Annotated in this window: 106 protein-coding genes, 1 tRNA gene and 1 pseudogene; 60 read left to right on the forward strand and 48 right to left on the reverse strand. The window is 65.3% G+C overall.

The genetic code is table 11. The features are described 5' to 3' along the window. Window positions 1-286: 286 nt before the first annotated feature. The 5 genes from ACQ7JA_RS10730 (at window position 287) to ACQ7JA_RS10750 (ending at window position 6,373) form a co-directional block, all read left to right on the forward strand. Complete coding sequence (locus ACQ7JA_RS10730) at window positions 287-1,294, forward strand: hypothetical protein (RefSeq protein WP_430897423.1); 1,008 nt, start codon at window positions 287-289, stop codon at window positions 1,292-1,294. Continuing rightward, complete coding sequence (locus ACQ7JA_RS10735; RefSeq protein ID WP_430897425.1) at window positions 1,294-3,243, forward strand: hypothetical protein; 1,950 nt, start codon at window positions 1,294-1,296, stop codon at window positions 3,241-3,243. Before ACQ7JA_RS10730 ends, ACQ7JA_RS10735 begins: the two co-directional genes overlap by 1 nt. Next, the gene (locus ACQ7JA_RS10740) at window positions 3,240-4,316 is read left to right on the forward strand and encodes a hypothetical protein (protein ID WP_430897427.1); all 1,077 of its coding nucleotides are present in this window, start codon (window positions 3,240-3,242) and stop codon (window positions 4,314-4,316) included. Before ACQ7JA_RS10735 ends, ACQ7JA_RS10740 begins: the two co-directional genes overlap by 4 nt. A gap of 235 nt (window positions 4,317-4,551) precedes the next feature. Further along, window positions 4,552-5,721 (forward strand): LOG family protein, encoded by a 1,170-nt coding sequence (locus tag ACQ7JA_RS10745; protein WP_430897429.1) that lies wholly within the window; start codon window positions 4,552-4,554, stop codon window positions 5,719-5,721. An 85-nt stretch (window positions 5,722-5,806) separates the two neighbouring features. Next, the gene (locus ACQ7JA_RS10750; RefSeq protein ID WP_430897431.1) at window positions 5,807-6,373 is read left to right on the forward strand and encodes a hypothetical protein; all 567 of its coding nucleotides are present in this window, start codon (window positions 5,807-5,809) and stop codon (window positions 6,371-6,373) included. Between the two features lie 239 nt (window positions 6,374-6,612). Here ACQ7JA_RS10750 and ACQ7JA_RS10755 read toward each other — a convergent pair whose 3' ends face one another. Both ACQ7JA_RS10755 and ACQ7JA_RS10760 read right to left on the reverse strand, forming a co-directional pair. Continuing rightward, window positions 6,613-8,166, reverse strand: coding sequence for a hypothetical protein (locus ACQ7JA_RS10755; protein WP_430897433.1), 1,554 nt, complete (start codon window positions 8,164-8,166; stop codon window positions 6,613-6,615). A 332-nt stretch (window positions 8,167-8,498) separates the two neighbouring features. Continuing rightward, complete coding sequence (locus ACQ7JA_RS10760; protein WP_430897435.1) at window positions 8,499-10,013, reverse strand: hypothetical protein; 1,515 nt, start codon at window positions 10,011-10,013, stop codon at window positions 8,499-8,501. Window positions 10,014-10,300: 287 nt separating this feature from the next. On the opposite strand from ACQ7JA_RS10760, the gene ACQ7JA_RS10765 reads away from it, so the two are divergent. The 5 genes from ACQ7JA_RS10765 (at window position 10,301) to ACQ7JA_RS10785 (ending at window position 15,423) form a co-directional block, all read left to right on the forward strand. Further along, the gene (locus tag ACQ7JA_RS10765) at window positions 10,301-10,657 is read left to right on the forward strand and encodes a sigma factor-like helix-turn-helix DNA-binding protein (RefSeq protein WP_430897437.1); all 357 of its coding nucleotides are present in this window, start codon (window positions 10,301-10,303) and stop codon (window positions 10,655-10,657) included. A gap of 46 nt (window positions 10,658-10,703) precedes the next feature. Then, the gene (locus tag ACQ7JA_RS10770) at window positions 10,704-11,033 is read left to right on the forward strand and encodes a hypothetical protein (protein WP_430897439.1); all 330 of its coding nucleotides are present in this window, start codon (window positions 10,704-10,706) and stop codon (window positions 11,031-11,033) included. An 88-nt stretch (window positions 11,034-11,121) separates the two neighbouring features. Then, on the forward strand, window positions 11,122-11,841 hold the full coding sequence (locus ACQ7JA_RS10775) for a competence protein CoiA (RefSeq protein ID WP_430897441.1): 720 nt from the start codon (window positions 11,122-11,124) through the stop codon (window positions 11,839-11,841). 1,178 nt (window positions 11,842-13,019) lie between these two features. Beyond that, a complete protein-coding gene (locus ACQ7JA_RS10780) occupies window positions 13,020-14,111 on the forward strand; it encodes an NAD/NADP octopine/nopaline dehydrogenase family protein (RefSeq protein WP_430897443.1) in 1,092 nt (363 codons plus the stop codon). A gap of 4 nt (window positions 14,112-14,115) precedes the next feature. Beyond that, complete coding sequence (locus tag ACQ7JA_RS10785; protein ID WP_430897445.1) at window positions 14,116-15,423, forward strand: hypothetical protein; 1,308 nt, start codon at window positions 14,116-14,118, stop codon at window positions 15,421-15,423. Window positions 15,424-15,426: 3 nt separating this feature from the next. On the opposite strand, the gene ACQ7JA_RS10790 is transcribed toward ACQ7JA_RS10785, so the two are convergent. From ACQ7JA_RS10790 to tssK, 3 genes are read right to left on the reverse strand one after another with little or no spacing between them, the layout of a single operon-like run. Continuing rightward, entirely contained in the window at window positions 15,427-17,067 is a 1,641-nt protein-coding gene (locus tag ACQ7JA_RS10790) for a PAAR domain-containing protein (RefSeq protein WP_430897447.1), read from the reverse strand. Further along, a complete protein-coding gene (gene vgrG, locus ACQ7JA_RS10795; protein WP_430897449.1) occupies window positions 17,009-18,124 on the reverse strand; it encodes a type VI secretion system tip protein VgrG in 1,116 nt (371 codons plus the stop codon). Before vgrG ends, ACQ7JA_RS10790 begins: the two co-directional genes overlap by 59 nt. Beyond that, window positions 18,121-19,461, reverse strand: coding sequence for a type VI secretion system baseplate subunit TssK (tssK, locus tag ACQ7JA_RS10800; RefSeq protein WP_430897451.1), 1,341 nt, complete (start codon window positions 19,459-19,461; stop codon window positions 18,121-18,123). Before tssK ends, vgrG begins: the two co-directional genes overlap by 4 nt. Before the next feature lie 151 nt (window positions 19,462-19,612). Between tssK and tssE the strand changes: the two genes are divergently transcribed. Genes tssE through tssG form a run of 3 tightly spaced genes read left to right on the forward strand, consistent with a single transcriptional unit; the run spans window position 19,613 to window position 23,006 of the window. Further along, window positions 19,613-20,113, forward strand: coding sequence for a type VI secretion system baseplate subunit TssE (tssE, locus tag ACQ7JA_RS10805; protein ID WP_430897453.1), 501 nt, complete (start codon window positions 19,613-19,615; stop codon window positions 20,111-20,113). Then, a complete protein-coding gene (gene tssF, locus ACQ7JA_RS10810) occupies window positions 20,110-21,957 on the forward strand; it encodes a type VI secretion system baseplate subunit TssF (RefSeq protein ID WP_430897455.1) in 1,848 nt (615 codons plus the stop codon). The genes tssE and tssF overlap by 4 nt, the downstream gene beginning before the upstream one ends. After that, complete coding sequence (tssG, locus tag ACQ7JA_RS10815; RefSeq protein ID WP_430897457.1) at window positions 21,921-23,006, forward strand: type VI secretion system baseplate subunit TssG; 1,086 nt, start codon at window positions 21,921-21,923, stop codon at window positions 23,004-23,006. The genes tssF and tssG overlap by 37 nt, the downstream gene beginning before the upstream one ends. Before the next feature lie 113 nt (window positions 23,007-23,119). On the opposite strand, the gene ACQ7JA_RS10820 is transcribed toward tssG, so the two are convergent. Then, window positions 23,120-23,527, reverse strand: a complete 408-nt coding sequence (locus ACQ7JA_RS10820; protein WP_258827209.1) for a DUF2750 domain-containing protein — start codon at window positions 23,525-23,527, stop codon at window positions 23,120-23,122. Between the two features lie 165 nt (window positions 23,528-23,692). On the opposite strand from ACQ7JA_RS10820, the gene ACQ7JA_RS10825 reads away from it, so the two are divergent. From ACQ7JA_RS10825 to ACQ7JA_RS10835, 3 genes are read left to right on the forward strand one after another with little or no spacing between them, the layout of a single operon-like run. Next, window positions 23,693-24,049 (forward strand): nuclear transport factor 2 family protein, encoded by a 357-nt coding sequence (locus ACQ7JA_RS10825; protein ID WP_430897459.1) that lies wholly within the window; start codon window positions 23,693-23,695, stop codon window positions 24,047-24,049. A 41-nt stretch (window positions 24,050-24,090) separates the two neighbouring features. Then, entirely contained in the window at window positions 24,091-24,933 is an 843-nt protein-coding gene (locus ACQ7JA_RS10830) for a helix-turn-helix domain-containing protein (RefSeq protein WP_430897461.1), read from the forward strand. 51 nt (window positions 24,934-24,984) lie between these two features. After that, the gene (locus ACQ7JA_RS10835) at window positions 24,985-25,332 is read left to right on the forward strand and encodes a YnfA family protein (RefSeq protein WP_430897463.1); all 348 of its coding nucleotides are present in this window, start codon (window positions 24,985-24,987) and stop codon (window positions 25,330-25,332) included. Window positions 25,333-25,336: 4 nt separating this feature from the next. On the opposite strand, the gene ACQ7JA_RS10840 is transcribed toward ACQ7JA_RS10835, so the two are convergent. Continuing rightward, window positions 25,337-28,036, reverse strand: coding sequence for a PAS domain-containing protein (locus ACQ7JA_RS10840; RefSeq protein WP_430897465.1), 2,700 nt, complete (start codon window positions 28,034-28,036; stop codon window positions 25,337-25,339). Between the two features lie 160 nt (window positions 28,037-28,196). On the opposite strand from ACQ7JA_RS10840, the gene ACQ7JA_RS10845 reads away from it, so the two are divergent. Together ACQ7JA_RS10845 and ACQ7JA_RS10850 are read left to right on the forward strand one after the other, a co-directional pair. Continuing rightward, window positions 28,197-30,452 carry a PhoX family protein gene (locus tag ACQ7JA_RS10845; RefSeq protein ID WP_430897467.1) on the forward strand — a complete coding sequence of 752 codons (2,256 nt, stop codon included), beginning with the start codon at window positions 28,197-28,199 and terminating at the stop codon, window positions 30,450-30,452. A 120-nt stretch (window positions 30,453-30,572) separates the two neighbouring features. Beyond that, on the forward strand, window positions 30,573-31,034 hold the full coding sequence (locus ACQ7JA_RS10850; protein ID WP_430897469.1) for a hypothetical protein: 462 nt from the start codon (window positions 30,573-30,575) through the stop codon (window positions 31,032-31,034). Here ACQ7JA_RS10850 and ACQ7JA_RS10855 read toward each other — a convergent pair. Beyond that, a complete protein-coding gene (locus ACQ7JA_RS10855) occupies window positions 31,020-31,913 on the reverse strand; it encodes a LysR family transcriptional regulator ArgP (protein WP_430897471.1) in 894 nt (297 codons plus the stop codon). The genes ACQ7JA_RS10850 and ACQ7JA_RS10855 overlap by 15 nt on opposite strands. Before the next feature lie 90 nt (window positions 31,914-32,003). On the opposite strand from ACQ7JA_RS10855, the gene ACQ7JA_RS10860 reads away from it, so the two are divergent. Next, a complete protein-coding gene (locus tag ACQ7JA_RS10860) occupies window positions 32,004-32,621 on the forward strand; it encodes a LysE/ArgO family amino acid transporter (protein ID WP_430897473.1) in 618 nt (205 codons plus the stop codon). Window positions 32,622-32,675: 54 nt separating this feature from the next. Then, window positions 32,676-33,734, forward strand: a complete 1,059-nt coding sequence (locus ACQ7JA_RS10865; protein ID WP_430897475.1) for an NAD(P)H-dependent flavin oxidoreductase — start codon at window positions 32,676-32,678, stop codon at window positions 33,732-33,734. On the opposite strand, the gene ACQ7JA_RS10870 is transcribed toward ACQ7JA_RS10865, so the two are convergent. Next, window positions 33,731-34,636: a LysR family transcriptional regulator gene (locus ACQ7JA_RS10870; RefSeq protein ID WP_430897477.1), complete on the reverse strand. Its 906-nt coding sequence runs from the start codon at window positions 34,634-34,636 to the stop codon at window positions 33,731-33,733. The two genes, ACQ7JA_RS10865 and ACQ7JA_RS10870, sit on opposite strands and share 4 nt — an antisense overlap. Before the next feature lie 102 nt (window positions 34,637-34,738). Between ACQ7JA_RS10870 and ACQ7JA_RS10875 the strand changes: the two genes are divergently transcribed. Continuing rightward, window positions 34,739-35,746 carry a zinc-binding alcohol dehydrogenase family protein gene (locus tag ACQ7JA_RS10875; protein WP_430897479.1) on the forward strand — a complete coding sequence of 336 codons (1,008 nt, stop codon included), beginning with the start codon at window positions 34,739-34,741 and terminating at the stop codon, window positions 35,744-35,746. Between the two features lie 28 nt (window positions 35,747-35,774). Then, a complete protein-coding gene (gene nfsB / locus ACQ7JA_RS10880; RefSeq protein WP_430897481.1) occupies window positions 35,775-36,428 on the forward strand; it encodes an oxygen-insensitive NAD(P)H nitroreductase in 654 nt (217 codons plus the stop codon). A 1-nt stretch (window position 36,429) separates the two neighbouring features. Here the strand turns inward: nfsB and ACQ7JA_RS10885 are convergent, their stop codons facing one another. After that, on the reverse strand, window positions 36,430-37,080 hold the full coding sequence (locus tag ACQ7JA_RS10885) for a DUF6624 domain-containing protein (protein ID WP_430897483.1): 651 nt from the start codon (window positions 37,078-37,080) through the stop codon (window positions 36,430-36,432). Window positions 37,081-37,260: 180 nt separating this feature from the next. Between ACQ7JA_RS10885 and ACQ7JA_RS10890 the strand changes: the two genes are divergently transcribed. The 5 genes from ACQ7JA_RS10890 to ACQ7JA_RS10910 are packed head-to-tail and all read left to right on the forward strand — an operon-like array spanning window position 37,261 to window position 40,173. Further along, a complete protein-coding gene (locus ACQ7JA_RS10890) occupies window positions 37,261-37,845 on the forward strand; it encodes a histidine phosphatase family protein (RefSeq protein WP_430897485.1) in 585 nt (194 codons plus the stop codon). Beyond that, window positions 37,842-38,192 (forward strand): DUF6152 family protein, encoded by a 351-nt coding sequence (locus ACQ7JA_RS10895; protein WP_430897487.1) that lies wholly within the window; start codon window positions 37,842-37,844, stop codon window positions 38,190-38,192. The genes ACQ7JA_RS10890 and ACQ7JA_RS10895 overlap by 4 nt, the downstream gene beginning before the upstream one ends. After that, window positions 38,192-38,671 carry a DUF6644 family protein gene (locus ACQ7JA_RS10900; RefSeq protein ID WP_430897489.1) on the forward strand — a complete coding sequence of 160 codons (480 nt, stop codon included), beginning with the start codon at window positions 38,192-38,194 and terminating at the stop codon, window positions 38,669-38,671. The genes ACQ7JA_RS10895 and ACQ7JA_RS10900 overlap by 1 nt, the downstream gene beginning before the upstream one ends. A 17-nt stretch (window positions 38,672-38,688) precedes the next feature. Further along, window positions 38,689-39,375 (forward strand): SOS response-associated peptidase family protein, encoded by a 687-nt coding sequence (locus ACQ7JA_RS10905; protein WP_430897491.1) that lies wholly within the window; start codon window positions 38,689-38,691, stop codon window positions 39,373-39,375. Between the two features lie 21 nt (window positions 39,376-39,396). Continuing rightward, a complete protein-coding gene (locus ACQ7JA_RS10910) occupies window positions 39,397-40,173 on the forward strand; it encodes a glutaminyl-peptide cyclotransferase (RefSeq protein ID WP_430897493.1) in 777 nt (258 codons plus the stop codon). A 1-nt stretch (window position 40,174) separates the two neighbouring features. Here the strand turns inward: ACQ7JA_RS10910 and ACQ7JA_RS10915 are convergent, their stop codons facing one another. Beyond that, window positions 40,175-41,200, reverse strand: a complete 1,026-nt coding sequence (locus tag ACQ7JA_RS10915; protein ID WP_430897495.1) for a zinc-dependent alcohol dehydrogenase family protein — start codon at window positions 41,198-41,200, stop codon at window positions 40,175-40,177. 38 nt (window positions 41,201-41,238) lie between these two features. Next, entirely contained in the window at window positions 41,239-41,457 is a 219-nt protein-coding gene (locus ACQ7JA_RS10920) for an NAD-dependent epimerase/dehydratase family protein (protein ID WP_430897497.1), read from the reverse strand. A gap of 45 nt (window positions 41,458-41,502) precedes the next feature. Here ACQ7JA_RS10920 and ACQ7JA_RS10925 point away from each other — a divergent pair, with 45 nt between their 5' ends. Further along, window positions 41,503-41,988, forward strand: coding sequence for a hypothetical protein (locus ACQ7JA_RS10925; protein ID WP_430897499.1), 486 nt, complete (start codon window positions 41,503-41,505; stop codon window positions 41,986-41,988). An 83-nt stretch (window positions 41,989-42,071) separates the two neighbouring features. Here ACQ7JA_RS10925 and ACQ7JA_RS10930 read toward each other — a convergent pair whose 3' ends face one another. Beyond that, a complete protein-coding gene (locus ACQ7JA_RS10930; protein WP_430897501.1) occupies window positions 42,072-45,005 on the reverse strand; it encodes a TonB-dependent receptor in 2,934 nt (977 codons plus the stop codon). A 334-nt stretch (window positions 45,006-45,339) separates the two neighbouring features. After that, complete coding sequence (locus ACQ7JA_RS10935; RefSeq protein WP_430897503.1) at window positions 45,340-46,281, reverse strand: DUF808 domain-containing protein; 942 nt, start codon at window positions 46,279-46,281, stop codon at window positions 45,340-45,342. 205 nt (window positions 46,282-46,486) lie between these two features. Between ACQ7JA_RS10935 and ACQ7JA_RS10940 the strand changes: the two genes are divergently transcribed. The 7 genes from ACQ7JA_RS10940 to lipA all read left to right on the forward strand — a co-directional run bounded on the left by ACQ7JA_RS10940 (window position 46,487) and on the right by lipA (window position 52,078). Continuing rightward, complete coding sequence (locus ACQ7JA_RS10940) at window positions 46,487-46,705, forward strand: BrnA antitoxin family protein (protein ID WP_430897505.1); 219 nt, start codon at window positions 46,487-46,489, stop codon at window positions 46,703-46,705. 88 nt (window positions 46,706-46,793) lie between these two features. After that, window positions 46,794-47,078: an HU family DNA-binding protein gene (locus ACQ7JA_RS10945; RefSeq protein WP_027864703.1), complete on the forward strand. Its 285-nt coding sequence runs from the start codon at window positions 46,794-46,796 to the stop codon at window positions 47,076-47,078. A gap of 101 nt (window positions 47,079-47,179) precedes the next feature. Beyond that, on the forward strand, window positions 47,180-47,818 hold the full coding sequence (locus tag ACQ7JA_RS10950) for a LysE family transporter (RefSeq protein WP_430897508.1): 639 nt from the start codon (window positions 47,180-47,182) through the stop codon (window positions 47,816-47,818). A 126-nt stretch (window positions 47,819-47,944) separates the two neighbouring features. Then, the gene (locus ACQ7JA_RS10955; protein ID WP_430897510.1) at window positions 47,945-49,783 is read left to right on the forward strand and encodes a DUF6600 domain-containing protein; all 1,839 of its coding nucleotides are present in this window, start codon (window positions 47,945-47,947) and stop codon (window positions 49,781-49,783) included. Window positions 49,784-50,034: 251 nt separating this feature from the next. After that, on the forward strand, window positions 50,035-50,301 hold the full coding sequence (locus ACQ7JA_RS10960; protein WP_430897512.1) for a DUF493 family protein: 267 nt from the start codon (window positions 50,035-50,037) through the stop codon (window positions 50,299-50,301). Between the two features lie 86 nt (window positions 50,302-50,387). After that, entirely contained in the window at window positions 50,388-51,059 is a 672-nt protein-coding gene (lipB, locus tag ACQ7JA_RS10965; RefSeq protein ID WP_430897514.1) for a lipoyl(octanoyl) transferase LipB, read from the forward strand. A 26-nt stretch (window positions 51,060-51,085) separates the two neighbouring features. Further along, entirely contained in the window at window positions 51,086-52,078 is a 993-nt protein-coding gene (gene lipA, locus ACQ7JA_RS10970) for a lipoyl synthase (protein WP_430897516.1), read from the forward strand. A 41-nt stretch (window positions 52,079-52,119) separates the two neighbouring features. Here lipA and ftrA read toward each other — a convergent pair whose 3' ends face one another. Next, entirely contained in the window at window positions 52,120-53,082 is a 963-nt protein-coding gene (ftrA, locus tag ACQ7JA_RS10975) for a transcriptional regulator FtrA (protein ID WP_430897518.1), read from the reverse strand. A gap of 92 nt (window positions 53,083-53,174) precedes the next feature. Here ftrA and ACQ7JA_RS10980 point away from each other — a divergent pair, with 92 nt between their 5' ends. From ACQ7JA_RS10980 to ACQ7JA_RS10990, 3 genes are all read left to right on the forward strand, one after another. Beyond that, on the forward strand, window positions 53,175-53,570 hold the full coding sequence (locus tag ACQ7JA_RS10980) for a rhodanese-like domain-containing protein (protein WP_430897520.1): 396 nt from the start codon (window positions 53,175-53,177) through the stop codon (window positions 53,568-53,570). Window positions 53,571-53,634: 64 nt separating this feature from the next. After that, on the forward strand, window positions 53,635-55,620 hold the full coding sequence (locus ACQ7JA_RS10985) for a helicase-related protein (protein ID WP_430897522.1): 1,986 nt from the start codon (window positions 53,635-53,637) through the stop codon (window positions 55,618-55,620). 68 nt (window positions 55,621-55,688) lie between these two features. After that, on the forward strand, window positions 55,689-56,111 hold the full coding sequence (locus ACQ7JA_RS10990; protein ID WP_430897524.1) for a PaaI family thioesterase: 423 nt from the start codon (window positions 55,689-55,691) through the stop codon (window positions 56,109-56,111). A gap of 196 nt (window positions 56,112-56,307) precedes the next feature. Here the strand turns inward: ACQ7JA_RS10990 and ACQ7JA_RS10995 are convergent, their stop codons facing one another. Genes ACQ7JA_RS10995 through ACQ7JA_RS11015 form a run of 5 tightly spaced genes read right to left on the reverse strand, consistent with a single transcriptional unit; the run spans window position 56,308 to window position 59,726 of the window. Beyond that, window positions 56,308-56,820, reverse strand: coding sequence for a TlpA family protein disulfide reductase (locus ACQ7JA_RS10995; protein ID WP_430897526.1), 513 nt, complete (start codon window positions 56,818-56,820; stop codon window positions 56,308-56,310). A gap of 48 nt (window positions 56,821-56,868) precedes the next feature. Further along, window positions 56,869-57,501 carry a BON domain-containing protein gene (locus tag ACQ7JA_RS11000; protein WP_430897528.1) on the reverse strand — a complete coding sequence of 211 codons (633 nt, stop codon included), beginning with the start codon at window positions 57,499-57,501 and terminating at the stop codon, window positions 56,869-56,871. Continuing rightward, a complete protein-coding gene (locus tag ACQ7JA_RS11005) occupies window positions 57,498-58,091 on the reverse strand; it encodes a phosphoheptose isomerase (RefSeq protein ID WP_430897530.1) in 594 nt (197 codons plus the stop codon). The genes ACQ7JA_RS11000 and ACQ7JA_RS11005 overlap by 4 nt, the downstream gene beginning before the upstream one ends. A gap of 56 nt (window positions 58,092-58,147) precedes the next feature. Further along, window positions 58,148-58,507 (reverse strand): YraN family protein, encoded by a 360-nt coding sequence (locus tag ACQ7JA_RS11010; protein ID WP_430897532.1) that lies wholly within the window; start codon window positions 58,505-58,507, stop codon window positions 58,148-58,150. A gap of 1 nt (window position 58,508) precedes the next feature. After that, window positions 58,509-59,726 (reverse strand): penicillin-binding protein activator, encoded by a 1,218-nt coding sequence (locus ACQ7JA_RS11015; protein WP_430897534.1) that lies wholly within the window; start codon window positions 59,724-59,726, stop codon window positions 58,509-58,511. 50 nt (window positions 59,727-59,776) lie between these two features. On the opposite strand from ACQ7JA_RS11015, the gene rsmI reads away from it, so the two are divergent. Further along, complete coding sequence (rsmI, locus tag ACQ7JA_RS11020) at window positions 59,777-60,682, forward strand: 16S rRNA (cytidine(1402)-2'-O)-methyltransferase (protein WP_430897536.1); 906 nt, start codon at window positions 59,777-59,779, stop codon at window positions 60,680-60,682. Between the two features lie 9 nt (window positions 60,683-60,691). Here rsmI and ACQ7JA_RS11025 read toward each other — a convergent pair whose 3' ends face one another. Genes ACQ7JA_RS11025 through ACQ7JA_RS11035 form a run of 3 tightly spaced genes read right to left on the reverse strand, consistent with a single transcriptional unit; the run spans window position 60,692 to window position 62,232 of the window. Further along, the gene (locus tag ACQ7JA_RS11025) at window positions 60,692-60,889 is read right to left on the reverse strand and encodes a hypothetical protein (protein WP_430897538.1); all 198 of its coding nucleotides are present in this window, start codon (window positions 60,887-60,889) and stop codon (window positions 60,692-60,694) included. A 35-nt stretch (window positions 60,890-60,924) separates the two neighbouring features. After that, window positions 60,925-61,626 (reverse strand): YjjG family noncanonical pyrimidine nucleotidase, encoded by a 702-nt coding sequence (locus ACQ7JA_RS11030; protein WP_430897540.1) that lies wholly within the window; start codon window positions 61,624-61,626, stop codon window positions 60,925-60,927. 24 nt (window positions 61,627-61,650) lie between these two features. After that, complete coding sequence (locus ACQ7JA_RS11035) at window positions 61,651-62,232, reverse strand: hypothetical protein (protein ID WP_430897542.1); 582 nt, start codon at window positions 62,230-62,232, stop codon at window positions 61,651-61,653. 147 nt (window positions 62,233-62,379) lie between these two features. On the opposite strand from ACQ7JA_RS11035, the gene ACQ7JA_RS11040 reads away from it, so the two are divergent. Continuing rightward, window positions 62,380-62,456 (forward strand) — tRNA-Pro (locus ACQ7JA_RS11040). 57 nt (window positions 62,457-62,513) lie between these two features. On the opposite strand, the gene ACQ7JA_RS11045 is transcribed toward ACQ7JA_RS11040, so the two are convergent. The 11 genes from ACQ7JA_RS11045 to ACQ7JA_RS11095 all read right to left on the reverse strand — a co-directional run bounded on the left by ACQ7JA_RS11045 (window position 62,514) and on the right by ACQ7JA_RS11095 (window position 74,260). Next, window positions 62,514-62,936: a hypothetical protein gene (locus ACQ7JA_RS11045; protein ID WP_430897544.1), complete on the reverse strand. Its 423-nt coding sequence runs from the start codon at window positions 62,934-62,936 to the stop codon at window positions 62,514-62,516. Window positions 62,937-62,938: 2 nt separating this feature from the next. Further along, window positions 62,939-63,859: a hydroxymethylglutaryl-CoA lyase gene (locus ACQ7JA_RS11050; RefSeq protein WP_430897546.1), complete on the reverse strand. Its 921-nt coding sequence runs from the start codon at window positions 63,857-63,859 to the stop codon at window positions 62,939-62,941. A 5-nt stretch (window positions 63,860-63,864) separates the two neighbouring features. Then, the gene (locus ACQ7JA_RS11055) at window positions 63,865-64,794 is read right to left on the reverse strand and encodes a 2-hydroxyacid dehydrogenase (RefSeq protein WP_430897548.1); all 930 of its coding nucleotides are present in this window, start codon (window positions 64,792-64,794) and stop codon (window positions 63,865-63,867) included. Window positions 64,795-64,835: 41 nt separating this feature from the next. Then, the gene (locus tag ACQ7JA_RS11060) at window positions 64,836-66,857 is read right to left on the reverse strand and encodes an acetyl/propionyl/methylcrotonyl-CoA carboxylase subunit alpha (protein WP_430897550.1); all 2,022 of its coding nucleotides are present in this window, start codon (window positions 66,855-66,857) and stop codon (window positions 64,836-64,838) included. A gap of 102 nt (window positions 66,858-66,959) precedes the next feature. Next, entirely contained in the window at window positions 66,960-67,991 is a 1,032-nt protein-coding gene (gene bioB, locus ACQ7JA_RS11065) for a biotin synthase BioB (protein WP_430897552.1), read from the reverse strand. 11 nt (window positions 67,992-68,002) lie between these two features. Beyond that, on the reverse strand, window positions 68,003-68,845 hold the full coding sequence (gene bioD, locus ACQ7JA_RS11070; RefSeq protein ID WP_430897554.1) for a dethiobiotin synthase: 843 nt from the start codon (window positions 68,843-68,845) through the stop codon (window positions 68,003-68,005). Then, the gene (bioF, locus tag ACQ7JA_RS11075; RefSeq protein WP_430897556.1) at window positions 68,842-70,029 is read right to left on the reverse strand and encodes an 8-amino-7-oxononanoate synthase; all 1,188 of its coding nucleotides are present in this window, start codon (window positions 70,027-70,029) and stop codon (window positions 68,842-68,844) included. The genes bioD and bioF overlap by 4 nt, the downstream gene beginning before the upstream one ends. Before the next feature lies 1 nt (window position 70,030). Next, window positions 70,031-71,371, reverse strand: coding sequence for an adenosylmethionine--8-amino-7-oxononanoate transaminase (gene bioA, locus ACQ7JA_RS11080; RefSeq protein ID WP_430897558.1), 1,341 nt, complete (start codon window positions 71,369-71,371; stop codon window positions 70,031-70,033). 13 nt (window positions 71,372-71,384) lie between these two features. After that, window positions 71,385-72,170: an enoyl-CoA hydratase/isomerase family protein gene (locus tag ACQ7JA_RS11085; RefSeq protein WP_430897560.1), complete on the reverse strand. Its 786-nt coding sequence runs from the start codon at window positions 72,168-72,170 to the stop codon at window positions 71,385-71,387. 11 nt (window positions 72,171-72,181) lie between these two features. Then, entirely contained in the window at window positions 72,182-73,789 is a 1,608-nt protein-coding gene (locus ACQ7JA_RS11090; protein WP_430897562.1) for a carboxyl transferase domain-containing protein, read from the reverse strand. Window positions 73,790-73,819: 30 nt separating this feature from the next. Continuing rightward, window positions 73,820-74,260: a YchJ family protein gene (locus ACQ7JA_RS11095; protein ID WP_430897564.1), complete on the reverse strand. Its 441-nt coding sequence runs from the start codon at window positions 74,258-74,260 to the stop codon at window positions 73,820-73,822. A gap of 156 nt (window positions 74,261-74,416) precedes the next feature. Here ACQ7JA_RS11095 and ACQ7JA_RS11100 point away from each other — a divergent pair, with 156 nt between their 5' ends. After that, window positions 74,417-75,592 (forward strand): AAA family ATPase, encoded by a 1,176-nt coding sequence (locus ACQ7JA_RS11100; protein WP_430897566.1) that lies wholly within the window; start codon window positions 74,417-74,419, stop codon window positions 75,590-75,592. Between the two features lie 33 nt (window positions 75,593-75,625). Here ACQ7JA_RS11100 and ACQ7JA_RS11105 read toward each other — a convergent pair whose 3' ends face one another. Both ACQ7JA_RS11105 and ACQ7JA_RS11110 read right to left on the reverse strand, forming a co-directional pair. Continuing rightward, complete coding sequence (locus ACQ7JA_RS11105; protein WP_430897568.1) at window positions 75,626-76,864, reverse strand: D-amino acid dehydrogenase; 1,239 nt, start codon at window positions 76,862-76,864, stop codon at window positions 75,626-75,628. A 109-nt stretch (window positions 76,865-76,973) separates the two neighbouring features. Beyond that, complete coding sequence (locus tag ACQ7JA_RS11110) at window positions 76,974-78,293, reverse strand: serine hydrolase domain-containing protein (RefSeq protein WP_430897570.1); 1,320 nt, start codon at window positions 78,291-78,293, stop codon at window positions 76,974-76,976. A 249-nt stretch (window positions 78,294-78,542) separates the two neighbouring features. Here ACQ7JA_RS11110 and ACQ7JA_RS11115 point away from each other — a divergent pair, with 249 nt between their 5' ends. The 10 genes from ACQ7JA_RS11115 to ACQ7JA_RS11160 all read left to right on the forward strand — a co-directional run bounded on the left by ACQ7JA_RS11115 (window position 78,543) and on the right by ACQ7JA_RS11160 (window position 88,641). Further along, complete coding sequence (locus ACQ7JA_RS11115) at window positions 78,543-79,226, forward strand: GntR family transcriptional regulator (RefSeq protein WP_430897941.1); 684 nt, start codon at window positions 78,543-78,545, stop codon at window positions 79,224-79,226. Window positions 79,227-79,285: 59 nt separating this feature from the next. Next, the gene (locus ACQ7JA_RS11120) at window positions 79,286-80,203 is read left to right on the forward strand and encodes an N-acetylmuramic acid 6-phosphate etherase (protein WP_430897943.1); all 918 of its coding nucleotides are present in this window, start codon (window positions 79,286-79,288) and stop codon (window positions 80,201-80,203) included. Between the two features lie 33 nt (window positions 80,204-80,236). Next, window positions 80,237-81,502 (forward strand): MFS transporter, encoded by a 1,266-nt coding sequence (locus ACQ7JA_RS11125; protein WP_430897572.1) that lies wholly within the window; start codon window positions 80,237-80,239, stop codon window positions 81,500-81,502. A 64-nt stretch (window positions 81,503-81,566) separates the two neighbouring features. Beyond that, the gene (locus ACQ7JA_RS11130) at window positions 81,567-82,703 is read left to right on the forward strand and encodes an acyltransferase family protein (RefSeq protein WP_430897574.1); all 1,137 of its coding nucleotides are present in this window, start codon (window positions 81,567-81,569) and stop codon (window positions 82,701-82,703) included. Window positions 82,704-82,711: 8 nt separating this feature from the next. Next, complete coding sequence (locus tag ACQ7JA_RS11135; RefSeq protein WP_430897576.1) at window positions 82,712-84,322, forward strand: glycoside hydrolase family 10 protein; 1,611 nt, start codon at window positions 82,712-82,714, stop codon at window positions 84,320-84,322. Window positions 84,323-84,407: 85 nt separating this feature from the next. Next, a complete protein-coding gene (locus ACQ7JA_RS11140; protein ID WP_430897578.1) occupies window positions 84,408-85,340 on the forward strand; it encodes an N-acetylglucosamine kinase in 933 nt (310 codons plus the stop codon). Between the two features lie 20 nt (window positions 85,341-85,360). Continuing rightward, the gene (locus tag ACQ7JA_RS11145) at window positions 85,361-86,371 is read left to right on the forward strand and encodes an N-acetylmuramoyl-L-alanine amidase (RefSeq protein WP_430897580.1); all 1,011 of its coding nucleotides are present in this window, start codon (window positions 85,361-85,363) and stop codon (window positions 86,369-86,371) included. A gap of 81 nt (window positions 86,372-86,452) precedes the next feature. Continuing rightward, a complete protein-coding gene (locus tag ACQ7JA_RS11150; RefSeq protein WP_430897582.1) occupies window positions 86,453-87,352 on the forward strand; it encodes a LysR family transcriptional regulator in 900 nt (299 codons plus the stop codon). Window positions 87,353-87,355: 3 nt separating this feature from the next. After that, window positions 87,356-87,967 carry a M15 family metallopeptidase gene (locus ACQ7JA_RS11155; protein ID WP_430897584.1) on the forward strand — a complete coding sequence of 204 codons (612 nt, stop codon included), beginning with the start codon at window positions 87,356-87,358 and terminating at the stop codon, window positions 87,965-87,967. A gap of 95 nt (window positions 87,968-88,062) precedes the next feature. Further along, window positions 88,063-88,641, forward strand: coding sequence for a hypothetical protein (locus tag ACQ7JA_RS11160; RefSeq protein WP_430897586.1), 579 nt, complete (start codon window positions 88,063-88,065; stop codon window positions 88,639-88,641). A gap of 11 nt (window positions 88,642-88,652) precedes the next feature. Here the strand turns inward: ACQ7JA_RS11160 and ACQ7JA_RS11165 are convergent. Then, window positions 88,653-88,739: pseudogene (locus ACQ7JA_RS11165) on the reverse strand (PEP-CTERM sorting domain-containing protein); the annotation flags it as partial. Between the two features lie 644 nt (window positions 88,740-89,383). On the opposite strand from ACQ7JA_RS11165, the gene ACQ7JA_RS11170 reads away from it, so the two are divergent. Next, window positions 89,384-90,316 (forward strand): polysaccharide deacetylase family protein, encoded by a 933-nt coding sequence (locus tag ACQ7JA_RS11170; protein WP_430897588.1) that lies wholly within the window; start codon window positions 89,384-89,386, stop codon window positions 90,314-90,316. Between the two features lie 3 nt (window positions 90,317-90,319). On the opposite strand, the gene dacB is transcribed toward ACQ7JA_RS11170, so the two are convergent. Both dacB and ACQ7JA_RS11180 read right to left on the reverse strand, forming a co-directional pair. Then, on the reverse strand, window positions 90,320-91,810 hold the full coding sequence (gene dacB / locus ACQ7JA_RS11175) for a D-alanyl-D-alanine carboxypeptidase/D-alanyl-D-alanine endopeptidase (protein WP_430897590.1): 1,491 nt from the start codon (window positions 91,808-91,810) through the stop codon (window positions 90,320-90,322). A 10-nt stretch (window positions 91,811-91,820) separates the two neighbouring features. After that, window positions 91,821-93,059 (reverse strand): nucleoside recognition domain-containing protein, encoded by a 1,239-nt coding sequence (locus ACQ7JA_RS11180; RefSeq protein ID WP_430897592.1) that lies wholly within the window; start codon window positions 93,057-93,059, stop codon window positions 91,821-91,823. A 189-nt stretch (window positions 93,060-93,248) separates the two neighbouring features. Between ACQ7JA_RS11180 and ACQ7JA_RS11185 the strand changes: the two genes are divergently transcribed. From ACQ7JA_RS11185 to ACQ7JA_RS11200, 4 genes are all read left to right on the forward strand, one after another. Continuing rightward, complete coding sequence (locus ACQ7JA_RS11185) at window positions 93,249-94,784, forward strand: serine hydrolase domain-containing protein (protein ID WP_430897594.1); 1,536 nt, start codon at window positions 93,249-93,251, stop codon at window positions 94,782-94,784. Between the two features lie 38 nt (window positions 94,785-94,822). Continuing rightward, a complete protein-coding gene (locus ACQ7JA_RS11190; RefSeq protein ID WP_430897596.1) occupies window positions 94,823-96,601 on the forward strand; it encodes an ABC transporter substrate-binding protein in 1,779 nt (592 codons plus the stop codon). 190 nt (window positions 96,602-96,791) lie between these two features. After that, window positions 96,792-99,548, forward strand: a complete 2,757-nt coding sequence (locus tag ACQ7JA_RS11195) for a TonB-dependent receptor (protein WP_430897599.1) — start codon at window positions 96,792-96,794, stop codon at window positions 99,546-99,548. Window positions 99,549-99,626: 78 nt separating this feature from the next. Then, window positions 99,627-100,670, forward strand: a complete 1,044-nt coding sequence (locus tag ACQ7JA_RS11200) for a S66 peptidase family protein (RefSeq protein WP_430897601.1) — start codon at window positions 99,627-99,629, stop codon at window positions 100,668-100,670. Between the two features lie 60 nt (window positions 100,671-100,730). Here ACQ7JA_RS11200 and ACQ7JA_RS11205 read toward each other — a convergent pair whose 3' ends face one another. The 7 genes from ACQ7JA_RS11205 to ACQ7JA_RS11235 all read right to left on the reverse strand — a co-directional run bounded on the left by ACQ7JA_RS11205 (window position 100,731) and on the right by ACQ7JA_RS11235 (window position 107,901). Continuing rightward, window positions 100,731-101,045, reverse strand: a complete 315-nt coding sequence (locus tag ACQ7JA_RS11205) for a hypothetical protein (RefSeq protein ID WP_430897603.1) — start codon at window positions 101,043-101,045, stop codon at window positions 100,731-100,733. Continuing rightward, entirely contained in the window at window positions 101,042-102,169 is a 1,128-nt protein-coding gene (locus ACQ7JA_RS11210) for an acyl-CoA dehydrogenase family protein (RefSeq protein WP_430897605.1), read from the reverse strand. Before ACQ7JA_RS11210 ends, ACQ7JA_RS11205 begins: the two co-directional genes overlap by 4 nt. Before the next feature lie 30 nt (window positions 102,170-102,199). Then, on the reverse strand, window positions 102,200-102,868 hold the full coding sequence (locus ACQ7JA_RS11215; protein ID WP_430897607.1) for an SDR family oxidoreductase: 669 nt from the start codon (window positions 102,866-102,868) through the stop codon (window positions 102,200-102,202). Between the two features lie 142 nt (window positions 102,869-103,010). Beyond that, the gene (locus ACQ7JA_RS11220; protein ID WP_430897609.1) at window positions 103,011-104,210 is read right to left on the reverse strand and encodes an acetyl-CoA C-acyltransferase; all 1,200 of its coding nucleotides are present in this window, start codon (window positions 104,208-104,210) and stop codon (window positions 103,011-103,013) included. Next, complete coding sequence (gene aceK / locus ACQ7JA_RS11225) at window positions 104,203-106,023, reverse strand: bifunctional isocitrate dehydrogenase kinase/phosphatase (RefSeq protein ID WP_430897611.1); 1,821 nt, start codon at window positions 106,021-106,023, stop codon at window positions 104,203-104,205. Before aceK ends, ACQ7JA_RS11220 begins: the two co-directional genes overlap by 8 nt. 173 nt (window positions 106,024-106,196) lie before the next feature. After that, window positions 106,197-107,381 carry an isovaleryl-CoA dehydrogenase gene (locus tag ACQ7JA_RS11230; RefSeq protein ID WP_430897613.1) on the reverse strand — a complete coding sequence of 395 codons (1,185 nt, stop codon included), beginning with the start codon at window positions 107,379-107,381 and terminating at the stop codon, window positions 106,197-106,199. A gap of 118 nt (window positions 107,382-107,499) precedes the next feature. Next, window positions 107,500-107,901, reverse strand: a complete 402-nt coding sequence (locus ACQ7JA_RS11235) for a MerR family transcriptional regulator (protein ID WP_258827288.1) — start codon at window positions 107,899-107,901, stop codon at window positions 107,500-107,502. Between the two features lie 126 nt (window positions 107,902-108,027). Here ACQ7JA_RS11235 and ACQ7JA_RS11240 point away from each other — a divergent pair, with 126 nt between their 5' ends. The 3 genes from ACQ7JA_RS11240 to ACQ7JA_RS11250 all read left to right on the forward strand — a co-directional run bounded on the left by ACQ7JA_RS11240 (window position 108,028) and on the right by ACQ7JA_RS11250 (window position 110,061). Then, window positions 108,028-109,092, forward strand: coding sequence for an MBL fold metallo-hydrolase (locus ACQ7JA_RS11240; protein WP_430897616.1), 1,065 nt, complete (start codon window positions 108,028-108,030; stop codon window positions 109,090-109,092). Window positions 109,093-109,347: 255 nt separating this feature from the next. Continuing rightward, entirely contained in the window at window positions 109,348-109,767 is a 420-nt protein-coding gene (locus ACQ7JA_RS11245) for a hypothetical protein (RefSeq protein ID WP_430897618.1), read from the forward strand. Window positions 109,768-109,884: 117 nt separating this feature from the next. Continuing rightward, window positions 109,885-110,061 carry a hypothetical protein gene (locus ACQ7JA_RS11250; protein WP_430897620.1) on the forward strand — a complete coding sequence of 59 codons (177 nt, stop codon included), beginning with the start codon at window positions 109,885-109,887 and terminating at the stop codon, window positions 110,059-110,061. Between the two features lie 19 nt (window positions 110,062-110,080). Here ACQ7JA_RS11250 and ACQ7JA_RS11255 read toward each other — a convergent pair whose 3' ends face one another. Together ACQ7JA_RS11255 and grxD are read right to left on the reverse strand one after the other, a co-directional pair. Further along, window positions 110,081-110,674 (reverse strand): UbiX family flavin prenyltransferase, encoded by a 594-nt coding sequence (locus tag ACQ7JA_RS11255; protein ID WP_430897622.1) that lies wholly within the window; start codon window positions 110,672-110,674, stop codon window positions 110,081-110,083. Window positions 110,675-110,678: 4 nt separating this feature from the next. Further along, on the reverse strand, window positions 110,679-110,993 hold the full coding sequence (gene grxD, locus ACQ7JA_RS11260; protein ID WP_430897624.1) for a Grx4 family monothiol glutaredoxin: 315 nt from the start codon (window positions 110,991-110,993) through the stop codon (window positions 110,679-110,681). Window positions 110,994-111,129: 136 nt separating this feature from the next. On the opposite strand from grxD, the gene ACQ7JA_RS11265 reads away from it, so the two are divergent. Further along, window positions 111,130-111,441, forward strand: coding sequence for a hypothetical protein (locus ACQ7JA_RS11265; RefSeq protein WP_430897626.1), 312 nt, complete (start codon window positions 111,130-111,132; stop codon window positions 111,439-111,441). Window positions 111,442-111,504: the final 63 nt, after the last annotated feature.

Genomic DNA, 111,504 nt, shown 5'->3' on the forward strand with positions numbered 1-111,504 from the left:
CAAGCCAGCTGACCAGCGAGCCGTGCCTTGATGGCTTTATTGCACGTTTACTAGTTGGTCGTGCGGTACTTCTGTGGAGCTGGTTTCGTTCGTTCAACCTACCAGACGTACAGGTTCTACGCTGGCCGAGCACGATTTGCGTAACAAAGCCCCTCGAAACTATCGAATGTGGTCGCTGCCTATATTGGCGGCGCTCCCTCCTTAGTTAGATCCGATCGAGACGCGAACGTTATAAACTAAATTGCAATTTTGGCTAGATCGACTTTGGGCTTGGATCGGATCCGCGATGACACCGACTTCTAAAATTGTTGCATTTCGAGAACAAGCGGCAAGTATAAAGGGCGATATGCCATGGGTTTCCATATGCCAGCAATCGCTTGTCTGGGAGAAATTTTTTGACCGTGTAGTGAAAGTCCCGTTATCTGGTCTGGCCCCGGTCGTATGCGTCGATTTGGACCTGACCTCATTATTGGCACCTCAAAAATCGCGGGAAGTATTGGATCGTCTCCGTGCCCACGCGGGGGAGATCGATAAGATGGCCAATGTCGCGCCTGATACTTTCGCCCGGACTCTGGATGAGATATGGCGGAACGCCGAGCCCGCGTTGCTGCCCGGCTATACCTCAACGTCGATTCAGGCGTACGGGGTATATTGCACTGCGCAACTGCAGGCACGCACGGGCCATGTGATCGATCCTGATCATGTCTCCAGGTGTGAGGAATTCATCACCAATAAAGTTCACTCCTGGCTCCGCGACGGCTACTGGGACCGTGATCTCGCGGATGACCTGCCCGCCACCGGTTTCTCCCAGTGGGCAGGCCGGGTGGCGGAAGCGGGCGCGCGCGTGGTCTTCCTAAGCAATCGCGATCCCGCCACTCGCGAAGCATCCCTCGCGAGCATTAGACGCATGCTAGGGGAAGCGGTCGAGCCCTTCGCCTTCTTCGGACCTGGCGGATCGATGTACGACGCATCCTCGAAGGCTACCGCGATCACATTGCTTGAGCAGGGCATCCGCGCTGGTGTCCACTATGGTAAGGCGGAAAACGGGCGGGTCGAATATCTCGAGGTTGCTCCTGGAACACCGTCATACACGGTCGTCGCCATTATCGACGATCGCGCCGAGAATAGGCGGCGGGTGATCGAGGCCTCAACGGTGTCCGCCGCGCGGCTTGAGGAAAAGGGTATTGGGGCGGTGATGGATATCGCCAGCGCCGCCGAAGGGTTTTGTCCGGAAATGGACGTCGTCGGCATGCCAATGGTGATTTCATCGTTTGCCTTCAAGGAGGGCACCTAATGTCAGATACCGTTTCCCACTCCTCGCGCCGGGTGCCATTGGGCGATCTTCGGTTTCTCGTAATCGGCGAGATCCGCCGCCTCCTGATGGAGGAAAAGCAAGCCGTCGAGCTCGCTCAATCCGCCGATTTCGTGTCGCGCGAGCAGGCGCGGCTGATTCGCAGGCGCTCGATAAACGACGCGTTGTTGGAATTTGAGACGCTCGTGGATTCGACCGTTGCCGCGTTTCCGCAAATGAGCAACAGGGCGCGTCAGGCGCACATACTTGCCCGCAACGCGGCCACCGCCCGCAGCGGGCAGGAGATGCGATCGCTGATCGGCGAAATCATCGATCTTTTTGAACAGCCGCCCTCGTCACAATCGCCCCTACCCGTGACCATTACGGGGGACGACCAAGGTATCGTGTTCGGCATTGGTGGCACACCCGATCCCGTGGCCTCTTCAGCTACTACGATTTCCGACTCGCTCGCGAGATCGAGGATTGACCAGGCGTTTTTGGCCGCGGTATGCCAGATGATTGACAAGGCCCGTCTCGCGGGCCGAAAACTCTCGGGTACGGAGCAGTTTGTCAGGGCGGCCGCGTTTCAGGCGTTGGAGGCCGGCGCGGCGCCTCCCCCGGCCTATATCGGCATCGGCATCTCCGGATTCCGTCGCTATCAAACCAGTCTCTCGCTCGCGGATCCCGGCGAGGGACACAATCTGGTGACCTGTCTCGACTCGCGACTGCTAGCCGGCACCGTGGTTCATGTCGAGCATATCGACCGCGGCAAACAGACCGATCGCGAGATCGTCGAGGCGTATCGGTTGCCCGCGCCGTTGAACGCCGCCCGTGTTCGCCTGCAAGTAGGCACTGCGGCCCCCTGTACCGCCTATATCGGGCGTCCACCGTTCGAGAACGGTGCTTCGCCGGATCCGGCGACCAAGGTTGTGATGGCCCGCGAATTCGAGGAGGATCTGCTCAAGGCAGCGCATATGACCGCCAGCGCGTGCACCGTCATGTTTAGTCATGGTATCGCCGATTGTAAGGTCGCGATAGAGCGAATGTCCGTCACCCAGCTTGTCCGCTTCATGGAAGCGATCGCGGGTAATGTGCTGCGCGACCGCTCCCGGCAATTTCTTTCCGCGGCATTCAACCTGAATGTGCCATTGCTGGACGATCGTGGAACGGGAACCCCACACTGGGTCAACACCAAGTGGGAGATTGCACGGCTCGCCATCGAAATCACCGTGGCTGGCGGATTCGAGAAGGTGACATGGGATGGCGCCTCCAACCTCGCGACTAGCGAACCGGTCATCACGACTTTCACGAACGCGCAGTGGCTGGAACTGATTCATCTCGCCCATGAACAGGGACTGGAAACCTACGTGTCGGCGGGCATGGACGAGCGGCACATGCCCGCGTGCGTCTATTCGGGCGTGGACGGTGTTGGTATCGGCACAAGCCTCCACTATCGGAAACGCGACGCGAACGGGAAGTATGTCATGGGTGAACTCAAGCCCGCGGCGATTCTCGAGGTTCTAAAGACAAGGGACACGGCCGCGAGATCGGCGAGGGGGCGAGGAGCGGACATGCTGGCGATGCTTGATCGCCTTCACTACGAAAGCATCCTGCCCGAGGAATGCGAGGCGTTGAGGACCCAACTCTTTTCCGCGTTATCGATCGAACAACCCGTCGACGGATCGATCGAGAGGATACTCGTAGAAGTCGAGAGTCACGAGTATCTGGCCGCCATGCTGGAACATAGGGCGCGGGGGTACGACCTGCATCCGGTGCTTGCGCAGGCGCAACGACAGATCATCGCCGGGCAGGGACGTTCCGCGATCCTTGAGCTGGGGGCGATTAGAGCTCGCCGATTCGGGGGAGCCCTCCCTGGTGCAACCGTCGAGGAGCGCCTGCGCGAGGCGATGGGGCGCGATGACATTACCGAAATCATGGAGATTTTAAGATGAGCCCTGGGCTGCGCGGGTACTACGAAGGAACGGATGGGAAAAATGTGCTAAGGATCGCACGCAATTGTGATCCCGCCATCGACGGAACCTCGCTCGCGGCGCATCGGCCGCGCATCTTTGACACCGACGACGAGCCGGACAGCGTGCCGATCGAGGAATTCGACCGACGTATAGAGGCCAGGGTACCGGCGCACGTGTTGGCGCGCATGGACTCGGTTATGCGCTCGGCTGAGCTGCTGGCCCAGCGCGGGCTGGCCGATACCCCGCCGCTGGACCGTTACGAATGGCGCCGTGGAATGATCCTGTCGTGGTCGCATGCCCGGGACCTCGCGACCGTTCTCGACGCGCTTGGCCATCCACGTCCAACGGTGGATCGCCATGACCTCGACGAAGTCGTGCTCGGCAAGCACTTGAAAGGCCGGCTTGGGAGCGCCGATCAATGGTACATCGACTATGTCAGTTCTTTGGACGATGGCGCCTGGGTCAACGTCGGCTTTTTCAATCCGCACCTCTCGGCCTCGATGTTCAAGTGGGGCGATGCGAGGCACGGCAAGCAAAACGCCATGGACGCCCATCGGCTTTCCTCGCATCACCTGGGCAATCCGGAAGCCCCGCTCGAATGGATCGAACGCGCGGCCAACTTCGTCGTGCATCACATTCCGCGTGAGCACTACGGTATCCGCCATGAACCGCGGGGGGAGTTTTCACAGTTGGAGCATGTTCTGGCGACTGACACTGCCATCAAGGATTCGGAGATTGGAAAAGCAATCGCGCGTGATGTCGCGCGACTATGCGAACTGCTTGAACAAGAAGGGAAGATCATCCCTTGGAATTTGCTCAAAGTCCCTGCGGACACATTGAACGTGTCGTTAGTCGAGCACGCTTTTCTCGTGGCCTCGACGGCCGACCTCCCTCCAGCCGATCCGATAGACGCCGATGAGTATCAACGCCAACTCGAGCGTGCGAAAGCGGTGATCGCTAGAGTCCCGCTGGAGGCCGAGAAGGCCGAGGCGGGGGGGCGTGGCGAGATCGCCACCGTGTTCAGGAAATTGCTACGCGAGGGCGGATATTGAAGGGAGGATTAGAGCCAGCCTCACGCCGCACAGTTCGGCGATGGTAGCTCCTCGGTGGACGAGTTCCCAACGTCGCTTTCGGACTAATTGGTGGTCTGGACTGGACACTCGAACCCTCTAGGATCTCGACATTCTCGACGATGGATTGTTTATTGACGCGATCACCGTAGTCGTCATCGCTCAATGACGGTGTAAAAGTTGAAACACCAACCAAGCGGCTAAACAGGAGACCACGATGGCAACACCGATCGACCTAATCAAGCATCCGCCCTTCAACCCGATTCCTGGTGGCGTCTACGCGCCCTTCGAACTGTTGCGGGGCTTCGACCCGAAGAATCCCCATAGTGTCACCGAGACGCTCGATTACAAGAGTTACATCTACTTCCAGCAACAAGGGCGTACGACGATCTCGGATCCTTTCGCGGCCATGGTGCAGGGACTCCACGACGTATCGATCGTGCGCGGGATGAACGCCTACCTCGAGGAGGAGATGCGCGCTGGCCGCCGACCCATCGCCATCATGGGTGGCCACAGGGAGCCACGCGGTAGCGCGACATACCGCGCAGTGGCCCGCATGGCGCAGCTGTTTTCCGAGTCGGGTTTCGTGGTGGCGAGCGGCGGCGGACCGGGCTGCATGGAGGCGTCACATCTGGGCGCGTTGTACGCGGGACGGGGTGAGCAGGCCCTAACTGAAGCAATTGATAGGATGGCGGCGGGAAGCTTCGCGAAGCTGCCGGAGAATATGGGCCGGGTCCTGGTGGGGATGGACGGGAAGTGGTCCCTGAACGAGGAATACGCCAGCGAACTATATGACTGGATGCTGCCGGCGTGGGAGATCGCGAACGAATTCAAGGACAGGCTGACACCACTCAACCGCAGCCTAGCCGTTCCGACCTGGCATTACGGCCATGAGCCGCTCACGCCGCTAGCGACACATGTGGCCAAGTATTTCCTCAATAGTATTCGGGAGGACGTCCTGCTCGCGCTCGCGTCGTGTGGAATCATCTTCTCCGAGGGCCGCGCGGGCACGCTGCAGGAGGTCTTCCAGGACGCAGCGCAGGTTTATTACCGCAACATGGGCGGGAACCAACCGATCACCTCTATGCTCTTCTATGACAGCGCGTTCTGGACGATGCCGGAAACGCCCGACGACAAGGTTCATCTGCCCGTTTTGGATTTGCTGAGGCAGCTTTTCGTAGCCAGCAAGAACATGACACAGGTTGAGTTCGATCAATACGTCCGTACAGTCGACAGCCCGGAGGAGGCTGTGAAGGTAATCAGCACGAACGCGCCACCTGTCGAGGCTGTCATCACAAAACTTAATGCGATCGGTGCGCGGAATATCGATCCGATGCAGCTGTCCAACGCAGTGTTGCGATGGAAGAGTCACGCGCCCGGAAATTGAGGCACGCCAAGATGGTCAAAGGTGGACATCCACACGCCTCGTGATGTTTGTCCGCCCTGCCGAAGCGAGCGGGAGGAGAGGAAAAATGCTTAGACTCTGCTCTTACAACGTTGAGAATCTTTTCGAGCGCGCAAAGGTGTTCGACGATACCGAATGGGACGTGCGCGACGCTGGCGAGGAGGGCGGGACTGCGGCCCGGATCCTCGACGCGTTCGCGGATGCCAACGCCATCCTGGCCAAGCGCGTGTACGACGCCCGGGACAAGGAGGAGATCGTACGGCTGCTGAATGTGCTCGGGCTTATCGGCTCGGACGACTCGAAGTTCGTACGAATGCGTCGCAACCGGGGCCGATTAGTGGAACGGGAAAACGGGACGGCGCGGGTCGTCGCGAACGGACGCGACGATTGGCTTGGGTGGCTGGAACTGCAAATGGAGGCGGTCGACGAACAGGCGACCCGCAACATTGCCAGAGTCATCCGGGACGTCGACGCGCAGGTCCTAGTGGTCGAGGCCGAGCACAGACCCTCGTTGTCGCGATTTAACGAACAAGTGCTTCAACCCATCGCCGGGTGGTGTTACGAGCACATCCTGGTAATGGATGGCAACGACGAACGAGGGATCGACGTGGGCCTTTGCTGTCGCGGTCAGTAACCAGTTGACTTCATGCGTAGCCATGTCGACGATCGGGTGGACGGCGAGCTTGTGTTCAGCCGCGACTGCCCCGAATATCATGTCGCGCTTCCCGATGGCCGACGGCTGGTCGTTCTCGCCAACCATTTCAAGAGCAAAGGCTATGGAGAACCGACGGACCAGAGCAGTACGGGCCCGAGCGCGGTAGTCGCTGCTAGCCCGACTAAAGGGACACTACGCCTGACTAACGGAAGGGACCTTCAGCCGGCTGCGATCGCTTCCACCCAGTCTTGGTGTGTAATGTCGAGCCGTTTCAGAATGCTAGCAGCGAGGAAAGCGGGGATGGTCGGGTTACTCCCATAGTGATTGCCGAGCCTAAATGGTCGCTTAGACTTGCGTAGTAATTTGATCTCCGATCCCTTGCCTTGGGCAACCTCGACGCCGCAGCGTTCGAGCAACTTGAAGAAGTAACGCCTACGCAGTTGCGGGAGTATGTTCGACGCTCGGTCGGCGTCGATTTTCTGCACGGACTCTCCGGTCTCATCGCCTGCATCAGCGGCTGCTTCCGCCGTCTTCGCCAAAGCCACATAGAGTAGGGTTTCATCCGGGGCATTGTCGGCTGCTGGCAGCGCTGCCTGCTCATCGGTACCGTGCAAATAGTAATGTTCGATGCTCAGGAAATCCTGGACCAACTGGCGGTGCACCTGCTTGAGTAGCCACCATGACAGTATGACTGCGCCCTCCGCACCAAACACGGCATCGAGCGCGCGCCAAGGATGCATCCACCAAGTAATGATGCCGTCATAACCTACTTTAAGAGCGCCTCGGACAAAGTTAGTGTGCAAGCCGCGGCGCAGGCTTTCTGCATCGTCGCAGAAGACGATCCTGGCGCAACCGTTCGGCGCCAGGAAGGAGAATGTAGCCACGCAGCTGGTTCCCGGGATGGTGAACATGTAGCGCAGTGCGCGGTCGCTCGACAAAAGATAGGGATAGGCTTCGAGCAGATCGGCGAACATATCCTGATAGGTCCGACGGAGCTCGGCCAGATCCGGTGTCGTGAGGTCCTGGCGCAGCGCAGCCAGCAGCGGGGTGAGCACGACATTGTCGAGGTAGGCAACCGGCTCGACCGCATACAGGCTGATGATAGTTCCGACACGCTGCTGCTCCTGGGCGGTCATGTCACGCGCGAAAGCGAGAGTGCTCTGATGTGCAGGGCCGGGTCCATGCGACAGCGTACAGTGGCCCGGCGTTAGCAGGAGAGCATCAAACAACTGGTACGGCAAGAGGTCGACAACGGTTTCCCACACCATTGAGTAGAGCCGATCGCTGCCGTGCACGATGTTCATGTCGATTGGCGCGACAACGCAGTCGTAGGCACTAAAGAATGCTCGGAAAGGATCACTACGTGCTCGATGGCGCAGCGTAAAGCAAATTTGCCGAGTAACATTCGTCGCCCAAGCCTGCGCGCGCTGATGCAGGTCGAGAAAATCCTGGTCGTTCGCCAGCATCACCTCCACCGTCCTGAAGCTCAGACCGGCATATTGGTTGTTTAGCACCCGGGTTTCTTCGAGCAAGGCGTTGCCGGCATCGCGCTGGCTCACCGTGATCATATCGCGCAACGCCGACGGGAGCGTACTTGTGGGCTGCTCTTCGACCGTCCAGTCCCGGCTAGTAGCTACTTGGTGCGCGAACTTACCTATCGCGCTGTCGGCACGACGGTTGAGAATCTTGCCTATATCATCGTTAAGCTTTCTGCGCAGGATCTGCTGCTGCAGGGTCAAGGCGCCAGATGTGGGCGTAGCGGAAGTGTTCATAGCAGTTTTTTCCCAACGCGACGAACGCGCATTGATTAGTTCGGCGAGCAAAAAAGTCTGACAACGAACAAAAAGTTTGGTAATGCGGACTGGCAATAATTTGACGGAGGAATGCGCCGCGAAACTTCGAGCAAGCTGTGCTTCGTTTAGCCCGATTTTGCTATAGGCCCGCCGTTGCCGATGTGATGGCGTCTCTGCTTTTGTGGCTTTCCGGTCGTCGCCTCAGGGGAGAGTGCTGATCCCTACCAGTAACCACTTCACGGTCCACGTTGAGAGCTGCTCATTCAGGTGTAGCTTCAGTAAGTTAGACCGCGTACATGCCACTAATCAGTTTATCTGCCGAGCATTTGTTTTTTCGCAGCCAGTTTCGCCTCAAACAAACGGTAGGCCCGCTTCTCATCAAGCTTAGGAAGGTTCGGCTCGTTTTGTAGGAGGTCAGCCAGCACCGGGGTCACAACATCGAAGAGCGCCGAGAGCAGCGCATCGCCGACTGCTCGCGGCTCCGCAAGATCCTCCAGCAACCCCGGCATCTCGCCGTGAGCGAGTTTGTTGCGGCCCTCGCGGTAGACTTTGTTAACCGCTGCATCGACGGTGAGCACATCGTCTGGGATGGCCTCATCGACCGGCTTGAGAGCTGCCTCGGCGAAGGCTGTCATGTCCTTAGCAGCTCCACCGGCGCCAGAGAGTCCGTCGGCGGCACAGCCATAGTTCACAACGGCCATAAAATCGGAAGCTTCGCGACGAGCTTCGCCGACCCAGTACAGTGCATTGGCCCAACGTTCCACGAGATGCAACGCATGTCCGCTCCGTCGTCCATCGATGTAGTGCTGCAAGATGCACCCGGCAGCATCCAGGAAGGGTTGCTCGCCCGCCATCTTGGCTGCGAGCGCGCCCGGCGGACCACCAACCCCAGGCATCTGTACGCTCGATCCACGCAAGATCCGCCCATCAAGTGTGGTCGCCAGCCTGTCCTCTGCAAAAAGATGCTGCCTGCCAGCTTTGCTAAAGCGTCGTGCATCCTCGACTTGGAACCTCAGTCCAATTGCGTCAATCGCCAGCCCCACCACCACAGACGCCTTAAAATGTGATCGAGCAGGTTCATGCTCCTTCATCCGGATTGTCGCTACCCAGCCGTAGTTGCGCAGCGTGCGTAGAACGTCCAGCGCGTGTGAGGTATGGCGGCCAGCCCCGGCATCCATCGATCGAACACTCAACGAATCCATGTCCAATTCACGACTTTCGACCTGGCGGATAAGCTCACGAACCTCCGAATCCTTTACGAATGAAGCGAGCCATTCTGCTCTGGGCAGGAACCGCACCGGCCCCACGGCGAACGCCGGTACTGCCTGGTCTACGTGAAACAGATGGCAAGGGATATGCCGATCGACGTCGGGACTGGCTCTCATGGTGAGTTGCTGCAGGTGCGCTTGGTAATCTCCCGCGAGCGCAGCGTAAAAATCGTCACCGACCGCAACATCTTCCTGGTTCTGGTCGTCCGTGACTTCTGGAAGGCGGGATTGGCAGTTGCGAAGCGTGTCTCCGATAGCCTGGAACGATAGCCTGGTGAAAGCCTGCCGATCAATTGTCTGACGCAAGTCTTCGCGCGATTTCCAGGTTTGCCGTGTCAGCTCGTGGGCTGCATCTACTCCGACTTGGGTCACGGGATATTGCCCATCTTGGGACGCTGGAATGGCAAGGGGAACCAAGGGGTTGGAGCTGAGGGCGTGCCATTGCGCGAAAGGCATTGCCTTCGCCTTGATCACGTCCTCCACGATCTTTTCCATGAGTTTCCCAGTAGCCTCTTCTTTCGCGCCGCTCGGGCTTGCGAGCTTTTTTTCCCTTGCCATTCCACTCCTCCGACTTATCCCAACAGTACATTAGTATTAAGCATAACCAGCCCCATCTCGGGTCATGGCCACATACAAATGCCGTGCGATCATATTCTGCGAGTCATACTACTCTGCCCTCAGCGTAAGTGGCAGCGTGGCCCACTCTGCTGTACAGGGCAACTTGCAGCCCAACAACCAACCTCCTTCGCATTCGCCTAGCAGCGTCTGACCGTTGACACGCCCCCCGTTTCTAATATAATTAATATTATAAACAAAATTATTTCAAATACAACATGGCAAGACCTATGAAGCCTGTGCCGCGTCCGGTGTTGCGGGTCGACGAGATTCATCAGCAGCTTGGTGAGCTAACGCGGCAGCTTACGAGCAACCCAGACGTCGCTCGATTTTCGCTTCAAGTTGACAATCGAACCGGAATGGTGTTCGCCGATGTGCATCACCATGATGGGCAAATCCAGCATAACGAATGGATAGCAGGGGGGCGGAGTCAGAACACTCGATTGGCTGCGCCACACACGATCGATGAGCGAAACAACTCTGTCCTGTCTTTGCTCGATCAAGGACTCACACAGATGGAAGTAGCAAGGCGCATCGGTATTTCTCAATCTCGGGTGGCGCAGATCAAGAAATCTTCGTCCACATAACTCAAACATCGAGCGCCCAGTTAATGGCGTGTGAAAGGGTCTCAACATGTCTAAATCCTCCAATATCAAGAATGCTATCGTTGATGGCAGCGTCGATCTCATTGAAAAAGTCTCAAGCCCAGCGTCGAGAGCGGGCGCCGCTGTTGAACGGGTCGGCCGCATGCTTGAAGAAGGTGTTGATCCGGAAGTTATTGCCTTGCAAATGACGAAGAACAGCCCGAACAGGAAGCCCTATACCACCGCCAAGGTCTTGGCCTACGGTGACCTTTATGAAGACTCAAAGACCAAATCGCCTGTAACCGCAAAGCAAACCCGCGCGCTCATCAAAGATCAGCGCGTCCAGGGGAGAGCCGACGAAGTACCTTTTCCTGCCTAATCCTCCGTCCCTCACCATGGCCGCCTTTAGCATGTGCACAATTAAGGCCTGCGCGGATCAGTTACCAACGCCCATAGGGAAGCTGTAGATGCTCTATGCATGGGTCGGCGATCAGAAGCGTGCGCCCACCGTAAAGGGAGAGCGGACGACCTGCCGCGACTGCGGCAGTTTGCTCACTGCGGTGATGCCTGTTGAGAATACGCCCCACTGGCGGCATAAGGCAGGCGACTGCGATCCCTGGAGCGAACCTGAGGGCCCTTGGCATTTGGGTTGGAAAGAGCTCTTCGACATGTCTTGCCGCGAGATAGCTCTACGAGACAAAGCAACGGGAGAACTGCACCGCGCTGACATCCTGGTCGGTAGCGGTACCTCACGGGCGACCGTTCTTGAACTGCAACACTCTTCAATCAACGAGGATGAGCGAAACGCGCGTGAGGCCTTTTATCGAAGTGAGCATCGAATGTTTTGGCTTGTCCATATCCACGACGAAAGCTCGTTTCTGAGGACATATTTCGGCATGTCGCTAGACTTCAGTTCACGCGTCGTCAACCTAGACGGCAAGGAATTCGCCGTTATGCACTGGATGGGGCCGAATAAGCAATTCATAGAAAAATGGAAGCGCGCTACCGCGCACGTCTTCTTCCATGCGGGCTCTCACATCTTCTACCTTGCTGGCCCTAGCGTAGCTGCGCGCCTAGGAGGGCCATTCCAGCGCGGTGAGTTCGCTCTTTGCGTACTGAAGCGCGACGATTTTTTACGGGCTGTCCACTGGGAAGATAGCGTCGCCCCCACTCCCGTTGTAAGCTAAGGTCAGTCCGCGCTGGCGACGATTTGCACCATCCTTCCGTGCTTGAATCCACGATCCCTGGTCATGAACGCTTCCAGCGTGTGATACCGCGGCTCCATAAAAGCAGTTTAGACATCGAAGACTGCTGGCAAATCGATGGCTCTTTCAGCTATCTGCGCCGTGACCTGCTTGACAGCTTCTTGACGCAGTCCGGCAAGGCGTTGATGTGGCTCATGTGGGAGAGTGTGGCTTCCATCACCGGTCAGCCGAAGCGCACAATGTTCACGAGTACTTGCACACTACAAGCATATTGACAGGCGTACTCACGTCTATCAGCCTTCAGCACCAAATAGTAGGCCGCCTCAGGCGGGGGGAGGGGCGCCGCCATTTTTGGACACAGAAGACGTTATGCAGGGTGTAGAACCGGCGGCAGCTCCAGTATCCTTGATGGGCAAAGCCTCTTACAGGTTCTTGCTAAGGGCTAATTTGAAAAATATTCGACTTAGCTCATGCGTTCAGGAATGGGTTGCCCAGTACTATCAAACTTTATTAGCGCAAAAAACTGTTGGGCAAATGTTGAGACGGCTTTACTATCAAACTATATTTTTGTTAGGCTGCGTTAGTTAGAACACTAAGTCTTTGATTTTTATAGTATAACACTATCAAACTTTATTGGTTATCCACACGAGAGCTTCGTTCGCCGGACGCATCGGCTTTCCTGCCACTTTTTGCTCGTCTCCGGCCCACTGGTGGCCAAAGCTGCTGCTCAGCAATTCTCTGGCAACTCATCAATTTCCCCCAGCCTAGTGCACATCATCCCTTCTCACTCTTAAATGGGTTCGAAAAGGCTGATCCAAGGCAAATTTCGCGCATCTCGTCTGATTACATCAGGCAACTAAAATCGAGTAAAAGCCTGCATCACGGCCTTATCTTTGCTTATCGTACTGCCGCGTTCAATTGGGAATTCGGTTGACTTCCCCATCAAACAAACTTATCTTAATTTCATCGATAAGCAGGCCAAAAGCTTGCCCGTCTAGCATTTTCTCGCGTGGGTAGCGACAGGAATTCTCTCTGGTGTGACGTTCAGGCGTCCCACCCGTCCTCCCATGTCGACCGACAAACGAGCCACCGCCCTTGAGTGAGCGGACCTGTCACTGACGCTCGCCGCGTCGTGCCCCTGGCTGTCTACTGGAGGACGCATGAATGTGTTAATGGTTGGTGCAGGCAACGCCGGGTGTGCGCTTGGCGCGATCCTCGCGCAGGACGGACACCGGGTGGTCCTGCTCAAGACCTCCCGCTCCCTGCATGACGAAAATTTCGATCACGTTCGCGAAACGCGCACCATCAAGATTGTCAGCAATCCCAAGGGCGGCGAGACCAGCACCGCCACGCTGGCCCTGGCCACGCGCGACGTCGAGGAAGCCTTTGCGGAAACCCCTGACGCGATCATCATCACCACCCAGACACAATGCCATGCCGAGATCGCGGCCCTGATCGGCCCCTACCTGAAGGCGCACCAGCTGGTGCTGATGGCGCCGGGCTACATGGGCTCCTGCTACTTCCTGCCCCACCAGGAGAAGGAGCCTTTCCTACTCGCGGAAGGCGAGAGCCTGCCCTACGACGCGCGCATCACCGAGCCGGGCGTCGTCAACGTCCTGTTCAAGAATACCCGCAACGCCCTGGCCTTCCTGCCGCGCGAGCGCGCCGCCGAAGGCCTGGAGCGCGCCGCCCGCCTGTTCCCGACCTATGTCGCGATCCGCAGCAACGTGCTCGAGTCGGCCATGCACAACCCGAACCTGATTGTGCACACCGTCGGCTCGCTGCTGTCGGCCAGCCGCATCGAGTACGCCCAGGGCGAATTCTGGATGTACCGCGAAGCCTTCACGCCCTGCGTGCTGAACCTGCTGTACAAGCTCGACGCGGAAAAGAACGCCGTCATCGCGGCCACCGGCGGCAAGCCCTCGCCCTATTTTGACGAGTGCAAGTTCCGCAACGAGGAAGACCTGTCGCAGGAGTCGATCTCCGTGTTCCGCCGCTATGCGCAAGAAGGCGGCCCGAAAGGGCCGGCCACGCTGCAGACGCGCTTCATCACGGAAGACGTGCCGATGGGCCTGGCGCTGCTGTCTTCGGTCGGCCGCCTGATGGGCGTGCCGACGCCGACGGCGGACGCGCTGATCTGCATCGCCGGTGCCCTGCTCGACCGCGACTTCACCGCGGAGGCACGCACGCTGGAAGCGCTGGGACTGGGAGGTGTCAGCCCGGAAGGATTCAAACGCATTCTGAACGGGTGACGATGTGAGCCTGCACGACCTTCTCGCCAAGCCCTATTACACCTGGCGCCGATACATCCCGAGCCGGGTGCTCTACCACCCGGATTTCTTCCGCGTCTGCGAGCTCCTGAAAGGGGACAAGGCGGCCATCGCCGAACATGCGAACGCGCGCCTGCGCCACATCCTCGTGCATGCGCTCGATCATGTGCCCTTCTACCAGCGCAGCGTAAAGCTCAGCAGCGCCGAGGCGGCCAACGAGCCACTGCACGAGGTCTTCGCCGCTTTTCCTTATCTCTCCAAGGAAGAAGTGATGTCGCAACAGCGCGACTTCCTCGACAGCCGGCTCGATCCCGAGAAACTGATGTACGCCACCAGCGGCGGTTCTTCCGGCCAGGGCATCGGCCTGTGGCGCACCAAGCGCCTGGCCGATATCGAAAAAGCCTTCTTCACCCATGAATGGGGCAAGCTCGGCTTCTCCTTCGACAAGTCGCGCATCCTGCGCATCGGCGCCGACGCGCGCCGCCTGGCGCACGAGGAGCCGGCACGGGTGGTCGGCAACCGCCTGATGCTCTCGCCCTATCACGTGCATGAGCAGCACAAGGCAGCGATCGTCGACGCCATCAACCGCTTCCGCCCCGAGTTCGTGCACGCCTACCCGAGTTCCGCAACGGCGCTGTCCGAACTTCTCCAGGCCGGCGAACTCGACGTGCAGGTCAAGGCGGTGCTGCTGGCTTCGGAACCGGCAACGCCGAGCCAGCTGGCCGCGATCCGACGCCTCTTCCGTGCGCCTGTATCGCTGAACTATGGTTTGTCGGAACGGACGAACCTGGCCTTCCTCAAGGTCGACGATACAGGCACATCGGACTACCAGTTCGACGCCCTGTATGGCTGGAACGAGAACCGCATGGATGGCGACCGTCCCGAGATCGTCGGTACCTCGCTGTGGAATGACGTGATGCCCCTGATCCGTTATCGCACCAATGACTACGGACTGATCGACGCAAGCGGTCGCTGCGCGGGCATCGATGGCCGCGGCCACGAGTATCTGGTCGACCGCAGCGGCAAGCGCATTCCGGGCCTGTCGATCGTCATCGACGAAGTGACCTGGGATTTCGTGCGACTGTACCAGGTGCGCCAGAACAGGGCCGGCGAGATCACCCTGGCCGTGGTGCCGCGCCACGGCAGCCTCAACGACGAGCAGAAGGCCTTCGTGCTCGACGCCCAGCAACGCCGCTGGGGCGGCTTCTTCGACATCTCCCTGCAGGAAGAGCACGACATTCCGCTGGCGCCGAACGGCAAGCGCAAGCTGGTGGTCAGCGCGCTCGACGCCTGAGGTTCACGCCATCGGGTAGATCAGGGCGGCGGCGCGCAGCCAGGGATCCTCGTTGCTGATGCATAGGACGGGCACATTGCGTTTGCGTGCGTAGTGCTGCGCCAGTGCAAGCACCGTCACGAAGGGCACGGCGCCGCAGCTCCCACTGCCCAGGCCGATACGGATCACGTCATCGGCCGCGTCGAGCTGGGGAATGGTCGGAGCCGCCAGGGACATCAATTCGAGCACCCGGTTCGAGCGGTGCGCGGTGTCGGCCACCACCATATCGATCTGCGCCAGTTCGATGCCGCCTGCTTTGGCGATTTGCTCGCTCAATTCCAGCAACACCGTCGCCTCGACGCGTCGTGCTTCGTCGGCAGAGTCATCGCGGCGTTTTTCACCGATGGGACCCAGCAAGGCATTGTCGCCAAGCCCGTACTGCCGCGCCTGTTCTACGTCTGTCAGCAACAAGCCTGCCGCACCCTCGCCCGGGATCTGCCCCCGTGCCTGGGACGACGAGGTGAACAGCAATTCGCTCGCAGCCAGGCGGTCCACGCTTTCTTGTCCAATCAGGGACGCGCAGGCGATGACGATGGCGATCATGGAACCCGGTTTGGTAGCCGAAGGCATCAGTTGCGTGAGCATTGCGGCTGGCGTCAGCGCTTGCACCTGGTCCGCTACTTCCGGGACCCCGATCTTATCCACAGGCCAGCCGTACTGGCTGACGGCATGCTTGAGCCACATCGTCGCCGCGCGGTGCACATCGGCCGGCCATTCCTGCGGCAGAAGCAGGCGCAACTGAAGCAAGGGTGGCGTTCCCTCGGCAGGGATCAGTTCGCCTGCACGACTGCCCAGTTCGCTCGCCACGCCCGTCGCCAGGGTCAGGGAGCGCCATTGCTCTTCGCTGAAGCGTAGCTGGGGCATTCCCTGGGCGGACAGCCATTCCATGATCTCGTCCTGCAAGGCTTCATCGAGCGCTTCATCGCTGCGCGCGGTCATGACGGGAAAACCATTGTCGTCGAACAGTTCCTTGTCCAGGTCGGCGCGGGCCTCATTGTCGGCGATGGCGCTGGCGAGTTCATCAGCGGAGCTTCCATGGGGAGAACGCAGCGCCGTCGCGACGATGGCGAGCACGGGCGAGGACGAGGCGGTCTCAAGGGCTGCCGCCGTAGCCGCCGACGCCATTGCCGGTTTGGCGCCACCGGCCATGACCGCCGCATCCTTGGCCGCGACCGCCTTGCTCGTCTTCCAGAACCCCAACAGCAGAGCCAGGGGCAAGGCAACGAGGGTCAATGCCAGCTCGCCCGTTCCCGGGTCACGTTGCGTTTTGTGCCAATACCAGAGCATGCAGGTCCAGCAGACGAGAAAGGTCGTCAGGATCACGGCGCCATACTTGAACCATTCGACAGCCTGGCGTGTCGGTGTTGTTGTAGCAGTTGTCATGATGGGCACTCGGAGATTGTCGAAGCTTGCTTGTTGACCTGCGATGAGGGTGGCGCCGCAGGCCGTCTTGTCGCCATGGCGCGCGGCGGGCTTGCCATCCACGATCGGCGTCGAGTCGCCGCCGATGATGGGATTGGGGCCATGCATGGGACAGGTGACTTTGTCACCCATTCGCGCGATGCCTTTGCCGCCGGTGTCGCTCTGTTGGGAAGATTCGATCACCACCCTCCAGCGTGATCGACGACTCCCCCGCCTGCAGTACGATCTTTTCCTTTGCCTCGATCTCGATGCAGTCATTCACCGAGATCACCGTGATCTCCTTGTCCGCCAGCATTTCCAATTCACCCGTATGCGCCTGCAGCATCAGCTCGCTGTGCGCATCCGCGGCCCCTTGTTCCGAGAAAATCCGTTCCCCGCTGCCGTCGTACACCGCCATGCGAGGCAGCTCGCCGGCATTCAAGCCGGTGGCGTGCTCGGCCCCTGGCGCCATCAATTGCGCGGGATCCCAACTACTGATCGCCACGCTATTGCCCTGCACGCTGCGCCGCGCCCGGAACCCGTCGATCGCATCGTCCTCTTCGGTCGCCCGCATGCCATGAAAGCGGAGCACGTCTCCGCAAGGCGTCGAGGGCGCCGCCGCCCGGCTGTCGAAGATCACCAGCCGGTGCCCGCCGTGTTCTCCCATCTCTGGCTGCTCGTGCTCGAGGCGCCAGTTCAAGCCTTCCGAGGCCAGCAGGCGCATGAAGAAAGCCAGGTCACTTTCGCGGTACTGGGTGCAGACCGCGCGTGGCTGCAGCTCCTGCGCTACATCAAACGCAAACCGCATTTGTGGATAATCCGCCAGTAATTCACAGGCAATGTCGCGAACGTTCTTGTCCTGGAAGATGTAGCTGTCGCGCCGCAGCGCCAGCATGGCCAGGGCCGGCTCCAGCCGCAGCCGGTAGCGCGCCACGCCGCCATCCGCGCCCAGCCAGGACGCGGCGGTACACAGCCCATGCCAGCTGCGCCGGCTGCCGTCCGGCTGGAGCAGGCCGAGGGTCAGCTCTTCGCCGATGAACAGCGCCAGGTCCAGGCCGGTGGAGGTGGACAGCGCATCGATCTCGAACAGGAACAGCGCGTTGATCTCTTCATGCCCGGTAAAGCCCTCCACCGCGAGCGCTTCCGGCAGGCCGCTGTCCTGCTTGCTCCTCAGGGCGATCAGGCGGGCATGCTGGCTCAGTCCCGTGCCGAACAGGCCGAGGGCGTCGCCCAGGGCCGCGAAGTCCGGCGCCGCCTTCATGCGGCGACGGCCAGCAGTTCCAGCCGCAATTCCTTCATGCCAGCCGGGACATAGATCGAGATCGATTGCGCCTTGAGCATGCGTTCATACATCGGCCCCTTCGCTTCCAGCACGAAGTAGCAGGTCTCGGGCCGCACCGGCACCGCCGCCGGCAGTTGCGGCGCGTACTGCAGCCTCACCCCCGGCAGGGCCGAGAGCACGAATTTCTCGACGTCGTCCGGCGCGCCCACCTTGAAGCGCAGCGGCACCACGTCGACCAGTTCCACCGCGGGGATCGCGGCCGACACCGCGATGTAGAAGGTGGTCTTCTCGTCGATCTTGCCGGAGTCCAGCGCCCCGATGTGGTAGGAGGGCCGCACCTCCGACAGGGCGATGGCGAAGTATTTCGACGAGATCACCGTGTCGAGCAGTTCGCGGATGATGGCATGCAGCTTGGTGAAGCAGGGACCGGGGTCGCCATGCTGGTAGGCCGGCAGGTCGCCCAATTGCCAGCTTTTCGAAAACGTCATCAGGCCGCCCGCGACGTCGAGCAGTTGCTGGAACAGCCGTTCCGGATGCAGGGCGGGATGCTGGAAGTTGTGCGTCAGGGTCGCACAGGCCGAGCTGGCCGTGTGCAGCAGCCAGAACGACGCCATGTCGCCGGAGCGGAACTCCACCACATTGCGGCTCGGCTCGCGCTGGTGCCCGTACAGGGCGGCCACCTTGGCCTGCAGCGCGTCGAGCAGGCGGCGCAGCTGCTGGAACAGGGCGGGCGCGGCGCCTACCGACTGGGTCGGCGGCACGAAGGCGTCGTCCAGCTCGAAGCCGCCGGTGGAGGCGCGGCGCACGCGCAGCAGCGGGAAGTGGACGTAGGAATCGCGCGGCTCGGCCTCGGACACCAGGCGCAGCGATTTTTTCAGGTAGGCCAGCTGCACCTGCGCCGCCTGGGTATACAGGTCGGGCGTGTCCTGGTTGGCCTGCACGAAGCGCGCCGTATTCGAGGCCTGGCCCGGCGGCGTGAAATTGCCGCTGAAAGGCTTCATGCCGGGCAGGGCGATGTAGTAGGTGGCCGCCTGCTGGGTGGGCGGCAGGAGGCTCAGGTCGACCGTCTCGGGCAGGGCGTCGACGTCGGGCGCGTCGACCAGCTCGCCGTCCTGGAAGCGCAGCGACAGGCCCAGCAGGCGCAGCACGCCGCTCCCCAATGCTTCCTTGTCCACCTGCAGGTTCTCGACGCCCCAGGCATAGGGGTGGACCGCCTTGATGCTCTTGTACAGGCACTGCTCGTGGTAGTGGTCTTGCCGCTGGAAGTGCTGCGGTCGCAGTAACAGGCCTTCGCCCCAGAGAACTTTGCTGGTCATGTCCTGCCTTCCCTCAATGGTTGGTCGGATACTCAGCGAAACATAACAAGCGGCAAGGGTTTCGCATGTGAACTTGATCAAACGTTGGTACGAGTTCACGTGGCAACATCGCGTTTCGTGTTCACGAATGCGACAGCGCGAGGAGAGCGGGATGAAGGGATATACGCCAGGCTTGTTCGATCGCCTGCTGGGGCTGCCGAACCGTGGCCACGGCAACAACGCCGCCCAGCGCCTGACGGCAGAGGAGCTGAAGGACACGGTCGTGCGCGACCTCGAGGCTTTGCTCAACACACGCTCGACCATTCCGGACGGCGCGTTGAAAGCCTATCCCGAGTGCAGCCGTTCGATGGTCACCTACGGCCTGGGGGACTTCGCCGACCGCTGCCTGTCCAGTCCCTCCGACCGCGCCGAGATCTGCGCCAGCATCGAGAAGACCATCGCCTGCCACGAGCCGCGCCTGCGCAATGTGCGCGCCAGCCTGGATATGCGCGGCGACTCCGTCAACCGCCTGAATTTCTCGATCACGGCGGTGCTGGTGGCCAGCGCCTCGCAGGAGCCGGTCAACTTCGACGCCGTGCTCACGCCCTCGACCCTCCAGTACAGCATCAGCAAGGCCGGCAAGGCGAGCCGCCCGGCGGGAGCCGCGGCATGAGCGTCGACCAGCTGCTCCCCTATTACGAAAGCGAACTGGCCTACCTGCGCCGCAACCTGCGCGAGTTCGCCGAACGCTATCCGCGCATCGCCGGGCGCCTCCTGATCAGCGGAGAAGTGTGCGAAGATCCGCACACGGAGCGCATGATCGAATCCTTCGCCCTGCTCAACGCGCGCATCGCGCGCCGCCTGGATGACGACTATCCGGAGTTCACCGAAGCGCTGTTCGAGGTGCTCTACCCGCACTACCTGCGGCCCTTCCCCTCCTGCTCGATCGCGCGCATGGACCTGGGCGGTGCGGCCGCGCAGTCCGGCCCCGGCACGATCGCGCGCGGCACCCAGCTCAATACGCGCCCGGTGCGCGGCGCCGCCTGCACCTTCCGCACCGTGTACACGGTCGACGTGGCGCCGCTGGCCTTGAACGCCGCGCGCTTTTCCGCCGTCATCGAAGCGCCCGATGCCGCCCAGCTGCCGGGCAATGCCTCATCCTGCATCAGCCTGGGGCTGGCCTCGACATCCGAACAGGGGGCGCTGGAGAAAAGCGGCACGCCGACGTTGCGCGTCTTCCTCGATGGCGAGCCCTCCTTCTGCGCGGCCCTGCGCGACGCGCTGTTCATGCGCACCGTGGGCGCCTGGGTCGAGGTCGAGGGCAGCGGGGTGTGGCGTGCCTTGCCGGCGATTCCCGTGCGCCCGGCCGGCTTCGAGGAGGACGAGGCGCTGATCGACTTCCCCGCGCGCTCGCACGCCGCCTACCGCCTGCTCACCGAATACTTCTGCTTCCCCGAGAAGTTCAACTTCGTCGACATCGACCTGGCCGCACTGGCAAGCGCCGTCCCGCCGGGCACGCGCGCCGTGACCCTGCACCTGGCCCTCTCCGGCATCCGTTCGGATTCGAACCTGGCGCGCATGCTCGGCACCCTGTCGACCAATAATGTGCTGCTGGGCTGCACCCCGGTGATCAACCTGTTCCGCCAGCGCGGCGAACCGATCCGGGTGACGCACACCAGCGCCAGCTATCCGGTGCTCGGCGATGCGCGGCGCGCCTGGGCCTACGAGGTCTACGCCATCGAGTCGCTCACCCTGGTGCGCCAGACGCCGCAGGGCGAGTCACTGGTAAGCTTCCGCCCCTTCTATGCGCTGCACCACGCGCAGACGCCGGAGGATGCGGGCCACTACTATTGCGTGCGGCGCGACGAGGCGCTTGCGGACCGCAGCCCCGGTTTCGAGACCCAGGTCTCGATCGTCGACATCGACTTCGACCCCGCCGAAATCGAGACCGACACCCTGAACATCGAACTCACCTGCACCAACCGCGACCTGCCGTCGAACCTGAGCTACGGCCAGCCGGGCGGCGACCTGTTCCTGGAAGGCGGCTCCAGCGTGCGCGCCATCTCCTTCCTGCGCAAGCCGTCAAGCTCCTGCCGTTTCGCGCACTGGCGCGGTGCGCACTGGCGCCTGGTGTCGCACCTGGCGCTGAACCACCTGTCCCTGCTTGATGCTGGCGTCGAGGCCTTCCGCGAGATGCTGGCCCTGTACGACCTGCCGCGTTCGCCCTCCTCGCAGCGCCAGATCGGCGGCATCAAGTCGATCGCCCAGCGTCCCACGACCACCTGGCTGGACGGGAATCCCTTCACCTGCCTGGTGCGCGGGGTCGAAGTAAAGATCGGCATCGACGAGGAAGCCTTCATCGGCAGCGGCATCCACGCCTTCGCGGAGGTGATCGCGCGTTTCCTCGCCCTCTACGTGCATGCGAACAGCTTCACCCAGCTGGTGATCGTGTCCCACAAAACCGGAGAAGCGCTATTGACATGCGAGCCCCGCAGCGGCGATTTGCGCCTGCTGTAATCGAGCGCCTGTTCCGCGAGCCCTACCGCTTCGAGTACTTCCAGGCGGTGCGCATGCTGGAACTGTGGCTGCGCCGCCGCTGCAAGCCGCGCCGTGGCCTGGTGGCGGACTACCTGCGCTTCCAGAACTCGCTCTCGCTCGGCTTCCCGCCCAGCCAGCTGGAGTCGATCACGCCGGAACCGCGCGAGCTCGACGCCGGCACGCCGGCGCTCGCTGGAGCCCTGAAGGACGGCAGCCTGAAATACCTGCGCCTGACCCCGGCCTTCATGGGCCTGCTGGGCTCCCAGGGCGTGCTGCCGCTGCACTACACCGAGCGCATCGCCGAGCACCAGGCGCAGGCCAAAGGCGAGCCCGAAGCCGAAGGCGCACGCGCCTTTCTCGACGCCTTTTCGAACCGCTTGCTGGCCCTGTTCTACGAAGCCTGGCGCAAGTACCGACTGGCGCTGCAGTACCAGGTCGATGGCGAGGACGGCTTCATCACTATCCTGCTCAGCCTTGCGGGCCTGGGCGACAAGGCACTGCGGCGGCGCCTGAGCAGCAGCGAGGATGGCGGCGTGCTGGACGAATCGCTTGCCTACTTCGCTTCGTCGATGCGGCACCGCCCCAGCTCCAGCGTGCAGCTGGCGCGGGTGCTGTCCGAATACTTCGGGCAGCAGGTCGTGGCGGAGCAGTTCGTCGGGAGCTGGTACGAGGTGCCGCTGGCCCAGCAGACCCTGCTCGGCAGCGACAAGGCCGTGCTCGGGGCCGGGACGATCGCCGGCGCGCGGGTCTGGCAGCGGGATTTGCGCCTGCGCCTGGTGGTGGGGCCGCTCGACCGGGCCGGCTTCAACGGCTTCCTGCCGGGCGGCCTGGCGGCGCGGGCGCTGCGCAGCATGCTGTCGATGTTCACCGGGGTGACGCTGGAATACGAGGTCGAGCTGGTCTTGCTGGCGGCGGATGTGCACAACGTGCGCCTGGATGGCGTCGACGGCCGCCTGGGCTGGGATGCCTACCTGGTCGAAGGATTGCAGACGGAAGACCGCCGCGACGTGCGTTACGAGTTACTGTAGGGTGGGCCGGGGCGCGCAGCCGGGTCTCCCGCCCACGCGTTCGAACTCTGTGTGAACGGACGGAGCGTTTGTTCACGGGGCTGGCTGAACGCGTGGGCGGAGGACCGCCCACCCTACGAATTCTTGAGAGCCCGTTCCAGGTCCACGCGCAGCATGTAGGCGGTCGGCGTCAGTCCCTTGTCGCCCGGCGTATAGAAAATCCCCGGCAACACCCCATCCTCTTCCAGCTGCGGCAGCAGGTCGTTCAGGAGGTCGTCCAGCGGAAAGGATTGCGGCTCGTAGCCGTCCCACTCGAATTCCGCGCACAGGTCGGCGAATTCGCTGGCCGGCCACATGGCGAACACCAGGGTGCCGTCGTCGGTCTTCGCCAGCGCCCAGCCGTCGCGGTACAGGCCCCAGACCTCGCCGCTGGCGGCCACCCCTTCGACAAAGCGCAGGTAGCGCTGCGGCGCGCTCAGGGTGACGACGTCGGCCAGCTGCTGGGCGCCCTGCTTGATTGCTGAAAGTGTCTGCTCGCTCAAGATGGTTTCCTTTGTCCTCCCGGCGAGGATACGCCACATCGCGAATCGATGGCGCAGGCGCGATCGAGGTGGCGGGACTGCATTACCTGGGAGGTAATCGCCGCGCCTGCCCGTCTTGCGGAGAATGAAAACCGTCAAGTCGACAACCACCAATCGGAGATGACCATGAACAACGCAAGCACGATCGCCCGCCAGTACCTGGCCGCCTGGAACGAAGCCGACGGCGCCGCCCGCCGCAACCATGTGAAGCAACTGTTCACCCCGAACGCCCGCTACGTCGATCCGATGATGCAGGGCAGCGGCCACGAGGGCATCGAGACCCTGATCGCCGGCGCCCAGCACCACTTCCCCGGCCACCGTTTCGAACTGGCGGGCGTGCCCGACGGCCACAACGACGTGGTGCGCTTCTCCTGGACCCTGCGCGCCCCGGACGGCGACAGCGTCGCGCACGGCACCGACATCGCGGTGGTGGCGGGCGACGGCCGCCTGGCCAGCGTCACCGGCTTTCTCGACAAGGCGTGAGTTCGCGGGCACAATCGGCCGCAATCTTGAACGGAGGAGGCATGGATACGAGTGCAAACGCAGCCGAGCACCAGTACTTCAGCGATTTCGGCGCCGCCCTGCGCTACTGGCGCGGCAAGCGCGGCATCAGCCAGCTGCGCCTGGCGCTGGACGCCGGCATCTCGCAGCGCCACCTGAGCTTCCTGGAGAACGGCCGGGCCCAGCCCGGCCGCGAGCTGATCCTGAAACTCGGCCTGGTGCTCGACATCCCGCTGCGCCAGCGTAACGCCATGCTGCTGGCGGCCGGCTTCGCACCGGCCTACCGCGAGCGCAGCCTGTCGGACCCGGAGCTCGGCGCCGTGATGCAGGCCCTCGACTTCATGCTGGAGCAGCAGGCGCCCTATCCGGCCCTGGTGGTCGACCGCCTGTGGAACCTGGTGATGGCCAACGAGCCGGCCGCGAACATGATGCGCCTGTTCCTCGGCATGCCGCCCCATGCGCCGATCCCGCGCGACGGGTCGGTCAACGTATTGAAGCTGATCCTGGACCCGAACGGCCTGCGCCGGTATCTGGTGAACTGGGAAGACGTCTGCACCGACCTCTTGCTGTGGGTGCAGCGCGAGGCGATGGGCGACGGTCCCGGCAGCGAAGCGACGGCTATGCTGGACGAGCTGATGGCGCTGCCCGGCATCGCCGGTGCCGCCAGCCAGCCCAACCTGGAACGGCGCGCACTGCCCTTCCTGCCGGTCACCCTGAAGAAGGACGACATCGTGCTGAACCTGTTCACCACGATCACCACCCTGGGCACGCCGCACGACGTCACCGTGCACGAGCTGCGCCTGGAATCCTTCTTCCCGGCGGATGAAAGCAGCCGGCAGTGGTTCCAGGCCCAGGCCGAAAAGTGAGCGAAACCCGCTTGAGGATAAGATGCGGGTTTTCCACAAGCCCTCTTCAAGATGTCCTTCGAGCTCCTGCCCTTCGGCCGCACCGCCGGCCTCTACTTCCTCACCGCCATCGCCGAGCTGCTCGGCTGCTACCTGCCGCTGCTGTGGCTGACGGGGAAGGGCTCGCCCTGGCTGCTGCTGCCGGCGGCGCTCAGCCTGGTGGTCTTCGTGTATCTCCTGACCCTGCATCCGGCTGCGAGCGGACGCGTGTACGCGGCCTACGGCGCGGTCTACATCGCCACCGCCCTGGGCTGGCTGTATGTGGTGGATGGGGTCAAGCCGGTGTGGAGCGACTACCTCGGCGTGGGGCTGGCGCTGGCCGGCGCCGCCTCGATCGCCCTGGGCCAGCGCCAGGCTTGAAGCATCAGGCCGCGAGCTTGGCCAACAAATCCTGCACCACGTCCAGCTGCACCGGCTTGGTGAGATGGTGGTCGAAGCCGGCTTCGCTGGATTGTTGACGGTCGCTGTCGGCGCCCCAGCCGGTCAGCGCCACCAGGGCGATGTGCTCGAGGCCTTCCACCCGTCGCATCGCGCGCGCGGTCTGGTAGCCGTCCATGCCGGGCATGCCGATGTCGAGGAAGGCGACCTGGGGACGAAACGCCGCGGCCAGCTCCACGGCGTGCGCGCCGTCGTGCGCCACCTGGGTCGTGTAGCCGCAGGCGTCCAGGATCATCGACAGCGTCACGGCGGCGTCGACGTTGTCGTCCACCACCAGGATGCGCACGCCCTCGCCGCCGGCGCCATCGCGCTCGAATGCCGAGGCCGCGCCACCGCCGGCCTGGACGCCGCTCGCCAGCGGCAGGCGCACCGTGAACACGCTGCCGGTGCCCGGTCCCCCGCTTGCCGCGCTCACCTCGCCGCCATGCATGTGCACGAGGCGCCGCACCAGGGACAGGCCGATCCCGAGTCCTCCCTGCGAACGCTCGGTATGCTGGCCGACCTGGCTGAACATCTCGAACACCGAGACCAGCTGGTCCGGCGGGATGCCGATGCCGTTGTCGGCCACCGACACAAGGGCGTGATCCTCCTCGACGCGCAGCGCCAGGCCGATGCGGCCACCGGGCGGCGTGTACTTGGCCGCGTTATTCAGCAGGTTGGCCACGACCTGGGCGATACGGGTCACGTCCGCCTCGACCGGCACCTCGGTCTCCGGCAGGTCCACCGTCAGCGCGTGGCGCCCGCTTTCGACCAGCGGCAGGCTGGTTTCGACGGCGCTCGAGAGCAGGCTGCGCAGGTCGGCGCGCTCTTTTTTGAGTTCCAGCTTGCCGCCGCTGATGCGGGCGATGTCGAGCAGGTCGTCGATCAGGCGCACCATATGGCCGACCTGGCGCTCCATCATCTCGCGCACCCGCGCCACCGCGGCCGGGCTGTCGCCCTTCAGGCGCATCACGCCCAGGCCGCTGCGGATCGGCGCCAGCGGGTTGCGCAGCTCGTGCGCGAGGGTGGCGAGGAATTCGGTCTTGCGGCGGTCGGCCTCGGCCAGGTCGCTGGCCAGCTTGCGCAGGGTGGCCTCCGACTCCTTGCGGCTGGTGATGTCGCTGAACAGCAGGGCGACGCGCCGGCTGCCGGGGCCGCCCAGGCGGGTGGCGTAGACGTCGAACCAGCGTTCCATGGCCGGGGCCTCGCTCTCGAAGCGCACCGGTTCGCCGGTTTGCGCCACCCGGCCGTAAGTCTCGAACCAGAAGCTGTCCAGCGTCGGCACCATCTCGCGCGCCGTCTTGCCGGCGCCGCCCACCAGGCCGGTGTGCACCTCGAACATGCGGTTCATCTCGAGGAAGCGGTAGTCGACCGGCCGCTCGTCCTCGTCGAAGATCATCTCGAGGATACAGAAGCCCTGGTCGACCGATTCGAACAGGGTGCGGTAGCGTTCCTCGCCGGCGCGCAGCTGTTCCTCGGTGCGCCGCTTCTCGGTGGTGTCCACGACGATGGCGACCAGGCCCTGGAACTCGCCGCTCGGGCCGCGCAGGGCGTTCACGCTGCTGGTGGCCGGCATCACGGTGCCGTCGCGGCGCACGTACTCCTTGTCGATCATGACGCCCTGCTCGCCGCCGGCCAGGCGCCGGATGGCCTCGACCGTGACCGGCACCGAGCCGGCGGCCGTTACGTCGAGCACGCTGGTACCCAGCAGTTCGCTCTCGCTGTGGCCGATCATGTCGCAATACCTCTGGTTGGCGAGGGTGATGCGGCCTTCGGTATCCATCTGCACCACGCCGGTGGCGGCCTGGCTGACGATCTTCTGGAAACGCTCGCGGCTCTCGAACAGGGCGATCTCCGCCAGCTTGCGTTCGGTGACGTCGATGCCGTGCACCAGGATGCCGCTGATGCCGCCGTCGGGGTCGCGCAGCGGCATGTAGACCTGGTCGACGAAGCGGCGTTCCAGGGGCGCACCGGGCCGCCGCTGGAGCATCACCGGCACGTCGGTGCCGAACACCGGCTCGCCGCTGCGGTACACGCCCTCGAGCAGCTCGACGAAACCCTGGCCGGCCAGTTCCGGCAGCGCTTCGCGCAGGCTCAGGCCGACCGGATCGCGCCCGCCGACCAGCTGCAGGTAGCGATCGTTGACCATGTCGAACACCAGCTCGGGACCGGCAAACACGCACATGAAGGCGGGCGCCTGGCGGAACACGTCTTCCATGCGCTCGTTCGCGCTCCTGAGCTGGGCCACCAGGCGCTCGCGCTCGGCCTCGGCCTCGACCTGTTCGGTGATGTCGCGCGAAGTCGCCAGCAGGCCGCCATCGATCGGGCTGATGGTCACCTCCCACCAGCGGGTGCGGCCCTGCAGGTTCGGCATGGCGCCCCGGAAGCGGCCGATGCCGCCGGCTCGCGCCAGCGCCATGGCGTTATCGAGCTCGGCATGGCTCGTCTCGGGCACCAAGGATCTCCAGAGGCGGCCGCGCAGGGTGTCGATACTGTCCGCACCCAGGGCCGCGACGCCGCAGCGGTTGATCGCGACGATGCGGCCTTCGCCGTCGAGCAGCTTGACGCAGTCGGGACTGGCTTCGAAAAGTTGTCGGCCGAGCGTGGCCGGATCGAGCGCGCTGGCGGCGCTGCTGCTGTCCTGCATGTGCATATCCTGAGTGGGGTCCGGGCAGTATAGCCGCAAGGACATGATTTTCGTCGCCAGCATCGGCGCCTGTCATCGAATTGTTACGAGATCGTCACAAGGTTGTCATGTTGGCTTCTTACCATGCACGGACTTTTCCTAACAACCAACAGGATTACCCGTGAACAAGCCGACCGACCTCGCCCGCATCGACCATCACGACATCGATACGAACGTTTCGTCGAACGAACAATTCAGCACCGTCCTCGAAGCCCGCCTGAGCCGCCGCAGCCTGCTGCGCGGCGGCGCCGCGACGGCGGCTTCCGCGCTGCTGGGCGCCATCGGCCTCTCCGGCTGCGGCGGCTCGGACAACGACGACGTCGTGACCTCGCCGAATCCGCCGACCGGCAATCCACCGCCGGCCGAGAAGCTGCTCGGCTTCACGGCCGTCTCCAAGAGCCTGGCTGATACTGTCGTCGTCCCGGCCGGCTACACCGCCAGCGTGATCTACGCGCTGGGCGATCCGCTCACCGCCAATACCCCCGCCTTCAAGAACGACGGCACCGACACCGACTTCGAAAACCGCGCCGGCGACCACCACGACGGCATGGAATTCTTCGCCCTCTCCGCCAGCAACGGCCCGGCGACCACGGTCAACGACCGCGGCGTGCTGGTGATGAACCACGAAGCCACCACCGACGAGAAGCTGTCCTCCTTCTTCGTGCACGCCAATGGCGGCACCATGTCCCTGCCGCGTCCTGCTGCGGAAGTGGACAAGGAGATGGCCCTGCACGGCCTGTCCGTGGTCGAAGTGCGCGCGGCAAGCGGCAAGTGGAGCTATGTGAAGGATTCGGCAATGAATCGCCGCGTGCACCAGCAGACCGACATCGAGCTCTCGGGCCCGGTGCGCGGCAATGCGCTGGTGGTCACCAAGTACTCGACGGGCGGCACCAAGATCCGCGGCACCCTGAACAACTGTGGCACCGGCAGGACCCCGTGGAACACCTACCTGTCGGGCGAAGAGAACTGGTCCGGCTACTTCACCCGCGCTGCCACGGATGACACCGCGCGCGGCAACGACAAGAGCGTCACCTCGCTCAAGCGCTACGGCCGCGATGCCGGCGCCGCCTCGCGCCACGGCTGGGAAACCGGTGGTACCGAGGACAAATACCAGCGCTGGAACATCAGCAAAAAGGGCACCTCGCTCGACGGCAGCGACGACTACCGCAACGAGATGAACGGCATGGGCTACATCGTCGAGATGGACGCCTTCGACAAGACCCGCGCCATCAAGAAACGCACCGCCCTGGGCCGCTTCGCACACGAGAGCGCCGTCTTCGGCAAACCCGTCGCCGGCCAGCCGCTGGCCGTGTACATGGGCGACGACTCGCGCAACGAATACATCTACAAGTTCGTGTCGACCGCGGTCTGGGCCGCCGCCGATGCGGCACCAGGCGACCGCGTTGCTACCGGCGACAAATACCTCGACAGCGGCAAGCTGTACGTGGCCAAGTTCAATGCCGACGGCACCGGCCAATGGATCGAGCTGTCGATCGCCAACCCCTTGATCGCCGCCTACGCCGGCTATAAATTCGCCGACCAGGCCGACGTGCTGGTCAACGCCCGCCTGGCCGGCGACGCCGTCGGCGCGACCAAGATGGACCGTCCGGAATGGTGCTCGGTGCATCCGGGCACCGGCGAGATCTACTTCACGCTCACCAACAACAGCAACCGCCGCGTCGAACCGAGCGGCTCGAGCCAGGCCGCGCCGGACGCCGCCAATCCGCGCGTCTACACCGACATGAAGGGCACGACCGCGCAGGCGGGCAACCCGAACGGCCACGTCATCCGCGTCAAGGAAGGCGCCGCCGGCTCCACCGCCGCCACCTTCAGCTGGGACGTCTACCTGTTCGGCGCCGAATCCGGCGCGGACGGCGCGAAGGTCAACCTGTCCGGCCTCACCGCCGACCAGGACTTCTCGAGCCCGGACGGCCTGGCCTTCACGCCCTCCACCGGCATCTGCTGGATCCAGACCGACGACGGCGCCTACACCGACGTCACCAACTGCATGATGCTGGCGGGCCTGCCGGGCCAGGTCGGCGACGGCAAGAAGGTCAGCCTGAGCTACCCGCGCGCCAACGGCAGCAACCTGGCGGTCGACACCTACGTCGGCAAGGCGGCGACGGCCGACACGCTCAAGCGCTTCCTGGTGGGCCCGGTCGGCTCCGAGATCACCGGCATCGCCGAGACCCCGGACGGCAAGGCGCTGTTCATCAACATCCAGCACCCGGGCGAAGGCACCGCCGCCGCCAACGTCGCCGATCCGACGAAGTACACCAGCCAGTGGCCGTCGAACGCCGGCTATGGCGCCGGCAAGCGTCCGCGCTCGGCGACCATCGTCATCACCAAGAACGACGGCGGCCGCATCGGCACCTGATTTCTCCGTGATTCCCTTGGGGCTGGACGCGCAGGCGTCCGGCCCTTTTTTCTTCTATCGCAAGAAGCGGGTGCGCCAGGCATGCCAGCATGGTTTCTGCAGCCACAGCCGGAGCCCGCCATGCTTTCCCTTTCACCCCCCGCCTACTTCCGTCTCACGCGCGCCAGCGCGCTGTACGACATCCTGATCATCACGCCCTTCGCCACGCCCTGGACCTTCGCCCTGCTGTATCCGCAGCTGTCGAACCTGAACGTGAGCCTGGGCGGCGCGCCGCTGCCGGCCAGCGCGCCGGTGCAGGTGCTGTTCGCCTGCCTGCTGGGCAGCCTGGTGCTGCTGTGGGCCAGCCTGCGCCTGCTGCGCACCAGCCTGGTGCTGGGGCGCTTCGATGCGTGCGGGCGCGCGGTGTTCGCGCTGTGGATGGCCTGGGCGCTGGCGCAGGGCGGCTTGCCGCTGCTGTGGTGTTACTTCGTGCCCGAGCTGCTCTGGGCCTTGGCGCAGGCCTGGCCGGTGGCCGTGGCGCGCAGCGCACGGCGCCCGGACCGGCGCAGGCCGCACCTGACCCTGGTCTCAGGGCAGCGGTAGCAGGACGTCACGCGCGGCTTTCACCAGCGCCGCGCCCATGCGCTCCAGGCGCGGCGGCTGGATGCGCCAGGCATGCCAGTACAGCGGCACGTCCACAAAAAGGTCGGGCGCCAGGTCGACCAGCACGCCCTCGTGCAGGAGCGCCGCGCACTGCTCCTGCGGCAGCATGCCGTAGCCCATGCCGTGCCGGATCGCGCCCACATACGGATCGCTGGCCGGCACGTAGTGGAAGGGGTAGGCGGCTTCTAGCAGGCCGAAGTGGCGCAGCAGGAAGGCCGACTGCAGCGAATCCTTGCGGTCGAAGACGATCACCGGCGCGCGTTGCGCGTTCTCGCGCGTGAAACCGCCGGCGAACCAGTGCTGCGCGAAATCCTTCGAGGCCACCATCCGGTAGCGCATCAGTCCCAGCGGACTCACGGTGCAGCCGCGCATGGGCGTGGGCTCGCCCGCCACGCAGGCCACCACGCGGCCCTGTTCCAGCAGCGCGAAGGTATGGCCCTGGTTGTCGAGCACGAATTCCACCAGCAGCTCCTCGTCGGCGAGGATGGGCGCCAGCACCGGCAGCAGCCAGGTGGCGAGGGTGTCGTTGTTGACGGCCAGGCTGACCCGCGCCGGCCCCGCATCCATGCCCATCTCGGCCAGGAACTCCGATTCCAGCAGGGTCGAACGGCGCAGGTACTGCAGCAGGCGCGTGCCCGGCGCAGTGGGACGACAGGGACGGCTGCGCACCAGCAGGGGCGTGCCGAAATCCTGTTCCAGCGCCGAGATGCGCTGCGAGACGGCGGAGGGGGTCAGCGACAGCTGGACGGCGGCCAGCTCCAGGCTGCCGGTGTCGACGGCGGCGATGAAGGCGGCGCTGCGGCGGGGATCGATCTTCATTAATTTTTCTTAACTATCCTTAAATATCATGAATATATTTGAATTTAGCCCGGCAGGAAGCGAAGATGCGCTCTTCGATACGGAGTTTTTATGTTTTCTCAACAGGTATTCCTGCAAGGACTGGGCCTGGGCGCCAGCCTGATCATGGCCATCGGCGCCCAGAACGCCCACGTGATCCGCACCGGCGTGCGCGGCCACCACGTGGCGGCCACGGTCGCTACCTGCATCGTCGTCGACGTGGTCCTGATCGCGCTTGGCATCTCGGGCCTGGGCGCCCTGGTCGAAGCCTCTCCGACCCTGATGACGGTGGCGCGCTACGGCGGCGGCGCCTTCCTCGTCTGGTATGGCTGGCGCTGCTGGAAGAGCAGCCTGCGCGGCGGCGCCTCCCTCGAACTGTCGCCCGATGCGAAGACGCAAACCCTGGGCCGCGCGCTGGCCACCGTACTGGCGCTGTCGCTGCTGAACCCGCACGTCTACCTCGACACCGTGGTGCTGCTGGGAGCGGTCGGCAGCAGCCTGGCGGGCGAAGCCCGTACCTCCTTCGCCGCGGGCGCGATGACGGCCTCGGTGCTGTGGTTCACGGCGCTGGGCCTGAGCGCGCAGCGCTTCGCCCGCGTACTCGGCCGCCCGTCCGTATGGCGCGTGATCGAGGGCTGCACCGGCACCCTGATGCTGGTGCTGGCCGTGCTGCTGGTACGCGGAGCGTAAGTCTCGGGCTCTGGCTATACTTGTGCTTCGACCAAGACCTGACGGAGCCGCGCCATGCGCACTGACCTGCTGTCGAAGCTGGGTATCCGCTTCCCCATCATCCAGGCCCCGATGGCCAATATGTCGAGCGCGGCGCTGGCAGCCGCCGTGTCGGAGGCCGGCGCGCTGGGCTCGATCGCCGTGGGCGCCATGACGCCCGAAGCCGCACGGGCCGCGATCCGGGCCGTGCGCGAGAAGACCGCCCGGCCTTTCCAGGTGAATGTGTTCACGCATGTGCCCGCGCAGGCGGACGCCGCGCGCGAGGCCGCCTGGCTGGCCTGGCTGCGTCCGCACTTCGAGCGCTTCGGCGCCCAGCCTCCGGCGGGATTGACCGAGATCTACGGCACCTTCGTCACCGACGACGCGATGTTCGAGGTAATGCTGGCCGAGCGGCCCGCCGTGCTCAGCTTCCATTTCGGCCTGCCGCCGCAGGAGAAGATCGATGCCCTGAAGGCCGCCGGCATCACCTTGTTCGCCACCGCGACCTCGCTGGATGAAGCCCGCCAGATCGAAGCGGCCGGCATCGACGCCATCGTCGCCCAGGGCATCGAGGCGGGCGGACACCGCGGCGTCTTCGATCCGCAAGCGCCGGACGCGGCCTTGAGCACCGTCGAACTGCTGCAGCAGCTGCATGGCAAGACTTCCCTGCCGCTGATCGCGGCGGGCGGCATCATGGACGGCGCGCAGATCCGCACTGCCCTGTACTACGGCGCCAGCGCGGTCCAGATGGGCAGCGCCTTCATCGCCTGTCCGGAATCGTCCGCTTCGCCCCACCACCGCTCCCTGATCGCCACTGGCGCCCAGCTCGAGACCGAACTTACTCCCGTCATCTCCGGGCGCGCGGCGCGCGGCATCGTCAACCGCCAGTTCCGCGACGTCGGCGCCAGCGGGCATCCGCCCGTGCCGGACTACCCGATCGCCTACGACGCCGCCAAGCAGCTGCATGCGGCCGCCTCGGCCAAAGGCAACCAGGAATATTCGGTCAACTGGGGCGGCACCAATTTCGCGCAGGCGCGCGCCATGCCGGCGGCGGATTTGGTCGCGGCCCTGGTGGCGGAGATGCAGGCCGCTTAAGCGCCGCGCGCCAGCGGCCGGCAGCGCTCTTCGATCAGCGCATGCAGCAGCTTGACCGCCGGCGAGAACTGCCGGCGGTGCGGGCACACCAGGCTCAGTGGCGTGGGCTCGCCCGGCACGTCCGGCAGCAGCACTTCCAGGCGTCCCTGCGCCACGTCCGCGCTCACGTCGAGCCAGGATTTGTAGGCGATGCCTTCGCCGGCCACCGCCCAGCGCCGCACCACTTCCGCATCGTCGCTCACCAGCCGTCCCGCCACCTGCACGACCTTCGCGCCGTCCGCCAGCGGGAAGGACCAGCGGTCGTAGGTGCGCCCGCGCAGCCGGTATTGCAGGCAGTTGTGGTCGGCGAGTTCCTCCAGCAGCGCCGGCCTGCCGTGACGCGCGATGTAGTCTTTCGACGCGACCAGCACGCGGCGGTTCTCTGGCGCCACCGGCAGGGCGACGTAGCTGGCATCGTCGATCTGCCCATAGCGCAGCGCGATGTCGACCGGATCGCGGAATACGTCCGCCACCTGGTCGGACACCAGCAGCTGGATGTCGAGCCCGGGATGGTCGCGCCGGAATTCCGAGATCCAGGGAAGCAGCAGGTTGCGCCCGAAGTCCGAAGGCGCCGCGATCTGCAGCGTGCCGGTCAGGCAGCCGGCGTCGCCGCGGATGCCGTCGAAGCCGTCGCGCAGGGCCTGCAGCGCATCCTGGGCGAAGGGCAGGTAGCGCTTGCCCTCCTCGGTCAGGCGCAGGCTGCGCGTGGAGCGGGCGAACAGGCGGAGGTCGAGTTCGCGCTCGAGGCGGCCGATCGCGGCGCTGGCCTGGCCGGGCAGCAGGTTGACCTCGCGCGCGGCCCGGGAAAAGCTCCCCAGGGCGGCGGTGCGCACGAACAGGGCCAGGTCGTCTAGCCTGATCATTTTCTCTCCAGCTGTGAAAGTGAAATCGCTCCAGCCGGCTTTTTCCCCGCCGGGCTGCCCAATAGAATCGTCGGCAAGTCCAAAACTTACCGGAGATTCAACATGAAAGCAGTAGTGTATACCCAGCACGGCCTGCCCATCAGCGACCCCGCTTCCCTGCACGAGCTTGACCTGCCGATGCCCCTGGCCGGCCCCCACGACCTGCTGGTCGAAGTGCGCGCCGTCTCGGTCAACCCGGTGGACACCAAGATCCGCAACGGCGCGGCCGTCACGGAACCGCGCGTGCTGGGCTGGGACGCCAGCGGCATCGTGCGCGCCGTCGGCAGCAGCGTCACCCTGTTCAGGGAAGGCGACGAAGTCTTCTATGCCGGCTCGCTCCTGCGCCCCGGCTCGAACAGCCAGTTCCAGGCGGTGGACGAGCGCATCGTCGGCCGCAAGCCGTCCTCGCTCGGCCATGCGCAGGCGGCCGCCCTGCCCCTGACCTCGATCACGGCCTGGGAGCTGCTGTTCGACCGCCTCATGGTGGAGGAAGGCGGCGGCGCCGGCAAGTCGCTCCTGATTATCGGCGCGGCCGGCGGAGTCGGCTCGATCCTGATACAGCTGGCGCGCAAGCTCACCGCATTGACCGTCGTCGCTTCCGCCTCGCGCGAGGAAAGCCGCAACTGGGTGCGCGAACTCGGCGCCCAGCACGTGGTGGACCACACCCAGCCCCTGCGCCCGCAGCTGGAAGCGCTCGGCTTTTCCAGCGTCGACATCGTCATCGGCCTGACCCACACCGACAGGCACTACGCGGCCATCGTCGACGTGCTGGCCCCGCAGGGGCAGTTCGCGCTGATCGACGACCCGGCCCAGCTCGACGCCGTGCCGCTCAAGCGCAAGTCGATCTCGCTGCACTGGGAACTGATGTTCACGCGCTCGCTGTTCGAGACCGCGGACATGGTCAGGCAGCACGAGCTGCTCAACCGCGTGTCCGGCATGGTCGACGCCGGGGAGCTGCGCACGACCCTGGGCGAACACTACGGCCGCATCTCGGCCGAGAACCTGCGCCGCGCCCATGCGCTGATCGAAAGCGGCCGTGCGGTCGGCAAGATCGTGCTCGAAGATTTTTAAGTTGTTACGTGAAAGAAGGAAGAAACAGATGGATATTCTCTCGGCAGCCCGCAAGCGCCATACCGCCAAGGCCTACGACAAGGAGCGCCAGATCCCCGAAGAGCTGATGCAGCAGGTCTACACCCTGCTGCGCCACAGCCCCTCCTCGGTGAACTCCCAGCCCTGGCACTTCATCGTCGCCAATACCCCCGAGGGCAAGGCGCGCGTGGCCAAGGCGGCGCAGGGCGGCTACGGCTACAACGCGGCCAAGATCCTGGACGCCTCGCACGTGATCGTGTTCTGCTCGCGCATCGACATGGACGACGCCCACCTGGAGCGCCTGCTGGCCCAGGAAGGCCAGGACGGCCGCTTCCGCGACGACGCCGCCCGCGCCGGCCAGGACGCGGGCCGCCGCGGCTACGTGCGCACCCACCGCTACACCACGCGCGACATGCCGCAGTGGCTGGAAAAACAGGTCTACCTGGCGCTCGGCACCGCGCTGCTGGGCGCCGCCACCCTGGGCATCGACGCCACCCCGATGGAAGGCTTCGACCAGAAGATCCTCGACGAGGAATTCGGCCTGCACGCGCAAGGCCTGGCGAGCGTGGTGCTGGCCAGCTTCGGCTATTCCTCCGAAGCCGACTTCAACGCCGGCCTGCCGAAGTCACGCCTGCCGGAAGAGCTGACCTTCACCTTCGTCTGATTCAGCCCTGGGGATAGTGGGAGTCCCCTGGGTTGGCCGAGGAAGTGCAGTGCTGCATTTCCAGCACCATGCGCCGGTACGCGTCCAGCGGCGGCAAATTCAGTTCGGCGCGGCGCGCTTCGACCTGGCTGCGCTCTTCCATCGGCTTGAAGTCCAGGCCGCAGGCCTTGCCATCCGGAGAGTGCAGTTGCGTTCCGTAGCGCTGCGGGCGGCCTTCGGCCACGGCGACGCGGTCGTACAGGTAGGCGAAGTTGCGGTCGACGCGCTCGCCGCGCGCGCTCGCCGCTTCCTCGATCAGCGCCAGCGCGCGCTTCTGGAAGGCGACATCATGGTCCGCATGCTGTGCCAGCAGCCAGGCGTCGCCCGCGGCCTGCTGTCCGAACTTTTCCTTCGACGGCCAGCCGCAGCGCGCCACGATGGCCTTCAAACGCTCGGTATTGGTGCGGTCGACCAGCGCAATCTGGCTGAACAGCTTGCGCTGGGCGGGGCTGGTCTGGTCCAGGAAATCGACGCGCTGGCGAAGGGCCTGGTCGGCGCCGACCCGGGCTGCCAGCTCGGCGCCGATGTCGCTGCAAGCGTCGTTCGCACGCGCCGCGCCGCACAGGGCAAGGCCGGTCGCCAGCAGCGCAATGCGCAGGTAAGGGTGGTGCATGGTGTCTCCCGATAGTGGCAGGGCTAGTGTAGCGGCTGGCCTCACGCCGGTCCATGCGCCTGGCATGGAAGCATGTTCTCCATGAACGCCGGCTCCAGCGTCTCGCCGCTGTCGTGCGCTCGTCGATGTGGCGTGGCGGGATAATGCGGCGGCGGGCCCCGCAATCCATGGAGAGACGCCATGCTTCGACGATGCTTCCTGGCCATGACGACCCTGCTCGCCACGTCACTGGCGGCGGCGCAACCCGATCTTTGGCAAGGCCTGCAGGGCGGCGGCCATGTGCTGCTCATCCGCCACGCGGCCACCGATCCCGGCATCGGCGACCCGCCCGGTTTCCGGCTTGCCGCCTGCTCTACCCAGCGCAATCTGTCGGAACAGGGCAAGCGCGATGCCGTGGACCTCGGCGCCGCCTTCCGCCAGCGCGGCATTCCGCTCGGCCCCGTGCTGTCGAGCCGCTGGTGCCGCTGCCTCGATACGGCCCGCCTGGCCTTCGGCCGGGTCGAGGAAGCGCCGATGCTCGATTCCATGTTCCAGGACGGCGAAGCCGCCGGGCGCGCCAAGGTCGGCGAGGTGCTGGCGCGCATCGCCCTCTGGCGCCAGGCGGGCGGCAAGGATAACCTGGTGCTGGTGACGCACGACGTGAATATCCGCGCCCTGGCCGGCGAGTATGTGGAGCAGGGCGGGATCGTGGTGGCGCAGCCGATCGACGGCAGACTGCAGGTGCTGGGCCGCCTTCCCGTAGTTCATTCAAGGAGAGTCCGATGAAACGCTCGCTGATGCTGACCTCGCTGCTGGCCGCGCTGGTGGCCACCTCCGCTTCCGCCCACCATGGCTGGAGCGAATACAACGCCGACAAGCCGCTCACCCTGTCCGGCACCATCGAGGAGTCCGGCTACCTGCAGCCGCACGGCTTCGTGCGCCTGAAGACGGCCGACAAGACCTGGATGGTGGTGCTGGCGCCGCCGTCGCGCATGGAGAACCGCGGCCTGCCCAAGGAGAACCTGGCGGTGGGCGGCCAGGCCACGGTCTACGGTTATCCACACCGCAGCAACGCGACCGAGCTGCGCGCCGAACGGATCACCATCAAGGACAAGACCACGGAGCTGCGCTGATGCCCTTGCAAGACGCGGCCGCGCTGGCCGCGTCCCTGCCGCTGGCGCAGGCCATGCGCGAGCAGCCCTGGCTGTACCCGGCGGTCGAGACCCTGCACATCGTCGGCTTCGCCCTGCTGGTGGGCGCGGTGGCGATGTTCGACCTGCGCGTGCTCGGTTTTGGCCGCCAGCTGCCGGTGCGCGCGCTGGCGCGCCACCTGCTGCCATGGTCGGCCGGCAGCATGCTGCTGGTGCTGCCGACCGGCGTGCTGCTCTTCGTGGCCGACCCGGCGGCCCTGCTGGCGAACCGGGTTTTCCTGCTCAAGCTGGGCCTGATCCTGGTCGCCGGCCTGAATGCGCTCGCGTTCCACGCCGGCCCCTGGCGCGGCGCGGATACCTGGCCGGAGCGCGCGCCCGGTATCGCGGTCCTGCACGCCCTGCTGTCGCTCGGCCTGTGGGTCGCCGTGATCGCCAGCGGCCGCCTGCTGGCCTATTTTTGAGCTATGCTGGGCGGATCATGTGCGTCAACTACCACTCTCCCACCCGCGAACAGTTCGGCACCCTCGGGGCCTTCAGCGAGCTGCCGGCCGACTGGCGCTGGCCCGAGGAAGTCTGGAAGGACTATTCGGCTCCCATCGTACGCCGCGGCAGCGACGGCGGCCCCATGGCCTGCCTGGCCAGCTACGGCATGGTCCCGCGCCGCCACATCCCGCCCGGCGTGAAGCCCTTCGACACCATGAATGCGCGCGCCGAATCGCTCGGCGAGCGGCGTTCCTTCGCGCCCGCCTGGCGCCGCCTGCAGCTGTGCGCGGTGCCGATGGCCTGGTTCTACGAGCCCTGCTATGAGAGCGGCCGCGCGGTGCGCCACGCGATCGGCATGCTTGATGACAGCCTGTTCTACGTCGCCGGGCTGTGGCGCGAATGGACGGAAGCCGACGGCAGCCTCTCGTCCTCCTTCACGCAGATCACGATCAACGCCGACGACCATCCGCTGATGTCGCGCATGCACAAGCCGGATGACGAGAAGCGTTCGCTGGTGGTGATCGCACCAGGGGAGCTGGAGGACTGGCTGGCCTGCCGCGACATCGAGACGGCGCGCAGCTTCCTGCGCCATTATCCGGCGGCGCGGATGAAGGACTGGGCGGCGCCGCAGACCGTGGCGAAGAAGGCGCCGGAACCGTCGCCGAACCTCTCGCTGTTCTGAACCGTGCTACATTCGGGCATCATGCTCAAACACGTCATCGTCACTACCCTCGCCCTGGCCGCCAGCGCCGGCGCCAGCGCCCAGGTCAACGTCCCGGTCTACGGCTACGTCGTCAAGAACAGCTACCCGCACGACCCGAAAGCTTTCACGCAGGGCCTGTTCTTCCGCGACGGCCACCTCTACGAGACCACGGGCCGCAACGGCACGTCCTCGCTGCGCAAGGTGGAGCTGAACACCGGCAAGGTCGTGCAGAAGGCCGACATGCCGCAAGAGATCTTCGGCGAAGGCTCGACCCCGGTCGGCAACGACATCGTCGCCCTCACCTGGACCTCGCAGGTCGGCTACGTCTACGACATGAAGACCTTCAAGCTGAAGCAGACCTTCAAGTACGTGGGCGAAGGCTGGGGCCTGGCCAGCGACGCGAAGCAGGTCTACATGAGCGACGGCAGCTCCTTCATCCGCATCCTCGAGCCCAGGACCTACAAGGAGCTGCGCCGCATCCAGGTGACGCACAAGGGCCAGCCCATCGAGCGGCTCAACGAGCTCGAGATGGTCGACGGCGAGCTGTTTTCCAATGTCTGGGGCAGTGAGCTGATCCTGCGCATCGACCCCGCCAACGGCAGCGTGAAGGGCGTGATCAACCTCGAGGGCCTGCTGCCGGCGGCGCAGCGCGGCACCCTCGATCCGGACGCCGTCCTGAACGGCATCGCCTGGGACGCCAAACGCAAGCGCCTGTTCGTCACCGGCAAGCTGTGGCCCAGGGTCTTCGAGATCGAACTCAGGCCGCAGGAGCGCTGACCTACGCCTGTTTCGTCACGTCGATGACGACCTTGCCGAAGTGGGAACCCGATTCCATGTAGCGATACGCTTCCTTCGCCTCCCCGAAGGGGAAGACGCGGTCGATCACGGGCTTCAGCCCAGTGACGTCGGCAAAGCGCATCACGTCGTCCAGCATGGTGCGGCTGCCGACGAAAATGCCCACCATGCGCTTGGCCGTGGCCAGTAGCGACGCCGGATTCACCTCGCCGCCGAAGCCGCTGACGCCGCCGATGATGGCGATCGTCCCGCCCATCGCCGCCGCCGACACCGAGCGGTTCACCGTCCCCTTGCCGCCCACTTCCAGCACCACGTTCGCGCCGCGCCCTTGCGTCAGCGCCAGCACCTCTTCGTGCCACTCCGGAATGGACTGGTAGTTGATGGTGTGGTGGGCGCCCAGCTCGCGGGCGCGCTGCAGCTTCTCGTCGCTGGACGAGGTGATGATGGTGCGCAGCCCCGCGGCCCTGGCCAGCTGCATGCCGAGCACCGAGACGCCGCCGGTGCCGAGGAAGAGCGCCGTGTCGCCCGGCTTGATCGCGTTACTGGACACGAAGATCGCGTTCCAGGCCGTGACGCCGGCGCAGGGCATGGTGGCCGCCTCGATGAAGCTCAGGGAGGCGGGGATCTTCGCCATGGCCTCTTCGTGCAGCACCACTTCCTCGGCCAGCATGCCGTCGATGTCGCCGCCCAGCGCATGGCGGATCTTTTCGGGTGAGGTCGCGCCATCCTGCCAGTAGGGGAAGAAGGAGCCGGCCACGCGGTCGCCCACCTGCACCCGCGTCACCCCCGGCCCCACGGCCAGCACCTCGCCGGCGCCGTCCGAGCAGGGGATGATGGGGTCGTCCACGGTGACGAGGTAGTTGCCGCTGGCGACCATCAGGTCGCGGTAGTTGAGCGAGACCGCGTGCACGCGGATGCGCACCTCGAAAGGCGCAAGGTCGCGGTCCGGGTAGTCCACGCATTGCAGGGCGTCGATGTTCGCGCCGGGAAGAATCTGGTAAGCCCGCATGGGGTTCTCCTTGTATCAAACGGGGTTGTCGGTCCGGGTCACATGGGCTTGGCCACCGCGTCGATGCCGGAAAAGCGCGCCAGCCAGCCCGTTTGTTGGGTATCGTTGACGAAGTCCGCGTGGATGTCAGTCAGGCGTGGGTCGGTGCTGCTGCGGGGCTTGCGTACCGTACACACGACATGGTGGCCTTCAAGCAGCAATGCCTGCAGCAGGTGTTGCCCGATGAAACCGCTCGCACCCGTCAGCAAGATCCGCATCCATGCTTCCTTTCACGTCGTTCACTTACTTTGAAGAGAAATCTCATGCAAAACTGGACCAAGACCATTGAACGCGGCCTCGTGTCGGGCGCCACTTCCAGCCTGCTGTCGACGGTGGCCTTGGCGATCGCCGGCAAGAAGGAAACCGGCAGCGCGCTCGCGCCCACGAATGCGGTCAGCCACTACGTGCATGGCGACAAGGCCGCGCGCAAGGACGGCGCCTCGCTGCGCTATACGGTGCCCGGCTACCTGATCCACCATGCCAGTTCCACATTCTGGTCGATCGTCTTCGAGCGCGTCGCCGGCAGATACCTGGACCGCAAGACTCCGGTGGGCATCCTCACCGCTTCCGCCGCCACTTCGGCTTTCGCCGCCTTCGCCGACTACAAGCTCACGCCCAAGCGTTTCCAGCCGGGCTACGAGAAGCACCTGTCGACGCCCTCGCTGGCCGGCGTGTACGCCTGCCTGGCGCTGGGATTGGCCATCGGCGCGGCCATCACGCGCCAGGACGAACCGCCGCGACAAGTCTAGAGCAGAAGCCGGAAACGTGACGCGCTTCCTGAAATGAAAAAGGCCGCCCGAAGGCGGCCTCCATATTACCGATCAGCCAGCGATCAGAACTCGTAGCGGGCGGTCAGGCGGACCGAACGCGGGCTCTGGAACGAGGACGGCTTCTGGTAGTTCAGGTTCAGCTTGCCTTCGCTCAGGGTGTCCGAGGAGTAGTCGCGGCGCTCGTCGAACTCGACCGCCTTCTGGCTGTTGAACACGTTGAACACGTCGAACTGGAAGGTGACCTTGCCGTTGGCGATACGCGGCATGTAGGCCAGCTGCAGGTCGAGGGTGGCGGTCCATGGGGTACGGCCCGCGGTACCGCGCTGCTGCAGGCTCGACTTGCCGCCTTCCTTCAGGCAGTAGTACGACGAAGCGGTGGTGTAGTTACGGGCATCGGAATGGTCGTATGCAGTCTCTGGCACGAAGCCGATGCAGCTGGTCGGACGGCCCGAGGCCACGGTGCCGTTGAAGCCGAGGCGCAGCGTGTCGGTGATCCCGTAGTTGCCGTACAGCTTGAACACATGGCGGCGGTCGTTCGACAGATAGCCGTCGGCGCCGTCATCCAGCGAGCCGAAGTCGAAGTCCTGCGACACGCCGGCGTCTTCCTGGTTGATGACCGAGTTCACGTAGCCTTCCGCGGTACCCTTGAGCTTGGCCCAGGTGTAGGACGCTGCCAGGCCCCAGGTGCCGTTGTACGGACGCTCCGCGGTCAGCTCGATGGCGCGATAGGTACGGGTGTACTTGCCCAGGCCGAGGTACTTGGCCGGCACCACGACCTGCTTCAGCTTGCCGTCGTTTTCCAGGTCCATCTGCAGCGACACGTCGTTGCCCGGATTGATCAGGAAGCAGGTCGCCATGGTGCTGGAATCGAAGTTCTTGTACCCGTTGTCCGCAGCCCATTGTTCGAAGCCCAGGTGCGAGCAGTAGTCGTCCATGCCGTCGTTGACCTTGCGATAGGTCGCCTTCATGCCCATGGTCCAGCCCTTGGCCAGCGCCTTCTGGAAGCCCAGGATGAATTCGTCCTGGGACATCGGGTTCAGCTCGGTATCCGCGATGGTGGCCGGACGCGGCAGGGTGCCGTCGCCGGTGATCTGCGGCACGCCGATGTCGCTCGCGCTCAGGTTCAGCGGCGCCTGGGTACGCGGATCGCGGCCGTTGAAGGTGTAGAAGCGCTGCTCGAAGAGTTCGCCCTGGGTGGCGCGGATGTTGGTGTTCGATGCGACCGGGATGAAGTAGCGGCCGGCATTGCCGTACACCTTCAGCGAGGCGTCGCCCTTCACGTCCCAGGAGAAGCCCAGGCGCGGCGCCAGCAGGTTGTCGGCCTTGACGAAGCTGATGCCATCGCCGTTCTTGTTGTCGAACGATTCCGAACGCAGGCCCGCGTACAGCAGGACATTGTCGGTGATCTTCCAGTTGTCTTCGATGTAGTAGGCGTTGTTTTCGACTTCGAAGCTGCCGCCGGTGTTCGACGATTCGCGACGGCGCACGTACTGGCCGCCCGGCGCAACCGCATTCGGCACGCCGTTCACGGTGCCGTTCGCGGACACGAAATAGCGGTAGTAGTAGCCGCCCGAGTAGGTCGATTCGGCGCCTGCGTACGAGGTGAAGGTCTGGCGGTCGACGCCCGCGCGCAGCGAGTGGCCGCCAATCGCGTAGTCGACGTCGAAGCGGAAGGCGCGGCGCTTGTCTTCATCGGCGGGTTTGGCGGTTGGGGAGCGGACGCGTGGGCCTGGGAATGGCATTGCCCAGCAGCCGATCTCGCTCTGGTCGATCTCCAGGATGACCGGGCAATCGAGGCCGGCCTTGCGCGCGCCGACGGTCAGGGCCGACTGCTCCTTCACCGAGCCGACCAAGGCGGACACGGTCAGGTCGTCGGTCAGGTAGCCGGTGTACTTGCCGATGAAGATCTCACCGCCCGAGGTGGTCTTGCTGATCCCCGGATCGCCCATGTGGTAGGTCAGGTTCTTGCGGTCCGGGTAGACCGTAATGTTGCGGTTGAAGTCGAGGATCTCTTCTTCGCGCTCGTTGGAAATCGCGGTCAGTTCCAGGCGGTGCGCATCGGTCGGCGTGAAGTCGACCTTGATCATGCCGTTCGGCTTGGTCGAGGTGGTGCGCGTGCTGCTCGATTCCGAGAAGGTGTCGGTACGGTCGTGGCGGCCTTCGACGAGGCCGAAGACGAACAGCTTGTCCTTGATGATCGGACCGCCGGCATAGGCGTTGAACGACAGGTCGCGCTGCTGGCGCGCCTTGCTGAACGAGATGTAGTTGTTGTCTTGCGGGTTGTTCAGGTCGCGGATGTTCTTGCCGCTGGCGCGCAGCGAATCCGGCTCGTAGTAGACCGAAGCGCCGCCCTTCCAGGTGTTGGTGCCGCGCTTGGTGACCAGGCTGATCACGCCGCCCAGCGAACGGCCGAATTCGGCGCCGTAGCCGCCCGACTTGACCTGCTGTGCCGCCACTGCGTCGAACGGCAGGTTGGCATAGGACAGGAAGTTACGGATGTTGGTGACGTCGAAGCCGTTGATGTAATAGCTGTTCTCGGCAACCGAGGCGCCGCCGAAGGACGGCAGGCCGCCTGCGCCCAGGTCGGAGTCGCCCTTGACGACGCCTGGAGCGAGCAGTGCGAACGCATTCGGATCGCGCGCCACCGGCAGCGCGGCCATCTGGTCGGCGCTGAACACGGTGTTCGATTCCACGCTCGAAGTGTCGATCACGGTGCGGGTGCCCGCGACCACGACGCGGGCAACGTTGTCGGTGGCCAGGTCGACCGGGGTACCGGAACCGATGGCGACGCTCACGTTGCGGCTTACGCCGCTGGCTTCGACGCGGTAGGCGCCCGGCTGGAGCTTGGGTGCCGTGTAGGTGCCGTTGGAGTCGATGGTGATCGTGCGCGAAGTGCCGGTTTCGACGCTGGTGATCGTAACCTTGTCACCCGGCTTGCCGCGGCCATAGATCGAGCCTTCGGAACTCTGCGCAATGGCGACTGAGGAAATCAACATACCGACTGCGAGGGCGGCGGCAGTGCGCTGATAGCGCCCGGATGTGAAATGCATGGATGCTCCCTGAGAATTATTAATAGTTATGTTCAATTGCGGCGCAGTAATACGCACGTATTGACTCAGAGATCAAACCACTTATACAGACAAGTTGTCAATTTGCTGTTAAAAGAAAGCAACAGTTGTTGTAAAGATCATGCCGGGAGGATGAAAATCTGCTAGATCGGTGGCGAGGCGCATACATGTGCCGCCATGCGCACCGGCATGGACGGGACGCTCATGAAGAGGAGGGAAAACAGCGGAGGCGCCGGGCCTGTGCCGGCCCGGCGCGGGAGGATCAGTGGGCGGCGGCCTTCTTGCCGCGCATGCGCTGGATGACGCTCACCACTGCCAGTACGATGGCGCCGACCAGCACGCCGGCCAGGGCATCGACCACGGTCGGGGTGATGGCCGCCAGCACGCCGCCGACGCCCGGCACGCCGGCCGTCATGTGCGCGGCTTCCTCGGCGAAATGGTGCAGGGGTTCCCAGGCATGGGCGATGATGCCGCCGCCGACCATGAACATGGCGGCGGTGCCGACCACGGACAGGAATTTCATCAGCTTGGGCGCCGTGGCCAGCAGCAGCTTGCCGACGCCCTGCGCGGCGCCGCTGCTTTTCTGGCTCAGGTAGACGCCGGCGTCGTCCATCTTGACGATGGCGGCCACCAGGCCGTAGACGCCGACCGTCATCGCCAGCGCGATGGCGACCAGGACCATGACCTGCTGGCTGAAGGGCGCCTGTTCCACGGTGCCGAGGGCGATCACGATGATTTCCGCCGACAGGATGAAGTCGGTGCGCACCGCGCCCTTGATCTTGTCCTTCTCCAGCGCGCACATGTCCACGTTCTCGGCCGCCAGGTGGGCTATGTGCTCGGCCTTGTGCTGCGCGTCTTCCTCTTTACTGTGCAGGAACTTGTGGGCCAGCTTCTCGAAACCTTCGTAGCACAGGAAGGCGCCGCCGATCACGAGCAGGGGCGTGATCAGCCAGGGCACGAAGGCGGAGATGGCCAGCGCGGCCGGCACCAGGATCGCCTTGTTTTTCAATGAGCCCTTGGCCACCGCCCATACCACCGGCAGCTCGCGGTCGGCATTCACGCCCGTGACCTGCTGCGCGTTGAGCGCCAGGTCGTCGCCGAGCACGCCGGCCGTTTTCTTGGCCGCGACCTTGCTCATCAGGGTCACGTCGTCGAGGACGCTCGCGATATCGTCCAGTAATGCCAGCAGACTGCCTCCAGCCATTGATTGCTCCGCTCAAGTTAATAGTGTCAAGATCGCATCATCTTACCTGACGGGAGAATGCCGGTCACACGGTTCAGCGCGGCTTTTTGCATTTCAGTCGCGGAAATCTGCATCTCGTCGCTTTTCGCGGGTATTGGCAAACTGGCATACGTATAGTGCAAGCTGTTGGCTGCGGTACTGCAGCCTCGCCACCGAAGGAGATGCCATGAATACCGAAACGACCCTGCAAGCAGTGAGCGCGGCGCCAGTACGCCGCACCCGTCCGCCGAAACGCAAAACCCGTATCACGATCTACCTCGACGACGAAGTGCTGAACGAATTCCGCAGCCTGTCCGAGCGCTGCGGCACCGGCTACCAGACCCTGATCAACGCCGCGCTGCGCCATCGCCTGGCCGCACCTGGCGTCGAAACCAGCCTCGCCTGATTGTATTGATGCGTTCGCCTCTGGGTAGTCAGATTACATACAGCAATAATTATGCTAATCTTCCCGCTCTTTTAACCCCGGAGGAACTATGAAAAAAGGCGAACTGATCGCGGAATTCGCGAAGCGCACCGAAATGTCCGGCGCAGCCGCTAACACCGCTGTGAACACGATCATCGAGATCATCACCGAACGCCTGAAGAAAGGTGACACCGTCGGCATCACCGGCTTCGGCACCTTCTCGGTCACCAAGCGCGCTGCACGCAAGGGCCGCAACCCGGCAACCGGCGACGTCATCAAGATCGCTGCATCGAAGACCCCGCGCTTCGCCGCCGGCGCCACCCTGAAGGCCGCCGTCAACCCGAAGAAGAAGTAAGCAGTACCCGGCCACGCGCCGCGCTCCGGATTCCTCCGGACGCGCGCGCCGGCCCCCTTTCTGTCGTTCCCCCAGCGCTCCCCCTTATCTCCCGCAGCAGCATGCTCCTCACCACCTGGATCGCCTTCGTCATCGCCGGCTCGCTGATCGCCATCTCGCCCGGCTCCGGCGCCGTGCTGTCCATGTCGCACGGGCTGGCCTACGGGCTCAAGAAGGCCAGCGCCACCGTGCTCGGCCTGCAGTTCGGCCTGGTCCTGGTGCTGGTCATCGCCGGCGCGGGCGTCGGTTCGCTGCTGCTGGCGTCGAGCACGGCCTTCACCGCCGTCAAGATCGTCGGCGCCCTCTACCTGATCTGGCTCGGCATCGGCCAGTGGCGCGCCAAAGCCGACGCGCCCGCCGTCGACACCGCCGGCCTGGCCGCCCACCCGGGTTTCGGCAAGCGCGTGATGACCGGCTTCCTCACCAATGCCACCAATCCCAAGGGCATCATCTTCATGGTGGCGGTGCTGCCGCAGTTCATCGACAAGAAAGCGCCGCTGCTGCCGCAGCTGGCGATCCTGGGCGTGACCATGGTGACCATCGACTCCATCGTCATGCACGGCTACGCCGCCCTGGCCTCCTCCATGCAGCGCTTCTTCCGCGACCCGCGCGCGGTCAAGCTCCAGAACCGCGTCTTCGGCGCCGTCCTGATGCTGATGGGCTCGCTGCTCTTCCTGGTCGAACCGGGCCGCCGCGCCTGAGTTTTGACTCCGCCGTGTTGCGTCACTCGGCGTTTGAAACTTTCTGTAAGTTACGTAGTCCCAGCGCGCGCTCATGCGTTGTAATCAGGTAGCCGTCCTCGTCCACTCGTTCCGCCGGAGCCCGACATGAACAAGCGTTTCGCCAAGACCGCCGTGATGCTCGCGCTCACGGCGCTATCCACTGCCGCCCTGGCGCAGGAGTCGCTGGACACGGAACCACCGGGCCGGGTCGGCCGGGTGGCGCTGGTCCAGGGCAAGGTCAGCATCGGCGGCGACGTCGGCGAGGCCAGCCAGGACGCCCTGGTCAACTGGCCGGTCACGACGCGCAACCTGATCACCACCGAGGCGGGCGGGCGCACCGAAGTGCGCATCGGTTCGACCGCCATCCGTGTCGATGCCGACAGCTCGCTCGAGATCAGCGAACTCGATGACGACAGCGTGCGCCTGCGCCTGCACTACGGCAGCGCCAGCATCCGCATCCTGAGCGAGGACGTACTGCCCGAGTTCGAACTCTCCACGCCCCAGGGCCGGGTGCGCATGCTGAAACCCGGCCGCCTGCGCGTGGACGCCGAGCGCGTGCGCGACACCAGCGTGGTGAGCGTGTTCGACGGCGAAGCCCAGGTCGAGGGCGGCGGCGCGAGCCTCACCATCCGCGCCGGACGCAGCGCCGAACTGCGCGACGAGGATGTGCGCACCCTGCAGGCGCGCAGCGATGCTTTCGATAGCTGGGCGCTGGAGCGCGACCGCGTGTTCGACGGCGCCAGGTCGGCGCGCTACGTCACCAGCGACATGACCGGCTACGAGGAGCTGGACCGCCACGGCAGTTGGCAGGAGGATCCGGAATACGGCGCCCTGTGGCTGCCCACGGTGTCCACCACGTGGGTGCCCTACCGCGACGGCCGCTGGACCTGGATCGCTCCCTGGGGCTGGACCTGGGTCGACAACGCGCCCTGGGGCTATGCGCCCTTCCACTACGGCCGCTGGGTGCAGGTGCGCAATCGCTGGGCCTGGGCCCCGGGCCGCATCGAGCGCCGCCCGGTATGGGCGCCCGCCCTGGTCGGCTGGGTCGGCGGCAGCGGCTGGAACATCAATTTTCATTCGCACGGCTCGCGTCCCGCGACCGGCTGGTATCCGCTCGGCCCGCGCGACCATTTCGTGCCCGGCTACCGGCTGTCGGACGAGCGCCTGCGCCGGCTGAATGCATGGCGTGACCGCAAGGACGACCGTCACGACGGGCCACGCGGCCGTGACCGCGACCGTCACGACGGACCGGGCCGCCCCGACTACCGCCACCGCGGCCTGACCGTGGTGCCGCACGCGAACTTCGGCCAGCGCGGGCCGGTCGTGGTGCCGAACGTACCGCGCGCGACGCCTTCGCCGCTGGTGGTTCCGAACGCACCCGCCTCCGCGCCGCCGGCGCCGCAGGGCTTGCGTGCCCGCCTCGAACAGCGTGACGCAATCCGCAACCGCATCGTGAGCGAGCCGCGCGACCTGGACGGCGAGCGCAGTGAACGGCCGCGTGTCGATCGTGCCGAGCGTCCCGACAGCTCCCGCTTCGACCGTGACGACGGAGCGCGGCCGGACCGTGGGCAGCGTCCGCCCGTCCTTGCCACCGATCCGGCGCCGCAGGCACCTGCCCCGCTCGTGGCGCAGCCGCCGCGGCCCCAGCCCTGGCAGCGCTTCGACCGCGGTAACGACGGCAACGACCGTGACCGCGATCAGGGCAGACGTTTCGAGCGCGGCGACCGCGGCGACCGGTTCGAAGGCCGCCGCGAGCGTCCGCAGCCGCTGGTCGCGATGCCGCAGCCGCCCGCCCAGCCGGCGCCGGCCCCCGCCATGGCCCCGCCGCCGCAACGCGTCGCGCCGCCGCCGCAAGCCGTCGCCCCGCCGCCGCCGCGTGCGGAGGCGCCCCAGCGCCTCAGGGAACGGCCGAGGGCACAGGACCAGGCGATCCGCAGCGAATAACCGCCCAGTCCGCGCCTGGCGTCGCCTGTCGCGGCAAATCGCATTTCGTCGCATGGTGGTCGCGATCGGCTTTTGCTTTGGGTACAGTGGCATCAGTGGTTCACAGGCCGCAACACCTGTGAGCCCTGCAACATGTCCCGCTATTTCCCCAATATGGAATAGTTCAGGCCGGCCCAGCGCCGGCCTCTTTTTTTCCAGCGAAGCATCGCCATATTGGAGCGACTACAATAACGCTTTGCATAGGACAAAACATGGACCCGAAAGACTCCCTCATCGAATACCCGAGCGACTTCCCGATCAAGGTGATGGGCGCCACGCATATCGACTTTGCGCCGACGATCGTCGAGGTCATCGTGCAGCTGGATCCGACTTTCCATGCCGGCAAGGTGGAGAGCCGTCCTTCGTCCAAGGGCAACTACACGGGCCTGACCGTCACCGTGCGCGCCACCAGCCGCGAGATGCTGGACGACGTCTACCGCGCCCTGTCGTCCCACCCCATGGTGAAAATGGTGCTGTAAGCGCCTTGGGAAATGGACGGCCGGCGGGCACAGACGATCGCGCTGGCTTATAATGGCAGGGCTGTCCATATTCCCGCCCTATACCAATGACCCGTCCCGCCACGCCGCTGATCCGCGAGCTCGGCCGCGCCGACTACGAACCCACCTTCGCCGCGATGCGCGCTTTCACGGACGCGCGCACGCCCGAGACCCGGGACGAGCTGTGGATCGTGGAACACCCTCCCGTCTTCACCCTCGGCCTGGGCGCCGACCGCAACCACGTGCTGGCGCCGCACGACGTGCCGGTCGTCCAGACCGACCGCGGCGGCGAGGTGACCTACCACGGCCCCGGCCAGGTTGTCATTTACCTATTGATGGACCTGCGCCGCAACAAGCCGGGCGGCAAGCTGTACGCCCGCCAGTTTGTGGCAAAAATCGAACAGGCGGTCATCGAGGTGCTGGCGGCGTATAATCTCGCGGGCGAACGCGTTGCCGGGGCGCCCGGCATCTACATGGCGGACGGCCCGAAGAAGGGTGCGAAGATCGCCGCCCTCGGCCTCAAGGTGCGCGGAAACGGCTGCACCTATCACGGGGTCTCGCTGAACGTGGCGATGGACCTGGCCCCGTTCACGTGGATCAACCCCTGCGGTTACTCGGGGTTGGCCACGGTCGACATGCGCACGATGGGCGTGGACGCTCCGCTGGCGGATGTCCAGCAGGCGCTGGCGCAGGAACTTGTGCGCCAACTGGCTACCGAGCCGGAACTGAACAATCTCTGAATGGAAGCCCGCCAGGGCACGAGCCAATGACTACCGATACCAACGTCACCGCCGCGTCGAACGCAACGTACGACGCCACCGAAAAGCAGAAAGGCGCCAGCAAGACGTCGCGCATCCCGATCAAGATCGTGCCGATCGCAGATGCCGAGCGCCTCAAGAAGCCCGACTGGATCCGCGTGAAGGCGGCCACCGCCTCCTCGCGCTTCTACGAGATCAAGGACATCCTGCGCGCGAACAATCTGGTGACGGTGTGCGAGGAAGCCAGCTGCCCGAACATCGGCGAGTGCTTCGGCAAGGGCACCGCGACCTTCATGATCATGGGCGACAAGTGCACCCGCCGCTGCCCCTTCTGCGACGTCGGCCACGGCCGTCCGGACCCACTGGACGTCAACGAGCCGGGCAACCTGGCCAAGACCATCGCCGACCTGCGCCTGTCCTACGTCGTGATCACCTCGGTGGACCGCGACGACCTGCGTGACGGCGGCGCCGGCCACTTCGTCGAGTGCATCACCAAGACCCGCGCCCTGTCGCCGAACACCAAGATCGAAGTGCTGGTGCCGGACTTCCGCGGCCGCCTGGAAAAGGCCCTGAACATCTTCGCCGACGGCCTGCCGGACGTGATGAACCACAACCTGGAAACCGTGCCTCGCCTGTACAAGGAAGCGCGCCCGGGCGCCGACTACAAGCACTCGCTGGTGCTGCTGCGCGACTTCAAGAAGATGTACCCGACCGCGGTCACCAAGTCGGGCCTGATGGTGGGCCTGGGCGAGACCGACGAAGAGATCCTGGAAGTCATGCGCGACATGCGCGAGCACGACATCGACATGCTGACCATCGGCCAGTACCTGGCGCCGTCGAACTCGCACCTGCCGGTGCGCCGCTACGTGCATCCGGACACCTTCAAGATGTTCGAAGAGAAGGCCTATGAGATGGGCTTCGTGCACGCCGCCGTGGGCGCGATGGTGCGTTCCTCGTACCACGCCGACCAGCAGGCGCACGAAGCGGGCGTCGCCGCCTGATTCTTCGCTAAAGGTATTTGCAAAAGGGCCGGCCTGCCGCTTCACGCGGCGGCGCCGGCCCTTTCCATTTTGCGGTAGCGGCCGGGCGGCGGCAGGCCGTGGCTGCGGAAATGGCGGCGCAGGGATTCGGGCGAACCGAGTCCGGCCAGGTCGGCGACGGCGTCGAGCGGGAGCAGCGGCCGCGTCTCCAGGATGCGCGCCGCAAGTTCGACGCGTTCGCGCACCAGCCAGGCCAGCGGGCTTTGCCCCGTGCTGTCCTTGAAGCGGCGCTGGAAGGTGCGCGCGCCCATCTTTGCCTGCGCCGCCATCGACTCGACCGAATGCTCCGCGCGCAGGTTCTCGCGCACCCAGTCCATCAGGCGTGCGATCGCGTTGTGTTCGCTGGAGGGCAGCGGGCGCGCCACCAGCTGCGCCTGGTCGCCGTCGCGGTGGCCCGGCACCACCAGGCGCTGCGCAACCCGGTTCGCGATCTCGACGCCGAAGTCGCTGCGCACCAGGTGCAGCAGCATGTCCAGGCCGGCCGCCGAGCCGGCCGAGGTGACGAGGCGCTCGTCTTCCACGTACAGCACGCCCTCTTCCACGGCGACCTCCGGGAAGCCGCTTGCCATCTGCGCCAGGTAGCGCCAGTGGGTGGTCGCCCTACGTCCGTCGAGCAGGCCCGCATGCGCAAGCACGAAGGCGCCCGAGCAGATCGAGCAGATGCGCGCGCCGCGCCCGTGTGCCCGTTGCAGGGCTTCGATCAAGGCTGGAGGCGGCGGCTGGTCGGCGCCGCGCCAGCCCGGAATCACGATGGTGTCGGCACGCTCGAGCTCTTCGAGTCCATGCGGCGCCGCGACCGTCAATCCGCCGGCGGCGCGCAAGGGGCCGGCTTCGACGGCGCACACCGCGTACGAATACCAGGGCACGCCCAGCTCGGGCCGGTCCAGCGCGAAGAGCTCGATGGCGCAGCCGAATTCGAAGGTGCACAGGCCGTCGTAGGCGAGGATGGCGACGTGGTGGGGCATGGCGCGATGTTACCAGTTTCTGTCGCGCCAACGCCTGCCCTGCCCGCCCGCCGGCTGCCACACTACAGGCTCTTCCAACACAGGAGTCCACCATGCCTTCCGCCGTATCCGCCGTCCCCGCAGCCTCCAGCGAACAGGCCCTGGCCCACTTCGCCCAGGCCTTCACCTTCGAGACCGACTGCGCCGACGTGCACGACGCCATCGCCGGCGGCCAGCAGGATTTCGTCCTGCTCGATACCCGCAGCCCTCTGCTGTACGCACAAGGCCATGTGCCGGGTGCGCTCAACCTCCCGCACGGGAAGATCGTCGACGTCAAATTACGGGAATACCCGATGGATACCCTGTTCGTCGTCTACTGCGCCGGTCCCCACTGCAACGGCGCGCACCGCGGCGCCGAGCGACTGGCCAGGCTGGGGCGTCCGGTCAAGCTGATGATCGGCGGCATTACCGGTTGGCTCGACGAAGGATTCGATCTGGCCCGCGACTGATACGGGCCGTGCGTGGTCGCTCGCTGCGATATAGTGGCGGCAACGAGAAACCAGCCAGCGACCCATGAATCATTCCCCTCCTCCGCTTGATGACACCGAACACGACGACGCCTTCCTCGAACGCGAACTCGACTTCGCCGAGCGCGGCATCGAACTGGTCAAGATGGAAGGCCGCGTCTTCCTGCGTTTCTCCGGCGAAGTGCGTTACGAAGGCCTGCGCGTGCCCTACCGCCTGGTGCCGGCGCGCGGCGTGCTGGCCAAGCCAGGCAAGTGGCGCAAGATGGACATGCCGGCACGGCTCGACTTATTGAAGGAGCGCGCGACGCCCGACGCCATCGAGGCGCTGCAGACCGAGGTCGAGCGTTTTGTCCGCGACATCGCGGAAGAGGCCGACGACTTCGGCTGGGACCCGATGCTCTTCCTGCACGTGCTCGACGAGCTGGAGACTTCGGAGCCGGCCGAATTCGTCTTCCACCGCATCTCGCAGCGCCTGACCCATGCGGTCGAGCGCGAGCAGGAAGAACGCTTTGCTGCGCGCACCAAGGAGAGCATCAACCTGGCCGAGTATCCGGAATCCTTCGAGGTCGCCAGCAGGATGGGGCGCAAGTTCATCGCCCTGCTCGGCCCCACCAATTCCGGCAAGACCCACCGCGCCATGGAGGCGCTGGCCAAGGCCGAGAGCGGCGTGTATCTGGCCCCCTTGCGCCTGCTGGCGCTGGAAAACTACGAGCGCCTGCAGAACGCGCGCCCGCATGGCAAGGACATCGCGGTCAGCCTGATCACGGGCGAGGAGCGCCGCATCGCCGAAGGCGCGACCCATGTGGCCAGCACCGTCGAGATGCTGGACACGAAGACGCCGGTGGAAGTGGCCGTCATCGACGAGATCCAGATGCTGGCCGACCGCGACCGCGGCGCCGCCTGGACCGCAGCCGTGTGCGGCGCGCCGGCATCGACCGTGTTCCTGGTCGGGGCGCCGGAAGCGCGCCGCGCCATCGAGGCGCTGGCCGACCGGCTGGAAGTGCCGCTCGAGGTCCACGTCCTGAAACGCATGGCGCCGCTGGCGATGGAACCCTCGCCGGTGCGCAAGCTCGGCAACCTGCGGCGTGGCGACGCGGTGATCGCTTTCTCGCGCCGCGACGTGCTGATGTGGCGCGACATGATCACCGAGAAGGGCCTGTCGGTGGCCACCGTCTACGGCAACCTGTCGCCCGAGGTGCGGCGCGCCCAGGCCGAGCGTTTCCGCGAGGGCCAGGCCGATATCGTGGTCGGCACCGATGCGCTGGCGATGGGGCTGAACATGCCGATCGCGCGCATCGTGATGACGACCTCCGTCAAGTACAACGGCTACGAGGAAGAAGAAATCTCGGCCGCGCTGGCCAGGCAGATCGCCGGACGGGCAGGGCGCTACGGCGTGCACGAAGAGGGCTTCGTCGCCGGCTACGACGACGACACCCACACCGTCATGCGCGCCCTGATGAAGGAAAAGATCCCGCCCGTGCCGGCCACGGGCTTCGCGGTCGCGCCCTCGTTGGAACAGCTGCACCGCATCTCCTCGGTGACGGGCGAGACTTCGCTGGTCAAGCTCCTGAAACGCTTCGTGCACAACATCGACGTGCCCGACGGCTTCTTCTACCCGCGCATCACCGAGGAGCAGAACGAGCGCGCCGAATGGCTCGATACCCTGCCGCTGTCGGTCGCGGAAAAATTCATGCTCTCGCTGGTGCCGATCTCGACCAAGGTACCGGTGCTGCAGAGCGCCTGGGAGCACTGGTCGCTGTCGCTGGCGAAGAAGAAGGTGTGCAAGCTGACGCCGCCGACGCAGGAGCTGTACTACATGAACCTGCAGGAGGTGGAGGATACCTGCCGCATGTACTCGGCCTATGCCTGGCTGGGTTACCGCGAGCCGGAACACTTCCCCAGCATCGAGCTGGCGCAGCAGCTGGCGAGGGAAGCCTCGGAGCGGGTGGATGCGATGCTGCAGCAGCAGAATACGGCGGCGCGCCAGCGCGGCGGCGGTGGGCGGAGCAGCGGCGGCAAGCGCCGGCGCTGAAGAGGGCTGCCAGCGCGATCCGGGTACACGGTGTACGATGCCGCTTTTATCGATAAAGCGACAGCACCGTGAACCCGACAACCACCCCAGCATCCTTCAACGAGTTCGGCAAACCCTACCTGCCCGGCCACCTCGGCATCCAGATCACCGAAGTCGCGGAAGGCCGCGTCTGCGCCGAACTCCCGGTGCAGCCGCACCTGCTGGCGCCGAACGGCTACCTGCACGCCGGCAGCGTCGTCACGCTGGCCGACACCGCGGCCGGCTACGCCTGCATCGCCCACCTGCCGGAAGGCGCGAACAGCTTCACCACCATCGAACTGAAATCGAACCACCTCGGCACCGCGCGCCAGGGCACTATCGCCGTGGTGGCGACCGCCGTGCACCTGGGCCGCACCACCCATGTATGGGATGCCGTGGTGACGGACAAGGACAGCGGCAAGACCATCGCGCTGTTCCGCTGCACCCAGATGATTCTTTACCCGAAGGCCTGACACGCGCTTGCCGGAGGTGTGTCGCTCGGACGAGGAGCCGTAGGGTGCACGGCTCTGCCGTGCGCGCGTTCAGACAGTGTGTGAACAGCATGCCCTGCATCTGTTGACGCGGGAGTTGAACGCGCGGGCGGGAGACCCGCCCACCCTACGAAAGCTGCACCGAGATGATCCTGGATCCCACGGCCTGAAGTCAGCTTTACGAGGCCAGCTCTTTCTCGATCAGCTTGTGCAGGGCCGGGAAATCCGGCTCGCCCACGTAGCGCTTGATGATCTTGCCGTTCTTGTCGATCAGGAAGGTGGTCGGGGTCAGGGTGACGTCGCCGAACTGCCTGGCGATGTCGCCGGCCGAGTCGATCGCCACCGTGAACGGGAGCTTCCTGGTCTCGGTGAAGTTCAGCACGTAGTTGGGCGGGTCGTACTGCATCGCCACCGCCACGAACTCCATGCCCTGTGCCTTGTACTTCTCGTAGGTCTCGACCATGTGCGGCATCTCCTTCACGCAGGTGGTGCAGGAGGTCGCCCAGAAGTTGACCATCACGACCTTGCCGCGCAGGGAGTCGGTGCTGATCTTGTCGCCTTTGATGCTGATGAAGGTGACGTCGGGGGCCGGCGTGCTGCTGTAGAAGGAGGCGTAGCCGACACCGGCCAGCGCCAGCACCACCGCGGCGGCCGCGGCGGGCTTGATCCAGGAACGGGAAGAAGAGGTCATGGTCGATGCCGAATGAAAAACGGCAGGACCGCAGTCCTGCCGTTGGAATTAGCTTTGAGCCGGGGCAGGCTGGTTGGCGCGCGGATCCTCTTCCTGGATGTACTCGAAGATCTTGACGACACGGTTCACGCCCGGCACGCCTTTCGCCACGTCGGCCGCGATATTGCCTTCACGCGGGGTGACGAGGCCCATCAGGTAGACCACGCCGCGCTCGGTGGTGACCTTGAAGGCGGTCGCCGAGACGGTCTTCTTGTCGACCAGGCTGGCCTTGACCTTGGTGGTGATCAGGGCGTCGTTCGAACGCGAGGTATAGCTCGACGGGCCGGCGATTTCCAGTTCGTTGATGACGGAGACCACATTGTCGATCGCGCGCACTTCGCGCTCGGCCGCGGCCTTCATCGCTTCGTCGCGCACTTCGCCGGTGAGCAGCACCTTGCGGTTGTAGCTGGTGACGTTGACGTGACCATTCTCGCCGGTGAGCTGCTGCAGCTTGATCTCGGCCTTGACGTTGATCGCCTTGTCTTCGGTCTGCATGCCGATGGTGCGGCGGTCATTGGTCGCCAGGGCGGTCGCGGCGGCGCCGCCGACAGCCAGGGCAACGCAGCCCGACAACGAGGCCGCCAATGCGGTACCCAGTACGATTTTCGAGAGCAGGCCGGCCAGCGGTCGCGTTTTCGTCATTCCTCTTCTCCTCCGAACAGCGCGACGTCGATGCCGTCGCAGATGGCGTGAATCGCGCACAGGTGGACTTCCTGGATGCGCGCGGTGCGGTTGTGCTGCACGTTGATGTGCACGTCGGCGTCGGTCAGCAGCTTGGCCAACGCGCCGCCGTCCTTGCCGGTGAAGGCCACGATGCGCATCTCGCGTTCCAGCGCGGCTTCGACCGCGGCCAGCACATTGCCCGAGTTGCCCGAGGTCGAGATCGCCAGCAGGATGTCGCCCGCCTGGCCGAACGCCTGCACCTGCTTCGAGAAGATCTCCTTGAAGCTGTAGTCATTGCCGACGGCCGTCAGGATCGAGGTGTCGGTGGTCAGGGCGATCGCCGGGAGCGGGAAACGCTCGCGTTCGAAACGTCCCACGAGCTCGGCAGCGAAGTGCTGGCAGTCGGCGGCGGAACCGCCATTGCCGCAGGCCAGGATCTTGTTGCCGTTGGACAGGGCGCCAAACATCAGTTCGATCGCCTGCGAAATGGGTTGTGCCAGGGCAGGCGCCGATTTCATCTTGAGATCGGCGCTCTCCTGGAAGTGAGCGAGGATGCGTTGAGTATTCATAGCCAAGGATTATAGTGCAGTGGCAACGGAGGGCGGGCAACCGCGGTAAAAATTGCTTACATTTCAATGACGTTCTGTAGCCATTCCACTTGCTCGCCGTCGATGGCCACGACATCGAAGCGGCAGGGTGGGGTGACGGCAAAACGCAACAGGTAGAACTGGGCCGCGCGCACCAGGCGGCGGATCTTGGCGGGGGTGATGCTGGCGGCCGCGCCGCCGTGAACGCGATCCGCGCGCTGGCGCACCTCGACGAAGACCAGGGTGTCGCCATCGCGCATGATCAGGTCGATCTCGCCGCCCTTGCAGCGGAAATTCTCTTCGACCGCTTTCAAACCGCGGCGTTTCAGGTAGAGCAGGGCGGCCTGCTCCCATCGACGGCCCTCGGCCTGCCGCGGTGACAGGCGCAGGGACCACATCTTATTTTTCGAAAGCCACCGATTCGAACACGCCGCCGTCGCGGTAGACGGTGCCGGTCTCGACGCGGCGGAAAGCCGGGGAGCCGCTGCCCATGTCGACCGACAGGCGCCCGGTTACGCCATCGATCTCGAAGCGGCTGCCCGGGCGCAGCGCCAGTTCGCGCGCGATGCGGTAGGCGTCGATGCCGAGGGCGTAGAGGCGCTGCATGTCGAAGCCGCCCGTGCCGGCATCCCAGCGCGGATAGCTCGCCACCAGCGGGTGCTCGGGCTGCACGGTCCAGGGCAGGTCGAGGATGCGCACACCGCTGAGCTCCGGGCTTGCCATTGCCGGGTCGCGGCCCGGATTGACCGAGGCGGTGCCATAGGTCGGCAGCGAGGTGCCGATGGCGCTGCGCACCTGGCGCAGCCCGACGGCGTCCAGGGCGGCGAACACCAGCTGCGGTGGGTCCTGCTGCAGGCGGGCGCGCAGTCCGGCCAGGGCGTTGCCGTCGATGTAGCCGTCGCTGCTCGGCAGCTCGACCACGTAGCTGCTCAGGCCCAGCTGCGACCAGCGCGCCGTGAAGGCGCCGGTCAGGCGCTGCTGCCAGGCGGCCGATCCGGTGAGCACGAGGGCGCGGCCGCCCGGCTGTTCCGCGGCGGCCCAGTCGGCCGCCTGGCGCGCTTCGTCTTCGAGCGCGAGACCGACCACCAGCATCTGGCGCGGCAGCGGGCCGTTGGTCTGCGGGTGATTCAGGGCGATGGTCGGCTTGCTGACGGCCCCGCTGGACGCCAGGGCGGCCACGGCGGGACGGGCCAGCGGGCCGACCACGATGTCGTTCGATTCCGCTGCCCGCGCGTAGGCGTCGAGGGTGGCCTGGGCCGAGTCGCCGGTCGGGATCACGTTGACGGTCACGCCGCTGCGTTCACGCTCATGGCCGGCCAGGAAGCCGGCGCGCACCGCTTCGGCGGGTTGCGCGAGGGCGCCGGATTCGAGCGGCAGCAGCAGGGCGATGCGGGTGCCGTTGCCGCCAGGCGCGGCGCGCGCGCTGCCGTCCAGCGGGGGAGGCAGGTCGATGGGATTGGTGACGGCGCGCTCGACGGGCGCCGGCGGCGTGTAGCCCGGTTCGGCAGGAGGCGGGCTTGCACTCGGCGCGGCGGGCGCGCACAATCCGCCCGGTACGCCGCAACCCATGTCGGGCGGCAATGGCGTGCTGGTGCAGCCGGCCAACAAAACAGACACGGACGTTGCAAGCAGCGCCTTGAGATTTTTCTTCAGCATCGGAATCCCTTATGACAGAACAGCAGACCATCGACATCGCCCGGCTTCCCGTCATGGGCGAGGCGGCCCAGCAGTCCTATCCTACCGCAACGCTGTATGTCGTGGCTACACCGATCGGCAACGTCACCGACATCACCTTGCGCGCCCTGCACCTGCTGGCGCTCGCCGATGTCGTGGCCTGCGAGGACACCCGCAAGACCGGCGCGCTGCTGCAGCGTTTTGGCCTGTCGAAGCAGACCATTGCCGCCCACATGCACAACGAGCGCGAGGTTGCCGACAAGATCGTCGAGCGATTGAAGAGCGGCCAGCGCGTGGCCCTGGTCTCCGACGCGGGCACGCCGGCCGTGTCCGACCCTGGCGCGCGCATCGTCGATGCGGTGCGCGAAGCCGGCCTGAACGTGGTGCCGCTGCCGGGACCGTCTGCAGCCGTCACGGCCCTGTCGGCGAGCGGCCTGGTCAACGACCGCTTCCACTTCGTGGGCTTCCTGCCGGCCAAGGCCAAGCAGCGCGAAGCGGCCCTGCAAGCGCTGGTGCGCGAGACCTCGACCCTCGTCCTCTACGAAGCACCGCACCGCATCGTCGAATGCGTGGAAGGTTTGCTGGCCGTGTTCGAGCCGACGCGCCAGGTGGTGTTCGCGCGCGAGCTGAGCAAGCTGTTCGAGGAAGTGCACCGCTGCCCGCTGGGCGAAGCATTGGGCTGGGTGAAGGCCGACCAGCACCGCGAGCGCGGCGAATTCGTCGTGCTGGTGGAAGGGGCGGTCCTGGCGACCGATGCGCAGGACGCGGAAGCGGAGCGCATCCTGCAGATCCTGCTCACCGAATGCTCGGTGAAGCAGGCCGCCAACCTCGCGGCCCAGATCACGGGACGCAAGAAGAACGCGCTGTACGAGCGCGCCCTGGAAATCAGGGGCGAATAATCGCCTGTCTCAGGCCAGGGCTTCCTTGGCCGCTTCTTCCGGGCTCAGGCCATCGTAGAACTGGTCGGTGAACCACTCGACCTGTTCTTCGATGTGGTCCTGGGCCTGCTTCACGGTGGCGCCGCCGGCGACGAGGAACTTTTCCACCTCGATGCACCAGTGGATGAATGCCAGCGTTTCCTCGTCGAGTTCTTCTTTCTTTGCCATGTGCTTTCCTTGGGTAATGGGCGAATTGGTGTGGCTCAGGCGGCGGCCAGGCCGCGCAGCGCCGGAATGACCTCGTGCAGCGCCGCGACTTCCACGCTCGGCCGGGCCTGCGTTTCGTTCGGCAGGGCGTCCGGATTGAACCAGCAGCTCTCGATGCCGAAGCGGTTCGCGCCGAGGATGTCGGCGTCCAGGCGGTCGCCGACGATGACAGTCTCCGCATGCGAGAAGGCGCGCGCCAGTTTCACGGTGTAGTCGAAGAAGCGGCTGTCGGGCTTGGCGTGGCCGCAGCCTTCCGAGGTGGCGACGAACGACAGGTGCGCATGCAGTTTCGAGGCGGCGATGCGGCGCTGCTGGACGCTCGCGGCGCCGTTCGTGATGATGCCTACTTCGCCGATGCCGGCCAGGGTCTCGCACAGCTCCTGCGCGCCGTCGACCAGCACCACGTTGTCGGGCAGCGATTCGAGGTAGATGTGGCTGGCGGCGTCCGCATCGAGATCGAGCCCATTGGCGGCGAAGGTCTGGCGGAAGCGCTCCACCTTCAGGAAATCCTTGGACACCGTGCCGAGTTCGAATGCCCGCCACAGCGCCAGGTTGAACCCCTGGTAACTGGCGAACAAGCCATCGGGCAGCTCGCGCAGGCCGAGCTCGCGCATCGTGTGATCGAAAGACAGTTGTTCGGAAGCTTTGAAGTCGAGCAGGGTGTCGTCGAGGTCGAACAGGAAGAGTCGGTGTTTCATTGGCTTAGTGTAGCACCCGGCTGATTACCATTTGCAGCCGTGGTCTTTCTTGTCCATCATCAGGAACAAGGGCGCCAGCAGGCCGCCGGGGATGCCGTCCTTGCAGTTGGCGCGCTTGGTCCGGCTGATGGCGCGCGCGGCTTTCGTTTCGGTCTCCAGCGGCGCATCGGGGAATTGTGCGTGGGGCGTGCCTTCGATGCCGAGCTTGGTGCGTCCGGCCAGCTCCCGCGCCGTCTGCTTTGCCGCACCCATGTCGAACTGGGGCGCGCTGTCCTGTGCAGGCGCTGTTTCTCCCGATTGCTCGACGGAGAATGCATCCGGCGATGGCGGCTGATCTGGCGAAGCGGGCACGGCAATGACGGGCTTGGGCGGGAAGCGGCGCGCGCTGCGTGGCGCTGCGGGCTCGGGGCGCGCTTGTGGCAAGGCTTCGGGTTCTGGAGGCGGCGGTGGCGGTGGCGGCAGGATGCGCACGGCGATGGAAGAGGGCGGATCCGCTTCGAATGCCGGCAGTGAGGGGCCGGTATTGCGATAGGCAAGCATCAATACCAGGTGCACGGCAATCGACACGCCCACGCCGATCAAGACGCGCCTGTTCCCTTGCATCATGCCCATATCGCTGCTGTAAGGCGCTGCCAGATTCACAATATTGTCCGATTAACCTTGTCGAAGAATACGACAAACAATGCCTTGGTTTCTTTATTTTGCCCTTAAACCTTGACCTGCTCATTCCAAGCAGATATGATCTTTCTTCTTCGGAGTGTAGCGCAGCCCGGTAGCGCACCTGGTTTGGGACCAGGGGGTCCAAGGTTCGAATCCTTGTACTCCGACCAGCATTAAGGAAAAAGCCGACAGTGAAAGCTGTCGGCTTTTTTCGTTGTCCGCCGTGCTCAGCGGCGCGTCCAGCGGCAGCCGCCTTCCTCCCAGGCCTCCAGGTCCTGCTCGAACTGGTAGGCCTTGCCGTCTTTCGCGCGGATGTAGGTGAATCCATAGACGTTTGCGCCCTGGGACACGACCGTGTAGGTGCCGCCGCCCGGCATCATTTCCTTCCATGTGGTCGTGATTTCCATCGGCCTGCCAGGCGCCGTCTCGACGGCATCGCTCTTGATCAGCTTGAGCGGAATGTTCGCGCTCCCGTTCTCGTAGCGCACATAGGCCGTTTTCGAGCCCTCCGGCGGAAAGCCGAACGCCAGCCTGAGCGGCTTGCCGACGCCGGGGGACTGGAAGCAGCGGATATCGCCGGTATCGGCCTGCGCCGTGGTGCACAGCAGGCCCGCTGTCAGCAGGAAGGCGGCGCGTGTCGTAGGCGGCATTGTCATCCGGCGCGCTTGGCCGCGATCGCATTGCCCGCGCGGCTCGCGCCCTTGCGGCCCAGCTGCTGCGAGATGAACTGGCCGGCGTCGACCACCTGGTCGAGGTCGATGCCGGTCTCGATGCCCAGGCCGTTCATCAGGTAGATCACGTCCTCGGTGGCGACGTTGCCGGTCGCGCCCTTCGCGTAGGGGCAGCCGCCCAGGCCCGACACCGACGAGTGGAAGATCGCCACGCCGACTTCCATCGCCGCGTAGATGTTGGCCAGGGCCTGGCCGTAGGTGTCGTGGAAGTGGCCGGACAGGCGCTCCAGTGGGAACTCCTGGCTTGCCGCCAGCATCACGGCCTGGGTCTTGCGCGCGGTCGAGACGCCGATGGTGTCGGCGATGTCGATCTCATCGCAACCGAGGTCGCGCATGCGGCGCACCACGTCGGCCACGGCGCTCAGCGGCACCTCGCCCTGGTAGGGGCAACCGAAGGCCGTGCTGATCGAGCCGCGCAGGCGCAGATCGTTGGCCTTGGCGGCCTTCGCCACCGGCTCGAAGCGCGCGATCGATTCGGCGATCGAGCAGTTGATGTTCTTCTGCGAGAAGGCTTCCGAGGCCGAACCGAAGATCACGACTTCATCGGCCTTCGCAAGCAGCGCCGCCTCGAAGCCCTGCATGTTCGGCGTCAGCGCCGAGTAGATCGTGCCCGGCAGGCGCTCGATGCCGGCCATGACCTGCGCGCTGGTCGCCATCTGCGGCACCCACTTGGGCGACACGAAGGACGCCGCCTCGACATTGGCAAAACCGGCGCGCGCCAGGCGGTTGACCAGTTCGATCTTCACCTCGGCGGACAGGGCTTCCTTTTCGTTCTGCAGGCCGTCGCGCGGCCCCACTTCGACAATCTTGACCTTCTTCGGCAAGCTGGCTGGCTGGTACATGCTGTTTAATATCCTAGGTCGCGGTCGACGATGTCGCCGACGGGTTGGCCGCTCTCCAGTTTCGCAATTTTGTCGGCGATCTGGCGCACGGCGTCGTGGCGCATGGTGAGCGCCGAGATGTGCGGGGTGATGGCGATGCGCGGCTCGTTCCAGAACGGGTGCGGCGCAGGCAGCGGCTCGTGGCGGAACACGTCGAGCGTGGCGCCGGCGATGTGGCCCGAGCGGATCAGGGTCATCAGGTCGGGTTCGGCCAGGATGGCGCCGCGCGAGACGTTGATCAGGTAGGCGTTCGGAAGCAGCTTGCCGAGGTTGTGGCGGTCGAGCAGGTTCGAGGTCTCGGGCGTGAGCGGCAGCATGCAGACCAGCACGCGGGTGCCGCGCAAGAAGGCGTCCAGCCCGTCGGCGCCATGGAAGCATTCCACGCCGGGGAGGTCCTTGGGCGTGCGGCTCCAGCCGCGCACCGGGAAGCCGAACAGGCGCATGGCCTCGACCACCGGCATGCCGAGCCGTCCCAGGCCCATGATCCCGACCGTGAACTCTTCCTTGGCCGTGAGCGGCAGCGGGTCCCAGACGCCGTGGCGCGCCTGCTCCTCGTAGTCGTCGAAATGGCGGTAGTAGCGCAGCACGGCGTGCGCCACGTATTCGGCCATCTGCACGCCCATGCCGGCGTCGCCCAGGCGCACGATCGGCACCGGGGGCAGGGCGTCGCCGAGCTTGAGCAGGGCATCGACGCCGGCGCCCATCAGGAAGATCGCGCGCACGTGCGCGAGCTGGTCCAGCAGGGCCGGTGTGGGGCTCCACACGACCGCGTAGTCGCATGGCGGCAGGGCGGCGCCCTCCTTCCACGCGACGGTCTCCACCTGCGGCATGAGGGCGGCGAATTCGCGCACCCATGGCTCGATCACGCCGTCGCCCCGGAACAGGAGTATCCGCATGTCTCCCCCTACTGGTTGTTTTTATCGTTGTCTATTGTCGACTACGCCGCCTTGAAAGCCAGCAGCGGCGCCCCATCCGCCACCTGGTCGCCAACCTGGTACAGCACTTCCTCCACCAGGCCGTCGCTCGGCGCGGAAATCGTGTGTTCCATTTTCATCGCTTCCATGATGACCAGCGGCTCGCCCTTGCTGACTTCCTTGCCGGACGAGACCAGCACCGCCACTACTTTACCCGGCATCGGCGCGGTCAGGCGGCCACCGAGAGACTCGACCTCGCCGGCGTGCGCCATCGGGTCATTGTACGCCAGGGTGAAGTGGCGTCCGCCAGTGAACACGTGGAACAGATCGCCGTCGCGGCGCACGCTGCCGTGCAGGGACGTCTCGCCCAGGCGGATGGTCAGCTCGGCGCCCTCGTGGCGGACCAGCTCGAGGCGCTGGCGCTCGCCGCCCGCATCGATCTCCCAGCCGTGGGCGCCGTAGGTCAGGCCGACCTGGTAGCCCGCTTCTCCGCTGAACTCATCGCTATAGGAGAGCACACGGCGGTAGGCGCTGTTCATGCGCCAGCCACGGGCCTGCGCCCACGGGTCGGCCGGATTCACCGAACCACGCACGGTTTCACCGCTGCTGAGCGCCAGCGCCGCCAGGGCCAGGGCGCCCAGCGGGGCGCTGGACGGGGCCGGGAACAGGGTGGCGCCGTGGCGCTCGATCAGGCCGGTGTCCAGGTCTGCGGTAGAGAAGGCTTCGCCTTCGACCAGGCGTTTCAGGAAGGCGATATTGGTCGCCAGGCCGACGATCTGGAACTCGGCGAGGGCCTGCGACAGGCGCGCCAGGGCCTGGGTGCGGTCGGCGCCCCAGACGATCAGCTTGGCGATCATCGGGTCGTAGAAGGGAGAGATCGCGTCGCCCTCGCGCACGCCCGAGTCCACGCGCACGGCGGCCGGATTCGGACCAATGGCGCCCAGCTGGAACTCGACCGCTGCCGGCGTATCCATGTGGCGCAGGGTGCCGATCGAGGGCAGGAAGCCCTTTTCCGGGTTTTCCGCGTAGATGCGCGCTTCGATCGCATGGCCGTGGATCGCCAGCTCATGCTGCTTCTTCGGCAGCGGCTGGCCGGCGGCCACGCGCAGCTGCCATTCGACCAGGTCGGTCCCGGTGATCATTTCGGTGACCGGGTGCTCCACCTGCAGGCGGGTGTTCATCTCCATGAAGTAGAAGGAGCCGTCCTGGTTGGCGATGAATTCCACCGTGCCCGCGCCCACGTAGCCGACGGCGCGCGCGGCGTTGACGGCGGCTTCGCCCATCGCGGCGCGGCGGTCCTGGGTCATGCCGGGGGCCGGCGCTTCTTCCAGCACCTTCTGGTGGCGGCGCTGCACCGAGCAGTCGCGCTCGTGCAGGTAGACGCAGTTGCCATGGGTGTCGGCGAAGACCTGGATCTCGATGTGGCGCGGGCGGATCAGGTATTTCTCGACCAGCACCTTGTCGTCCCCGAAGGAGCTGATCGCTTCGCGCTTGCACGATGCCAGCGCGGCTTCGAAATCTTCCGAGCGCTCGACCACGCGCATGCCCTTGCCGCCGCCGCCGGCGCTGGCCTTGAGCAGCACCGGATAGCCGATGCGGTCGGCCTGTTCGCGCAGGAAAGCAGGGTCCTGGTTGTCGCCGTGGTAGCCCGGCACCAGCGGCACGTTGGCGCCTTCCATCAGCTGCTTGGCGGCCGACTTGGAACCCATGGCGCGCATCGAGGAGCCCGGCGGACCGATGAAGGCCAGGCCCGCGGCCTGCACGGCTTCGGCGAATTCCGCGTTCTCGGACAGGAAGCCGTAGCCCGGGTGGATCGCCTGCGCGCCAGTCGCCTTGGCCACCTCGATGATCTTCTGGCCGCGCAGGTAGCTGTCCTTGGCGGCTGCCGGGCCGATCAGGACCGCCTCATCGCAGACCGCCACGTGCTTCGAGCCCGCATCGGCTTCCGAGTAGACGGCAACGGTGCGGATACCCATGCGGCGCGCGGTGGCGGCGACACGGCAGGCGATTTCGCCACGGTTGGCGATGAGGATCTTGGTGAACATGCGTTTGTCTTTCGCTTCTGGTTATGTGTTCGATTGCGGCCGTGTCTCCCCGGCCGCTAGTGGTGTTCTGCGACCGGCTTCACCGGTCGCGCAACTTCACTCCTAGCAGCCGCAGGCGGCCTTCGGCGCCGATTCCAGCGTCGCGGCGCGCGTCTTGAGGCCCAGCTTCTCGAGCAGCACGCGGTCGTCGTCCGCTTCCGGGTTGCCGGTGGTGAGCAGCTTGTCGCCGTAGAAGATCGAGTTGGCGCCGGCCATGAAGCACATGGCCTGCACGGCTTCGCCCAGCTCGCGGCGGCCGGCGGACAGGCGCACGCGGGCCTGCGGCATGGTGATGCGGGCGACGGCGATGGTGCGCACGAATTCGATCGGGTCGAGCTTCTCGACGCCGTGCAGCGGCGTGCCTTCGACCTGCACCAGGTGGTTGACCGGCACCGATTCCGGATACGGATTCAGGTTGGCCAGCTGGGCGATCAGGCCGGCGCGCTGCTCGCGCGTCTCGCCCATGCCCACGATGCCGCCGCAGCAGACCTTCAGGCCGGCGCTGCGCACGCGGCCCAGGGTGTCCAGGCGGTCCTGGTACTCGCGGGTCGAGATCACGTTGTTGTAGAAGTCCGGCGCGGTGTCGATGTTGTGGTTGTAGTAGTCCAGGCCCGCCTTCTTCAGCTGCTCGGCCTGTCCTTCTTCCAGCATGCCGAGGGTGGCGCAGGTTTCCATGCCGAGCGCCTTCACTTCGCGCACCATGGCTTCGACCTTCTCCATGTCGCGTTCCTTCGGGCTGCGCCAGGCGGCGCCCATGCAGAAGCGGGTCGCGCCGCTGGCCTTGGCCTGGCGGGCGGCGTCGAGCACGGTGTCGATGTCGAGGATCTTCTTGGCCTCGACGCCGGTGTCGTAGCGCGCGGCCTGCGGGCAGTAGCCGCAATCTTCTTCGCAGCCGCCGGTCTTGATCGACAGCAGGGTCGCCAGTTCGACGTCGCCGTCCGGGAAGTTGGCGCGGTGCGCCTGCTGTGCGCGGAACATCAGATCGTTGAAGGGCAGCTCGAACAGGGCCAGCACATCAAGCAGCGGCCAGGTGACGTTCTCCGGCTGCTTGATCGCGACAGGGCGGTGGAGGGCGACGGTATTCGTTTGGGACATCTTGGTTTTCCTTAGTTCTGGGCGCGCGGGGCGTGCCATCCTGGCAGGCCCGCGAGATCGATGTATTGGGCGGCGGCGGCTGCCGTCGGATTCTCCAGGCGGGGCACATGGCCCAGCAGCGGCGCCGGAATACGTTGTTCCAGCGCTTCGATGTTATCAACCGTGAAGCGCATGTCGGGGTCCGCGGTATTCGCGACCCATCCGGCCAGCACCAGGCCGCGCGCCACGATCGCCTCCACGGTCAGGAGGGCATGGCTGATGCAGCCGAGGCGCAGGCCCACCACCAGGATCACCGGCAGGTTCAGCTGCGCAGCCAGGTCGGCGCTGTCGAAGTCGTCGTTGAAGGGGACGCGGAAACCGCCCACCCCCTCGACCACCACGGCGTCGGAGGCCGCGTGGATTTCGGTGTAGGCGGCCAGGATCGGCACCGCTTCGATGGTCACGCCTTCCAGGGCCGCGGCGATGTGCGGCGCGGCCGGTTCCTTCAGCATGAACGGGGTGGTGATGTTCGGCGGCAGGTGGACGTTGCCGGCGGCGCGCAGCATGTCGGCGTCTTCGTTGTGCAGTTCGCCGTCGACGAGTACCGCACCGGCGGCGACCGGCTTCATGCCGCAGGCGCGGCGGCCGCCTTCGACCAGTTTATGGAGGATGGCGCTCGATACCAGGGTCTTGCCGATCTCGGTGTCGGTGCCGGTCACGAAGCAGCAGAAGCGCGAAGGCACGCCATCCGCCACCTGGGGTGCCGGCTGCGGATCGAGGACGGGTGCTTCCGCCACGGGAGCGCCGGCGCTGCCCGGTTCGGTCACGATGGGCGTCAGCGCCTGCGGCTGATCGGGGTCGTTCAGGTTCTTCATGCGGTGGCCCTTTCCAATTCGTTGAGCGCGCGCGCCAGCAGGGCGACTTCCTCGTGCGTGTGTGCGGCCGACAGGGTCACGCGCAGGCGCGCCGTGCCCACCGCCACCGTCGGCGGACGGATCGCCGGCACCCACAGGCCCTGTTCGTGCAGGCTCGCCGCCACGCGCAGCGCGTCTTCGTTGCTGCCGATGATGACCGGCTGGATCGCGGTAGTGGAGGGAAGCAGCTGCCAGCGGCGCGGACGCAGTGCATCGCGCAGGTGGTCCACCAGGGCGGCCAGGTGGGCGCGGCGCTGATTCCCTTCTTCGCCTTCGATGATATCGAGGCTGGCCTGCAGCGCGTGGGCCAGGGCCGGCGGCGCGGCCGTCGTGTAGATGTAGGGACGGGCGCGCTGCACCAGCAGCTCGATCACGCTGGCGTGCGCCGCGATGAAGGCGCCGCCCACGCCGGCCGCCTTGCCGAGCGTGCCGATGTAGACCAGGTTGGGCGAATGCAGGCCGAAGTGCTCGAGGGCGCCGCGCCCGGTGTCGCCGAGCACACCGAAGCCGTGGGCATCGTCGACCACCAGCCAGGCCCCATTGCGTTCGCACAGGGCCAGCAGTTCCGGCAGCGGCGCCAGGTTGCCGTCCATGCTGAAGACGCTGTCGGTGACGACGATTTTCGTCGCAGCCGTGCTGGCGACGAGCTGCTGCTCGAGCGCTGCGACGTCGCCGTGCGGATAGACGCTGACGCCGGCTTTCGCCAGGCGCGCACCGTCGATCAGGGACGCATGGTTCAGCGCTTCCGAGAAAATCATGGCGTCGGCGTCCGCACCGAGTGCGGTCAGGACGGCCAGGTTGGCCATGTAGCCGGTGCACAGGTATAGCGCGCGCGCCTGCGGAATGCAGGGTGTCATCCATGCGCCGAAGCGTTCTTCCAGCAGCGCATGCGCGCGGCTGTGGCCACTGACGAGGTGGGAGGCGCCGCTGCCGGCGCCATAGCGTCCGGCGCCTTCCTGCAGCGCCGCGACCACGGCAGGGTGGGACGCCAGGCCGAGGTAGTCGTTGCTGCAGAAGGCCAGCATGTCGCGGCCGTCGACCACCTGGCGCGGCGCGCAGGGGCTGTCGGCCACGCGCAGGCGGCGGATCAGGCTTTGCGCTGCGAGCGCATCGAGTTTGCGGTCGATTCCGGCGATCAGATCCATGTCAGCTCGCGATCACCGATTCGAAGACCTTCTGCGTGCGCGCGGCGATACCGGCGACATCCTCGTCGCTCAGGATATACGGCGGCATCAGGTAGACCGTGCGGCCGATCGGACGCAGCAGCAGTTCATTCTCCACGGCGGTCGTGAAGAAACGGCGCGCGAAGGTCGAGGCGCGCGCCGGGTCCGGTTCGATCGCATCGAAAGCGAAGATCATGCCGCGCTGGCGGAAGTGGCTCGCGTGCTCGTGCTCGGCCAGCGGCGCCAGTGCGATGGTGAGCTTGGTCGCCAGTTCGCGGTTGCGGTTCAATACGTCGTCTTCCTCGAAGATCTCGAGCGTGGCCAAGGCCGCGCGGCAGGCCAGCGGGTTGCCGGTATAGGAGTGCGAGTGCAGGAAGCCGCGCGTGATGTCTTCGCTGTAGAAGGCCTGGTAGATGGCGTCGCTGGTGAGCACCAGCGAGAGCGGCAGGTAGCCGCCGCTGATGCCTTTCGAGAGGCACAGGAAGTCCGGCCAGATGGCGGCCTGTTCGCAGGCGAAGAAGGTGCCGGTGCGGCCGCAGCCGACCGCGATCTCGTCGGCGATCAGGTGCACGTGGTGCTGGTCGCACAGCTCGCGCAGCAGTTCCAGGTAGAGCGGGTCGTACATGGCCATGCCGGTGGCGCACTGTACCAGCGGCTCGACGATGATGGCGGCGATCTTGTCGCCGCGCGCTTCGAACAGCTCGCGCACGTGTTGGATGGCGCGCCTGGCAACGTCCTGGGCCGATTCGCCCTCGCTAGCGGTGCGTGCGTCCGGCGCCGGCACCACGTGGGAGGCGCGCAGCAGCGGGCCATAGGCGTCCTTGAACAGCGGGACGTCGGTCACCGACAGGGCGCCCACGGTCTCGCCGTGGTAGCTGCCCTGCAGGCAGACGAATTCCTGCTTGGAGGAATAGCCGGCATTGCGCCAGGCGTGGAAGCTCATCTTCATCGCGATCTCGACCGCCGAGGCGCCGTCGGAGGCGTAGAAGGCATGGCCGAGATTGTGGCCGGTGAGGGCGGCCAGCTTTTCCGACAGTTCGATCACCGGCTCGTGGGTGAAGCCGGCCAGCATCGCGTGTTCCAGCTTGTCCAGCTGGTCCTTCAGCGCCGCATTGATGCGAGCATTAGCGTGGCCGAACAGGTTGACCCACCAGGAGCTGATGCCGTCCAGGTAGCGCCGGCCTTCGTGGTCATACAGCCAGGGCCCCTTGCCGTGGCTGACCGCGATCAGCGGCACCTCTTCGTGGTGCTGCATCTGGGTGCACGGGTGCCACACGCTGCGCAGGCTGCGTGCGATCCAGTCGGAAGAGGTCTGCTGCTTCAAAATGTATTCCTATTCAGTTCAGCCAGGTCGGCTTGCGCTTCTCGAGGAAGGAAGCGACGCCTTCGCGGCCTTCCATCGATGCGCGGATTTCCGCGATGCGGTTCGCGGTATCGGCCAGCAGCGCGTCGGTGACGGGCTGTCCGACCACGTCGCGCACCAGCTTCTTCGCCTCGCCCACCGCATGCGGGCTGTTGGTCACGAGGGCCTTGACGATGCCGGCCACGGTCGCATCCAGCGCCGCCAAGGCCACGACCTCGTGCGCGAAGCCGATGCGGCGGGCCTCGTTCGCATCGAAGCGCTCGGCGGTCAGGAAGTAGCGGCGCGCGGCCTGCTCGCCCATGGCCTTGATGACGTAGGGCGAGATGGTAGCCGGAATCAGGCCCAGCTTCACTTCGGACAGGCAGAAGTGCGCGACCTCGCTGGCCACGACGATGTCGCAGGCCGCGACCAGTCCCATGCCGCCGGCGTAGCAGTCGCCCTGCACCTTGGCGACGGTAGGTTTCGGGCACAGGTAGATGGTGCGCAGCATGTCGGCCAGGCGCATGGCGTCTTCCTGGTTCTCGCCGTGCGAGTAGCCAGCCATCTTCTTCATCCAGTTCAGGTCGGCGCCGGCGCAGAAGGCCGGGCCGTTGGCGGCCAGGACGATGGCGCGCACCTGCTCGTTGCGTCCCAGTTCGTCGAAGGCCAGGGCCAGCTCGGCGATGGCATGCTCGTTGAAGGCGTTGCGCAGCTCCGGACGATTCAGGGTGACGGCGGCGACCTTGTCGTCGATGGAGATGGTGAGGGTCTGGTATTCCATAGTCATCTCCATTACATGCGGAACACGCCGAACTTCGTCTCTTCGATCGGCGCATTCAGCGCGGCCGAGAGCCCCAGGCCCAGCACGGTGCGGGTGTCGGCCGGGTCGATGACGCCGTCGTCCCACAGGCGTGCGGACGCGTAGTACGGGTGGCCCTGGTGCTCGTACTGCTCCTTGATCGGCTGCTTGAAGGCGGCTTCTTCCTCTTGCGACCACTGGCCGCCCTTGCCTTCGATGCCGTCGCGCTTGACGGTAGCGAGCACCGATGCGGCCTGGTCGCCGCCCATGACGGAAATGCGCGCGTTCGGCCACATCCACAGGAAGCGCGGAGAAAACGCGCGGCCGCACATGCCGTAGTTGCCGGCGCCAAACGACCCGCCGATGATGACGGTGAACTTCGGCACCGAGGCGGTGGCCACCGCGGTCACCATCTTGGCGCCGTTGCGGGCGATGCCCTCGTTTTCGTACTTGCGGCCGACCATGAAGCCGGTGATGTTCTGTAGGAAGACCAGCGGAATCTTGCGCTGGCAGCACAGCTCGATGAAGTGGGCGCCCTTCAGCGCCGACTCCGAGAACAGGATGCCGTTGTTGGCAATGATGCCGACCTTCATGCCGTAGATATGGGCAAAGCCGCAGACGAGCGTCGTGCCGTAGCGCGCCTTGAACTCGTCGAATTCGCTGCCGTCGACCACGCGTGCGATCACTTCACGCACGTCGAAGGGCTTGCGGGTATCGACCGGGATCACGCCGTACAGTTCTTCCGGCGCATACTTCGGCTCGATGCTTTCGCGCAGCGCGCCCTGAACTGGTTTGACGCGGTTCAGGTTCGACACGATGGTGCGCGCCAGCGACAGCGCGTGCAGATCGTTCTGGGCCAGGTGGTCGGCCACGCCCGACAGGCGGGTGTGGACGTCGCCGCCACCCAGGTCTTCGGCCGTGACGACTTCGCCGGTCGCCGCCTTCACGAGCGGCGGGCCGCCCAGGAAGATGGTGCCCTGTTCCTTGACGATGATCGATTCGTCGCTCATCGCCGGCACGTAGGCGCCGCCGGCGGTGCAGGAACCCATGACGACGGCGATCTGCGGGATGCCCTTGGCGGAGAGATTCGCCTGGTTGTAGAAGATGCGGCCGAAGTGGTCGCGGTCCGGGAATACGTCGTCCTGGTTCGGCAGGTTGGCGCCGCCCGAGTCGACGAGATAAATGCAGGGCAGGTGGTTCTGCTCGGCGATCTCCTGGGCGCGCAGGTGTTTTTTCACCGTCATCGGGTAGTAGGTGCCGCCCTTGACGGTGGCGTCGTTACAGACGATCACGACTTCCTGGCCAGCTACGCGGCCGATGCCGGTGATGATGCCGGCTGCAGGGGCGGCGCCGTCGTACATCTCGTAGGCGGCCAGCTGGGAGAACTCGAGGAAGGGCGTGCCCGGATCGAGCAGCATCTGCACGCGGTCGCGCGGCAGCAGCTTGCCGCGCGCGACGTGCTTGGCGGACGCCGCTTCGCCGCCGCCCTGGGCCATTTGCGCGACTTTCGCGCGCAGGTCGTCGACGATGGCCTGCATGGCTGCGGCGTTGGCCTTGAAGTCTTCGCCACGCGGGTTGAGTTTGCTCTCGATCTGGGGCATGTGCCGTCCTCTATGTCTCTGCTGTTGTGTTTATTCTGGGAAACTACCGTCCACGTAGTACCAGCGCGGCGCTCCGGTATCCGGGTCCGGCTCGCGCAGGAAACGGCTCACTTCGTGCAGCCGGTGCGCCCGTCCGCCCACCTTGAAGCGGGCGACGAACTCGACGGTGTCGCTGTCTGGATCGTCCGGTGAATTTACTTTACGTTGACGTAAACGTAAAGCAGATTTTACCTCAAGTCCTAGCCAGCGGATTGGCTCTTTCTCATCGACGATTGGTTCCGTGGGGCGGGTGCTGGGATGCCAGGTGGCCAGCAGGTATGGCTCGTTTTTCAGCGAATACGCCGTGTAGCGCGAGCGCATGAGCGCCTCCGCCGTGGGCGGCAGGATGCTGCCTTCGATGAAGGGGCCGCAGCAGGCGGCCAGCGAGGCACCGCCGCATGGGCAAGCCTCGGGTGTGATCGTTTTGGACATGGCCGCCATTATCCGCCAATTTTTCAGTGGCCATAGGCTCACTGTAGCGCCTTTGGAAATAGCGATGTCCTGGGAACTAAGAGAGTCTAAATAAGTCTAACAAAGTATAAGATTATCGTCTTATACTTCCCTATAAATTAGTAGATGAGCGTAACTATGGATCCTGTGAGAAACCCGTTTGCGCCTGGCGCAGGTAGCCAGCCACCAGAGCTTGCAGGTAGGCAAGCAATTATTGAAGATGCACGTGTTGCTATAGAACGTGCTCTGCTCTGTAAATCAAGTCGATCGCAAATGTTCCTCGGTTTACGTGGCGTAGGTAAGACCGTGTTGCTGAATGCAGTCGAGAGCATGGCCAAGGAGCGCGGTCACCTAACTTCGATGATTGAAGCGCCCGAGAATAAACCTTTGGGTGAACAGTTGCTGCCACGTGTGCACCAGGTGCTACGCAAGCTTTCATTGACCGACAACGCGAAGGCCAAGGCCTACGATGCAATGCGGGCGCTTAGGTCATTCGCCTCAGTATTTAAATTTGAATACGGTGACGTCGCCATTGCTGTCGAGCCGGAAGTGGGCGTTGCTGACAGCGGAGATCTGGAAAATGATCTGCCTGAGCTGTTTGTGCGTGTCGGAGAGGCGGCCAAGGCTGCCGGAAAGGCTTGGACCCTTCTCATCGACGAAGTTCAGTATTTGAGTCAGAAAGACTTGGCTGCGCTCATCGTGTCACTGCATAAGATCAATCAAGCCAACTTGCCTGTCCTGTTCTTTGGTGCGGGGCTTCCGCAAGTTGCAGCACTGTCAGGCGAGGCCAAATCCTATGCGGAGAGACTGTTCCACTTTCCGGATGTGGGCGCGTTGCCCGAAGCCGACGCCAGGGCCGCAATTCGCCAGCCTGTCAACGACGAAGGTGCTGCCATCGACAACGATGCGCTAAACGAGATTTATCAGAAGACGAAGGGCTATCCATACTTTCTTCAGGAATGGGGCTATCAGTCCTGGAACCTTGCCTTAGGCAACACCATCACGCTGGACGATGCGAGGCGAGCCGAAGCGACTACGCTAAAGCGGCTGGACGAAGGATTTTTCAAGGTTCGTTTCGACCGTCTCACTCCAAAGGAGCGAGAGTATGTGATTGCGATGGCTAAATTAGGCAGTGGTCCTTACCGTTCCTCCGATATCGCCGATGCGCTTGGAGAAACCGCACAAAGCCTGGGTCCGCGCCGTGCTCAGATCATCAGTAAAGGAATGATCTACAGTCCGTCTCACGGGGATATCGCGTTCACTGTACCCATGTTCAACGATTATCTGATCCGTAACTTGGCCAGCCTTGGTTGATTCAGCGTCGACCAATCTGCACTTCCGAACTCTTTAATTCTCTAGCGTTAAGCCGTCGAGTGCGAATGGCGGCGCTTCTCCCCGCATCGCCCCCGCCAGCAGGCTGGCGCTGCCGCAGGCGAAGGTGAAGCCCAGCGGGCCGTGGCCGACGTTCAGCCACAGGTTGCCGTAGCGGGTCGCGCCGATGATCGGTGCGCTGCTCGGGGTGGCGGGGCGCAGGCCGGCCCAGACCGAGAGTTTCGAGTAGTCGGCCGCGCGCGGCATGGTTTCCTTGACCTGGCGGGTCAGGCCGTCCACGCGCCTGGCATTGTGGCTGAGGTCTTCGCCGACCATGTCGACCATGGCGGCCACGCGCAGCTTGTCGCCGATGCGTGCATACAGCACCTTGCGTTCGAAGTCGGTCACGCTGATTTCCGGCGCCACGTCGTCGGCGCGGATCGGCGCGGTCAGGCTGTAGCCCTTGAGCGGGTAGAGGGGCAGCGTGACGCCGACCGTATCGGACAGGTTGCGGCTCTGGATGCCGGCCGCCAGTACATAGCTGTCGGCCGCCACGATCGCGCCGTCGTCCAGCTCGATGCCGGTGATGCGGCCGTTGTCGGCCAGCAGGCGCCGTGCGGCGCCGTGCACGAAGCCGCGAAAGCGCGGGTGTTCCTGCAGGCGCTCGGCCAGGGCCAGGCAGAAGGCGTGGCAGTCGGCCACCGCTTCGCCGCTGTTGTAGATGCCGCCGGCCAGCAGCGGTTCGGCCGCGGCCAGGGCCGGTTCGCGCGCGGCGCAGTCGGCGGGCGACCAGATCTCGCCGGCGCCCGGCTTGCCTGCCGCTTTTTCGAACACGTCGCGCGAGCGGTAGACCACCAGCTTGCCGGCGTCGCGCCAGTCGAATTTCTCGAGCGGGACGACGACTTCGAGCTGCTTCATGCCCTGGCGCGACAGTTCGCCCAACTCCAGCAGCTTGGCGGTGGTCTTGCGGTTGACGTCGGCGCGGCAGTGGGCGAGGAAGCTGGCCAGCCAGCGGTACTGGCGCAGGTCGGCCTCAGGCCGGAAGTGCAGGGGGCCGGTGTCCTGGAACATCCATTGCAAGGCCTTGAGCGGCACGCCCTCGTCGGCCAGCGGCGACACGTAGCGGTAGCTGAGCTGCCCGCCGTTGCCGTAGCTGGAACCGCTGCCGACTTCCGGCGCGCGTTCGAGGACGGAGACGTCATAGCCCGCTTCCGCCAGCCACCAGGCCGACGTCAGTCCGACTACTCCGCCACCGATAACGATCACTTGCTGCATCCTGCACTCTTCAATATGGAGATGGTGGTCAAGCTTAGGCCCTGGGCGGCGCGGCGACCAATGAAAGTCGCGGCGCGCACCATAACCGGGATATATGCGGGTGCTTGCCTCATGCTGGTGCGCGTTGGCCGGCGATGGCGTGGTGGTAGAGGGCCGTGAGAATGCGCTCCTCGTAGCGTGCCAGCGCCGAATAGCGGCCCTTGTTCAGTTCCGGGTCGCTCGAGACCCCGCCGGCCAGCACGACGAGGCCATTGGCGCGCACGGGATCGAAGGCGAACACCGAGCGCAGGCCGTAGGCGTCGCCCAGGTGGCCGACGGCTTCGAAGCCGCCGCCTTCCACCAGCCCCATGCCGGGACGGTCCGGGAACTGGGCGTTACCCAGGCCCCAGGCATTGAAGAAGCCGCCCAGCGAGTCGCCATTGCTACCGTCATGGGTCCACTGGCGCGCAAGCATGCGCTCGAGCGTGGCGCGCTCGAACAGGCGCCGGCCCTCGTGCACCCCGCCGTTCATCAGCATGCGCATCACCACGCCCATGTCGCGCGCCGAGATGCGCAGGCCGCCGGTGGGGCTGAAGGGCGTGGCATTCGTGCCGGGGACATAGGTGGCGATGCCGGCCGGCGGGCTTGGGGGCTTGCTACTGTAGTCATCGACCTGGGCGATCCAGGGGCCTTGAGGGTTCCAGACCTCGGTGTCCGTCGTGCGCTTGCGGTAGAGCGTGGCCAGCCTGTCCAGGGCGGCGGGCGGCAGCAGCGAAGGGTTGTAGCCGGCCGTGATGCCGAGCGGCTGCAGGAGCAGGCGCCCCATGAGCAGGTCGAAGCGCTCGCCCGTGATTCCCTCCATCGCGGTGCCGATCACGCCCCAGCCGAGGTTGCAGTAAGTGAAATAGTCGCCGGGGCCGGCGCGGCTCGAGAAGGTCTTCGGGTCGCCCGGCAGCAGGACGTCCTTCAGGGAGGTGGCGAGCGGCCAGGAATAGCCGGCTTCGTCGCGCAGCGAAGAGCGGTGGGTGAGCAGGCTGCGCAGGGTGATCGGGCGGTCCGGGAAGTGCGGGTTGCGCAGCCTGAAGCCCAGGTAGCCGGAAACGTCGGCATCGAGGTCCACCCGGCCCGCCTCCACCAGGCGCATCAGGCCCAGCGTGGTCATCATCTTGGAGATCGAGGCGATGCGGTACAGGGTGTCGGGCGTGGCCGGCTTGTCGGGCAGGGTGCCATTCCCTATGTATCGGCGTCCGAAGGCCCCCTCGTAGACCGGCTGGCCGGCGCGGATCGCGAGCACCGACAGGCTGGCCAGCTGCAGGGCCGGGTCGTTCACGACCGCCGCCAGCTCGGCATCGAGCGCCTGGCGCGCCGCGGGGGCGGCAGGCATGGCGAACAGCGGTTCCATCGCGCCCAGCAGCGCCATGCCCATCAAGGATCGCCTGCGCTCGTTCATCCGGTCTCCCTTCCTGCCTCTGCGGGCTGTATTTGTGAAATTGCAGCTTGTCGGACGAGCATACGGAGGGTTGGAAAGGATTGCCAAATGAATAGCGGTGGCCTTGGCATAACCGTTTTATATTGGTATCAAGTGGTATGCTTGTCAGGCAGGAGCATGCGCTTCGACTCATTGACGGACCGTCCAGTGACCAATTCCACTTCCAGCCCATCCTTCCAGATCGACCTGAACGACAATTCGCCACTGTATATGCAGCTGGCGCGCAAGCTTGCACAGGACGTGCGCGACGGCCGCTACCAGGCCGACCAGGCGCTGCCTTCCGAACGCACCCTGTCCGAGCAGCTCGACGTCTCGCGCGTCACGGCGCGCAAGGCCATCGACCAGCTGGTGGAGCAGGGCCTGGTGGTGCGCCGGCGCGGCTCCGGTAATTACATCGCGCCGCGCATCGAGCAGCCCCTGTCCGACCTGTCGAGCTTCTCCGAGCAGCTCCAGCAGCGCGGCTATACGCCCAGCAGCCACTGGCTGCGGCGCGACGTGATGCAGGCCGACGCCGACGCCCAGTTGTCGCTCGGCCTGTCGCCGGGTACCCGGGTGGCGCGCCTGGAACGCCTGCGCCTGGCCGACGAGGTCGTGATGGCCTACGAAACCAGCGTGATCCCGGCCACCATCCTGCCGCGCCCGGAGAACGTGGGGGGCTCGCTGTACGCCCACCTGGCCAAGACCGGCCACATGCCGGTGCGGGCGCTGCAGCACCTGCGCGCCATGAACGCGCCCGCCGACCTGGCGGCGCGCCTGGACGTGCCGGAAGGGCGCGCAGTGCTCTTCATCACCCGCATCGGCTACCTGGAATCGGGCGAGCCGGTCGAGCTGACCCACTCCTACTGCCTGAGCGACCATTACGATTTCGTCGCAGAGCTGCGCCGTCCTGCATAACTTTTCGTCATGATGACGGGTGCAGCTTTCATGGGACCGGGAAGAATATTGGTATTACACTGGTTTTATCGACTACTGCCCACCAAGAAGACACGGCCATGCTGAAAACCGAAACCCCGGCCCGGGACCACGCCACCCTCGACCAGTACCCGACCACGGAACTGGTGAACGTCTTCGTGGACGATCAGATGGAGGCCGTCGAGGCCGTGCGCGCGGCCGCACCGCGCATCGCCGCCGCCATCACCGCCGCCCTGCCGCGCATCGAAGCGGGCGGGCGCCTGATCTACGTCGGCGCCGGCACCTCGGGCCGCCTCGGGGTGCTCGACAGCGTCGAACTGAACCCGACCTTCTCCTGGCCGCACGGCCGCGCCGTGGCCCTGCTGGCCGGCGGAGAACAGGCGATGTTCGTGGCGGTCGAGGGTGCGGAAGACGATCATGACCAAGGGGCCGCGGACCTGGCGAGCGTGAAGGTGGATGCCGGCGACGTCGTGCTGCTGCTGGCCGCTTCCGGCTTCACGCCCTATGTGTTGGGCGCCCTGCGCGCCGCACGCGCGGCGGGAGCGCTGACCATCGGCTTCTCGAACAATGCCGATGCGCCGGTCGCGAACGAGGCCGAGATCGGCGTGGTGCTGGATACGGGGTCGGAAATCATCTCCGGCTCCACGCGCCTGAAAGCGGGCACCTCGCAGAAGATCGCGTTGAACACCTTCTCCAGCGGCCTGATGGTGCGTTTGAACAAGGTTTACGGCAACCTGATGGTAGACTTCCGGGCTACCAATGCCAAGCTGGTGCGACGCGCCATCCGCCTGACCGCATTCGCCAGCGGCGCCGACGAGGCGGCCGCCAAGGCGGTGCTGGAACAGTGCGGCTACCACGTCAAGACCGCGATCGTGGCCTTGATCAAACAAACCAGTGTCGAGCAGGCGCAAGCCCTCCTGAATGCGTCACGCGGCAGCGTGCGCGACGCCATCGCATAAGAGCGGGGCCGCCCGCCGACCACGAGACAGAGTATGCACAAAGAGAACGTCAAGTCCCCGTGGCTGTGGGTCCCCTCCCTCTACTTCGCCCAGGCCATCCCCTACGTGGTGGTGATGAGCCTCTCGGTCATCATGTACAAGGACATGGGCGTGTCCAATTCCGACATCGCCTTCTATACGAGCCTGCTGTACCTGCCCTGGGTGATCAAGCCCCTGTGGTCGCCGATCGTCGACATGTTCGGCACCAAGCGCCGCTGGACCGTGCTGCTGCAGCTGGCCGTGGCGGCCTCCCTGGTGGCGGTGGGCCTGGCGCTGCACCTGCCGAACTTCTTCGTCGCGAGTCTGGCCGTGATGTGGCTGATGGCCTTCAGCTCCGCCACCCACGACATCTCGGCCGACGGCTTTTATATGCTGGGCCTGCGCCAGCAGCAGCAGGCGGCTTTCGTCGGCGTGCGCTCGACCTTCTATCGCCTGGCCACCCTGGCGGGACAGGGTCCGCTGGTGGTGCTGGCGGGTTACCTGGCGACCCAGCTGGGCGACGTCAACCAGGCCTGGTCGATCGTGTTCTTCGTGCTGGCGGCCGTGTTCTTCGCGGCCTTCCTGTGGCACGGGATGATCCTGCCGAAACCCGACAGCGACCATAAAGTGAAGGGGACCAGCAATCCGCTGCACGACTTCTTCGTCACCTTCGCCCTGTTCTTCCGCAAGCGCGACATCTGGCTGATCCTCGGCTTCATCCTCACCTTCCGCCTGGGCGAAGCGCAGCTGCTGAAACTCGTCGCGCCCTTCCTCAAGGACCCGCTCACCGAGGGCGGCCTGGGACTGACCACCGAGCAGTACGGCATCGCCTACGGCACCATCGGCATCGCCTTCCTGACCCTGGGCGGCCTGGCCGGCGGCTACTTGATCTCGCGCCTGGGCCTGAAGCGCTGCCTGTGGCTGATGGTCTTCGCCGTGCACCTGCCCGACCTGGTCTTCGTCTACCTGTCGCAGGCCCAGCCGACCAGCTTCGCCGTGGTCTGCGCCTCGCTCGCGGTCGAGCAGTTCGGCTACGGCTTCGGCTTCACCGCGATGCTGCTGTATATGATCATGGTGTGCGAAGGCGAGCACAAGACGGCGCACTACGCGATCTGCACCGGCCTGATGGCGCTCGGCATGATGGTGCCGGGGATGTGGAGCGGCGACCTGCAGGAATACCTCGGCTACAAGCACTTCTTCATCTGGGCGTGTTTGTCGACGATCCCGGCCTTCATCATGGCGGCCCTGGTGAAGATCGACCCCGAGTTCGGTAAAAAGTAGGGTGGACGGCATAGCCGCCTTTCGTGGCCCGGTCCACCCGACGAAAAACAACAACAAGGAGACTATGCAAGCGGTGCGCCTGATATCCCTCGACGCCTTCCGCGGCTTCACGATCGCCGCCATGGTGCTGGTGAATAATCCCGGCGACTGGAGCAATCTCCACGCCCAGCTGGCCCACGCCAAGTGGAACGGCTGGACCTCCACCGACTGTATCTTCCCCTTCTTCCTGTTCATCGGCGGGGTCGCCATGACCCTGTCGCTGGGCCGTCTCGCGGCCGCCGGCGCCGACAGGCCGGGCCTGCTGCTCAAGCTGACGAAACGGGCTGCCCTGATCTTCCTGATCGGCTTCCTGCTGAACCTCATCCCGCGTTTCGACTTCGACACCGTGCGCATCCCCGGCGTCCTGCAGCGCATCGCCCTGTGCACGGTGCTGGCCGCGCCCATCGTCGTCTACCTGGGCTGGCGCGCGCAGCTGGCCGTGATCGCAGCCTTGCTGGCGCTGTATTCGGTGCTGATGCTGTGGGTGCCGGTGCCCGGCATCGGCGCGGGCGTGCTGGAACCGGGCAAGGACTTCGGCGCTTGGGTCGACCGCATGCTCCTGGATGGCCACCTGTGGGTGCAGGCCAAGACCTGGGATCCGGAAGGCCTGGTCTCCACCATTCCCGCCCTGTGCAGCCAGCTTTTCGGCGTGCTCGCCGGCCGCGTGCTGGCCCTGAATCTGCCGCGCGTCGAGCAGACCGTGTGGATGTTGTTCGCCGGCCTGGTCTTCCTGGCCCTGGGTTCGAGCCTGGATGCCGTGCTCATGCCGATCAATAAGAGCCTGTGGACGGTCTCCTACTGCCTGTGGATGACCGGCTGGGCGCTGCTCGCCTTCGGCGTCTTCTACTGGCTGCTCGACGCCAATCCCTACGCCATCGTGCGCGAACGCGCCGGCGTGTGGGCCAAACCATTTGTCATCTACGGGATGAACGCGCTGTTCATCTTCGCCATCTCCGGCTTCGTCGCCAAGATGCTTGGATTCATCAAGCTCGCGCAGCCGGACGGCAGCCGGCATTCGCTTGGCAGCACCTTGTATGCGCCCCTCAAGGCGCTGCCCATCGGCGCCGCCAATACCTCCCTGTTATACGCCATCCTCTTCAACGCCTGCATGTTCGCGATCGCCTACGGCATGTGGCGCAAGCGGTGGTTCGTCAAAGTTTAAAAAAAGGAGTGGACTTGAAGCCCAACCTGAAAAAACGCACCCTCACCTTCGGCCTGCTCGGCGGCGCCATGGCCATGGGCGGATTCCTGACCGCCTGCACCACGCAGCCGACCGCGCCTGGCGGTACGCCGGGTACGGCCGACACGCCGCCCGCGGCCCCGCGCGAATTCCGCGCCGCCTGGGTCTCGACGGTGGCAAACATCGACTGGCCGAGTAAACCGGGCCTGCCAGCCGCGCAGCAGCAGGCGGAAGCCATTGCCATCCTGGAGCGTGCGGTCAGCCTGAACCTGAACGCCATCGTGCTGCAGGTGCGCCCGTCGGCCGACGCGATCTATCCCTCGAAGATCGAACCCTGGACCGAATACCTGACCGGCGCCCAGGGCAAGCCGCCCTCGCCCTGGTACGACCCGCTCGCCTTCTGGGTGCGTGAAGCGCATGCGCGCGGCCTCGAGCTGCACGCCTGGTTCAACCCCTACCGCGCGCGCCACGACAACGCCCGTTCGCCGGCGGCGCCGAACCACATCACCAATACGATTCCCTCGGCCGTGAAGCGCTACGGGAAGTTCATGTGGATGGACCCGGGCGAGGAAGCGGCCTCGAAGCAGACCATGGACGTGATCCTCGACGTGGTGCGCCGCTACGATATCGACGGCGTGCACATCGACGATTACTTCTATCCCTACCCGATCGAGGCGCCGGAAGTCGCCGGCAATGCACAGGCCCTGGACGGCAACGGCAAACCGGCGTCGAAGGAACTCGACTTCCCGGATACCCCGGCCTGGGAGCGCTACCTGGCCTCGGGCGGCAAGCTCGATCGCCCCTCCTGGCGCCGCGACAATGTGAATCGCCTGATCGAGGCGATGTACAAGGGCATCCACCGCGAGAAGAGCTGGGTGCGCTTCGGCATCAGCCCCTTCGGCATGGGCCGCCCGGACCGCCGCCCGCCGGGCATCAACGGCTTCTCGCAATACGACAAGCTGTATGCGGACGCCGAGCTGTGGCTGGAAAAGGGCTGGCTCGACTATTTCGTGCCCCAGCTGTACTGGCCGATCGCCCAGACCGCGCAATCGTATCCGGTGCTGCTCGACTACTGGATCAGCCAGAACCCGCAGGGCCGCCACATGTGGCCGGGCCTGTTCACCAGCCGCATCGGGGCCCCGGCGCCGACCAGGACCTACGAGCCGCAGGAGATCCTGGACCAGATCGCACTGACGCGCCAGCGCCCTTTGTCGACCGGCCACGTCCACTTCAGCATGATCGCGCTGACCCAGAACCGCCAGGGCATCAGCGACAAGCTGAAAAGCGGCATCTACACCGGCCCGGCCCTGGTCCCGGCCACCACCTGGCTGGCCAGCGAGCGTCCCGGCACGCCCCAGGTCAGCGGGGCGCCCGCCAAGGACGGCGTCAGGCTGAAACTCAAGGCGGGCAAGGCGACCGCGCTGTATGCGGTGTGGTCGCGCCACGGCGGGCAGTGGCGCTTCGACGTCGTGCCGGCTTCGCGTGTAGACTGGACGGTTCCGGACGATGGAAAACTGGGCGCGGCCGACCTGGTCTATGTGAGCCCGGTCGACCGCCTCGGCAACGAGGGCGCGCGCGTGCAGGCCTGGCGCAAGCCCTGATTGCGAAGCTCATAACCTTTGTTCATGCACATAGCGCCAGCATTCATTCGCGCGCCGGCGCGACCACAACGTACACTCGCGGGCTATGCACGATCCCGAACAGCAGCAAGACAGCACTGAGGCCCTTGGCCTCGGCATCGACGCCGGCGGCACCCAGACCCGCTGGGCCCTCGCGGGCGCGGGCGGCCGCATCGTCGCCGAAGGCACGGCCGGCGGCCTGTCGGCCCTGCAGCTGGGTTCCGGCGACGGACGCGAAGCGGTGCAGGCGACCTTTGCCGTCATCGCGCGCGAGGTGCTGGCGCATGGCCGCCCGGTGGCGGTGCGCGCCGGCCTGACCGGCTTCGGTGGCGAGGCGGAGCCCCTGCAGCGCTGGCTGGGCGAGCAGCTCGGCCTGGCGCCGCAGGCGCTGGTCTTCTCCAACGACATCGAGATCGCCTATCTCGCCAGCTTCCGCCCGGGCGACGGCTACCTCGTGTATGCCGGCACCGGCTCGATCGGCGCCTTCATCGACGCCCAGGGCGGATTCCACCGCGCCGGCGGGCGTGGGGTGGTGCTGGACGACGGCGGCGGCGGCTTCTGGATCGCACGCGAGGCGCTGCGCCACATCTGGCGCCTGGAAGACGAACGTCCCGGCGCCTGGGAATCCTCGCCCATGGCGCACGCCGTGTTCCAGCATGTGGGCGGCTCGGACTGGTCGTTCTCGCGCCAGTTCATCTATGGCCGCGAGCGCGGCGAAGTGGGCAAGCTGGCGATCGCGGTGGCCGCCACCGCCGAACGCGACCCGGCCGCGGCCGCCATCCTGCGCGAAGCCGGCCAGGAACTGGCGCGCCTGGCGACCGCCCTGATCGGGCGCTTCGGTCCGCGCCCGGTGGCGCTGGCCGGCCGCGCCGCCGAACTGCACCCGGCCATCGTCGACACCATGCGCGCGGCCCTGCCGCCCGACATCACGCTCAGCCAGACCGGCGTGCGCGCCCATTACGCGGCGGCGCGCCTGGCGCTCGGCCAGTGCTTCAGTTAAAACACCAAAGGATCCGCAGAATGAAAGTCCTGATCGTCCCCGTCATCCTCGCCCTGCTGGCCGGTTGCGCGACCGCGCCCAAGGGCCCGCAGATCGACACCACCTACAATGCCAAGGGCCAGTCGAGCCGCGCGCGCTTCCTGGTCCTGCACTACACGGTGTCGGACAAGCCGACCTCGATCAAGATCCTGACCGAGCAGCAGGTAAGCGCCCACTACCTGCTCACCGACGATCCGCAGCCCATCATCTACCGCCTGGTGGACGAGACCCGCTCCGCCTACCACGCGGGCGTCTCGAGCTGGAAGCAGTACACGCAGCTGAACAACAGCTCGATCGGCATCGAGATCGTCAACGCCGGCTGGAAGGACACGCCGCAGGGCCGCGTCTACGCGCCCTTCCCGCAGGCGCAGGTGGATGCGCTCATGGTGCTGGTGAAGGACATCGTCCAGCGCAACGGCATCGCGCCCGAGAACGTGCTGGGCCACAGCGACATCGCGCCGCTGCGCAAGCAGGACCCGGGTCCGCTGTTCCCATGGGCGCGCCTGGCGCAGGAAGGCCTGGTGCTGTGGCCGGATGCGAACCGCGTCGCGCTGGTCCGCCCGATTTTCGACGCGATCCTGCCGGACGTGGCCTGGTTCCAGCGCAAGCTGGCCGCCCATGGCTTCGGCATCCAGCAAACCGGCATGTTCGACAAGCAGACCATCACCGTGCTGTCGGCCTTCCAGATGAAGTACCGACCGAGCGACATCTCGGGCAATATGGATGCGGAGACCGCGACCCTGCTGGAGGTATTGACGACGCCGGCGAATGCGCCGCTGCCCGTCGTGACGCCGCCCGTGATCACCAGCCCGGTCCCGGCGCTGCCGCCGGCGACGGCGCCGGTTCCCGTGGTGCCCGAGACGGCGCCGGCCCCGGCCGCGCCTGTGCCGCTGCCGAACCCGGCCACCCCGGCGCCGGTCCCGACGCCGGCGACGCCGGCGACGCCGCTGCCGGCGGGGCCCGCCAACCCGGCTGTCGTGAACACGCCGTGACGGTCGCCGCAGCCAGGGTTTACATGTATCCTTCGACAAATCCGCGGCTCGAACGCGGAGCCTCTACAGAAGGATGAAGCGATGCGCCTGCGCCATATCGAAGTTTTCCACGCCATCATGCAGGTCGGTACCATCAGCGGTGCCGCCCAGGTTCTCCACATCTCGCAGCCCGCGGTGACCAAGGTGCTGCAGCACGCCGAGCTCCAGCTCGGCATGCCGCTGTTCGAACGCGTGCGCGGCAAGCTGTATCCGAAGCCGGAAGCGCACCGCCTGTTCGCCGAGACCGAGAAACTGAACCGCGACCTGCAGGGCATCCGCCGCCTGGCCGCCAGCCTCAAGAGCCGCGCGGTGGAGACGGTGCGCCTGGTGTCGACGCCGACCATCGCGATCAGCGTGCTGCCGCAGGCGATGACGGTGTGGCGCCGCGACTTCCCGCAGGCGCGCTGCGAACTGTCCACCCACCACACCAGCGAGATCGTGAACGCGCTGCGCCTGGGCGAAGCCGACCTCGCGCTCTCGCTGCAGGACCCGCGCCACCCCGGCATCGTGGCCGAGCCGATCGCCCACGGCATGCTCACCGTGATGGCGCCCGCCGGCACGTGGCCGGAAGAAGAAGCGTCGAAACCCTTCACGGCCGAAGGCTTGAGCGGAGAACTGATCGGCCTGACCGACGGCGACCCGCTGGGCGAGATCGTGGTGGCCGCCTGCGAGGCGCAGGGCGTGCAGCCGGTCTTCCACACCGTGGTGCAGACCTACCAGATCGCCCGCTCGCTGGTCGAAGCCGGCGCCGGCAAGGCCGTGCTCGATCCCTTCACCGCCGCCTCGGCCGACCCGGCCAGGGTGCAGTGCCGTCCGTGGTCGCCGGCGATGCCGGTCCACCTGTATCTGCTCACCGCCAGCCATTCCCCCTTGTCGCACGGGGCGCGCGAGCTGGCCAACTGTATCGGCGCGACCGCGCGCGCCCTGCTCGAAAAAGGTTAGTGCATGAGTTTGTCCGTGGCCAGCGAAGACATCGCCGGCAGCCCTGATTTCCGCCATCTCACCAGCATCGAGGGGATCGCGATCGACCTGCGCTACGCGACGCCCAACAACTTCGTCGGACGCGACCTGTACTCGCCCTACGACTGTGCCTGGCTGCACGTCGATGCGGCGGCCGCGCTGGAAACCTTCGTGGCATGGCTGACCGAACGCCGCCCCGGCTGCACGGCCCTGATCCTCGACGCCCTGCGTCCGCAGCGGGTGCAGCAGCAGCTGTGGGATGCGCTGGAAGGCACCGGCCTGCAGATGTACCTGGCCAACCCGGCGCGCGGCTCGATCCACTCCTACGGCATGGCGCTCGACATCACCCTGCTGGACGAGAACGGGAAAGAGCTGGACATGGGCACCGGCTTCGACGACATGACCGAGCTCTCGCACCCGGCACTGGAAGAAGGCTTCCTGGTGGCCGGCAAGCTCACGGACCAGCAGGTCGCCAACCGCCGCCTGCTGAGGGAGGGCATGCTGGCGGCGGGCTTCTTCGGCATCAATACCGAGTGGTGGCACTTCGACTGCGGCGACCGCGAACTGGTGCGGGCGACTTATCGCCGCGTGCTGTAATTCCTGCTGCCGAGTAGCGCGGCCACGACAGGCGGCCGCGTGCGCGCGCCCGACGGTAGTAATCTGGCATTCCGAGTTCTCACCAAGGAATCGCGATGCGCAAGCTTCTCCTTGCTTCCCTGCTGGCCGGCGCCGCCTGTCACGTCCGCGCCGAACCGACGAGCTGGGATTTCAGTTACACGGGCTTCTACTGGACCTTCGAGAGCCATTCGACCTTCGACGGCGACCACACGGCTGAGGGCTGGCAGCCCGGCAAGCAGGTGACGGGCCGCTTCAGCGGCGAAGATGGGAATGGCGACGGCATCATCGCACTGGACGAGCTGAGCAAATTCACCGTGCACGGCAGGGACTATTTTCCCTGCATGGCGGAGCCCAGCCCCTACGGCCGCTGCAGCATCCAACGCTTCAGCTACACCCTGGGCGGGGAACTCGATTTCTCGGCCGGCTGGTACGGCTATGACGAGTATTACTCCGGCTGGGGCGGCGGCGTGAGCACCGGCGTGAGCGCCAGCGACTACTCCTACGGTTACCACTACGAATCGGAAACCTTCCTGTACTGGACCGGGCAGACCCGCTTCGACATCGTGCAGTTGCCGGTGCCGGAGCCGGGTGGCGGCGCGATGGCGGCGGCTGGCCTGCTGCTGCTGGCCTGCCTGCGCCGCCGTTTCGCCTGACTACCTGCCGATTACTTCGCCGGCTTGCGGCGGCGCAGCGCCGCGAGGCCGGCCATGCCCAGGCCCAACAGGGCGATGCTGCCCGGTTCCGGCACGTCGGCTGCCTGCACGCGGGTCCAGTTGGCGGCGGTCGCGTTCGCGCCATAGGCCCATCGGCCCTGGTAGATGCTGTGGTTGTAGCCGCCGCTATTGACGAAAATGTCGTTGCTGGTCCAGCCGTGGGTAGCGTCGATGTTCCAGCTGCTCGGCATGAAGTTGGTGAACGACACCTGCATGGTGAAGGAGGCGGTGGTATTCACGTTATTGAAGTTGTTGAAGCCATCCGTGAACGACCAGGCGAAATCAGGATTGATCCAACCGGACGACGAGGACACACTGCCGCTGCCGGTTGCGTCCAGTGCGGAAGCATCGAAGGAAATCTGGCCGGTGATCTTGTCGCCGACGGCGAACGGGCCTTGGGCGAAGGTAAAGGCCGGGCCGTTGAACTGGTAGGTCAGCGGAGCAGCGGCGACCAGTTGCGAAGCGGCGAAGAGAGCGGCGGCAGCAGCGATTTTTGCGATGTTCATTGGTAACTTTCCTTGATATTAAGTAAGATAAAATTACCATAAGCAACTCGCATGCCAAGTAGTAAAATCAAACACTTAGCTCTGTCGTAATTACGCAGTGTAAATATTTTCGACAGTAACTGGACAGGGTCCAAGCGGCGTCCTACCCTTGCTGGATCGATGCAAGAGGAGTCCGCATGTTCCGTTTCCCGTCCATCTGCGCCGGCATGGCCGCCGTCTGCCTGCTGCTGGCCACGCCCTCTCTGTACGCCCAGTCGGTCGCCTTCACCTTCGACGACGGCCCGACCCTGTCCGAGACCCCGCGCCTGTCGCCCCAGGCGAGGAACAGCGCCATGCTGGCGGCGCTGGCGAAACACAAGGTCGAAGCGGCGCTCTTCGTCACCTGCGGCAACGGCGCCGACCGGCCCGAAGGCCTGGCGCTGGCGCGTGCCTGGGGCCAGGCCGGTCACGCGGTGGCGAACCACACCATGACCCACCCGGACCTGAACAATGCGAAGACCGGGCTTGCGCAGTACCAGCAGGAGGTGCGCGACTGCGACCGCATCGTCGCCCCGCTGCCGGGTTATCAAAAATGGTTCCGCTACACCTATCTGCGCGAAGGGAATACGCCGGAGAAGCGCGACGGCATGAAGGCTTTCTTGCGCGAGCATGGCTACCGGAATGCCTACGTCACGCTCGACACCAGCGACTGGCGCCTGAACGACAAGCTGGCCGAGGTGCTGGCGAAGAATCCCCAGGCGGACGTCGAACCGATCCGCCAGGCCTACCTGTCCCACATCCGCCAGCGCGCGCTGGCCTACCGCGCCCTGTCGCAGCGCCTGCAGGGCCGCGACATCGCCCAGGTCCTGCTGCTGCACCATAACCTGATCAACGCCCTGTGGCTGGACGACGTGATCCGGCAGTTCCGCGACATGGGCTGGACCATCGTCAGCCCGGGCGAGGCCTTCGCCGACCCGGTCTACGCGCTCGACCCGCAGCGCAATGCGCCGGGCCAGAGCCTCCTGATCTCGATGGGCCGCAGCCTGGGGATGACGACCCAGGACATCGGCCTGCGCCTGATGGACGACGGCGACTTCGAGATCGAAGCGCTCAAGCAGCAGGGTCTATAGGGTTCAGGGCGCCGAAGGCGCCGGCTGCAGCGCCGGCGCCTGGGCCGCGCCCGAGCGGGCCACCCAGTCCACCAGCGCGTCGAGCACCGCGCGTCCGCGCCCATTGCCGGCCTGCTCGCTGTTCACCATCGCCACGAACACGTTCTGCACCCCGTCCGCATCCGGCACGTAGCCGGCCAGCGCGACGACGTTGCGCAGGGTCCCGGTCTTCAGGCGCGCACGTCCCGCGGCCGCCGTGCCCTGCAGGCGCCGGCGCAGGGTGCCATCGATGGCCGCGATCGGCATGCTGGACTGGAATTCGGGCGCCCAGTTGCTGCGCAGGCCGGCCTGCAGCAAATACGCCATCTGTTGCGGCGTGATGCGTTCCAGGCGCGACAGGCCGGAACCGTTCTCGATCACGAAGCCGGTATCGTCGATGCGGTGCTCGCGCATCCACGCGCGCACGGCGGCGTCGGCGCGCGCCTGGGTGGTGTCGCTCCCGGCCGGCACGGCGGAGCTGCCCGCCGCCGGATCGGGCTGCAGGCTGCCCAGGCTCAGGAACAGCGTGCGCGCCAGCAGGTTGTCGGAGGGCTTGTTCGTGTCGCGCACCAGCTCGGGCAGCGAGCGCGAGGTGTGCTCGGCCAGCAGGCGCGCATCAGGCGGCGCGCTGCCGGATACCACCTTGCCGCTGAACTTCCCGCCCAGGTCTTTCCACTTCTGGCGGAACAGGCGCTCGATGTAGTCGTCGCGGTCCAGCACATTGATGCTGTAGCTGCGTGCGCAGTCCTTCGGGAAGGTCCCGTGCAGCATCACCTTGATGCGCCCATCCTTCTGGCGCACCGCTTCCGGCAGCTTCCAGCCGTCTTCCCATTTCGAGCAGTCGGCGTCGACCAGGGTCATGTCGGAGCCGATGGACACGCGGTCGAGTTCCGGCTGCATGGCGAGCTTCAGGCGCTTGTTCGTGGAGCGCATGTCGATCTGCAGCATGTTCTTGTTGACGAGGAGCGGGTCCGGGATGACGTTGTAATAGGCCTCGGGCGACTCGTCGAAGGGCGGCAGGCCCTGGTCCAGGCGGCCCGGGTTCCACACGCCGCGGTCGAGCACCAGGTCGCCCTCGATGCGGCGGATGCCCTGGTAGTGCAGGGCGCGCAGCATGTTGCCGATGTCTTCGCCGGACAGGTCGGCGTCCGCGCCGCCCTTGAGCACAAGGTTCCCGCGCAGGACGCCGTTTACCAGATCGCCGCTGGTGCGCAGCTCGGTGCGGCCGCGGAAGGCGGGACCGAGGCGATCCAGGCTGACCATGGTCGTCACCAGCTTCATGGTCGATGCCGGCTGCATCGGCCGGTCGGCCTGGTGGGCCAGCACGATCGCGTCGCCCTTCATGACCAGGATGCCGAACTCGCTTTCGTTCAGGCCCTGCTGCGCCGCTACCTGCGCCACCGGCGCCGGCAGCTGGGCGTGGACGGAACCGAAGGCGGCAAAGAGGACGGTGGCGAGGGCGAGGCGGCGCAGCATGGATAACTCCTTAACCAAAGAAGAGATAGGCGACGAAGATGGCGCCGATGACGCCGGCCAGGTCGGCCAGCAGGCCGTAGCCGATCGCGTAGCGGGTCTTGCGGATGCCGACCGAGCCGAAATACAGGGCCACGACGTAGAAGGTCGTGTCGGCCGCGCCCTGCAGGATGCTGGCCAGGCGGCCCACGAAGGAGTCGACTCCGTAGGTGGTCATGGCGTCGATCATCATGGCGCGCGAGCCGCTGCCGGAGAGCGGTTTCATGAGCGCGGTCGGCAGCGCGCCGACGAAATCGGTGGGCAGGCCGAGCGACTGGAAGATCCAGGCGAAGCCGCTCACGATCATGCCCAGGATGCCTGAATTACGCACCACGCTGATCGCCACCAGCATGCCGACCAGGTAGGGGATGATCTTGAGCGAGGTTTCAATGCCGCCCTTGGCGCCCTCGATGAAGGCCTCGTACACATTTACCTTCTTGACCAGTGCGCCGATCATGAAGGCGGCGATGATCGAGAACAGGATCAGGTTGGCGGTGACCACCGAAATCAGTTCGATCTGCGACTTGTCGAGGAAGACGGTGAAGTACCAGACCAGCAGCGCGATCAGGGCCGTCATGCCGCCGATCCAGCCGAAGACGGCCGGGTGCAGCAGGTTGATGCGCTGGCGCAGGCTGACCGCGATGATGCCGGTCATGGTCGAGCAGTAGGTCGCGATCAGGGTCGGGATGAAGATGTCGGCGGGATTGGCCGCGCCAAGGATCGCGCGCTGGGCCATGATCGCCAGCGGAATGATGGTCAGGCCCGAGGTCTGGATCACCAGGAACATGATCTGGGCGTCGCTGGCCTCGTCCTTGCTCGGGTTCAGCGTCTGCAGGCTCTCCATGGCCTTCAGGCCGAAGGGCGTGGCGGCATTGTCCAGCCCCAGCATATTGGCCGAGAAGTTCATCACCATGTGGCCGTTGGCCGGGTGGTCCTTCGGCACGCCCGGGAAGATGCGCGAGAAGAAGGGCGCGATGATGCGCGCGAACAGGTTGATGGCGCCGGCCTTTTCGCCGATGTTCATGATCCCCAGCCAGAGCGTCATAACGCCGGCCAGCGGCAGGGCGATGTCCATCACGGCCATCTTGGCCGACGAGAAGGTGCCGTCGATGACGCGCTTGAAGATTTCGGTATCGCCCAGGAACAACCATTGTGCGAGGGCGGCCACGAAGCCGACGAGGAAGAAACCGGTCCAGATGTAATTGAGTGCCATGGATTCGCTGCTGCTGAAAAAGCCGTTCGATTGTGCAACGAGAGTATAGGCCGGGAACAAGCTGCGTTGATGAAAGAATGCGCCTGCGCCATGTTTAAAAGTTATAAGAGCGCCTCCTTTTGTTTTCTCAACGGCATGAGAATCAAGGCATAATCTTTTCCCAGCCCGTGCTTACCGGAGAGGATCAGCATGCATCGCCCATCCCGTCTTGCCCTGTGCAGCCTTGTCGTCGTCCTTGGCAGCGCCGCTGTCGCGCCCCTTCATGCACAGGCGCAGGCGCAGAGCCGCGGCGAACGCGTGGCTGCGCTGCTCCCGGAAATCGACAGGATGTACGCGGAGCTCGCCGACAAGGCCCACCTGCCAGGCCTGGTTTACGGCGTGGTCCTCGACGGCAAGCTGGTGCACGTCCGCTCGCTCGGCCTGGCCGATGTCGGGCGCAAGATTCCCGTGAGCAGTTCGAGCGAATTCCGCATCGCCTCGATGAGCAAGAGCTTCGTGGCGATGGCGGCGCTGAAGCTGCGTGACGCGGGCAAGCTGCGCCTCGACGACCCCGTCGCCGATCACCTGCCCGAGCTGCGCCGCGTCCAGCTGCCGACCCGCGATTCGCCCGCGCTGACGATCCGCCACCTGATGACCATGACTACCGGGCTGCCCGAGGACAATCCCTGGGGCGACCGCCAGATGGCCCTGCCCAACGCCAGGATCGAGGGGCTGGTGGGCGCCGGCCTGTCGTTTTCCAATGCGCCCGGGCAAGCCTACGAGTACAGCAACCTCGGCTACATCCTGCTGGGCAAGGTGGTGAGCAAGGCGTCCGGCATGCGCTTCCAGGATTACGTTACCCGCGAGATCCTGCGGCCGCTGGGAATGAACAACACGCGCTGGGAATACACGCAGGCGGCGCCGGGCAAGCTCGCCCTGGGATACCGCTGGGACCGCGACCATTGGGAGGCCGAACCGATTCTCCCCGACGGCGACGGCGCCGCGATGGGCGGGCTGATCACGACGGCGGACGACTTCGCACGCTACATCGCCTTCCACCTGGATGCCTGGCCGGCCCGTGACGATCCGGAGCGCGGGCCGCTGCGCCGCGCCTCGCTGCGCGAGATGCACCTGCCGCAGGTGTTTGCCACCCTGGCCGCCAAGGCGACCACGACCGACAGCAAGACCGCCAATCCGCGCGTGCATTTCTACAGCTATGGCCTGGACTGGACGCGCGACAGCCGCGACGTGGTCACGTCCGGCCACGCGGGCGGCCTGCCCGGCTTCGGCAGCCAGTTCCGTTTTGCGCCCGGCCACGGGGTAGGGGTGTTCGCCTTCACCAATCTGCGCTATGGTCCGGTGTACGGGCCGACCAACAAGGCGCTGCACATCCTGCTCGAGCGCGCCAGCCTCGGCCCGCGGCCGGTTGCCGTCTCGCCGATCCTGGCGACGCGCCACACGCAAGTGGCGCAGCTGGTGCAAACCTGGGATGCCGCCCTGGGCAGCGCGATCGCGGCCGACAACCTGTTCCTCGACCGTTCGCGCGAAGACTGGATCGTGCATGCGCGCGACACCCTGGCGCCGATCGGAAGAATCACCTCGGTCGGCCCGATCGAGGCCGAAAACCAGTTGCGCGGCACCTTCCCGCTGGTCGGCGAGCGCGGCACCGTGAACGTCAGGTTCACGCTCACCCCCGAACGCGAGCCCAGGGTGCAGGAGATCGAACTCACGCCGGTGAAGCCGTAGCACGAGCATGTACAACAACTGATGGACGCAAGACCCGCATGACACTCCGCCTGGCCGCCGTTGCCCTCCTGTTCCCCCTGCTGTGCGCCGGCAGCGCAGCAGCACAGCCGCCGGAAGAGAAAGTCCTGCGCATGTTCCTGTCCACCAGCGAGACCGGCCTGGACCCGGCCGTGGCCTCCGACAACGCGACGCTGTCGCTGCTGGAAAACCTGTTCGACCCCCTGCTGCGCTACGACTACCTGGCGCGTCCCGCCAAGCTGCGCCCGAACACGGCGAGCGCCATGCCCGAGGTGAGCGCGGACGGCCTGACCTACACCTTTCGCATCCGCCCCGGCATCCATTTCACTCCCGATCCCGCGTTCAAGGGCGTGAAGCGTGAAGTGACCGCCCAGGACTACGTCTACAGCATCAAGCGCCTCTACAACCCGGCCCTGAAGTCGCCCTGGGCCTATATGTTCGAGGGGAAGATCGAAGGCGACGAGGTCCTGAAGAAGCACTACGACGCGGACACGCCCGTGGCGGGCCTGCAGGCCCTCGACCGTTACACTTTGCGCATTCGATTGAAGGCGCGCGACAACAACTTCCTGTTCTACCTCGCCGTGCCCGCCGCCGGCGTGGTGGCGCGCGAAGTGATCGACGCCTATCCCGGCCAGGCCGGCAACCACCCGGTCGGCACCGGGCCCTTCATGGTGGGGCAGTGGAAGCGCAGCGACCGCATCACCCTGCTGGCGAATCCCTATTCGACGGCCGTGTTCCACGCTACGGCGGGCGATCATCCCGAGGACAGGGCGATCGCCGCGGCGCTCGAGGGCAAGCGCCTGCCGCGCGTGGACCGGGTCGAGGTGCGCATCGCAGAGGAATTCCAGGGCCGCATGCTGGGCTTCCTGAACGCCGAATACGACTACCTCGAGCAGATCCCCGAGTCGATGACCGACATGGTGGTGCGCGACGGGCAGCTCAAGCCCGAGCTGGCGGCGCGCGGCATCGTGCTGTCGCGCTTCCCGGTGCTGCAGACCTACTATATGTGGATGAACATGAAGGACCCGGTCATCGGCGGCTACGGCAAGGACCGTATCGCGCTGCGCCGGGCGATCTCGCTCGCCTACAACAATGCCGAGGACATCGCGCTGCTGAAAAAGGGCTTCGCGATCAAGGCGGAGTCGCCGCTGCCGCCCAATGTGCTGGGTTATGACCCGGCCTACCGCAGCCCCGTGCCGTATGACCCGGCCTTGGCCAACGCCCTGCTGGACCGCCACGGCTACACGCAGCGCGACCCCGATGGATTTCGCCGCAGCCCGGACGGCCAGGCGCTCACCCTCACCATGCACAGCGAGGCCACCGTCGGCGGCCGCCTGCGCGACGAGCTGTGGCGCAAGTGCCTGAACGCGATCGGCCTGCGCGTCGTCTTCAAGTCGGACAAGAAGACCGAGATCATCAAGGCTTCGCGCCTGGGCACGGTCCAGATGTTCGAAAGTAACTGGATCGCCGACTTCCCCGACGGCGACAACTTCTATCAGCTGCTCTACGGCCCGAATGCCGGCCGCGCCAACTATGCGCGCTTCGACCTGCCGGCGTACAACCAGCGCTACGAAGCGGCGCGCCAGCTGAGCGACGGCCCGGCGCGCCAGAAGCTGTATTTCGAGATGAACCAGCTGATCCACGCCTATAACCCCTGGGTCCCGCTGACCCATGTCCTGTCGGGCGATTTGCGCCATCCGTGGTTGAAAAACTACAAACGGCACCCCGTCGAGTTCACGCAATGGCGTTATCTGGATGTCGATGTTGCGCAAAGGGCACGCTCCACCAGAGCGAAATAGCCATTCTGTTGGTTTTTCCTAAAGAAAATATTCCTGCTGGTTATACTGGCCGCCGCATATTTCATTGGAATGCGCCGATTTCCTCGGCGTACCCTGAAATGACACCATAACGTAATGCCAAGACATTACAGACAGATAAGCCGGTCAGGCCACCTCGACCGCCGCCAAGGGAAACGTTAGGAGAAACCCCGTGAAGTTAAAGAAGCTCGCCCATTTGATCGCTCTGATCGGCATCACCAGCCCGGTCCTCGCACAAGACATGCCGGCAGCCGACAGGATTCAGCGCGTCGAGATCACCGGTTCCAGCATCAAGCGTGTCGCCAAGGAAGGCGCCCTGCCGGTACAGGTGATCAGCGCCGAATCCCTGGAAAAGCAGGGCATTACCTCCGCCGAGCAACTGATGGCGACGATTTCGGCAAACGGCACCGGCGCCGACAATCCGACCTCGGGCAATAACGTGTTCGGCGCCGATGCCGACCGCGTCAGCGGCGGCGCTTCCTTCGCTTCCTTCCGCGGTCTCGGCCCGAACAGCACCCTGGTGCTGATCAACGGCCGCCGCGCACCAACCCACGGCAAGAGCGGCAAGGCGGTCGACCTGAACTCGATCCCGATGGCCGCCATTGCGCGCATCGAGGTCCTGAAGGACGGCGCTTCGGCAATCTACGGCACCGACGCGATCGGTGGCGTGATGAACATCATCCTGAAGACCGACTACCAGGGCATCGAAGCCTCGGCCTACAGCAATGCCACCGAAGAGGGCGGCGGCGACATCTACCGCGCCTCGCTGATCGGCGGCCACGGCGACCTCGAGGAAGACGGCTTCAACATCATGGGCACGGTCGCCTTCACCAAGAACGACAAGCTGTCCTCGAAGCAGCGCGGCTTCGCCAACGGCTTCCAGCCGGGCCGCGGCCTGTCGCCAGACACCACCGGCACCCCGTTCGCCAACCAGCTGACCGGCGCCGGCACCGCGCTGGGCACCGGTTTCAAGATGCCGAACGATCCGAACACCTACCTGCAGGCCAATCCGCTGAGCTTCCAGGGCAAGTGCGACACCGTCGAGGGCATGTCGCAATACCAGACCGCGCTGTGGAAGGACGTGACTTCGCCGCTGCGCTCGACCTATTCCTGCGCCTACGACTACGGTGGCGACTACATCATGCAGTCGCCGTCGGAACAGGCCAACGCGCTGGTGCGCGGCACCTGGAAGCTGTCGGCCGACCACAAGGTCTTCGCCGAAGCGATCGGCTCGCGTTCGGAAGTCATCTCGATCCTGACTCCGGCCCAGATCTCGACCTCGCTCGCCAACGGCAACGCCTATCCGGTGGGCGGCCGCTACTACCAGGACCTGTCGGCCTTCATCCCGACCTACAACCGCAACCTGCCGATCATCTACAAGTGGCGCGCCAACCCGCTGGGTAACCGCACCCAGGAAAACACCACCACCAGCGGCCGCCTGCTGGTCGGCGCCGAGGGCGTGATCCGCGGCTGGGACTACAAGGTGGGTCTGTCGAAGGCGCAGAGCAAGACCCACATGGAGCTGCTCGACGGCTACGCCTACACCGCCGACTTCTACAAGGTACTCGGCAGCGGCATCGTCAACCCATGGTCGCTCGACGGCACCCAGACGCCGGAAGCGATGGCCGCGATCGAGCGCACCAAGTACCGCGGCGCCTTCCAGACCGGCAAGACGACCATGACCCAGCTCGACGGCACCATCTCGGGCGAGCTGTTCAGCCTGCCTGCCGGCAAGCTGGCGATGGCCGCCGGCTTCGACCTGCGCCGCGAGACCTACCTGTACAGCCAGGACGTGGCCGCCGAGCCGATCCTGCTGTCGCCGGGCAACGCCAACCTGCCGAAAGCCTCGCGCGACGTGAAAGCGGTGTTCGCCGAGTTCATCGTGCCGGTGACGAAAGACCTGGAGCTGCAGCTGGCCGTGCGCCGCGACGACTACAGCGTGATCGGCGCCACCACCAATCCGAAAGTCGCCTTCCGCTACCAGCCGACCAGCTGGCTGCTGTTCCGCGGTTCGGCCAACAAGGGCTTCCTCGCCCCGAGCTTCACCCAGCTCTACACCGGCGCGCTGCGCCAGGAACTGGCAAGCGGCATCATCGACACCGTCGGCTGCGCCGCCCACCCGGGCGACCCGCGCTTCTGCGCGCCGGAGCGTTTCGACTACATCTCGGGCGGTAACCAGAAGCTCAAGCCGGAGACCTCGAAGCAGGGCACGCTGGGCATGGTGATCGAGCCGTTCAAGGGCTTCTCGGCCTCGATCGACTGGTGGGCGATCAACATGAAGGACCGCATCCTGAACCGCAGCGCCAGCATCGTGCTGCAGAACGCCGCCCTGCTGCCGCAGAACATCATCCGCAACCCGGACGGCACCATCGACTATGTCCAGGCCGGCTGGATCAATGCGGCGGGCGCCAAGACCCGCGGCGTCGACGTCGGCCTGCGCGGCGACGGCAAGTTCGGCGACGGCTACAAGTGGAACGCCACCCTGGACGGCACCTGGACCGGCAGCTACAAGTTCGCCGAGATCGAAGGCCAGCCGTACAAGGAATACGTCGGCCTGTTCTTCACCCGCGACCTGTACCTGCGCTGGAAGCATTCGGCCACCTTCAGCGTGAGCCGCGGCGACTGGAGCTTCCTGCTGAGCAATAACTTCGCCAACGGCTACAAGGACCAGGTGCCGAACAACGGCAAGGGCACGCCGCCGCCGGGCTTCGATCCGGACGTGTCGAGCTACACCCGCTTCGGCCTGTCGACCACCTACACCGGTATCAAGAACACCTCGATCACCGTGGGTGTGCAGAACCTGTTCGACCGCGATCCGCCGTTCACCGCCCACAACGTCGACGACGTGGTCGGCGCGGGCTGGGATCCGCGTGTGGCCGATCCGCGTGGCCGTGCCTTCACCTTCAACGTCAAATACAAGTTCCTCTGATTTGACGGTACCCGACGGCCCGCTGCCGGCGGAGGCGCAAGCCTCCACGGCGCGGGCCGTTTTTCATTGGGGAGAACCATGAACATGACCCGGCGCGGCTTCGGCGCTCTCGCCGCCGCCGCTATTTCCACGCCAGGCCTGGCTGCCGCCGCATCGAAGCGCACGGCGCAACGCCTCATCAAGCCCCCGCGCCTGCGCCCCGGCGACCTGGTCGGCCTGGTCGCGCCGGGCGGCTACGCCAGCGACCGGATCATCGAAAAATCGGTACAGAATATCGAAGCGCTGGGGCTGCGCGTGAAAGTGGGGACTTACCTGCGCGCCGTGCACGGCAACTATGCCGGCTCGGTGCAGCAGCGCCTGGCCGACCTGCATGCGATGTTTGCGGACCCGGAAGTGAAGATGATCTGGCCGGTGCGCGGAGGCTCCGGCTGCATCTCCTTGCTTGCCGGCCTGGACTACGCCCTCATCCGCCGCAACCCGAAGATCCTGCTCGGCTACTCGGACATCACGGCCCTGCACCTGGCCATCCACAACCGCGCCGGCCTGGTGGGCTTCCACGGCCCGGTGGCCTCGTCGACGCTCGCCGACTATTCGCGCGAGCACATGCTGGCGGTGCTGTGCGAGCCTCGCACCACCTACACCGTCCCGATGGCGCCGGAGAACGCGGTGAAGGCGCAGACCGCGCCGCAGTTCGCCATCCGCACGCTCACGCAAGGCGTGGCGACCGGCCCCCTCATGGGCGGCAACCTGTCGCTGCTCGCGGCCCTGTGCGGCACGCCTTACGCGCCCGATTTCCGCGACGGCCTGCTGTTCGTCGAGGAGGTGGACGAGGCGCCTTACCGGATCGACCGCTGGATGACCCAGCTCGACCTCGCCTACGGTCTGGACAAGGCTGCCGGCGTCATGGTCGGGGTCTGCGAGGATTGCGTGCCGAAGCCCGGCGAGCGTGGGCTGAATCTGGACGAGACGCTGGACCAGCACCTCAAGCCGCTCACGGTGCCCGCGGTGACGGGGTATTCGATCGGGCATATTCGCCACCAGTTCACGATACCGGTGGGCGTGCGGGCCCGGCTCGATACGGCGGCGCAGACCGTGACCTTGCTGGAACCCGCAGTGCTGTAGGGTGGACGGCTTCGCCGTCCGCGCGTTCAAATAGTCCTCGAATAGCCAATGCGCGTCAATTCATCGGGGAGTTGAACGCGCGGTCGGCACAGCCGACCACCCTACAGTTTGAAGCAGGTCGATGTGGCCGGCGATCGCGCCGTCCTCGTCGAGCGCGATCCACACATGGCGCCAGCCCGGCTGCCCGACCGGGGTCATGACGCCGGTCGTGAAGCGTTCGCGCATGGCGTCCGGTACGCCCGCCTGTGTCGGCGTCATCGGCTGGAACAGCAGACCGTCGCGGCCGTTCTCGGCCAGCTGCTCGTCCAGGTAGGCGAACAGCGCCGGCAGGTCGTCCGGCGTGGCGGGACCGACCGTGAGGACGTGCTGCGTCACAGCGCGCGCGCGATCAGGATCTTCTGGATATCGCTGGTGCCTTCGTAGATCTGGCACACGCGCACGTCGCGGTAGATGCGCTCGACCGGGAAATCGGCCACGTAGCCGTAGCCGCCGAAGACCTGCATGGCGTTCGACACCACGCGCTCGGCCATCTCGGAGGCGAACAGCTTGGCCATCGCGGCTTCCTTCAGGCAGGGCAGGCCGGCGTCCTTCATCGCCGCCGCATGCAGGATCAGCTGGCGCGCGGCCTCGATCTGCATCGCCATCTCGGCCAGGCGGAACTGCACCGACTGGTGCTCGAAGATCGGCTTGCCGAAGCTCTCGCGTTCCTTCGCATAGGCGAGCGCCGCTTCATAGGCCGCGCGCGCCATGCCGACCGATTGCGAGGCGATGCCGATGCGGCCGCCTTCCAGGCCCGACAGGGCGATCTTGTAGCCCATGCCTTCCTCGCCGATCAGGTTTGACGCCGGCACGCGGCAGTTGTCGAACACGATCTGCGCGGTGTCCGAGGAATGCTGGCCCATCTTCTGCTCGATGCCGGCGACGATGTAGCCCGGCGTATTCGTCGGCACCCAGAAGGCGCTGATGCCCTTCTTGCCGGCCGCTTTATCGGTGACGGCCATGACGATGGCGACGTCGCCGTACTTGCCGCTGGTGATGAACTGCTTGCTGCCGTTGATGACGTAGTGGTCGCCGTCCCTGACCGCCGTGGTACGCAGGGCCGAGGCGTCGCTGCCGGTGTGCGGCTCGGTCAGCGCAAAGGCGCCCAGCATTTCGCCTTGCGCCAGCGGACGCAGGAAACGTTCCTTTTGCTCTTCGTTCGCATACATCATGGCGATCGAGCAGACCGGGCAGTTGTTCACCGAGATGATGGTCGAGGTGCCGCCGTCGCCGGCCGCGATCTCTTCCAGCACCAGGGCCAGCGACACGTAGTCGAGGCCCGCGCCGCCGTACTGCTCCGGCACCGCCACGCCGAAGGCGCCCAGCTGCGCCAGTTCCTTCAGCTCGTCTTTCGGAAAATAGTGGTCGCGGTCCCAGCGTGCGGCATGGGGGGCCAGTCGCTCCTGCGCATAGCTGCGCAGGGCGTCGCGGATCATCTGGTGTTCTTCGCTGAGGATCATTGTGTCTCGTTCGTTTTTATAGGTAATGGATTACCACGGGATCGGCGTGCCGTCGTGGTCCAGGAAGGCGCCGTTCTTGGAAACGTCCACCCTGCCCAGCGTGGCGCGCAGGTCGCGTACGCTTTGTTCCGGCGTGAGGGTGGCGCCACTGCCGCCCATGTCGGTCTGCACCCAGCCGGGGTGGAAGGCCACGCAGGTCACGCCTTGCGCGCCATAGGTGATGGCGGCATCGGCAAGCACCGAATTCAGCGCGGCCTTGCTGGCGCGGTACAGCGTGCCTTCGGTACTGTTCCGCGCGCCGATCGAGCCCATCTTCGACGATACGACGGCGAGCTTGCCGCGCGTGTCGGCCAGCAGCGGGCCGACGATGGGGATCAGGCGCATGGCGGCCAGCACATTGGTGTGCATGACGGTGTCGAACTCCGGACCGGTCGGGAAGCTGGAGCCCGAGGGGCCGTAGACGCCGGCCACCAGCCAGGCCACGTCGATCTTCTCGTCGTCGAGCCGCCAGCCCAGCGCGGCGATGGAATCGGCGCTCGTCACGTCGAGCTGGTGGGCGGTCGCGCCCATCTGCGTCAAGGCGTCGCAGTCTTCCTGCTTGCGGGCGGTGGCGATCACGCGCCAGCCGTCAGCGCGGTACTGGCGCACCATCTCGTGGCCGATGCCGCGGGAGGCGCCGAGGATCAAAGCGGTAGGCATAGTCAGCTCCTTGTATTGGTAGGGTGGTCGGCTGCGCCGACCGCGCGTTCAACTATAACCGGCATCTCGTTGACGCATCGGCTGCTTGAACGCGTGGGCGGAGTACCGCCCACCCTACAAGGTCGGTACGTCGCCGCCTTGCTTACGCCAGCTCGATCGCCATGGCGGTGGCTTCACCGCCACCGATGCACAGCGAGGCCACGCCGCGCTTGCCGCCGGTGCGCTTCAGCGCGCCCAGCAGGGTCACGATGATGCGCGCGCCCGAGGCGCCGATCGGGTGGCCCAGCGCGCAGGCGCCGCCATGGATGTTGACCTTGCTGTGCGGGATGTCGAGGTCGCGCATGGCGGCCATCGGCACGGCGGCGAAGGCTTCGTTGATCTCGAACAGGTCGACGTCGCTCGCCTTCCAGCCGGTCTTGGCGAACAGCTTCTTCATCGCGCCGATCGGGGCGGTGGTGAACAGGTTCGGTTCCTGGGCATGGGTGGCGTGGCCGAGGACGCGGGCGATCGGTGTCAGGCCCAGCTCTTTCGCTTTCGATTCGCGCATCATCACCAGGGCCGCGGCGCCGTCGTTGATCGACGAGGACGAGGCGGCGGTCACGGTGCCGTCCTTCTTGAATGCCGGCTTGAGCGACGGAATCTTGTCGACCTTGGCCTTCATCGGACCTTCGTCCTTCTCGACCACCAGTTCGCCGGAGCGGGTGGCGACCGAGACCGGCGCGACTTCCCAGTTGAACCAGCCTTCATTGTTGGCGGCCTGGGCGCGCTTCACGGATTCGATGGCGAAGTTGTCCTGGTCTTCGCGCGAGAACTGGTAAGTGGCCACGCACTCTTCGGCGAAGGTGCCCATCGAGCGGCCTTCGCCGGTCTTCTCGTTGCGCGAGTAGGCGTCTTCGAGGCCGTCGAGCATCATGTGGTCGAACATCGGCGCGTGGCCGATGCGGTAGCCGCCGCGCGCCTTCGGGATCAGGTAGGGCGCGTTGGTCATCGATTCCATGCCGCCCGCGACGACGATGTCGGCGCTGCCGGCGACCAGCTGGTCATGGGCGAAGATCGCGGCCTGCATGGCCGAGCCGCACATCTTCGACAGGGTCACGGCGCCGGTCGACAGCGGCAGGCCGGCCTTGATCAGGGCCTGGCGCGCCGGGGCCTGGCCCTGGCCGGCCATCAGGCAGTTGCCGAAGTAGACGTGCTCGACGCTGTTCGCATCGACGCCCGCGCGCTCCACCGCGGCCTTGATCGCCACCGCGCCGAGGTCGCTCGCCGTTTTCGAAGAAAAATCGCCCTGGAAGGCGCCCATCGGGGTACGGGCGGCGCCAACGATAACGACTGGATCATTCATTGTGTAAGGTCTCCAAAATGGGTGGCGCTGGATCACGGTGGTCGTGCGCCGGGGTGCAGAAACGGATCTGCTGGGGGTAAGGGAAGACGTCGTCGACGACGCCCGCCAGGATGCGGTCCTTGTGGGATTGCCAATATGCGCGGGTGAGCAGCTCCGCGTGATGTTGCATGAAATGGTGCCGGATGGCCGGATTTCCAAGCAGGAAGCGGCCGAACTGTTCCGGAAACACGTCGTGCCTGCCGATCGGGTACCAGGGTTCCGCGGCCATCTCGTCCTCCTCGTTGCGCGCTTCCGGGATGTCGCGGAAATTGCAATCCGTGAGGTATTCGATCTCGTCGTAATCATAGAACACGACGCGGCCGTGGCGGGTGACGCCGAAATTTTTGTACAACATATCGCCCGGGAAGATGTTCGCTGCGACCAGGTCCTTGATCGCATTCCCGTATTCGATCACGCCGCGGCTCAGGCCTTCCTCGTCGCCGGCCGCCTGGGCATCGCTGAGATAAAGATTCAGCGGCACCATGCGGCGCTCGATGTACAGGTGGCGCACGATCAGGCGCTCGCCTTCGATCTCGACCAGCGAGGGTGCGAACTGCTTCAGCTCGGCCAGGAGCTCTTCCGAGAAGCGCGCCAGCGGGAAAGCGACGTCCGAGTATTCGAGGGTGTCGGCCATGCGCCCCACGCGGTCGTGGTGCTTCACCAGCAGGTATTTTTCCTTGACGAGGGCGCGCGTGGTGTCCTTGGGCGGCGGATAGAAATCCTTGATCACCTTGAACACATAGGGGAAGGACGGCAGCTCGAACACCAGCATCACCAGGCCGCGGATGCCGGGCGCGATGCGGAAGGCGTCCGAGCTGTGCTTCAGGTGCTGCAGGAAATCGCGGTAGAACAGGGTCTTGCCCTGTTTCTGCAGGCCCAGCACCGTATAGATCTCGCTGCGCGGCTTGCGCGGCATCAGGCTGCGCAGGAAACCCACGAACGCGGACGGCACTTCCATGTCTACCAAAAAGTAGGCGCGCGTGAAGCTGAACAGCAGGGTGATGTGGTACGGGTCCGTCAGCACCGTATCGAGTGCCAGCTGGCCGCTGGGCTCGTACAGTACCGGGATCACGAAGGGGTAGTCGCGCGGGCCGTTGATGGCGCGGCCGACGATGTAGGCGCCCTTGTTGCGGAAGAACAGGCTGGAGAGCACCTGCAGCTGCAGGTTCGCTTCCGCGCGGTCGATGCCGAAGGCTTCCCGCATGCGCGCCTCCACCAGGGCGACGTCGCGCGCCAGGTCGGCGAAGGGCACCTCGAGCTGGAAGTTCGTCACCATGCGCATCAATGCGGTGCGCAGGCCGTCGGCCGGCGGGTAGTAGACCCGGTAGGTCGGCTGCGGCTCGTCGGTCTCGATGTACTCGGTCGAGATCACCGGGCGCACGAAGAGGTGGTCGTTGTTGTAGTAGCTGCGGTGCAGGATGCGGCAGCTGACCGAGTTGAAGAAGGTCTCGGCCAGTTCCGGCTGCTTGTGGTCCGCGAGCAGGCCGATGTAGTGCAGCTTGGTCTCGCGCCAGACGCGGTCCGTCAGTTCCTCGAGGCTGTATTCGTTCTCGAGGATGTGCACGCATTCCTGCACGCGCCGGTCGTAGTAATCGATGCGCTCGCGCGCGGCCTCCTGGGCGGTGGTCCAGTCGGCGGTCTCGAAGTGGCGGCGCGCCTGCTGGCTGGCCTGGCGGAAGAGGCGGTAGTGCTTGTCGAAGCCGTCCAGGATGGTGCGCGCGATGTCGAATGCGATCTGGGAAGACAGCAGTTTCGGAAATGCTTGCTGGGTCATCGTTTGTCTCGCGCGCAGTGGTAAGCGGACAGTGTATTTCAATGAAGGGTGGACGGGTCCTCCCGTCCGCGCGTTCAACTCCCTCATGCTCCGGCACAGCGCATCCGTGAGTTGATCGCGCGGACGGCAAAGCCGCCTTTCGTGGCCCGGTCCACCCTACGTATTGCCTGGATTTACATCGTCTCGCCGAACAGCTCGCGGCCGATCAGCATGCGGCGGATTTCGCTGGTGCCCGCGCCGATCTCGTACAGCTTGGCGTCGCGCCACAGGCGGCCGACCGGGTATTCGTTGATATAGCCGTTGCCGCCCAGGGTCTGGATGGCCTCGCCGGCCATCCAGGTGGCCTTCTCGGCGCTGTACAGGATGGCGCCGGCGGCGTCCTTGCGCAGGGCGCGCACCTGTTCCGGCGAGGTGGCGCGGTCGCAGGCCTGGCCCACGGCATACACATAGGCGCGGCAGGCCATCATGGTCGAATACATGTCGGCGATCTTGCCCTGCATGAGCTGGAATTCGCCGATCGCCTGGCCGAACTGCTTGCGCTCGTGGATGTAAGGCACGACCGCATCCATGCAGGCCGACATGATGCCCAGCGGACCGCCCGACAGCACGGTGCGCTCGAAGTCCAGGCCCGACATCAGGACGTTCACGCCCTTGCCGACGCCGCCCAGCACGTTTTCGACCGGCACTTCGCAGTCCTGGAACACCAGTTCGCCGGTGTGCGAGCCGCGCATGCCCAGCTTGTCCAGTTTCTGGGCGATCGAGAAGCCTTGCATACCTTTTTCGATCAGGAAGGCGGTCATGCCGCGCGGGCCGGCTTCCAGGTCGGTCTTGGCATAGACCACCAGGGTGTCGGCGTCCGGACCATTGGTGATCCACATCTTGGTGCCGTTCAGCACGTAGCGGTCGCCGCGCAATTCGGCCTTGAGTTTCATGCTGACCACATCGGAACCGGCATTCGGCTCGGACATGGCCAGGGCGCCAACGTGCTCGCCCGAGATCAGCTTCGGCAGGTACTTGCGCTTCTGCTCTTCGTTGCCGTTGCGCTTGATCTGGTTGACGCACAGGTTCGAGTGGGCGCCATAGGACAGGCCGACCGAGGCCGAGGCGCGCGAGATTTCTTCCATCGCGACGATGTGCGCCAGGTAGCCCATGTTCGCGCCGCCGTATTCCTCGCCGACGGTGATGCCCAGCAGGCCGAGTTCGCCCATCTTCTTCCACAGGTCCATCGGGAACTGGTCGCTGCGGTCGATTTCGGCAGCGCGCGGGGCGATTTCGGCTTCGGCGAACTGTTGAACGGCTTCGCGCAGCGCGGCGATGTCTTCGCCATGGTCAAAGGTCAGGCCTGGGAGATGCAGCATGTCGTCCTCACGGTGAACGGTGGTTGAGCAGAATAGAGTGGATGATACTCGCCTCTTACGTTAACGTAAACGTCAACCAAGAGACAAAAAAAGCCGGACGGCGAAGTCCGGCGGCGCTTCAGGCGGCGTCCTTGCTTTCCGCGTTTTCGTTCAGCAGGCGGCGGCATTCTTCCTCGTGGGCCGCAATTTCCTCCAGCGCCATCTCGATGTCCGCGCGCTGCTGTTCCAGGGTCTCGCGCTGGTGGGCAAGCACGCCGAGGAAGCGGTTGATCTGGGCCACGGTGTCGCGCGGCGACTCGTACATGTCGACGATGCTCTTTATTTCCGACAAGGTCAGGCCGAGACGCTTGCCGCGCAGGGTCAATTTCAGCCGGGTGCGGTCGCGCGGCGTGTAGACGCGATTGCGTCCGCCGACGCCCTCGCGCTTGGGGCTCAGGAGGCCCTGGTCTTCATAGAAGCGGATGGCGCGGGCGGTGATGTCGAATTCGCGGGCCAGTTCGGCGATGGTGTAGGTGACCATGGTTCTTCGGGTGCAGGGAAGCGGAGTGCGCAAATGGCTTACAATCGACAGGCTTGCGCATTTCCGTTTACGTTAACGTTAATGCATTGTAGCGCGACCGCCTTCCTTGAAACACGAAAGTTTTCCATGAACCCGCTCGAAGCCCAGCTGGATTATCCCTTTGGCGACACCATTCCCGCCCCCGGCGCCCTGCAGACGGTGGCGCCGGGCCTGGCCTGGATCCGCATGCCGCTGCCCTTCGCGCTCGACCACATCAATCTGTGGCTCCTGGCCGACGACCTCGACGACGGGGCAGCGCGCCGCAGCGGCTGGAGCGTGGTCGACAGCGGCGCCGGTACCGACGCCACCCGCGCCGCCTGGGAGCAGGTACTCGCCGAGGGGCTGCAGGGCGCGCCGCTGCTGCGCGTGTTCGCCACCCACTGCCACCCGGACCACGTCGGCCTGTCCGGCTGGCTCGCCGGCCGGTTCGATGCGCCGTTCTGCACGACGGCGGGAGAATTCGGCTTCGCCCGCATGATGGCGGCGGCCTTGCCCGGCGTCGACGGGCCCTCGGCCATTCCCCATTTCGAGCGCCACGGCTTGACCGACCCGTCCATGCTCGAGCAGATGCGCAGCCGCCGCAATTACTATCCCTCACTCGTGCCGAGCGTACCGGAAGCCTATACCCGCCTGCAGGACGGCGATGTGGTGTCGATCGGGGGCCGGGGCTGGCGCGTGATCACCGGCTTCGGCCACTCGCCGGAACATGCCTCGCTCTACTGCGAGGAACTGAACATCCTGATCTCCGGCGACATGGTCCTGCCAAGGATTTCGACAAATGTATCGGTGTTTGCGGTCGAGCCGGAAGGAAATCCGCTGCAGCGCTACCTCGATTCGATCGGGAATTTAACAAAATTGCCAGAAGACACGCTCGTACTGCCTTCGCACGGCAAACCCTTCCGCGGCCTGCATACCCGCATCGCCCAGCTGCGCGAACACCATGCGGCGCGCCTGGCCGAAGTGGTGACGGCCTGCACCACGCCCAGGTCCGCCGTCGACATCGTGCCGATCATGTTCCGCCGCCAGCTCGACGCCCACCAGCTCAGTTTCGCTCTGGGCGAGGCGCTCGCCCACCTGCACAAGCTCTGGTACGACGGTATCTTGCGCCGCACAAAAGATGCTGATGGCATTATGCGTTTTCAGCTCGCCTGAATCGCCACCTGCGCTTGTATAGACATAAAAGATCGATCTATTTAAGCGCGCGGCGCTGACATGCACTTTCCTTTAGGATATATTTTCGTTCCCCAATTGGGGAATTGGCGGTATATTTTTGTGTTTGTACGAAGTGCAAATTCTCTTAAATAATCACATCTTTGTTACTTTTTAAGAGTATGATTGTCAGCGAGGCTTCTCAGCAGTGAAGCCGGCCGTCCACCGGGCATATCGCCCACGATTGTAAGTATCTCAATGAATTCAACCAATGAACGGGAGAGTTTCAGCGAGCGTCTGCAGCAGGCGCTGAAGAACGCCCACTATTCTCCCGATAGTCCTACCCGCCTCGCGAGGGAATTCAACATCCGGTTCGAAGGCCGTCCGATCACGGTCCACGCCGCCCGCAAATGGCTGGTGGGCGAAGCCATTCCTACTCAGGAAAAGCTGCGCATGATCGCCCAATGGCTGGGCGTGCCCGCCGACTGGCTGCGCTTCGGCGGCGCCGAGCACGCCGGATCCGGTGAGGGTAGCGGCGCGGCAGGCGCCCGCTTCGAATCCGCCGACGTCAAGCTTATTGCAGATTTACAACGCCTCGACGAGCACCATCGCCAGCTCGCACGTGAGTTCATCCGCATGCTCGTGCGTATGAATCACCAGAAGGCCGAGCAAAAATAGTTTCGTTGCTGCACTTTTCGTGAGCCCGGGAACGCACAAACCGTCCCGGCTGGTACATAATCTATTCGGTGGCGCGCGGCTTCGCGCCCACTGGTCACGTCAAGGAGCAGCTGCCGTATGCGAAACAACTACGCCAACACCGCCCAGCTCAAGGAACTGATGACCGCACCGCCAATGACGGCGGCGCGCCATGCCGAGGTGATGCGAGAACGCAATGCCCGGCGGCGGATGATCGAAGAAGCGCGTGAGGCCAAGAAGGCCGACGATCCGGTTTTCGACGGCGACAAACGCTAGACAGGCAAGGCCGGGACGCTCAAGCGTCCGCTGCGCCTTTCATGCCGCCCCAGCGCGGGGCGTGGGCATTGTCGAGCCCGAGCAGGTCGATCGCACGGTCGACCGTGTGCTCGACCATTTCCTCGATCGTCGCAGGACGGTGATAGAAGCTCGGCAGGGGCGGGAACACGATGCCGCCCATTTCGGTCACGGCCGTCATATTGCGCAGGTGCGCCAGGTTGAAGGGCGTCTCGCGCACCATCAGCACCAGCCTGCGCCTTTCCTTGAGCACGACGTCCGCGGCGCGCGCGACCAGGTTGTCCGACAGCCCGTGGGCGACGGCGGCCAGCGTCTTCATGGAACAGGGAGCGATCACCATGCCATCGGTCTGGAAGGATCCGCTGGCGATCGAGGCGCCGATGTCGCGGTTGCGGTGCACGACATGGGCCAGCGCTTCGGCATCGCGCCGCTGCAGGCCGAGTTCCTGGTGCAGGGTGAGGGTGGCGGCGTCGGACAGCACCAGGTGCGTTTCGACGCCGGGAGTCGCGCCCAGCCGTTTCAGGAGCTGGACGCCATAGACCGCGCCGGTCGCGCCCGTGATGGCGACAATGATCCGGCGCGGACGATTCGACATCGAATCAGCCGTTCTTCAGCAGGGCCTGCAGTTCGCCCGAGTCGTACATCTCGTTCATGATGTCGGAACCGCCGATGAATTCGCCGCGCACGTACAGCTGCGGGATGGTCGGCCAGTTCGAGTAATCCTTGATGCCCTGGCGGACTTCGGCGTCTTCCAGCACGTTGACGGTGGCGATGTTGTCGACGCCGCAGGCCTTCAGGATCTGGATGGCGCGGCCCGAGAAGCCGCACTGCGGGAATTGGGCGGTACCTTTCATGAAGAGCACGACCGGGGTATTGGTCACGGTTTCTTTGATCCAGGTTTGAACGTCGCTCATGTGATTGCCTTCGGTAGAAATGGGTGAGATGGCGCCATTCTATAAGAATTCCGCTGTGCGGGCGCGGCGAGCCGATGGCGCCGCCACAGTGTTTCTTAGTATGATGGTTGGCTTATCAATATTCTGGAGTTCAGCAGTGACGACCTACCGCGGCTATGCCACCATGTCCACGCCCGTGATGTGGCTGTTCGCCCTCATCTTCGGCGTGCCCGCCGTGTTCGACCTGACGGCGGACCTGGCCGGGATGTCGCGCCAGGACGTCCTGCATAACCTCGCGCGCCTGTGCGTCGGCGTCTTCATGCTGTACTGCGCACTGCGTGTCCAGCAGGGCAAGCGCGAAACGCTGGCTTCGCGCGGCACCGTCATCGCCGGCCATCTCTCCTTCGCTTTCCTGGCCGTGATGCTGCTGTTCAAGCTCGGCCAGTACCTCGGCCTGGCCGTCCTCTGACCAACTCCAGTCGGTGTCAGGTCTGACATTCAGACACGAGCTCAGCAACTCCAGTCGGTGTCA

The organism is Massilia sp. BKSP1R2A-1 (assembly GCF_050586525.1).
In the GTDB taxonomy this organism is placed as follows: domain Bacteria; phylum Pseudomonadota; class Gammaproteobacteria; order Burkholderiales; family Burkholderiaceae_D; genus Telluria.

Bases quoted from the DNA above. Each gene is read 5' to 3' on its own strand.
- ACQ7JA_RS10730 (WP_430897423.1), top strand. From the start codon at position 287: ATGACACCGACTTCTAAAATTGTTGCATTTCGAGAACAAGCGGCAAGT.
- ACQ7JA_RS10735 (WP_430897425.1), top strand. From the start codon at position 1,294: ATGTCAGATACCGTTTCCCACTCCTCGCGCCGGGTGCCATTGGGCGAT.
- ACQ7JA_RS10740 (WP_430897427.1), top strand. From the start codon at position 3,240: ATGAGCCCTGGGCTGCGCGGGTACTACGAAGGAACGGATGGGAAAAAT.
- ACQ7JA_RS10745 (WP_430897429.1), top strand. From the start codon at position 4,552: ATGGCAACACCGATCGACCTAATCAAGCATCCGCCCTTCAACCCGATT.
- ACQ7JA_RS10750 (WP_430897431.1), top strand. From the start codon at position 5,807: ATGCTTAGACTCTGCTCTTACAACGTTGAGAATCTTTTCGAGCGCGCA.
- ACQ7JA_RS10755 (WP_430897433.1), bottom strand. From the start codon at position 8,166: ATGAACACTTCCGCTACGCCCACATCTGGCGCCTTGACCCTGCAGCAG.
- ACQ7JA_RS10760 (WP_430897435.1), bottom strand. From the start codon at position 10,013: ATGGCAAGGGAAAAAAAGCTCGCAAGCCCGAGCGGCGCGAAAGAAGAG.
- ACQ7JA_RS10765 (WP_430897437.1), top strand. From the start codon at position 10,301: ATGAAGCCTGTGCCGCGTCCGGTGTTGCGGGTCGACGAGATTCATCAG.
- ACQ7JA_RS10770 (WP_430897439.1), top strand. From the start codon at position 10,704: ATGTCTAAATCCTCCAATATCAAGAATGCTATCGTTGATGGCAGCGTC.
- ACQ7JA_RS10775 (WP_430897441.1), top strand. From the start codon at position 11,122: ATGCTCTATGCATGGGTCGGCGATCAGAAGCGTGCGCCCACCGTAAAG.
- ACQ7JA_RS10780 (WP_430897443.1), top strand. From the start codon at position 13,020: ATGAATGTGTTAATGGTTGGTGCAGGCAACGCCGGGTGTGCGCTTGGC.
- vgrG (WP_430897449.1), bottom strand. From the start codon at position 18,124: ATGAAGGCGGCGCCGGACTTCGCGGCCCTGGGCGACGCCCTCGGCCTG.
- tssK (WP_430897451.1), bottom strand. From the start codon at position 19,461: ATGACCAGCAAAGTTCTCTGGGGCGAAGGCCTGTTACTGCGACCGCAG.
- tssE (WP_430897453.1), top strand. From the start codon at position 19,613: ATGAAGGGATATACGCCAGGCTTGTTCGATCGCCTGCTGGGGCTGCCG.
- tssF (WP_430897455.1), top strand. From the start codon at position 20,110: ATGAGCGTCGACCAGCTGCTCCCCTATTACGAAAGCGAACTGGCCTAC.
- tssG (WP_430897457.1), top strand. From the start codon at position 21,921: ATGCGAGCCCCGCAGCGGCGATTTGCGCCTGCTGTAATCGAGCGCCTG.
- ACQ7JA_RS10825 (WP_430897459.1), top strand. From the start codon at position 23,693: ATGAACAACGCAAGCACGATCGCCCGCCAGTACCTGGCCGCCTGGAAC.
- ACQ7JA_RS10830 (WP_430897461.1), top strand. From the start codon at position 24,091: ATGGATACGAGTGCAAACGCAGCCGAGCACCAGTACTTCAGCGATTTC.
- ACQ7JA_RS10835 (WP_430897463.1), top strand. From the start codon at position 24,985: ATGTCCTTCGAGCTCCTGCCCTTCGGCCGCACCGCCGGCCTCTACTTC.
- ACQ7JA_RS10840 (WP_430897465.1), bottom strand. From the start codon at position 28,036: ATGCAGGACAGCAGCAGCGCCGCCAGCGCGCTCGATCCGGCCACGCTC.
- ACQ7JA_RS10850 (WP_430897469.1), top strand. From the start codon at position 30,573: ATGCTTTCCCTTTCACCCCCCGCCTACTTCCGTCTCACGCGCGCCAGC.
- ACQ7JA_RS10855 (WP_430897471.1), bottom strand. From the start codon at position 31,913: ATGAAGATCGATCCCCGCCGCAGCGCCGCCTTCATCGCCGCCGTCGAC.
- ACQ7JA_RS10860 (WP_430897473.1), top strand. From the start codon at position 32,004: ATGTTTTCTCAACAGGTATTCCTGCAAGGACTGGGCCTGGGCGCCAGC.
- ACQ7JA_RS10865 (WP_430897475.1), top strand. From the start codon at position 32,676: ATGCGCACTGACCTGCTGTCGAAGCTGGGTATCCGCTTCCCCATCATC.
- ACQ7JA_RS10870 (WP_430897477.1), bottom strand. From the start codon at position 34,636: ATGATCAGGCTAGACGACCTGGCCCTGTTCGTGCGCACCGCCGCCCTG.
- ACQ7JA_RS10875 (WP_430897479.1), top strand. From the start codon at position 34,739: ATGAAAGCAGTAGTGTATACCCAGCACGGCCTGCCCATCAGCGACCCC.
- nfsB (WP_430897481.1), top strand. From the start codon at position 35,775: ATGGATATTCTCTCGGCAGCCCGCAAGCGCCATACCGCCAAGGCCTAC.
- ACQ7JA_RS10885 (WP_430897483.1), bottom strand. From the start codon at position 37,080: ATGCACCACCCTTACCTGCGCATTGCGCTGCTGGCGACCGGCCTTGCC.
- ACQ7JA_RS10890 (WP_430897485.1), top strand. From the start codon at position 37,261: ATGCTTCGACGATGCTTCCTGGCCATGACGACCCTGCTCGCCACGTCA.
- ACQ7JA_RS10895 (WP_430897487.1), top strand. From the start codon at position 37,842: ATGAAACGCTCGCTGATGCTGACCTCGCTGCTGGCCGCGCTGGTGGCC.
- ACQ7JA_RS10900 (WP_430897489.1), top strand. From the start codon at position 38,192: ATGCCCTTGCAAGACGCGGCCGCGCTGGCCGCGTCCCTGCCGCTGGCG.
- ACQ7JA_RS10905 (WP_430897491.1), top strand. From the start codon at position 38,689: ATGTGCGTCAACTACCACTCTCCCACCCGCGAACAGTTCGGCACCCTC.
- ACQ7JA_RS10910 (WP_430897493.1), top strand. From the start codon at position 39,397: ATGCTCAAACACGTCATCGTCACTACCCTCGCCCTGGCCGCCAGCGCC.
- ACQ7JA_RS10915 (WP_430897495.1), bottom strand. From the start codon at position 41,200: ATGCGGGCTTACCAGATTCTTCCCGGCGCGAACATCGACGCCCTGCAA.
- ACQ7JA_RS10920 (WP_430897497.1), bottom strand. From the start codon at position 41,457: ATGCGGATCTTGCTGACGGGTGCGAGCGGTTTCATCGGGCAACACCTG.
- ACQ7JA_RS10925 (WP_430897499.1), top strand. From the start codon at position 41,503: ATGCAAAACTGGACCAAGACCATTGAACGCGGCCTCGTGTCGGGCGCC.
- ACQ7JA_RS10930 (WP_430897501.1), bottom strand. From the start codon at position 45,005: ATGTTGATTTCCTCAGTCGCCATTGCGCAGAGTTCCGAAGGCTCGATC.
- ACQ7JA_RS10935 (WP_430897503.1), bottom strand. From the start codon at position 46,281: ATGGCTGGAGGCAGTCTGCTGGCATTACTGGACGATATCGCGAGCGTC.
- ACQ7JA_RS10940 (WP_430897505.1), top strand. From the start codon at position 46,487: ATGAATACCGAAACGACCCTGCAAGCAGTGAGCGCGGCGCCAGTACGC.
- ACQ7JA_RS10945 (WP_027864703.1), top strand. From the start codon at position 46,794: ATGAAAAAAGGCGAACTGATCGCGGAATTCGCGAAGCGCACCGAAATG.
- ACQ7JA_RS10950 (WP_430897508.1), top strand. From the start codon at position 47,180: ATGCTCCTCACCACCTGGATCGCCTTCGTCATCGCCGGCTCGCTGATC.
- ACQ7JA_RS10955 (WP_430897510.1), top strand. From the start codon at position 47,945: ATGAACAAGCGTTTCGCCAAGACCGCCGTGATGCTCGCGCTCACGGCG.
- ACQ7JA_RS10960 (WP_430897512.1), top strand. From the start codon at position 50,035: ATGGACCCGAAAGACTCCCTCATCGAATACCCGAGCGACTTCCCGATC.
- lipB (WP_430897514.1), top strand. From the start codon at position 50,388: ATGACCCGTCCCGCCACGCCGCTGATCCGCGAGCTCGGCCGCGCCGAC.
- lipA (WP_430897516.1), top strand. From the start codon at position 51,086: ATGACTACCGATACCAACGTCACCGCCGCGTCGAACGCAACGTACGAC.
- ftrA (WP_430897518.1), bottom strand. From the start codon at position 53,082: ATGCCCCACCACGTCGCCATCCTCGCCTACGACGGCCTGTGCACCTTC.
- ACQ7JA_RS10980 (WP_430897520.1), top strand. From the start codon at position 53,175: ATGCCTTCCGCCGTATCCGCCGTCCCCGCAGCCTCCAGCGAACAGGCC.
- ACQ7JA_RS10985 (WP_430897522.1), top strand. From the start codon at position 53,635: ATGAATCATTCCCCTCCTCCGCTTGATGACACCGAACACGACGACGCC.
- ACQ7JA_RS10995 (WP_430897526.1), bottom strand. From the start codon at position 56,820: ATGACCTCTTCTTCCCGTTCCTGGATCAAGCCCGCCGCGGCCGCCGCG.
- ACQ7JA_RS11000 (WP_430897528.1), bottom strand. From the start codon at position 57,501: ATGACGAAAACGCGACCGCTGGCCGGCCTGCTCTCGAAAATCGTACTG.
- ACQ7JA_RS11005 (WP_430897530.1), bottom strand. From the start codon at position 58,091: ATGAATACTCAACGCATCCTCGCTCACTTCCAGGAGAGCGCCGATCTC.
- ACQ7JA_RS11010 (WP_430897532.1), bottom strand. From the start codon at position 58,507: ATGTGGTCCCTGCGCCTGTCACCGCGGCAGGCCGAGGGCCGTCGATGG.
- rsmI (WP_430897536.1), top strand. From the start codon at position 59,777: ATGACAGAACAGCAGACCATCGACATCGCCCGGCTTCCCGTCATGGGC.
- ACQ7JA_RS11025 (WP_430897538.1), bottom strand. From the start codon at position 60,889: ATGGCAAAGAAAGAAGAACTCGACGAGGAAACGCTGGCATTCATCCAC.
- ACQ7JA_RS11030 (WP_430897540.1), bottom strand. From the start codon at position 61,626: ATGAAACACCGACTCTTCCTGTTCGACCTCGACGACACCCTGCTCGAC.
- ACQ7JA_RS11035 (WP_430897542.1), bottom strand. From the start codon at position 62,232: ATGATGCAAGGGAACAGGCGCGTCTTGATCGGCGTGGGCGTGTCGATT.
- ACQ7JA_RS11045 (WP_430897544.1), bottom strand. From the start codon at position 62,936: ATGCCGCCTACGACACGCGCCGCCTTCCTGCTGACAGCGGGCCTGCTG.
- ACQ7JA_RS11050 (WP_430897546.1), bottom strand. From the start codon at position 63,859: ATGTACCAGCCAGCCAGCTTGCCGAAGAAGGTCAAGATTGTCGAAGTG.
- ACQ7JA_RS11055 (WP_430897548.1), bottom strand. From the start codon at position 64,794: ATGCGGATACTCCTGTTCCGGGGCGACGGCGTGATCGAGCCATGGGTG.
- ACQ7JA_RS11060 (WP_430897550.1), bottom strand. From the start codon at position 66,857: ATGTTCACCAAGATCCTCATCGCCAACCGTGGCGAAATCGCCTGCCGT.
- bioB (WP_430897552.1), bottom strand. From the start codon at position 67,991: ATGTCCCAAACGAATACCGTCGCCCTCCACCGCCCTGTCGCGATCAAG.
- bioD (WP_430897554.1), bottom strand. From the start codon at position 68,845: ATGAAGAACCTGAACGACCCCGATCAGCCGCAGGCGCTGACGCCCATC.
- bioF (WP_430897556.1), bottom strand. From the start codon at position 70,029: ATGGATCTGATCGCCGGAATCGACCGCAAACTCGATGCGCTCGCAGCG.
- ACQ7JA_RS11085 (WP_430897560.1), bottom strand. From the start codon at position 72,170: ATGGAATACCAGACCCTCACCATCTCCATCGACGACAAGGTCGCCGCC.
- ACQ7JA_RS11090 (WP_430897562.1), bottom strand. From the start codon at position 73,789: ATGCCCCAGATCGAGAGCAAACTCAACCCGCGTGGCGAAGACTTCAAG.
- ACQ7JA_RS11095 (WP_430897564.1), bottom strand. From the start codon at position 74,260: ATGTCCAAAACGATCACACCCGAGGCTTGCCCATGCGGCGGTGCCTCG.
- ACQ7JA_RS11100 (WP_430897566.1), top strand. From the start codon at position 74,417: ATGGATCCTGTGAGAAACCCGTTTGCGCCTGGCGCAGGTAGCCAGCCA.
- ACQ7JA_RS11105 (WP_430897568.1), bottom strand. From the start codon at position 76,864: ATGCAGCAAGTGATCGTTATCGGTGGCGGAGTAGTCGGACTGACGTCG.
- ACQ7JA_RS11110 (WP_430897570.1), bottom strand. From the start codon at position 78,293: ATGAACGAGCGCAGGCGATCCTTGATGGGCATGGCGCTGCTGGGCGCG.
- ACQ7JA_RS11115 (WP_430897941.1), top strand. From the start codon at position 78,543: ATGCAGCTGGCGCGCAAGCTTGCACAGGACGTGCGCGACGGCCGCTAC.
- ACQ7JA_RS11125 (WP_430897572.1), top strand. From the start codon at position 80,237: ATGCACAAAGAGAACGTCAAGTCCCCGTGGCTGTGGGTCCCCTCCCTC.
- ACQ7JA_RS11130 (WP_430897574.1), top strand. From the start codon at position 81,567: ATGCAAGCGGTGCGCCTGATATCCCTCGACGCCTTCCGCGGCTTCACG.
- ACQ7JA_RS11140 (WP_430897578.1), top strand. From the start codon at position 84,408: ATGCACGATCCCGAACAGCAGCAAGACAGCACTGAGGCCCTTGGCCTC.
- ACQ7JA_RS11145 (WP_430897580.1), top strand. From the start codon at position 85,361: ATGAAAGTCCTGATCGTCCCCGTCATCCTCGCCCTGCTGGCCGGTTGC.
- ACQ7JA_RS11150 (WP_430897582.1), top strand. From the start codon at position 86,453: ATGCGCCTGCGCCATATCGAAGTTTTCCACGCCATCATGCAGGTCGGT.
- ACQ7JA_RS11155 (WP_430897584.1), top strand. From the start codon at position 87,356: ATGAGTTTGTCCGTGGCCAGCGAAGACATCGCCGGCAGCCCTGATTTC.
- ACQ7JA_RS11160 (WP_430897586.1), top strand. From the start codon at position 88,063: ATGCGCAAGCTTCTCCTTGCTTCCCTGCTGGCCGGCGCCGCCTGTCAC.
- ACQ7JA_RS11170 (WP_430897588.1), top strand. From the start codon at position 89,384: ATGTTCCGTTTCCCGTCCATCTGCGCCGGCATGGCCGCCGTCTGCCTG.
- dacB (WP_430897590.1), bottom strand. From the start codon at position 91,810: ATGCTGCGCCGCCTCGCCCTCGCCACCGTCCTCTTTGCCGCCTTCGGT.
- ACQ7JA_RS11180 (WP_430897592.1), bottom strand. From the start codon at position 93,059: ATGGCACTCAATTACATCTGGACCGGTTTCTTCCTCGTCGGCTTCGTG.
- ACQ7JA_RS11185 (WP_430897594.1), top strand. From the start codon at position 93,249: ATGCATCGCCCATCCCGTCTTGCCCTGTGCAGCCTTGTCGTCGTCCTT.
- ACQ7JA_RS11190 (WP_430897596.1), top strand. From the start codon at position 94,823: ATGACACTCCGCCTGGCCGCCGTTGCCCTCCTGTTCCCCCTGCTGTGC.
- ACQ7JA_RS11200 (WP_430897601.1), top strand. From the start codon at position 99,627: ATGAACATGACCCGGCGCGGCTTCGGCGCTCTCGCCGCCGCCGCTATT.
- ACQ7JA_RS11210 (WP_430897605.1), bottom strand. From the start codon at position 102,169: ATGATCCTCAGCGAAGAACACCAGATGATCCGCGACGCCCTGCGCAGC.
- ACQ7JA_RS11215 (WP_430897607.1), bottom strand. From the start codon at position 102,868: ATGCCTACCGCTTTGATCCTCGGCGCCTCCCGCGGCATCGGCCACGAG.
- ACQ7JA_RS11220 (WP_430897609.1), bottom strand. From the start codon at position 104,210: ATGAATGATCCAGTCGTTATCGTTGGCGCCGCCCGTACCCCGATGGGC.
- aceK (WP_430897611.1), bottom strand. From the start codon at position 106,023: ATGACCCAGCAAGCATTTCCGAAACTGCTGTCTTCCCAGATCGCATTC.
- ACQ7JA_RS11230 (WP_430897613.1), bottom strand. From the start codon at position 107,381: ATGCTGCATCTCCCAGGCCTGACCTTTGACCATGGCGAAGACATCGCC.
- ACQ7JA_RS11235 (WP_258827288.1), bottom strand. From the start codon at position 107,901: ATGGTCACCTACACCATCGCCGAACTGGCCCGCGAATTCGACATCACC.
- ACQ7JA_RS11240 (WP_430897616.1), top strand. From the start codon at position 108,028: ATGAACCCGCTCGAAGCCCAGCTGGATTATCCCTTTGGCGACACCATT.
- ACQ7JA_RS11245 (WP_430897618.1), top strand. From the start codon at position 109,348: ATGAATTCAACCAATGAACGGGAGAGTTTCAGCGAGCGTCTGCAGCAG.
- ACQ7JA_RS11250 (WP_430897620.1), top strand. From the start codon at position 109,885: ATGCGAAACAACTACGCCAACACCGCCCAGCTCAAGGAACTGATGACC.
- ACQ7JA_RS11255 (WP_430897622.1), bottom strand. From the start codon at position 110,674: ATGTCGAATCGTCCGCGCCGGATCATTGTCGCCATCACGGGCGCGACC.
- grxD (WP_430897624.1), bottom strand. From the start codon at position 110,993: ATGAGCGACGTTCAAACCTGGATCAAAGAAACCGTGACCAATACCCCG.